We start from the raw sequence: 112412 nt of genomic DNA, 5'->3' as shown, positions 1-112412 counted from the left end.
CCGCAGACCTCACATCGGGATCGTCGTCGTACTTGGACAGCCCCAGCAGCAGGCGCCATACCTCGCGGTCCGACGGCGCACGGCCAGCGGTCGCCAGGATCGCGAAGCAGCGCGCGGCGGTGGCACGCACCGGGGCGCGGACGTCCGTCGCGAGGCGCTTGAGCTCGGGGACCATCAGCACCAGCTCGCCGATGCGTCGAGCACGCATCGCGTCGCGGGCGGCGAGATCGTTGTCGAGGGAGGGGCCGATGCGGGGTGCTGGCTCGGCGGCCTGATGGTGGCCCACCCAGAACGCGAGCGCGCGCAGGCGCGGCTGCGTCTCGTCCTGGCGCATGCGAGCGCCGGCCATCGTCTGGTTCACCATCGTCCCCTGTGGCGCTCGTGCGTGCGCCTGTGGTGGCGAGACTACTCCGATTCGCACCATTTTCAAGGGGTGAGAACGCTCAGCGTTCTCGGCCATGCGTGCGGCCGATGCGACGGTTCGGTGCGCGCTGGGGAGCGCTATGCAGGGAGCGGCCGGGCCTCGGCGCGGCCCGCGAACTGCGGCAGCACGCGCCGCTTGAGCCCGGTCAGCACCTCGGCAGCGACCGGCGCCGGATCCACGCCGCCGTGCACCGTCCACCGTCGATCGAGCCCGTCGCGCTGCAGCTCCCCCAGCCGCGCCACGAGTCCGCCGCCGGCCACGAAGTCCTGGGCGTAGTAGACCGCGGCGTCGGGGCTCTCGGGCAGGGAGGGCTCGTGCGCCCGCCACTGCTGCCACGCGACGCGACTCACGGCGATCACGTTCACGTCGAACTGGAAGCGCGAGACGGTGTTCCACGACACCGGCACGAACGCGAGGCTCAGGTGCCACACGCGGCTCGGGTAGTCGAAGCGCTCGCCGTCGCCGTCCAGACCCCACTCGCGCAGGGTGGGCGCGATCTGATGCTCCAGCATCGCGCCATAGACCTGGCGCGCGCTGCCTCCAGGTTCGACGGGCGCGAGCATGTCGCGCACTCGCCGCACCTCGCTCCGCTCGACGAAGGGCAGGCTCATAGTTCCGTTTCTACACATCCCGCAGAAAAACCGCATGTCGGGCGATGCCCGGCATGCGGTTCTCTGGTGAAATCGTTACGCGCTGCGTCCGGCGCGCTGAGCTCCGGAGCGGCGTGCGCCGCCACCGGAACGGCGACGGCCGTGCTCGCCCTCGGGACGGCGTGCGCCGCCTCCGGACGGACGCGAGCGTCCCCCCTGGCTGCGGTCGCCCTGACTGCGGGCGCCCTGGGGCTGGCGAATGGGCGTGGCAGTCGGCTTCACGAACGGCGCGACCTCACCCACGAGCTTGACGACGGCATCGGTGCTGGCGGAGACGGACTGCGGCTCCGCGGAGATCTTGGCACGGCGCATGAGCACCTGCGAGTCGCGACGCTGCTCGGGAAGCACCAGGGTCACGACGTCGCCGTCGCTGCCCGCGCGTGCCGTACGGCCCGAACGGTGCAGGTAGGCCTTGTGCTCGGTGGGCGGGTCGACGTGCACCACGAGCTCGACGCCGTCGACGTGGACGCCGCGCGCCGCGACGTCCGTGGCGACCAGCACCCGGTGGGTGCCCTGCGCGAACTGAGCGAGGTTCTTGTCACGCTTGGCCTGCGACAGGTTGCCGTGCAGGTCCACTGCCGGAATGCCGGCGTCGGAGAGCTGCTTGGCGAGGCGCTTGGCGTGGTGCTTGGTGCGCATGAAGAGGATGCGGCGACCGGTGCCGGAGGCGAGAGCGTGGACGACGTCCCTCTTCGCATCGGCCGATGCGACGTGGAAGACGTGGTGCGTCATGGCCGCGACGGGGGACTCAGCCGAGTCGACCGAGTGAGTGACCGGGTTGGACAGGAAGCGGCGCACCAACTTGTCGACGCCGTTGTCCAGCGTCGCGGAGAACAGCATGCGCTGTCCGGTGGTGGGGGTGGCCGTCATGATGCGGGTGACGCCGGGCAGGAAGCCCAGGTCCGCCATGTGGTCGGCCTCGTCGAGCACGGTGATCTGCACCGCGTCGAGCTTCACGTGGCCCTGCTTCATGAGGTCCTCGAGGCGGCCGGGGCAGGCCACCACGATGTCCGCGCCGCGGCGCAGCGCGACTTCCTGACGGTGCTGCTTGACGCCGCCGAAGATGGTGGTCGTGGTGAGGCCGTACGCAGCGGCGAGCGGCGCGATGACGGCCTCGATCTGCGTGGCGAGCTCGCGGGTCGGGGCGAGGACGAGTCCGCGCGGGCGGTTCGGCTGGGCACGGCCGCCCTTCTCACCCAGGCGGGCGGCCATGGGGATGGCGAACGCGAGCGTCTTGCCGGAGCCGGTGCGGCCGCGGCCCAGGACGTCGCGCCCCGAGAGCGTGTCGGGGAGGGTGTCGACCTGGATGGGGAAGGCGTTCATCTTGCCCTCTGCATCGAGGACGTTGGTGATCTTGGTGGGCACGCCAAGGGTGGCGAAGGTGGTGTCAGACAAAGCGAGTGCCTTTCGGGCAGTGCGCCGATGCGCGCCGCGCGACAGCACGACGTCTCCGTGGAAGTCACGGCACCAGCGGTGGTGGCGAATCGCGCGGGACCCGCGCGTTCGTTCGCCGAAGAGATTTTCTACGAGCCGCGCTGCCGGGTCAGTGTGAGTGACTGGCTGCGGCGAGAAGGAGAAGCCATCTGCGACGCAGGAGGACCGGGGATGGTCCTGCAAGTACCCCTAGCGTAGCAGGCCTATCGCACCCGTCCTCCAAGGGAGCACAATCAGGTCATGACGAGCGTCCCGCCCGGCGGCACCGGGGAGCATCGCTGGCCCGCGGTCGCGGCGGTGCTCGTTGCGCTCGGTCTCTACCTGGCGCTGCCCTCGACGTTCCTGCCGGAGCTCCGGTACGGAGTCGCGAGCATCGCCCTCGTGCTGCTCGTCCCGCTGGTCGCGGTCAACCCGGTGCGACTGCATCGTCAGACCACGTGGAGCCGCCGCCTCTCCCTCGCGCAGACGCTCCTGCTGGCCACCGCGAACCAGGTCGCCGTCGTGGTGCTCGTGCTCACGCTCGTGTCGCCGTCCGGGTATTCGGGCGGCCGGCTGCTCCTGGCGGCGGCGCAGGTGTGGCTCACCAACGTCATCGCGTTCGCGCTCGTGCTGTGGGAGCTCGACCGTGGCGGCCCGGTCGTGCGGCGTGCGCTCAGCCGAGAGGAGCTCCCGCGTGCCGACCTGCGGTTCCCCCAGGACGAGGACCACGACGCGATCGACGAGGTGGCCGCCCGCTCCTCGATGGTGTCCGACTGGAGACCGCGGTTCGGCGACTACCTCTACACCTCGCTGTCGAACTCGATGGCGTTCTCGGCGTCCGACGCGATCCCGCTGTCGCTGCGCGCGAAGGCGCTCATGGGCCTGCAGGCCTTCTCCGGCTTCGTGGTGCTCGCTCTCGTCATCGCCCGCGCCGTCGCGGTCGTGCAGTGACGCCGCGACGTCTGCGGTCCGCTCGACCTGATCAGACGATGCGCCGCTGCGCGGCCCAGTGAGCGAGTTCGTGGCGGTTGGTGAGCTGCAGCTTGTGGAGCACCTTGCCGACGTGGGTCTCGACCGTCTTGATGGAGATGAACAGCTTCTCGCCGACCTCGCGGTAGGTGTAGCCGCGGGCGATGAGCCTCATCACCTCCTGCTCACGGGCGGTGAGCTTGTCGAGGTCCTCGTCCGCGTGCGCGACCTCTCCGCCCGCCGCGCCGAAGGCGTCGAGCACGAACCCCGCCAGGCGCGGAGAGAACACCGCGTCGCCGGACGCCACTCTCCTCACCGCATCGGACAGATCCGGACCCGAGATCGACTTCGTGACGTAGCCGCGCGCGCCGGCGCGGATCACTGACACGACGTCCTCGGCGGAATCGGAGACGGACAGCGCGAGCACCCGGGTGCCGTCGATGCGGCCCTTGAGATCAGCGAGCACGTCGAGAGCACCGCCGCCCTGTCCGCCGGGCAGGTGCACGTCGAGAATGACGACCTGCGGTCGCTTCTCCAGAATCTCTGCGACCGCCGAGTCCACGTCGTGAGCCTCGCCCACCACCTGGATCTCTTCGTCCAGCGACTCGCGCACTCCGACCCTGATCACGTCGTGGTCGTCCACGATCACCACTGTCACGCTCATCGGGAGCCTCCTCTTGGCATCATGATCATCACCTCAGTCTTGTCGCCTGGTGCGCTGCGCACCTCGGCCCCGCCGCCGTGACGGGCCACCCGGCCCACGATCGACTGGCGGATCCCCAGTCGGTCCTCGGGCACGGCCTGGGGATCGAAGCCGGGCCCCGCGTCGCGCACGTACACCTCATACGCGTCCGCGGTGAGCTCCGCATAGACGCTGATGGGTCCGGTGCCGTGGCGCGCAGCGTTGGAGATCGCCTCCCGCGCTGCCTGCACCGCGGCCCCCAGCCACTCGTCCGTGGGGGCATCGCCCACGCACACCGTATCGATGGCGACGCCATGCGCATCCTCGACCTCCGCCACGGCGGCCTTGATCGCGCTCGCCACCGACTCCTCGATGCTAGGTCGGTCCTGGTACAAATACGACCGCAGGTCACGCTCCTGAGCGCGGGCCAGGCGCGCCACCGAGTCAGGGTCATCGGCGCGGGCGCGAATCAGGGTGAGCGTCTGAAGCACCGAATCGTGCAGATGTGCGGCGATCTCCGCTCGCTCGTGCTCGCGGATGCGTTCGTCCCGTTCGATCGCGACCTGACGGATGAGACGGAGCCACCACGGCGCGAGCAGCAGCGCCCCGCCGGCCGCGATCACCAGCGGCGTCACGATGGCACGCGCGACGCCGTTGTCGGTGAAGTCCCACATCGCGAACCACCAGAGGGCGCCGATGCCGAGCACGAGGCCCACCAGGAGTCGCAGCCACGCGTCCCGTCGGAAGATGCCGGCGACGTCGAGCCGGCGCGCGTCCTGTCCGAAGGCGCCGTCGAGCGGGCTCCACACCACACCCAGCCCCGCGAGATAGACCACGAGCGGGACCACCCACGGCGCGAGGTCCTCGGTGCCCCACCTGCCCACGGACAGCACACCCGCGACGGTGAGCAGCGCGAGGCCGCCGAGCACCTTCCACGCGGTCGGCACGCCCTGGCGGCGCGCCAGAGGCGCGGCCACCGGGCGATGGGCCTGGGTCGTCATGGAGTCATCGTCACACAGCGCGCGCGTGCACGGCCTCCGATGCCACGCCTATCAGGGTCGCTCCCGCACGAGGATCAGGGGTGGAATCAGGGGGGTACCTCATAGCGCCCGCCCTCCCGCCGAGCGGAGACTGGACTCAGAAAAGGCGTCACAGGCGCCACGGAACCCGAGGAGAGTCATGAGCGAGCAGCCGCAGCCCCATAAGGAGGCAGCGTTCTTCACCACGATCCGCCAGTGGGGCCTCGCGAGGGGCGCGCATGGCGTCATCGGCGGTGTCGTCGAAGGACTCGGCGCGCGCGTCGGCATGGCCGCCGTGCCCGCCCGGCTCATCGTCGTGCTCGCGGCATTCCTGCTGCCCGGGTTCGTCATGCTCGCCTACGCCGCCGCATGGGGCCTGCTGCCCGATCGGCGCGGCACCATCATCATTCAGAACTTCGGCAGGGGCGTGACGAACGTCGGTGCGCTGCTCGGCATCGCGATCCTCACGCTGTTCGGCTTCGGCGCTCTCGACAGCGGGGGGTTCGCCAGCCTCTTCGGAGTCGGGATGGACCCGTGGATCTGGGACAGTGGCATGTTCAGTGGCGGAGGCGGCATCGGCGAGGCGGTGCGCGCGATCGCCGTGCTGCTCGCGATCACGATTCCGCTCCTCATGATCTCCGGCGTGATCGTCCTGATCGTCTGGCTGGTCAAGCGCTCGAAGGAAAACACGACACCTCCCGGCGGCGTCGGCACGCCCGGTGGCCCCGGCACGCCCAGCGGTCCCGGCACGCCCAGTGGTGCCGGGACGCCCAGCGGTCCCGGCACGGCCGATGCGGCAGTGACCCCGACCACACCGCCCGCCTCTCCCACGACGGCCCAGGATGGCTCGGGCGCCCAGGCGCCTGGCAGCACCGCCTCCTCCGCAGCAGCCCATGCCGAGGGCGCCTCCCGCAGCGCGGTCCCCGCCTCCGCGAGTCAGCCTGCCCGCGCATCGGCCGTCGATCCCACCGCCGTGCACACGCCGCAGCCGTGGGAGCCCGCGCTCGCGCCGGGCGACCCGCGGCTGGCCCCCCTCGCAGGGCCGCGGAGAACGCCGCCGGGCGCGCCAGCCGGCCCGCCCGCACCGTACGCATCGGCCCCACCCGCACCGCCAGCGCCACCCGCGCCGTACCACCCACCTCGACCCCATGTGCCCGGCCCCGGGAAGGGCGGATACCTCGCCTTCCTCGGTGTGCTGCTGGTCGCTGCTGCGGTCGTCATCGGGATCGAGCGTGCGGACCGCCTTGCGATCAACCCCGTGCTCGCATGGGGCGCCATCGTGACGGTGGGTCTGGGTGCCGTGCTGGTGGTCGTGGCCCTCACGGGACGCAAGCTCGGGTTCCTGGGCTTCCTGTCGGTCGTCGCCGTGGTCGCGGGGGTGCCGCTGGCCGCGAACGCGGATGACCTCCGTGCCGAGTTCGACCAGCCGTGGGGGTGGTGGGACGTCAACGTGACGGTGAACGAGGGATCCACCTCGGAGCCAGAGCCGTCCATCGCCTCCCCCGAGCCGGCTGCGGCGAACCTCACGTCAGAGCTCGCGGACGACTACTCGTCGATCTTCATCGCCGGCTCCTGCGTCTCGCCCACCTGGGCCGAGCCATGGGAGAGCATCGCGTCGTACGGCGACTCGATCGCCACCATGCGCCTCGACGCGGTCGACTCGGACCTCGATCTCGATCTGACGGCCACCTCGACTCGCGTCGAGGTGCCCGCGGGCACGTCGATCGAGATCGCGGGCTCCGGCACCACGACCGTCGTCTGGGAGGACCGGGACATCTCGTGCGAATCGTGGACTGAACCGTCCGTCGACGGCGACGACGGCGCGCGCCAGCCCGTGCTCACGTTGACCAACCCCGACACCCCGGTGCTCACGCTGCACGCGGCCGCCGATTCCACCATCTATCTCGAGGAGGTCTCCTCATGACCGCCATCACCAACCCCCGCCGTCGCGCGGGCCAGCGCATCTCCAGCGCCCTGTGGGGACTGCTCGTCGCGGGCGTGGGCGGCCTTCTGATCGCGTCGTACTCCGGATACGAGATCGACCTCGAGCTCGCGGCGATCATCGTGCTCGCTGCGATCGGCGGGTGGCTGCTGCTCTCCGCGGCCGTGTCCGGCATCGGCCGTCAGCGCGAGATCTCCCGCGCCACGGCGCCCACCGTCGAGGAGCGGGTGACGCCTCAGCGGACGGAGCCCCCGGCCGATCTGGACGATGCGCGCGAGGCAGACGAGTCAGTCGAGTCAGTCGAGTCATCCGAGGACGCGGCCGCCGAGCATGCGGGCGGGGCCGAGGAGCACGAGGCCGACTCTCCCGACAAGCCGCGCGAGTAGCCGACGACGCTCCGCGCCCTCCAGGAGATGCGGACCGTCGAGGTCCGACACTGAGCGCCCGCTGGGACGCCACGGTGGAGAGGGTGGGGTGGGGCTACTCCCACTCGATCGTGCCCGGCGGCTTGGACGTCACGTCCAGGACCACCCGGTTGACCTCCGCCACCTCATTGGTGATGCGGTTCGAGATGTGGGCGAGCGTCTCGTAAGGCACGCGCGTCCAGTCGGCGGTCATCGCATCCTCGGACGACACGGGGCGCAGCACGACCGGGTGCCCGTACGTGCGACCGTCGCCCTGGACGCCCACGGAACGGACGTCGGCGAGCAGCACCACTGGGCACTGCCAGATGTCGCGGTCGAGACCGGCCTTGGTGAGCTCGGCGCGAGCGATCGCATCGGCACGACGCAGGATCTCGAGGCGCTCCTCGGTCACGGCTCCGATGATGCGGATCCCCAGCCCTGGGCCCGGGAACGGCTGACGCCACACCATCTCGTCCGGCAGCCCGAGCTCGGCGCCGACGGCGCGCACCTCGTCCTTGAACAGCGTGCGCAGCGGCTCGACGAGCTCGAACTCGAGGTCCTCGGGCAGCCCGCCCACGTTGTGGTGGCTCTTGATGTTCGCGGCGCCCTCGCCCCCACCGGACTCGACGACGTCCGGGTAGAGGGTGCCCTGGACGAGGAACCGCACCGGCTCCCCCTCGGGCGCAGCGGCGACGATGTCGCGCTCGGCCGACTCGAAGGCGCGGATGAACTCGCGGCCGATGATCTTGCGCTTGGTCTCCGGATCCGTCACGCCGTCGAGCGCCTCGAGGAACCGCTGACGCTCGTCTGCGACCACGAGGTTCACGCCGGTGGCGGCGACATAGTCGCGCTCCACCTGCTCGGCCTCTCCCTCACGCAGCAGCCCGTGGTCCACGAACACGCACGTGAGCTGGTCGCCCACGGCCTTCTGCACGATCGCGGCCGCGACGGCGGAGTCGACTCCACCCGAGAGCCCGCAGATCACGCGGGCCTTGCCCACCTGGGCGCGGATGCGCTCCACCTGCTCGTCGATGACGTTGGCGCTGGTCCAGTCGGGCTGGATGCCGGCCACGTTGTACAGGAAGTTCTCGATCGCGGCCTGGCCCAGCGGAGAGTGCTTGACCTCGGGGTGCCACTGCACGCCTGACATGCGCCGCTCGAGGTTCTCGAAGGCCGCGACGGGAGCGCCATCGGTGGTCGCGAGCACGGTGAAGCCTGCGGGCGCCTCGTGAACGGAGTCGCCGTGGCTCATCCACACCGTCTGCTCCGCAGGGCTGCCCGCGAGCGCGGAGCCTGGCTCGGCCACCCGCGCGGTGGTGCGGCCGTACTCGCGGAGCCCGGTCTGGGCGACCGTGCCGCCGAGAGCACGCGCCATCTCCTGGAATCCGTAGCAGATGCCCATCACGGGCACCCCTGCCTCGAACAGTGCCGAGTCGATGCGCGGCGCGCCCTCGGCATAGACCGATGCCGGTCCGCCGGAGAGGATCACGGCGGCAGGGTCCTTGGCGAGCATGTCCGCAGCGCTCATCGAGTGCGGGACGATCTCGGAGTAGACATCCGCCTCGCGGACGCGACGCGCGATCAGCTGCGCGTACTGGGCGCCGAAGTCGACGACGAGGACGGGCCGATGCTGGGTTCCGGGCATAGTTCAGGACTCCTGACCGGCGCGCACCTCGCGGGTGACCCGGGTCTCGATGAAGAAGGACAGCAGCGGGACGATGCCGCCGAGGAACAGTGTGGCGAGCCGTCCGTACCCCCAGCGCGCCTGCATCCAGAGCTGCAGCACCGTGGCGAGATAGACGACGTAGATGAATCCGTGGACCTGTGCGAGAACCCCGAAGAACTCCTCGACGCCCTCGGTGCGCTCGATGATGCCGAGGTAGCGCAGCATCCCCAGGAACACGACGATGAGCAGGGTGCCGGTGATGATCGCCATGATGCGGTAGCGCAGGAGCACTCCCGGCGTCACCGCCGATGCGCGCGAGCGCGGGCTGCTGGCCTGGGGGGCGGGATCGGTCACGTGTGTCCTCCGTGGGGGTCGTCCGCCGCGCCGGCCGTGTCCACGGCGTCGCGCGCGTGGAAGCCATTGTCCCGTATCCAGCGGCCCGCGATGAACGCGAAGAAGGCCCCGAACAGCCACCACTCGAGCGCGTAGGCGAGCGACCGGAAGTCCAGCGAGCGCTCGACCTCGGGGGCGGGCAGCGGTCGCAGCCCCGGCTCCGCGGCATCGGCGCTCAGCAGCGTGGTGTACAACGGCGCATCCCACTCCTGCGCGAGGACCGCGGGCGACAGCCGGTCGGCCCAGAAGGCCCCTTCAGGGGGGTGCTCCTCGGGATCGGGCGCCGGTGCGGCACCCTCGCCTGAGCGCAGGTGCCCGGTCACTCGACGGTCAGCGGGTGCACCCGCGTCGAAGCCTGGGACGTCCTCGGGTGCGAGCCAGCCGACGATCACCGGCAGGGTGGCCTCTTCCCCGGTGCCGGTCGCATCGGCCGCCACGGTGAACGGACGCACTACCAGGACGGCGGGGGCGCCGTCGATCTCGCGGTCGGGGATGAGCGCGACGCCGCTGCTGGCGTACTGGCCGTCTGCCCAGATCTCGCGCCCCTGTTCGGAGCCGGGCGTCGTGGCTGGCGCGGCGACGTCGGCGATGGCGGCGGCCGGGTCGCTCTTGCGGATCTCGCCCTGTTCGGACGCGCGCCCCCATTGCCACCAGCCGAGCGTGCCGCACACGAGGATGGCGGCACTCGCCAGGGCCGTCGCCGGGATGACATGCCCCCAGCGAACGCGTCGCGCTGCCGTCATGAGGCTCGACGAGGCTTGGTGGACATGAGCGCCGAGGCTGCCTCGGTGCCGACGGCGACGGATGGCGCCTTCATCACCGTTACGCGGTCGCGACCCCCGGCCTTCGAGGCGTACAGGGCATCGTCGGCACGCCGGATCGCGTGGTGGGGGCTGCCGTCGTACTGCCCCTCGGTGAGGCCGATGGAGACGGTGATGGGGTGGTCGTGGCCCGTGCAGGCGATCGAGGCGTCGCCGATGGAGGCGCGGATGCGCTCCATGGTCACGGTGGCGTCGGGCAGGTGGGCATCGGTGATCACGAACACGAACTCCTCACCGCCCCATCTTCCCACCGCGTCGGTGACCCGCAGACTCGCCTTCAGCCTGGCGCCGATGTCCGCGAGCACGCGGTCGCCGCACGCATGGCCGTACCGGTCGTTGATGTCCTTGAAATGGTCGAGGTCGGCGATCGCGAGGCAGTAGGGCGCCGCGCCGGGAACGGACAGCTGCTCGAGACGCTCCATCACCGGCCTGCGGTTGGACAGCCCGGTGAGCGCATCGGTGTTCGCCAGGTACTCCGCGCGTGCCGCCAGCTCGGCCGCACGATGCCGGGCGCGCTCCGCCCGGAAGTGGCTGACCGCCGCGACGATGAACAGCATGCTCGACATGAGCAGGGCGTTCACCGAGAACAGCGTGGTCAGCAGCACCGTCGGCATCTGCACGATCGCGCCGGACGCCGGCAGCAGGAACTGGCATGCGAGGAACCCGAACAGCGCCCCGAACGCCGCGATCCACCGCAGGACGCGCTGACGCTCCGTGAACACCATGAACACGAGCTGGCAGGCGAGCAGGATGAACAGATGGAGGCCCGACTCCCAGCCGACGAACGCGGCCGCCATCACGAGCTGCACCATGGCCGTGCCGAAGGTCAGGAGCGCGGCTCCCAACTGGCGTCCCAGCCGCGCGAGGAGCACGCAGATCACGTACGCGATGGTGGCGACCATGTTGAAGGCGATCAGCACGCCGAACATCGCCATGTCGTAGGTCATGAAGAACGCCACATACGACAGGGTCAGGATGATCGCGAAGACGGCGATGCCGTGGGTGGTCGACACGGCGCGACCCGCTTCGCCAGTCAACTGGCCCACTCGGCGGTCGAGCAGGCGCTCGACGGCATCGTTCAGGTGATGGTCCCGCGCGCTTCGCTCAGGGTCCCCACTCATCGATGCCCTCCCGACCGGCTGCGGCGCAGTCCGCCTGCGATGGCCGTCAGCGGGCGCCGCGCTCCCAGACTACCGGTCGGCGCTGGTGCGTTCCAGGGGCGATTCTCCGCCCCGGGCATCGGTCACTCCAGCGCCGCGACCGCGACCGAGGCGCCGACGACCAGGTTGCGACCCGAGGCCTTGGCCTCGTAGAGCTTGGCGTCTGCCAGGCGCAGCGTCTCCTCCTTGCTCGTGTGCCGTCGCGCATGCGCGACTCCTGCGGAGATGGTCACCGGCTCGACGAGCGCAGTGGCGCCGTACTCCTCCTCCATCGCGCGCCGAGCGCGCTCCATCACCGCGACGGCCTCGTCCAGCGACATGCCGGGCAGCAGCACGAGGAACTCCTCCCCTCCCCACCGCGCGACCGTGCCGCGGGCGCCGACGGCATGGACGAGCGTGCGCGCCACGTTCGAAAGCACCACGTCGCCCGCGCCGTGGCCCAGGCGGTCGTTGATGCGCTTGAATCGGTCGAGGTCGGCGAGGGCCAGCGCGTACTCGCCCGACCGTGCGGCGTCGGACAGGAGCGGGGTGATGCCCCGGCGGTTGTAGACCTCAGTGAGCGCGTCCGTGCGCGCGGCGACCTGGGCTTCGCCGAGGAGGGCGTCGTTCCGGCGCCGCTCGCGCACGAAGTACTGGTTGTTGAACAGCGCCAGCACGGACACGATGATCGCCACGAGCAGCACGTTGCCCACGGACGTCAGGTCCATCCAGCGGTCGCTCACCGCGGCCTCCGGCTCGTCGAAGCTCTCGGACAGGTACATCGCCACGAGCACTCCCGCGGCCAGCGCCGTGACACCCGCTCCGCTTCTCCACTCGTCCGGCGGGAACACCAGGAACGCCAACGCTCCCACCGTGAGCATCGGCAGCGGGAAGCCGGACTCGTTCGAGAACATCCACGAGAGATAGGCGAACTGGACGATCGGCCACATCAGGCCGATCAACGCCGCGGCCCTGTAGCGACGGCGTCGGTTCAGGTCCACGCACACCACCCACCCGCACACCATCGCGAGGTGGGTCAGGGCGGGTACCAGTGTCAGCGGAGGGTCTGCGGCGGCGATCACGATCGTCCACGGCAGGCAGACGGCGGCGCTCATCAGGAAGAACCGATTGGCGCCCATGACGGACCGCGCGTCCACGGGATCGAGTCCGCTCACGCCCGAGTTGACGATGATCTCGAGGGCGCGACGGAAGGGTCGTCGACCCAAGCTCCCGATCATGTCCACGCCTCAACTCCCCCCGCGCGGCGGCCCCATGCTCAGACGCGCCCCACTGGACGCATCTTGTCGCCGGTTGCCATCGGTGGGACGAGTGTAGGGGAGGGCGCCGACGTGGAGACCGGAGTGTGGCGCGGAACACACTGCCCTGCCCACGACGGCCAGGACCGGGACCTCCGTCGCAAGCACGCCTCGCACGCGCGTGAAAGGATGGAAGGCGTGTCCAGAAGCATCTACATCGCCTCCGCCGAGGGCCACACGGGCAAGTCCACCGTCGCGCTCGGCATCACCGCACTGCTCACGCGCACCGTCGGCCGCGTGGGGGTGTTCCGTCCCGTGGCGCGTGTCGCCGATGGCTCGGACTACGTGCTCGACCTGCTGCTCGGCCACGACGGCGTGGACCTGAGCTACGAAGACAGCGTCGGCGTGACCTACGACGACGTCCACGAGGACCCCGAGAAGGCGCTGGCCACCATCGTCGCGCGGTACCACGAGGTCGCGAAGAAGTGCGATGCCGTGGTCATCGTCGGCACGGACTACACCGACGTCTCGGGTGCCGCAGAGTTCGAGTTCAACGCGCGCATCGCGGCGAATCTCGGCTCTCCCGTCGCACTCGTGGTCCACGGCCGCGACCGCACTCCCCACGAGATCTCGCAGGTCGTCGAACAGTCGCGATCCGAGCTCGAGTTCCACCACGCCAGAGTCGCCGCCGTCTTCGCCAACCGCTGCGACCCTGAGCAGCTGGACGAGGTGCGCGCGGTGCTCCCGGCCGACATCGGCGTGAGCGCGCTCCCGGAGGAGCCGGTCCTCGTGGCCCCGCTGCTGTCCGCCCTCGTGGAAGCGGTCGACGGCACGCTGGTGTCGGGCGACGCGTCCCTGCTGTCACGCGAGGTCCGCGACGTGACCGTCGGCGCGATGATGCCCGAGCACCTGATCGAACGGCTCCGCGAAGGCGCGGTGGTGATCACCCCCGGCGACAGGTCCGATGCGCTTCTCGCTCTGCTTGCGGCACATGCCGCAGAAGGCTTCCCTGCCCTGGCCGGCATCATCCTGAACGGGGGCTTCAAGTCCTCCGAGGCGATCGGCCGCCTGGTCAGCGGGCTCGGATCGGCGCTGCCCGTCATCGAGACCGATCTGGGCACGTACGAGACCGCCCGGCGCGCGTGGTCCACCCGGGGCCGGCTCGCCAGGGACTCGGCGCTCAAGGTCGACACCGCGCTGTCGATGTTCGAGCGCTACGTGGACGCTGATGCGCTCATCGATGTGCTCGACGTGGCCCGCACGGACGTCATCACGCCGCTCATGTTCGAGTACGACCTGCTGGACCGCGCCCGCGCCGCCCGCCGACACATCGTCCTTCCCGAAGGCTCCGACGACCGGATCCTGCGCGCCGCCTCGACCCTGCTCACGCGCGGTGTCGTGGATCTCACCATCCTCGGCGTGGAGTCGACCATTCGCGCGCGGGCTGCGGAGCTGGGGCTCGAGATCGACGATGCGCGCATCGTCTCGACGAGCGACGAGGAGCTGGTGAGTCGCTTTGCGCACGTCTACGCGGACGCGCGCTCGCACAAGGGCGTCACGATCGAGCAGGCCCGCGAGGTGATTCAGGACGTGAGCTTCTTCGGCACGATGATGGTGCTCGAGGGCCTTGCGGACGGCATGGTCTCCGGGGCAGCCCACACCACCGCTCACACCATCACCCCGTCCTTCCAGGTCATCAAGACCGCGCCTGGCGTCTCCATCGTGTCCTCGGTGTTCCTGATGTGCCTGGCAGACCGCGTCCTCGTCTACGGCGACTGCGCGGTGAACCCCGACCCCACGGCCGAGCAGCTCGCCGACATCGCGATCTCGTCGGCCGAGACCGCCCGCCAGTTCCACATCGAGCCGCGCGTGGCGATGCTCTCCTACTCGACCGGCTCGTCTGGCACCGGCTCCGACGTGGACAAGGTGAGGGAGGCGACGCGCATCGTCCGCGAGCGCCGCCCTGACCTGGTGGTCGACGGCCCGATGCAGTACGACGCCGCCGTCGAGCCATCGGTGGCCGCGAGCAAGGCCCCCGACTCCCCCGTCGCGGGACGGGCCACGGTGCTGGTGTTCCCCGACCTCAACACGGGGAACAATACGTACAAGGCCGTCCAGCGCTCCGCGGGCGCCGTCGCCATCGGGCCAGTCCTGCAGGGGCTGCGCAAGCCCGTGAACGATCTGTCCCGCGGCGCCACCGTCCAGGACATCGTCAACACGGTCGCGATCACCGCGATTCAGGCCCAGGAGATGGGCAGCGAGGAGAACGACGCGTGAGCGTGAACTACGTGGGGATGGCACTCGTCCTCAACTGCGGCTCGAGTTCCGTCAAGTACCAGGTGGTCGACACCACTGTCGACGAACCGCTGGCCGTGGGCCTCGTGGAGCGGGTGACCGACCACTCCGAGGCGATCCGCCAGATCATCGACTCGCTCTCCGAGCCCGGCTCCGGGGTGGACCTCAAGCAGCTCACCGTCGTGGGACATCGCGTGGTGCAGGGGGGCGCGGAGTTCTCGGCGCCCACGATCATCGACGACGACGTGGAGCGAGAGATCGCGAAGCTCTCCACGCTCGCGCCGCTCCACAATCCCCCCAACCTCGCCGGCATCACCGCGGCGCGCCAGGCGTTCCCCCAGCTGCCTCACGTCGCGATCTTCGACACCGCGTTCCACTCCACCCTTCCCGAGGCGGCCTACACGTACGCCATCGATCGCCGAGTGGCGAAGGAGCACGGCGTCCGCCGCTACGGCTTCCACGGCACGTCGCACAGCTACGTCTCACGGGAGACCGCCCGGCTCATGGGCCGCCCGGTCGAGGACCTGTCGATGATCGTCCTGCACCTGGGCAACGGCGCGTCCGCAGCCGCGATCCAGGGTGGCCGCTCCGTGGACACGTCGATGGGCCTGACGCCGCTCGAGGGTCTGGTCATGGGCACGCGCTCCGGCGACATCGACCCCGCGGTGACTCTCCACCTCGCCCGCACCGCCGGCATGACCATCGACGAGGTGGACGCTCTCCTCAACCGACGCTCGGGCATGCTCGGCCTCACCGGGTACTCCGACATGCGGGACGTGTGGCGGACTGCCGAGGAGGGCTCCCACGAGGCCCGTCTGGGACTCGACGTGTACTGCCGCCGCATCCGCGGATACGTGGGGCAGTACTACGCACAGCTGGGTCACCTCGACGCGGTGGTGTTCACCGCAGGAGTGGGCGAGAACGACGACGGCGTGCGCCTCGAGTCCCTCGCCGGACTCACCGAGCTCGGCATCGAGATCGATCCGGACCGCAATGCGGGACGCAAGAAGCAGCCGACGCTGGTGAGCACGGATGCCTCGCGCATTCAGGTCTGGGTCGTTCCCACGAATGAGGAGCGCGAGATCGCCCTGCAGTCGATCGCGGCGGTGTCGTAGCCCCGCGCTCGACAACATCCCTGGCAAGTGCGCTGTGTGGGGCATTTCACACGCAGAATTGCCTCGGGGAATCGCTCGCGGACCTACCCTGATGGGACAGGTGTTCCTTCCCGGGTGGAGCGCCCCGAAATCGATTCCACCTCCGGTGGGACATCGGAGCTGAGACTGTTGATCGACGTCACCACATGGACCGCGCATGCGACCCGCGAGCCATCGGACGGTTTCCTGAGCAGCATGGATCGACGCTGGAACGAATCGCTCGCCGGCCCAGAGACGTCGTGCGTCTGGTACACGTCCCCTCTCCACGCCCTCGCCCTCGCCCACGCCGACCGCGCCACGCACCGTCGTCGTCTGCGCACGGTGTTCGTCGCGCATGGTCACTGCGCACTGGAGTCAGAGGGCCACGGCTTCACGCCGATGTCCGAGCTCATCCCCCACGACCAGTACGGGCCAGAGACCATCATGGCCGAGCACACGGGAGTCGAGTCGCCGCTCGCGCACGCGCTCGTCACGGCGAAGGCCGACCCGAACGTCGTCGTCGTGACGGTCTTCACCGAGGAGCAGTTCATCGACGTCGATTCGTATGATGCGCACTCCTCCTCCAACCTGCAGCCCGAGCGCCACGGCGTGGTGATCCCGTTCCTCTACGCCTCTGCGGACGAGTCGGAGGACGACGCTTTCGAGCGGGAGGACCTGCTGCGCGCCAACGGCTTCGCCTCCTACACCGTCGACGTGGCGAGCATCGACGACGATCCAATCTCCGCCCACCGCGACATGGCAGTCGTGCTCGAGGACGTCTTCGACGAGGTCGCCCAGCTCAAGGCCGATGCCGCCGCACGTATCCTGACGCAGGATCCGTTGTGGCCGCTCATCGTGGTGCGCGCCCCGAGCGCGTGGAACCCCGCAGTGACCGCATCGGCCGGACGCGGAGCGTCCTCGACTGGCCGCGGGGCCGCGGCGGCCTGACTCCCGGTCCCGACTGCAGGCCTAGGGCCGGCAGTCGATGATCTCGTCCGGAACCTCGATGTCATAGGCGACCGTCAGCGTCTCGGTCTGAGTGAGCCCATCCACCATCGCCGCCGTCCCGCTCACGCGTTCGCCGGAGTACGTCACCTCGGTGGCGTCGTTGGTGCCGAACACCCCCTCGGGCCCGGCCCATGACACCTGGTCGAAGTCCATGCCCGCGATCTGCTGCACGTAGACGTCGATCTGGACCCAGTCGCCGCCGTCGTGGCCCTCGCCTTCCGGCATGACGCCCCTCGCCGTCAGCTCCAGCTCGCGGTCCACCTGGTCGACGTCGGTGGGTTCGCATCGACGCACGTCGTGGAGCTCGTACTCGACCCCCGCGACCACGGCGGTGCCGCGCACGGTGTCCGCCGATGCCTCCGTCTCGGCCTCTCCAGCGTCACCAGCTCCTGCGTCATCGGCGGGGTCGGCCGACGGCTCCGGCACAGCCGTCTCCGATGCGACCTCCGCGGGAGTCGGGGACGTCGAGGCGTCGGACGCCGCGGCCTCGCCCGCGTCGCCCGAGCAGCCAGCGAGGAGCAGTCCGGATGCCGCGAGCGCCACCACCGCTGCGACGGGACGGAGGGTGCCGGTGGACATGCGGGTCTCGTGTCGTGGGGACATGGCGGATCAGCCGAGGCGGTAGCGGCGCAGGGCCACCAGACCGGCGCCGAGCGCGATCATGACCGCCGCCGCCGCGATCGGCGCACGCTGCTCCTCGAGACCTGTCTCGGCGAGTGCGGCGACCGGCGTGCCACCAGCCGCGTCCTCCGCGGACCCGGTGCTGTCACCGGCGGCCTCCGCTGGGACGTCATCCACGGGGACGTCGTCCACCTCGGCGGCGAGCACCTCGACCACGACGGGCTCGGCCGTGATCTCGAGCGGCAGATAGGTGCCGGAGATGACGTGAGGGCTGGCGGTGGGGAACGTGATGGTGGCGCCGTCGACCTCGTCGGTCGGGACGTCGGAGGAGAACTGCATGTCCGCCGTCACGTCGCCCAGGGAGTCGCCCAGGGCGTTGTAGCCCTCGGCAGCCATGGTGACCGAGCCGCCCGCCTCGACCTCGGTGGCCGAGGCGGTGATCACGACGGAGCGCACGGCGGTGGTGTCGATCCACAGCGGGGTCAGGACCGTGTCTCCCGTGACGCGGTCCCCCACCTCGAACGGCTGGCCGTTGGCGCTCCATCCCGCGAGCGCGTAGCCGGCGGGGGCGGCGATGTCGAACTCTGAGTCGTAGTACGGGTCCAGGTATCCGTAGGGATCGCCGTCGGACTGATCGAGCTCGACGTTGATGGTGCCCCCGAACACGGGGGTGCCGAGGTGGGGATCGTCGAAGGCCACGCGTGCGACCGGGAGCGACTCGAACCCCTCCCACGTGGGCCAGCTGAACGTGTCGAGGTGTGTCGAGAAGAAGCGGATCACGGGATCCGTGACGCCCTGGTCGTCAGCGATGGGGTTGCGCCCGTCGACGCCGATGTACTCGGGCGCCGGACCGTGGAAGGTCACCGTGTCGAGCGACGGGTTCTCCGTGAAGACCTCGTTCTGAATCTGGGTGATCGAGGCGGGGATGGTGACATCGGTGAGGGCGTTGGCGCCGAACACCCCGGACCTCAGCAGGGTCATCGCCGGCGACAGGCCGATCGAGGTGATCGCGTTGTCATAGAACGCGCTGGGCTGCACCACCGCCACGTACTGCGGAAGCGTCACCTGGCCGATCTCGTTGGCCGCGAACGCCAGCGTGCCGATCCATTCGAGCGAGAGTGGGAAGTCCACCTCGGTGAGATCATTGAGGCGGAAGGCGGAGTCCCCGATGCGCACGAGCGACTGCGGCAGGTCCACCGACGCGATCGACTCCTGGAAGAAGGCCTCGTCGCCGATCTCGACCACGTCGTGCAGGTCTCCGTCGATCTCCACCTGGTCCGGGATCGTCACGGCAGGGTGGCCCGGGTGGGCGGAGGAGTCGTAGCCCGTCACGATCGCCCCCGCGCTCGGATCCGCCGGATCGATCTCGGAGTAGGTGATGCCGCTCAGCACGGCGTCGGCGGCATGCGCCGGTGCTCCCACCAGAGTGAGAGCGGCCACAGCGAGTGCCGTGATGAGGGCGGACGCCGCGGCGCGCGCGGCGGTAGTGACGTGTGTCATACGACCTTCCCAGGTAGATGCATCAATGCGGGGCAATGAGCACTGACGCTATGGTGGCCATTCGAGCGGGGCAATGGGAACGTATTGGCTATGCCGCGCCGTCACCGGCCCCGGGTCGGCGGCGCGCAAGCTGAGGAATGCCGATGAAGCGACCAGTCCTGACATCTGACGACGCCGCGCACGTGGTCACCACCGTTGACACCGCAGGCGCGGTGCTGATCACGGGGCCACGCGGCATCGGCAAGTCGCACCTCCTGAGGGCGGCGGCCACGCTCGTCAACGCCGACGGCCTGTCACCGCTCGAGGTGACGGGCTCCCCCGCCGCGGCCACGGTCCCGCTCGGCGCGTTCGCGGGAGTGCTGCGTGAGCACGATGGCGCGCTCACGCCGAGCGCCGTCATCGGCTCGCTCACCAGGCGCCGGTCCCGCGCGCTGCTGCTCGTCGACGCGGCGGACCTGCTCGACGAGAGCTCTCAGATGGTGGTCGGGCACCTGGTGCGATCCGCCGGCATGAAGGCGGTGCTCACCGCGCGCGAGCTCGGCGACTGTCCAGACGAGCTGAGGAGTCTGTACGACTCCGGGGTGATGACGGAGCTGAATCTGGACAGGCTTCCCGACGGAGCGCTCAGCGACGCCATCGCGTCGTGGCTGGGCGGGCCCGTCACGCCCGGCACCCTGCGTGCGGTCCTGGCCGCGGCGGACGGCAACCCGCTGGTGGCCCGAGAGATCGTCGCCGGCACCGTGGCGACGGGCGCCCTTCACGAGACCCCGCACGGGTGGGAGCTCGATGGCCCCATCGCGGCGACGCCGCGGCTGTCGCAACTGATCGGCGCCCACCTCGACACGCTCGAGGCCGACGAACTGGACGCCGCCGCATCGGTCGCCCTGGCGGGATCGCTGCCCGAGGCCGCCGTCGCGGATGCGCACCGCCGCCCGTTGGTACGCGCCGGCATCGTCTCCCGGGACGACGACGGCTGGCTCCACTCGAGCCAGCCGCTGCTCGCCGAGGCCGTGCGGGCTCGAGTCGTCGACGGGCACTGGCGTGACCTGGCCCGGAGCACGGTCGCGGCGCTCGAAGCGGCCGCCGTGCAGTGGCCCGATCGCGCCGCCGAGCTCGAACGCCGGGGCTCGGTGATCGCGCTCGAGCATCAGCTCCCGCTCGAGGCGCCGCGATGCCTGGACCTCGCGACTCACGCGCTCGGAGCGGGCGATCCCGCCTTGGCCTTCCGCGCCGCCGATGCCGCCGCCGCGGTGGAGTCCGCACACCACGCCCGCGCGCTGAGGCTGCGCGGGCTCGCTTCCTCCGCGCTGGGCCGTGCCGACGATGCCGATCGCGACCTGCGCGCGTCGCTCGCCGCAGGCGACACCGACCCCGACATCGCCGCATCGGCGCTCGCGCTGGCGAGCCACCTGGGGCTGGCAGGGCGCGACCCTCGCGGGGCCCTCGCCGTGCTCGCCGACGCGCAGGATCGGGTCCTGGACGACGAGTGGCGCGGCCATCTCGAGAGGTCCGCCGTGCGCTGGACCTCGGTGGCAGGAGCGGGTGGCGTCGAGGCTGAGGCCCCCGCCGAGGTCACCGAGGCCGAGGCGGCGATGGGCATCGCCACCATGGCGACCGCGGCCGTCATCTCGGGTCCGCTCCATCACGCCGATGCGCTCGTGCGCCGGTTCCGCGCGCTGCCCCAGGCCGTCGTGGCTCAGGCTCCTGGCGCGGCGGCGCTCACGGAGCTGGCGTCGATCATGGCGCTGTCTTACTCGGGGGACGTGCGAGCGACGCGCGCTCGACTCACCGCACAGATCGACCTCTCGCTGCGCCATGCTCCCGAGACCAGCGGCGCATGGGAGTACGCGCTGGGCATCGTGGAGCTGTTCGCGGCCGATGCCGGTCAGGCCCACGAGCGCGCATGCGACGCGGTGCAGCACCTCGAGTGGCGGGACCCGATGGGGCTGCTCCCCGCAGCGAGCGCGCTGCGGGGCGCGGCGGCGGCAGGTGCGGGCCTCGAGCTCGAGGCGATTGAGGCGTGGCGAGGCGTCCCCGAGGAGTCGGCGATGGACCCCAAGGTCGCGGTGCTGAAGAGCTGGGCCGAGGCATGGGACGCGGCCTCAGCTCGCCGACGCACCGAGGCCGGGGCGCGCCTGCGTGAGGGCGCCGCCGCGATGATCACCGCACAGCACACGTACTTCGCCGGCAAGCTGGCTCACTGCGCCATCCGGGTGGGCGGCGGTGACGACGAGGCGTTGGCGCTCCTCGCCCAGGCGCACGCCGCGGCCGGTGGAGGGCTGCTCGCCGTGCTGCTCGAACACGGTCAGGCGATGCGCGCCAGCGACGCACCGCAACTGGATGCGCTCGCCGAGGACCTGGTGGAACTGGGCGCCGTGGTCTCGGCTGCGGACACGTGGCTGACCCTCGCCCAGCAACAGGAGCGGTTCGGCGCGAGCGAACTGGACGCGCGCCGCTGGCAGGTGAAGGCGAGCGCGCTGCGCGCCACGGTCCCGTGCATGGCACTGTGGCAGCAGGAGCAGTCGGCCACGGGAGCCCTGCTGAGCAGGCGCGAGTACGAGGTCGCATCGCTCGCCGTCCAGCGCCTCACCGCCAAGGAGATCGCGTCGATCAACGACGTCTCGCCCCACACGGTGACCAACCAGCTGAACTCGGCGTTCCGCAAGCTCGGGGTGTCGAGCCGCACCGAACTGCGCGAAGTATGGGCGGAAGCTGGCGGACGCAGCTCCGACTACCCTTGACGGGTGGCTCATCTCCTCGGCGCACAGGCGCTTCACGTCGACTTCGGGACCGGCACGGTGCTCGAATCCGTGACCGTGGGCCTCGACGACGGCGACCGTATTGGCATTGTCGGCGCGAACGGCGCCGGCAAGTCCTCCCTCATGAAGATCCTCGCGGGACGGCTGGAGCCGCACGACGGCATCGTCACCACCTCGCGCGGCACCCGCGTAGGCGTGCTCGACCAGTCGGACCACGTGGACCCGGAGATCACGGTCGCGAAGGCGATTGTGGGTGACGCCGACGAGCACGAGTGGGCATCCGACCCGCGCATCCGCGACGTGATGGCCGGCCTCGTGCCCGACCTTGCGGCCGATGCGGTGGTGGGCACCCTTTCGGGCGGACAGCAGCGCCGGGTTGCCTTGGCGCACGTGCTCGTCGACGACCACGACGTGGTCTTCCTCGACGAGCCCACCAACCACCTCGACGTCGACGGCGTCGCGTGGCTCGCGGAGCACCTGAACCGTCGCTGGGCCCGCGGCCGAGGGGCCCTCGCGGTCGTGACTCACGACCGCTGGTTCCTCGACGCAGTGACCACCCGCACATGGGAGGTCCACGACGGCGAGGTCGAGGTCTACGAGGGTGGATACGCCGCGTACATCCTCCAGCGCGTCGAGAGGGACCGCATCGCCTCGGCGACCGAGTCCAAGCGTCAGAACCTGCTGCGCAAGGAGCTCGCGTGGCTCCGGCGCGGAGCCCCCGCGCGCACCACCAAGCCCAAGTTCCGCATCGACGCCGCCAACGAGCTGATCGCGGACGTGCCGCCCATCCGCGACTCCATCAAGCTCAACCGCATGGCAGCCTCGCGGCTCGGCAAGGACGTGGTCGAGCTCATCCGGTGCACGGTCCGGTACCCGGCGAACGACGGCAGCGCCGATGCGGACGGCAAGGGCGGCGGCGAGGTCGAGGTCCTCACCGAGATCGACTGGAACATCGGCCCGGGCGAGCGCACGGGCATCCTGGGCGAGAACGGCGCGGGAAAGTCGACGCTCCTCAAGCTCATCACGGGTGACCTCGAACCCACGTCGGGCCGCGTCAAGACGGGCTCGACCGTCAAGGTCGCGACGCTCTCGCAGCAGCTCGCGGAGCTCGAGGAGCACGCCGGCGAACGAGTCTCGGCCGTCGTGAAGCGGTTCTCCTCCGTCTCGCTCGCGGACGGCAACGAGATGACGCCCACCCAGCTGCTCGAGCGCCTGGGGTTCACCCCGGTGCAGCTCAAGACCCAGGTGGGACGACTATCGGGCGGCCAGCGTCGGCGCCTGCAGCTGCTGCTCGTGCTGCTGACCGAGCCCAACGTGCTGGTGCTCGACGAGCCCACCAACGACCTGGACACCGACATCCTCGCCGCCATGGAGGACCTGCTCGACTCCTGGCCGGGAACCCTCATCGTGGTGAGCCACGACCGCTACCTCATGGAGCGGGTCACGGACCAGCAGTACGCCGTGATCGACGGGCGTCTCCGGCATCTGCCGGGCGGCGTCGACGAGTACGTCGAGCTGTCGCGCGAACGCCGGGCGAAGACGGGTGGCGTGGGCTCGTTCGGGGGCCAGACCTCGGCGACGGGCTCAGGCGGAGGCGCTGCCCCTGCATCGGCCGCCATGCCCACGCTGGACGGGGCGGAGAAGCGTGCCCTCGAGAAGGAGCTCGCCGCCGCCGAGCGCCGCCTGGGCAAGCTGATGCGCGAGACCGCCGAGGTCCACGAGGCGATGGCCGAGCACGATCAGGCGGACTTCGAGGGCCTGGCGACGCTCACCGAGAAGCTGCGCAGCAACGCCGCCGAGACCTCCGCGCTCGAGACGCGCTGGCTGGAGCTGGGAGACCGGCTCGGCAAGTAGCGCTGACCCTCCTCTACCCCCGGCGCAGCGCGTCCTTGAGCTTCATGCGACCGCCCGTGTTGAGCACCGCCCCGGCGTACACGCGGCCCGCGAGCCACGTCAGCAGCGGAATCGAGATCAGGCACAGCGCCACCGCCAGCAGCGTCTCGCCCGTGGTGATGGCGCCGAACGCCGATCGCATCGGCACCATGAACGGCGCGAAGAATGGCACCTGGGTGAGCACCGTCGTGACGGGGCCGTCCGGGCTGCTCGGCACCAGGTAGATCGCGAGATACAGCGGCGCCATCATCAGCAGCATCATGGGCGTCGACACCGACCCGATGTCCTCCTGCCGCGACACCAGCGCTGCGAGCCCGCCGAACAGCACCGTGAACAGCGCGAAGCCCAGCACGAACCACACGCTGAAGTTCACCAGCAGCTGGCCCACGCCGATCTCGAGCGCGCCCAGCAGTTCCAGGTGCCACGCGGCGAACAGCAGCGGCAGCACCATTCCCGCGGCCTGCAGGAGCGTGTACAGACCCACGCCGAGGATCTTTCCTCCCAGGAGCGTCGACGGCCGCACGGTCGCGAGCAGGATCTCCACCACGCGCGAGGACTTCTCCTCGACCACGCCCATCATGATCACGGAGGAGCTCTGGATGAGCACGAAGAACAGCACGAGGATGACCGCGAAGCCCGCGAAGAACGATCCGGACTCGAAGCCTCCGTCGTCATCTCCCAGGAGCGTCACGGTCGGCACAGCCAGCGCGAGCGCCTCGTTGACGGTCGCGGGGTCCCCTCCGAGATCCGACACCTGGGACTCGAGCACGGCGGCCTGCGTGGCGGCGGTGACCACGGACATCAGCGACTCCTGCGCGCCGTCGACGAAGAGCTCGGGAGCGTCAGCTGGGCCCACGATCACTCCGCTGATGCCCTCGGCGAGTTCCGGCTCGGCGGGAGCATCGACAGGATCGAACACGGCGTCGAACTCCTGAGCCGCCGCGGCGGCCTCCAGGTGCGGGATCAGTGCGCCCGCGGTCGCGGAGTCCACCTCCACGACGTCGGGCTCGTCGTCACCGCCCACGATGAACGGCTTGAGGATCAGCGCCGCTCCCACGATGATCACGAGCATGATCCCCGAGGAGATCAGGTTCGCCTTGGACAGGGCGCGGGTGCGGAACTCGCGCTTGGCGATCAGCCACAGCATGCTCACGCCACCTCCTCAGGGGCATTCACGACATCGCGGAACAGGTCGGTCAGAGTGGGACGCACCGGCGAGAACTCGGTCACCGTGCCCTGCTGGACGGCCGATGCGAGCACGGCCTGGGCGGATTCCGCGGAGTCCGCCTCGACGAGCCAGCGGCCCGGAGCCGACTCTGTAATGCTCACCCCTGGCGGCGCGGCGGGGGGCGCAGTCGCGCTCGCGAGCGCGAGGATCCACTGACTGGTGTCGGTGGCGCGTAGCTCGTCGATCGGCCCCGAGGCCACCATGCTGCCGCGGGCCACGATGCCGACGCGGTCGCTGAGGCGCTCCACGAGCTCCAGCTGGTGAGACGAGAAGATGACGGGGACGCCGCGGTCGGCTTGGCTGCGCAGCACGTCGCTCATCACGTCGACCGCGACCGGGTCGAGCCCTGAGAACGGCTCGTCGAGCACCAGGATGTCGGGCTCGTGGACCAGCGCGGAGGCCAGCTGAACGCGCTGCTGGTTGCCGAGCGACAGCTTGTCCACCTCGTCGCCGCGGCGCTCGTCCACCCCGAGCACCTGCGTCCACTGCTCCATAGCGGCGACGGCGCGCTCCTTGCTCAACCCATGCAGGCGGGCGAGGTAGACCAGCTGATCCCCCACCTTCATGCGGGGATACAGGCCGCGCTCCTCCGGCATGTAGCCGATGCGCCGGCGCACGTCCGCGTCCACGCGCGCGCCCTTCCACCTGACCTCACCCGCATCGGACCGGAGCACGCCGAGGATGATGCGCATCGTCGTGGTCTTGCCGGCGCCGTTGGATCCCACGAACCCGAAGATCTGTCCGGCGGGCACCTCGAACGAGACCTCGTTCAGTGCTCGCAGTTCGCCGTAGGACTTGGAGAGGCTGTCGATCTCCAGTGCGGTCACGCGTGCTCCTTGAGTGGGCTGAGGGGGCGCCTCCACCATAAGCGAGAATGGCGCCACGGCGGCGGGCGCGCGACCGTCTCCGCGCCCGACGACCGCCGGCGGCGCCACCGGCCGCGCCGGCCGAGCAGGTCGAGACCTCCGCCGTCCCCTCGCATGCAGGTGAACGTTCATGGACATAGGACCTTTGCCCGCGCGGACGCCGCCGCCCGGTGCAATGCTGGAGGCATCAACCACCCACACGGAGGTCCCACGATGACTCATCACGCCTGGCAGGCCCGCACTGACGAGAAGGCGTCGCCGGAGGAGATCGGCGCGATCGACAGGTGGTGGAGGGCCACGAACTACCTGAGCGTGGGACAGATCTACCTTCTCGACAACCCGCTGCTGCGCGAGCCGCTGCACCGCGACCACGTCAAGCCGCGACTGGTGGGGCACTGGGGCACCACTCCGGGGCTGAACTTCCTCTACGCGCACCTGAACCGGATGATCAAGGCGCGCCAGCAGCCGACGATGTACATCATCGGCCCGGGGCACGGCGGACCAGGTCTGGTCGCGTCGAGCTTCCTCGACGGCACCTACACCGAGACGTACCCCGACATCTCCTACGACGAGGCCGGGGTCAAGCGCCTCTTCAAGCAGTTCTCCTTCCCCGGCGGCATCCCGTCGCACGTGGCGCCGGAGACCCCGGGATCGATCCACGAAGGCGGCGAGCTGGGGTATGCGCTCAGCCACGCCTACGGGGCCGCTTTCGACAACCCCGACCTGCTGGTCGCGGCGATCGTGGGCGACGGCGAGGCCGAGACGGGCCCGCTGGCGACGTCGTGGCACTCGAACAAGTTCATCAACCCCGCCTCGGATGGCGTGGTGCTGCCGATCCTGCACCTCAACGGCTACAAGATCGCGAACCCCACGGTTCTCGCGCGGATCGGCGAGGACGAGCTGGACGCCCTGATGCGCGGGTACGGTCACAAGCCTCACGTCTTCGAGGCGGGATTCGACGACGAGTCGCACGAGTCGACCCACGCGCGATTCGCCGCGATCCTCGACGACGTCATGGACGAGATCGCTGGCATCAAGGCCCAAGCGGCGGAGGACCCGAACATGGAGCGCCCCATGTGGCCCATGATCGTGTTCCGCACCCCCAAGGGCTGGACGTGCCCGGACTCGATCGACGGTCAGCAGACCGAGGGCTCGTGGCGCTCGCACCAGGTGCCCCTGTCGAATGCTCGCGACACGGACGCTCACCTGAGCACCCTCGAGGGCTGGCTCCAGTCGTACGGTCCTGACGAGCTGTTCGACGACGCAGGCGCCCCGCTGCCCGCGACCAGCGAGATCGCGCCGGAGGGCGAGCTGCGCATGTCCGCGCGGCCCGAGTCCAACGGCGGCCTCGTGCTGAGAGACCTGATCATGCCCGACTTCCGCGACTTCGCCGTGGACGTCCCCAACCCGGGAGCCGGCCCGGCCGAGGCCACCAAGCAGCTGGGACTGTTCCTCAAGGCCATCATCGAGAAGAACCCGGACAACTTCCGCATCTTCGCGCCGGACGAGCTGGCGTCGAACCGCCTGCAGTCGGTGCTCGAGGTCACGGACAAGGTGTGGAACGCCCGCCGCGAGGACGATGACGGCGCCCACACCGCATCGTCCGGTCGCGTGGTCGAGATGCTGTCGGAGCACCAGTGCCAGGGGTGGCTCGAGGGCTACACCCTCACGGGTCGCCACGGCCTGTTCACCTCGTACGAGGCGTTCATCCACATCGTCGACTCGATGTTCAATCAGCACGCCAAGTGGCTCAAGACGTCGCGAGAACTGCCGTGGCGCCGGCCGATCGGCTCGCTGAACTACCTGCTGTCCAGCCACGTGTGGCGTCAGGACCACAACGGCTTCTCGCACCAGGACCCCGGGTTCATCGACCACGTGGTCAACAAGAAGGCCGAGGTGGTCAGGGTCTACCTCCCCGCCGACGCCAACACACTGCTCAGCACCTACGACCACTGTCTGCGCTCGCGCGACTACGTCAACGTGGTCATCGCGGGCAAGCAGCCGCAGGCGCAGTGGCTCACCATGGACCAGGCGATCGACCACTGCACCCGTGGACTCGGCATCTGGGAGTTCGCCTCCAACGTGCCGCTGGGCGAAGAGCCCGACGTGGTCATGGCCGCGGCCGGCGACGTGCCCACCATCGAGATCCTCGCGGCGATCGACATCATTCGCCAGGAGCTTCCTGAGCTCAAGGTGCGCATGATCAACGTCGTCGACCTGATGCGCCTACAGCCCGAGGAGGAGCACCCGCACGGCATGACGGACCGCGCCTTCGACCAGCTGTTCACCACCACGAAGCCGGTCATCTTCAACTATCACGGCTACCCGTGGCTCATTCACCGCCTCACCTACCGTCGCAACGGCCACTCGAACCTGCACGTCCGCGGCTACAAGGAGGAGGGCACCACCACGACGCCCTTCGACATGGCGATGCTCAACGACATCGACCGATACCACCTGGTCATGGACGTGATCGATCGCGTCCCGGGGCTCGGCACCCGCGCCGCATCGCTGCGCCAGGACCTGTTCGACCGGCGCCTGGCGGCCCGACGCTACGCACGTGAGCACGGCGCCGACCTGCCCGAGGTCGCCAACTGGACATGGCCGGACGCGGACGAGGAGAGCAAGCGCGCCATGGCCGCGGCCGACTCGACGGGCGGCGACAACGACTAGCCCACTCCGAGACCTTCGATAGCTCCGCGCATCGGCCGTCGCAGTTCAGCATCCGGCCGATGCGCGGGCTTGGTTCCGGGGCGCCTCACCTTCGCTCGCCCCCCCCAGCTACAGCAGCAGGAGTTCTGGCCCGGGCCCATCCTCAGCGGCCCTCGGCGGCACTGGCGCCCTTGATGTCTCCGCCGCCGTCTCCCCCGCGGGTGCCGGCGGTCCAGTGGCTCCTGCGGCGTCGAGCTCTCGGCGCTCTCTCTCAGTGATCCCGAACCTGGCCCTGCCGCCCAGTCGTGGCCTTCGTTCCCGGTCGACGGACGCGGGCGGCCTGAACCACACCTGCTCGTTGCTCGCCTCGATGCCCCATGCGTCGCGATGGATGGTGTGATGGCACGCGACGCAAAGCATCACGCCGTTCGAGAGATCGGTGCGACCGCCGTCTCGATCCCACCACTCAACGTGATGCGCCTCGCAGTGGCTCGGTGGTGCTCCGCACATCGCGCACCCGCTGTCGCGCTCGAGCAGAGCGACGCATTGGGCGGGACTGAACAGTCGCTTCTCTCGACCCACATTCAGCTTCTCGTCATCGCCACCGAGGACCAGCGGCAGATACCCGGCATCGACCGCGGCCCGCCGGAGCTCACCGACCGGGATCGCGCTGCCCGCGCCATCCACTGCCGCCGCACCCTCCGCGTCCAGACCGACCAACTGCTCCAGGGTCATGCGCACGATCACCTTCGTGGTCGCGTGCGCGATGGGCGCCTCATCGCAGCCGAGCATGTGACGCGCGAACGTCGCCAACGCGTCAGCCCGGATCTGACCCGCCGAGCGGTGGTCGTCATGCAAGGGATCGCCGTCACGGCGCCGCCGGAAGGCAGCCTTCACCATCGATTCGAGCGCCGTACGAATCGGGGCGGCCGTCACCGGGTCAAGAACGCCGGAGATCCGCACCGCGCCATCAGCCTCATCCTTGATCACCAGGTAGCGCTCCTGGGCCATCCTCTTCTGCCGCTCCTCCGCGTCACGCGCGGCCAGGCCATCACGCCAGCGCAGCACGATCGGTGCGAACTGCTCAGCGCTCAACCCGGGGGCCCTCTCGACCAGCGTTCTCTCCGCAAGCGCCACCTGGTCCCTCGTGGCTGCGCCCGACACCGAGTCGAGCATGCGGGTGATCTGCGCGGCGATCTCCACACTGATGCGCCCAGCCGAGAGGGCCCGGGCGACCACGGGATACGTCGGCTCCTCCGGCTCCCGCGCCGTCACACCATTGGCTGCCGCGTCGTGCTCGCGCCGCACCTGCTCCTCAGCATCGGCCATCACCCGACCAGCGCGGATGAGCCGGTCCGCCTCTCGCCGAGAGCCTCCGGTGAGTGCGGCGATCATCGTCGTCGGCTCAGAGAAGCCTTGCTTCCGCGCCAGACCTGTTGAACCCAGCTCGGGAGCCGACCGCCGCGCGATCTCCGCACAGGCCGCAGCAAGCAGCAGGTCCGCATCCCGCTTCACGTCAGACACCCCCGCCTGCACCTCCAGGAGCACACCCTCCGACAATTCCGTGGCCGTCTCACCGGCCACCAGCGCACGAGCCTCCTCCAGAGCCGCGCGTGCCCGCACGAGGGCGTCACCAAGCCCCGCCGGCGCATCGGCCGACTGGACTGGCAACTGCCCGCTCAAGGTCATGACACCAGTCAAACAGGACCCTCTGACACGACAACGTCCCTGGCAGATATCTGTGGATGGAACAAAGTACCCTGTCCCATGGGGACGGCTCCCATCGCTGTCCGCGCTACGTCAGAGAGCCGAGCCCGCGGAGGTACTCGCGTATGAGAAGGATGCCCGCGATGGCCGCCTCGTCTCCGTGCTCAAGTGCGGCCGAGCGCAGTTCGCGCGGGTCGAGGCCCCAACTCTCGAGATCCCCGGAATGGCCGATCAGCCACCGCTCGAACGCCTCCGGGTCGGCCTCAGGATGGAACTGAATCGCCAGCGAGCTCCTGTACGCAAAGGCCTGATGGGGAGTCGTCGCAGTGGAGGCGAGGCTCGTCGCCCCGTCGGGAAGCGTGACGACATCGCGGTGCCAATGCAGAGTGGGCGCACTGCCGAGGTGCCGCAGCGGCGAGTCGTGCGCCGGTTCCGCGAGCACCACCGGTGCGAACCCGACCTCGCGCTCCCCCCGCTCGACGGTCGCGCCAAGCGCGATCGCCATGATCTGCGCGCCCAGGCACACACCGATCATCGGGCGCCCAGTCTGCAGCCGTGCAGATACTAAGTCAGTCACCTCACTGAGCACGGGATAGCGAGAACTGTCGCCCGCATCGATGGGGGCACCGAGCACGATCATGAGCTCGGCATCGACCGCAGGCGCGAGGTCGTCGACCCCCACGTCCAGGGAGAGGATCTCGTACCCGTGCGCGGCGATCTCTGGCTCCCACACACCCAGATCCTCGAACGCCACGAACCTGATGACCGCACATCGCATGCCGTCACTGTAGCGAGGGCGACCGGAGGACGGCCGATGCGGGAGAGACCGAGTGCGACGCGCAGCCCCCGGGGTGACGGACAATGGCCGCATGGGACCTCTCAGCGCGCCGGCACTCCGCGCCCACGCCGGTCGCCTTCCGGGCCCGGGGCCCGCAGCGATCCTGCCCACGCGAGAGCGAGCGCGAACAGCATTCGCTCGACAGGCGAACCTCCGGTGAGCGACCGGCCACCCTTCCTCTACCGCAGCGGGACGGCCCGCGTGGATCAGCCGTACCGCCACGGACCGCTGTCCTTCCGCGTCCTCGCCGATGCCGACCCCAGCGCGGACGCGTCCGCACCGGTCTTCGTCCTCGTCCACGGCATCGGGATGTCCCACCGGTACCTGTCACGGCTGCACGCCGCTCTCGCCACCACGGGCCCCACGTTCTCGATCGATATGCCCGGATACGCGGGGCTGCCGAAGCCCACGGCCGACGTCGACGTGCCGACGATGGCGCGCGGACTCGCGGGCGCGATCGCGTCCCTGGAGGTCGGCCCCGTCGTGCTCATCGGCCATTCGATGGGCGCGCAGTGGGCGACCGCGGTCGCGGTCGAGAGCCCCGAGCTCGTCGAGCGCCTGGTCCTCATCGGCCCCGTCGCGGACTCGGAGCACCGGTCGCTCCCGGCCCAGGCGGCGGGACTGGTGCGCGACTCGCTGGGCGAGTCGCCCCGTGCCAACGCGATCATCGTCACCGACTACCTTCGCTGCGGCATGCCTTGGTACCTGGCCCAGACTCGCCACCTTCTCTCCTACAAGATCGAGGAGGACGTGGCACGACTGACGGTGCCCGCGCTCATCATTCGGGGAGCGCGCGATCCGATCTCTGGACCAGAGTGGTGCGGTCGGCTGCGCGATCGCATCCCCGTCGCGAGCCTCATCCAGATCCCGGGACATCACCACGTCGTCCAGGACTCCGCGCCGCACGCTGTCGAGTCCGCCATCCTCACCTTCGTCGACGACCCGAAGCCCAGTCGCGGGGTGGCGACATGAAGGATCTCTTCCGCTTCTGGGCGTGGTGGACGCGCGACTACGCCTATGCGCTCGTGTGGCAGGTGCGAGCGCTCGTCAATCGTGTGCACCCTGACTCGTTCCTGACGGGCACCCGGACGCCGGTCGTCGTGCTGCCCGGCATCTACGAGACGTGGAAGTTCATGCAGCCTCTCATCGAGCAGCTGCATGCGCAGGGACACCCCGTGCATGTCGTCGCGGACCTGCGTCGCAACCATCGGCCCGTCACCGAGATGGCGGAGCACGTAGAGACCTACCTGAGAAACAACGACCTCGAGGACGTCCTGCTGGTCGCGCACAGCAAGGGCGGCCTCACGGGAAAGGTGGTCATGGCCGGCCCCGCCGGCGACCGGGTCCGCGGCATGCTCGCCGTCGCGACCCCCTTCGGAGGGTCCCGGTACGCACGCGCCATGCCGCTGCGGTCGCTGCGGGCGTTCTCGTCGCGCGATGCGACCATCACGAGTCTGGCGAGGCAGACCACAGTCAACGGCAGGATCGTCTCGGTCTACGCGCGCTTCGATCCTCACATCCCCGGCGGCAGCGAGCTGCCCGGCGCCACCAACGTCATGCTCGACACCGGTGGGCACTTCCGCGTCCTCGGACACCCCGGGGTGCTGGCGGAGCTGGCGACCTTCGCCGACTGACGCGGTCATCGCCTCGGCCCCGCTGGATCGCTAGCGCTCCGAGCCCCACGTGTGGATGCGCTCCCCCTCCTCGTTGAAGATGCTCAGCACCCGCGCCGTCCCCGGCCCGGCGGCCATCAGCGCGTGCGGCACTCGGGTGTCGAACTCCGCCGCCTCGCCGGCCTCGAGCACCAGATCCTGCTCCCCGAGCAGAAGCCGCAGCCGACCACTCAGCACGTACAGCCACTCATGCCCGTCGTGCACGCGCAGGGCGGGCACCTCGGTCATCACCGGGTAGGTGATCCCGTACGCCCGCATCGTGGACGACTCGGGGGCGAGCGGCACCATCACCAGCCCGTCGCGCCGGATCTCGGGCCGCCGCACACGCGGGTCACGGTCGGCTGGCGGCAGCAGGTCGTCCACGCGGATCCCCAGCTGTCGCGTCAACGGAACCAGCAGCTCGAGCGTCGCCTGCCGCTTGCCCGACTCGAGCCGCGACAGGGTGCTCGCCGAGACCGATGCCCGCACGGCCAGGTCGTCGAGCGTCCAGCCGCGGGCCTGCCGCGCGGCGCGGAGCCGTGGCCCCACCTGTGCCAAGTCGTCCATGCCCACACTCTTGCATATTCAGCAAGCGGCCTTGCACTTCTGCATCACGGGGGCAAGGCTCGAGTCATGACCACACCACACCCCTGGGACGCCATCGTGATCGGCGGCGGCGCGGCCGGCCTCAGCGCCGCTCAGATGCTCGGCCGGTCCCGCCGGCGCACGCTCGTGATCGACTCCGGCCGGCCACGCAACCGATTCGCCTCCCACATGCACGGGATCCTGGGCCACGACGGCCTCGACCCTGCCGCGCTGCTGGCCACGGGGCGCCGCGAGCTCGAGCGCTACGGCGTCGAGGTCCGGGCGGGCTCCGTCGAGACCGTCGAGGACGAGGGTGAGATCCTCGCCGTCACCGTAGAAGGCACCGTGGAACGCACCCGAGCGATCGTGCTCGCGACCGGCATCACCGATGCCCTGCCCGACATCCCCGGCCTCGCGGAGCGCTGGGGCACCAGCGTGATCCACTGCCCGTACTGCCACGGCTGGGAGGTGCGCGACACACGCATCGGCGTCCTGGTCACGCACGCGGGTCAGGTCCACCTGGCGTTCATGGTGCGTCAACTGAGCGACTCGGTCACGGTGTTCGCTCAGGAGCCGGGCCTCGTCGACGAGTCCGAGCGCCACCGGCTCGCCGCCCGCGGCGTCCGGATCGTCGACTCAGCGGTCACCCGCCTCGACGGCACCGGCGGCGGCACCGACCTCACGCACGTCACCACGGCCGACGGCGCGACCCACCCGATCGACGCCCTGTTCGCGGCCGGCCTGCCCCATCCTCACGATCACTTCCTCAATCCGCTGGGCCTCGAACGCACCGCCGGCCCGGGCACGAGCGTGATCGCCACGGAGCCCGACGGCGCCACCAGCCACCCCCGAATCTGGGCCGCCGGCAATGTCGTCAACCCCATGGAGAGCGTCCCCATGGCCGCGAGCGCGGGAGCCGTCGCAGGCGCCCGCGTCAACGCGTTCCTTGTCGACGAGGACTTCGACCGCGCGGAGTCCGCACCGGCGGAGGACCCCGCCGCGTTCTGGGAGGAACGCTATGCCGACGCCGAGCGATCCTGGTCGGGCCGCGTGAACCCGACCCTCGCATCGGCCGTCGACGGCCTGACCCCCGGAACGGCCCTCGACCTCGGCTGCGGCGAAGGTGCGGACGTGATCTGGCTCGCCCGACACGGCTGGCGTGCGCACGGCCTGGACATCTCACGCACCGCGATCGCGCGCGCCCGCGCAGCTGCGGCCGATGCGGGGGCCGAGGCGGCCTTCGACGTCGCCGACCTCGCCACCTGGCAGCCGGACGGCGCCTACGACCTCATCACCGCATCGTTCTTCCACTCCCCCGTGGACCTGCCGCGCACGGACGTCCTGATGCGCGCATCGGCCGCAGTGAGGCCCGGCGGCCACCTGCTGCTCGTGACGCACGCCGCGCCGCCGCCGTGGGCGACTCCGGCCGATGCGCACGAGCACACCTTCCTCACCGCACGGCAGGAGGCCGATGCGCTGGCGCTCGACCCGCGCGAGTGGGAGGAGGTGCGGGTCGAGGACGTCGCCCGCGAGGCGACCGGCCCCGAGGGACAGCCCGGCATGCTCACCGACGGGGTCGTGCTGATCCGCCGGCGGGCCGAGATCACTCCGACGTGAAGGTCTCGCTCCAGAGCTCGGTGCCGTCCGCGTTGAGGTAGGTGTACGTCGCCGACAGCGGCTCCTCGACACCCGCCTGCACCATCATCGGGAACACTGCGGTGTCGAGCAGCTGCTGGAGCGTCTCCTCGATGCCTGCGAGCGACTCCTCAGCGAAGCTGGCGTCGACCTGATCCGCGTAGGTGTAGGAGTACTCGATGCCATTCGGCGGAACGGCCTCGACGGAGATGTCGGAGTACAGGTCCCCGAGAGAGTCGCCCATCGCGTCGAGCTGGGAGAGCTCCAGGTCAACGTAATCCTGGAGCGCGTCGTTCGACGCGGGGGCGTCGACCTCGTCGTCGTCCTGCTCGGCGTCGTCGTCCTGCTCTGCCGGCGCCTCGTCCACGGCGGCGCTCGCCGTCTGTTCGGCCGTGGGCGTCGGGGTGGCGTCGTCGTCGGTCGCGGCGCCGCAGCCGGTCAGCGTGAGCGCCGACGCCAGCGTGAGGGCAGGGATGGCGCCGAAGCCGATCCGGAACGGTGCGGTCGTACGTGACATGAGTGCTCTCCTGGGTGAAGGGTGGTGCAGCGGGTCCCGAGCGGCGCGCGCTAACGAGCCACGGTGAGGATATCGGCACCATCCGCCGTGATCACGATGGTGTGCTCCGTGTGAGCGGTCATGCACCCGGTCGCGGACCGCAGGGTCCAGCCGTCGTCGTCGACCACCAACTCGTCGGTGTCGGCCATCACCCACGGCTCGAGGGCCAGCATCAGCCCGGGACGCAGCTTGTACCCACGGCCCGCGCGACCCATGTTCGGCACGTGCGGATCCTGGTGCATGGTGGACCCGATGCCGTGCCCGCCGAAGTCGGTGTTGATGGGATAGCCCGCCTGGCTCAGCACCGTGCCGATCGCGTGCGACAGATCGCCAATGCGCGCGCCCGGCCGTGCGGCCGCGATGCCGGCGGCCAGGGCCCGCCGGGTGGTCTCGATCATCGCGAGCGTGTCGGGCGGCCGGGTGTCGCCCACGACGAAGCTGATCGCCGCATCGGCCGCGACGCCACGGAGCGACACGGCGAGGTCCAGAGTGACCTTATCGCCGTCCGCGAGCGCGTAGTCGCGCGGCCGGGCGTGCAGCACGGCGTCGTTGACGCCGGTGCAGATGTAGTGGCCGAAGGGCCCGTTGCCGAAGGACGGGGCGTAATCCACATAGCAGGACAGCGCTCCGGCTTCGGCGATCATCTGTTGGGTCCAGCGGTCGATGTCCAGCAGGTTGGTGCCGACCGTGGCGCGGCTCTTCATCTCCTGCAGGATGGTGCCCACCAGCGTGCCCGTGTCGCGCGCGCGAGCGACCTCCGCGGGGCTCATGATTTCGATCATGCGTGCCGCCCGCGCTCAAGCCGGGTGGTACGGAGACACGACGATGTCGACGCGCTGGAACTCCTTGAGATCCGAGTAGCCCGTGGTCGCCATCGAGCGTCGCAGCGCGCCCATGATGTTGGTGGTGCCGTCGGCACGGTGGCCGGGTCCGTTGAGGATCTCCTCCAGGGTGCCGGCCGTGCCGACCTCGACGCGCTCTCCGCGGGGAAGCTCGTCGTGGTACGCCTCCTGGCCCCAGTGGAAGCCGCCGCCGGGCGCGTCGGACGACCGCGCGAGCGCCGCTCCGATCATCACCGCATCGGCCCCGCACGCGAACGCCTTGACCAGGTCGCCGGAGCGGCCCAGCCCGCCGTCCGCGATCACGTGGACGTATCGCCCGCCGGACTCATCGAGATAGTCGCGCCGCGCGGCCGCGACGTCGGACACCGCGGTCGCCAGCGGAGCATGGATGCCCAGCGTGGTGCGCGTGCGCTGCGCCGACCCGCCGCCGAAGCCCACGAGCACGCCCGCCGCTCCCGTGCGCATCAGGTGCAGCGCTGCCTGGTACGTCGCCGCTCCGCCCACGATGACCGGCACATCGAGGTCGTAGATGAACTTCTTGAGGTTGAGGGGCTCGGCGTCGCTCGAGACGTGCTCGGCGCTCACCGTGGTGCCGCGGATCACGAACAGGTCCACGCCCGCCTTGAGCACGGTCTCGTAGTGCTCCTGCGTGCGCTGCGGGCTCAGGGCTCCGGCCACGGGGACGCCGGCCGCACGGATCTCCTGGAGTCGCGCGGTGATGAGCTCGTCCTTGATGGGCTCACTGTAGATCTCCTGGAGACGGGCGGTGGCATCGGCAGGCTCGTAGCCCGCGATCTGCTTGAGCAGCGGCTCGGGATCCTCGTAGCGCGTCCACAGCCCCTCGAGGTCGAGCACTCCCAATCCACCCAGCTTGCCCAGCTGGATGGCGGTCGCCGGGCTCGTCACGGAGTCCATGGGCGCCGCGATCACGGGGATGTCGAACTGGAACGCGTCGATCTGCCAGCTCAGGCTCACCTGCCTGGGGTCGCGCGTGCGCCGCGACGGCACCACCGCGATGTCGTCGAAGGAGTACGCGCGGCGTCCACGCTTGCCGCGTCCGATTTCGATCTCGTTGCTCACCGGACCAGCCTATCGGCCCCTGGTGTCAGTCGAGCGTGGGAGAGTGTGGGCATGAGCTGGATAGACGCGACCATGGTGGGATTCGACACCGAGACCACCGGCATCTCGACCGAACGGGACCGCATCGTGTCCGCCGCGATCATCACGCGGACGGGCGACGAGGTCAGCGCGCGGGACTGGCTCATCGATCCGGGCGTCGAGATCCCCGAGCGCGCCACCGAGGTCCACGGCATCACCACCGAGCGCGCACGCGCGGAAGGCGTCCAGCCGGCCGATGCGCTCGAGGAGATCGCGACGGCGCTCGCCGAGGCGCTGGTCGCCGGGGTGCCCGTGGTGGGCTTCAACGTCCAGTACGACCTTTCGATCCTCGAGGCCGAACTCGCCCGTCACGATCTGCCGTCGCTCGCCTCGCGTGTGCCCGCGGGCGTACGGCCCATCGTCGATCCGTACGTTCTCGACCGCCACCTGGACCGCTTCCGCAAGGGCAAGCGCAAGCTCATCGACCTGTGCACGCTGTACGCGGTGCCGGTCGTCGCTGACGACCTTCACGCCGCGGACGCCGACGTGCTCGCGACGCTGGACCTCGTGCACGCGCTGGCCGCCGCCTACCCGACCATCCGCGAGGTCGACCTCGACGCGCTGCACGATCAGCAGAAGTCGGCGCACCGCGACTGGGCGGTGGGCTTCGCCGCGTGGCTCAAGTCGCGGGGCCGCACGGATGACCTGCCGCGGCCCGAGTGGCCCGTGGCGCTGGCTGCTCATGCAGACGACACCGCTGTGCCGCTCGACCTGACTCCCTCAGCTGAGCCCGCATCGGCCACCTCCGCCGGCACGCCCGCAGCGCAGGGCGCCCCCGAACGCCGGAGCCGCCCCGAGGCTCCCCAGCCGCCCGTGGCCCCCGCATCCGCCCCGCCGCGCGAGGGCGACGAGGCACTGTTCTAGCGACCATGTCGCTGGGCGCCTGACGTCCTCGAGCCGCACCCCGGGATAGCGTGGGAGCCAAGCCTCAGGAGGTGGCAATGACGCCCACAGACACCAACCACGGACCGCTCGTCGACGCGAAGGCGCAACTGGCGGAGGCCGTCGCACATCTCGGGTGCGAAGCCGGAGTGCACCGGATGCTGGCCACCAGTCGCCGCGAGATGGCGGTGTCGGTCCCCCTGCGCAGGGACGACGGCAGCACCGCCGTGTACGAGGGCTTCCGGGTGCAGCACAACTTCTCCCGCGGCCCCGCCAAGGGCGGCCTGCGGTTCTCGACCGCGGTCGACCTCGACGAGGTGCGCGCACTCGCGATGTGGATGACGTGGAAGTGCGCTCTCGTGAACCTTCCCTACGGCGGCGCGAAGGGCGGCGTGGCCATCGAGCCGCGCGACCACTCCCAGGCCGAGCTCGAGCGCGTCACGCGTCGCTACACGTCCGAGATCCTGCCGATCATCGGGCCAGAGATCGACATCCCAGCGCCCGACGTCGGCACGGACGAGCAGACCATGGCGTGGATCATGGACACCTACTCCGCCTCCGTGGGACACACCGTCCCCGGCGTGGTGACCGGCAAGCCCATCAGCCTTGGCGGGTCACTGGGCCGGGCCACCGCCACGTCACGCGGGGTCGCGCACATCGCGCTCATGGCGATGTCGCTGCGCGGCATCGACCCCGAGGGCGCGACGGCCGCCATCCAAGGATTCGGCAAGGTGGGGCGCGGGGCGGCCCGGTTCCTCGCCGACGCGGGCGTGCGGGTGCAGGCCATCAGCGACGTGGACGGCGCCGTGTGGTCCGACGAGGGCCTGGACGTCCAGCGGCTGGGCGCGCACGCCGACGAGACGGGGAGCGTGGCGGACTTCGACGGGGCCGAGCAGATCGACCCCGCCAGTCTCGTGACGCTTGATGTCGACGTCCTGGTGCCTGCTGCCGTGGAAGGGGTCATCACCGCGGCGAACGCTGACAGGGTGCGCGCCTCCATCATCGTCGAGGGCGCGAACGGCCCCACGACGGCAGGCGCGGACGCGATCCTCGCGGAGACGGACGTGCTGATCGTGCCCGACATCCTCGCGAACGCCGGCGGAGTGATCGTCTCGTACTTCGAGTGGGCGCAGGCGAACCAGGCGTACCAATGGACCGAACGTCAGGTGAAGGACCGTCTCGAGGAGCGGCTCACCCGCGCGTGGCACGACGTGGTCGAGTACTCCGGGGTGCATCACATGTCCTACCGGCAGGCCGCGACGGCGCTGGCCGTGCGACGGGTGATCGAGGCGCACGAGCTGCGGGGCCTCTACCCCTGAGCCCTGCGCGCCCCACGAGTGCACGGCGGCACGTTGAGGCCCGGGAACGTGCCCTGGTGCACTCCCAGAGCGCGGCGAGCGCTGGAAGCGCGGGTCAGGAGACCAGCACGCGCCACAGCATCGTGAGCGACACCACCACGATCAGCACCCGCAGCACCATGGGGTGCACCCGCAGCAGGATGTGCGAGCCGATGTACGCGCCGATGAGCTGACCCACGATCATCACCCCGCCCACGAGCCACAGCACTTGGCCGGCGACGATGAACACGACGAGAGAGGCCACGTTGGTGGCGAAGTTGAGGGTCTTGGCGATGGCGGTGGAACGCCTGAGCGGCAGCGCGCGCAGCGCGACGCCCGAGAGTGCGTAGAGCGAACCGGTGCCCGGCCCGAACGCTCCGTCGTAGGCACCGATCGCGGGCACCAGCGTCGCGTCGTAGGTGGCGGCGCTCATCCGCGGCTCCGGCGGTGGCTGATGAGAGCGCGGGACGAACAGGAAGTACGCCGCGATGAGCGCCAGCACCACGGGGATGACCACCTCGAGGGACGCCACGGGGACGAACAGGATGGCGATGGTGCCGAGCACGGAGCCCAGGAAGGCCCACAGCATGGGCCACCTGACGTCCGCCCACCGCACCCCGTGCCGACGAATCACCTGGTACGTGGCCATGCCCGTACCCGCGGGAGCCTGCAGCTTGTTGGTGCCGAGTGCCTGCAGCGGCGGCACGCCGGCGAGCAGCAGTGCGGGGACCGTGATCAGTCCCCCACCGCCCGCGAGCGTGTCGAGGCAGCCTGCGACCAGGGCGACGACCGCGAGGATGGCGAGCGCCTGCCAGGTGATCTCCACCGGCTAGCGCGCTGACACTAGGAGCGGCCCTGGTAGTTGGGGGCCGCGACCGTCATCTGGATGTCATGAGGGTGGGACTCCTTGAGCCCCGCCGGCGTGATGCGCACGAACTTGCCGCGCTCGCGCAGCTCGTCGATGCTGCGCGCGCCGACGTAGAACATCGACTGACCCAGACCGCCCACGAGCTGACGCGCGACGTCGCCGAGGTTGCCCTTGAACGGCACACGGCCCTCGATGCCCTCGGGGATCAGGTCGTCATCACTGGGGGCATCCGACTGGAAGTAGCGGTCCTTGGAGTACGAGACGCGGCCACGCGAGGCCATCGCTCCCATGGAGCCCATGCCGCGATAGCTCTTGTACTGCTTGCCGCTCACGAGCACCAGGTCGCCCGGAGCCTCGGTGCAGCCGGCGAACAGCGAGCCCAGCATCACGGACTCCGCGCCGGCGACGAGCGCCTTGGCGATGTCGCCCGAGTACTGCAGTCCGCCGTCGGCGATGACGGGCACGCCCGCGGGGCCGGCGGCCTTGTAGGCCTCGTAGACGGCGGTGATCTGCGGCACTCCCACACCGGCGACCACCCGCGTGGTGCAGATCGAGCCCGGGCCCACGCCCACCTTGACGGCGTCGACGCCGGCGTCCACCAGCGCCTGGGCGCCCTCGCGGGTCGCGACGTTGCCGCCGATCACCTGCACGTGTGAGGTGGCCGGATCCGACTTGAGCCGGGCGATCATGTCGATCATCGCCTGCGCGTGACCGTGCGCGGTGTCGACGACGAGCGCGTCGACGCCCGCCTCGACGAGCGCGACCGCCCGCTCCCAGGCGTCGCCGAAGAACCCGACCGCGGCGGCGACGCGCAGCCGACCGTGCTCGTCCTTGGTGGCCTTGGGATAGCGCTCGGTCTTGACGAAGTCCTTGACCGTGATGAGTCCGGTCAGCCGCCCCGAGTCATCGACCAACGGCAGCTTCTCGATCTTGTGCACGCCCAGCAGCTCGGCGGCCTCATCGTTGCTCATGCCCTCGCGACCGGTGATGAGAGGCATGGGCGTCATGACGTCGCGGACCTGGCGCGACTCGAACTCGCGCGGGTTCACGAACCGCAGGTCGCGGTTGGTGATGATGCCCAGCAGCGTGCGGTCCTCGTCCACGACGGGCAGTCCGGACACGCGGTACTTCCCGCACAGCGCGTCGAGCTCGGCGAGCGTCGCCTCCGGGCCCACCGTCACCGGGTCCGAGATCATGCCCGACTCCGAACGCTTGACGATCTCGACCTGGTGCGCCTGGTCGGCGATCGACAGGTTGCGGTGCAGCACCCCGATCCCGCCGTGGCGCGCCATCGCGATCGCCATGCGCGCCTCGGTGACGGTGTCCATCGCCGCACTCAGCAGGGGGATCTCGATGCGGATGTCGCGCGTCAGACGCGTCGACGTGTTCACCTCGGACGGGATGACGTCGCTCTGGCCCGGCAGCAGCAGCACGTCGTCGTAGGTGAGTCCAGTGAAACCGAAGGGGTCGTGATCAGCGCTCGCCATGGGCAAAGTCTACGGCCCGACCCCGGGCCCGGCGCGCACACGGTCGGGCGCATCGCGCCACGCCCCAGCCGGGCGATCACTCGTCACCGAGCATTCATCCCCTCGTCCGTCACTCGGGACTAGCCAATCGGCCACCACGGGAGTATGAATGGAGGTAACGGGCGCATCGTTATCTTTTCGTTATCGGGTATTGACGTTTCCGATTCGTCCGGATTACGGTGATTGCACTAGTCGCGTTCGGCTCAACGACGAGCCGGTGATGGAGACACGACCCAACGTAGGGAGCGAGATGGACACCATCGCGAAGTTGCCACCCCCCACGCAGGACCAGTGGGAGTGGCAATACGAAGGCGCGTGCCGCGAGGCAGACACGGATCTCTTCTTTCACCCCGAGGGCGAACGCGGTGCCGCGCGGCGACGGCGAGCCGAGGCCGCCAAGGAGTACTGCCAGCGCTGTCCTGTGCTCGACACCTGCCGCGAGCGCTCCCTGAACGCGCGCGAGCCGTTCGGCGTCTGGGGTGGCCTCAGCGAGGACGAGCGACACGCGATCCTGGCCGGGCGCCTCAAGCAGGCGAGCTAGCCGGCCGGCCCGCGCATCGGCCGGACATGAGAAAAGGCCCCGGGGTTCTCCCCGGGGCCTTCGCTCTTTGCTGTCGCTTAAGACACGACGCCCAGCAGGTCGCGCGCCGACAGGATGAGAACATCCTGGCCGCCGTACTTGACCTCGGTGCCGCCGTACTTGCTGTAGATGACCTTGTCACCCACCGCGACGTCGATCGGAATGCGGTTGCCGTTGTCATCGACACGACCCGGGCCCACCGCGAGGACTTCACCCTCCTGGGGCTTCTCCTTGGCGGCGTCCGGGATCACGAGGCCGGAGGCGGTGGTCTGCTCGGCTTCTGCCGGCTTCACCACGACCTTGTCCTCAAGAGGCTTGATAGAGACCGACACTGCGGACCTCACCTTCCATTCATCCAAGTTCGATACGTGGATCGCGGCCCTCATCGCTCCCTGCCGTCGCGGGGGTCAAGGTGCGGATCGGGTGCCACGTACTCCGTTCGGAGCACTGTCAGATTAGCACTCGCACCTGGTGAGTGCTAACTCTGCGGGCGTTCGCTGGGCGCGAAGTGGAGCGTGACAGGATCGACCCATGGACGCCGTCTCCGCACGCCTGCTCGTGTCACCCGAGGGCCGCGCACTCATCGACTCCCTCCCACCCTACGACGGCGCGCGCGCGATCACCCTGGGAGCCGAACTGCGCGCCCACGGCGCCGACCCCGGCCTGGTGGCAGCCGCGCTCACCCAATCGCGCCTGCGGGCCGATGCGGCGGCCAAGTTCGGCGACTTCGCCTCAGGGATGCTGTTCACTCAGGACGGCCTGGAGCAGGCCACGCGCCTGCAGGTCGCGGCCGAGCATGCGCGCCGCTTCCGCGATGCGGGCGTGCGGCGCGTTCACGATCTCACCGCAGGAATCGGCGCCGATGCGATGGCGCTCGCGGCCATGGGGCTCGAGGTCACGGCATTCGAGATCGATGAGGCGACCGCGCTCATCGCCGACCACAACCTGCGCCACTGGGATCGGGCTCGCGTGGTGCTCGGGGACGCGATGACCCTCGCGCCCCAGATCGAGGCCGACGGGGTCTTCGCGGACCCCGCCCGCAGGACCGCCCGCGGTCGCCGCCACGACCCCCGCGACTACGCTCCCCCGCTCGACGACGTGCTCGCGCTCCGGGAGCGCTTCCCGGCGCTCGGGGTCAAGGTGGGGCCCGCGATCGACCACTCGCACGTGCCGACCGGCGTGGAGGCCCAGTGGGTCAGCGTTGATGGCTCCGTGGTGGAGGCGGCGCTGTGGTGCGGACCGCTGGCGCAGGAGCCCGGGCACACCGCCCTGGTGATCGGAGCGGACGGTGCGCATCGGCTCGCCGGCACCACCGACCGCGCCGACGCCGGAGCGCTCGGCGACTACGTGTACGAGCCCGACGGCGCGGTGATCAGGGCCGGGCTGGTCGGCGAGCTGGCGCACCTCACCGGCACGCACCTCCTTGACCCGACCATTGCGTACCTCACCTCCGACTCTCCCCTCGGGAGCCCGTTCGTCCGCGGCTATCGCATCCTCGAGTCGATGCCGTTCAAGGTCAAGCCGCTGGCCGCCGCGCTCCGTGCGCGCGATGTCGGCACGGTCGACATCAAGAAGCGGGGCGTGGATGTCACGCCGGAGCAGCTTCGACCGCAGCTGAGACTCCAGGGGTCAGTGCGTCTGACCGTGATCGTCACCCGGGTCGCGGGACGACGCACTGCGCTGCTGGCGGAACCGCTCGCGCAGCAGTGACGGGAGCGGTCAGCACACGTCGAAGGGCACGTCGACGTCGACCGGCCATTCGCCGAGCGGCTCGACGTCGCCCACCAGCACATCGGCCAGCCCGGCGAGCGCGCCGACGCTGCGGCCGTACAGCCCCACGTACACCGTCGCCTCGGAGGCGCTGAGGCCCCACGGCCCGGCCATCGCGACCACGACGTCGGCGCTGGCGCTCGACTCATCGCCTCCCATGAGGACGATGCGCGTGCCCTCGTCCCCCACGGTCACGCCGCGTGCCTCCAGCGCTGCGGCGAGCGCGGCGCGGTCGCCGTCCCACCCTCCCGCAATGGTGACCGTCTCTCCCACGAAGGGCGCCGAGCAGTCGCGCGCCGCGACGGTCGCGCCCGCGGCGGACAACTCGCGGGCGTAGTCGCGGCCCTCATCGGCCTCGGGCTCGATCGCCGACTGCCAGCGCGACAGCAGGATCATCCGCGCCGCGGCCTCGTCCAGGCGCTCACGCGGCACCTCTCCCCTGTCCACGGCCGCCACGATGGCGTCCCGTGCCACGCGCGGATCAGGCGGCATCAGCAGCAGGTCGGCGCCCGCCGCGAGAGCCGCGACCGCAGCCTGCCCCGAGCTGTGAGTGTCCTGGATCGCACCCATGTTGAGCGCATCGGTCATCGCGACGCCCTCGAAGCCCAGCACCTCGCGCAGGTATTCATACGCAGCGGGCTCGAGGGACGCGGGACCGTCCCCCCATTCCGGCAAGGCAATGTGGGCCATCATGACGGCGGGGGCACCCGCCTCGATCGCCGACGCGAACGGGGCCATGTCGCGTGCCTCGAGGTCCGCGAGCGATACCTGCTGCACCGGCAGCTCGTCGTGCGAGTCCTGCGTCACCGACCCGTGACCCGGGAAGTGCTTGACCACGGGCACCACCCCGCCGTCGACGAAGCCCGCGAGCGCCGCGCCCACGGTCGCGGACACCCGCTCAGGGTCAGAGCCCGCCGAGCGCGCCCTGATGGTCGGGTCCGCCAGCCCCACCGTCGCATCGGCCACCGGGGCGAAGTCGACAGTGAAACCCATCGCGTGCATGTCGACGGCCGCCTGGGCGTACACGCCTCGCACCGAGGCCTTGTCGCTCGCGGCGCCGGCGGCCATGAAGCTCGGCAGGTCGGGCATCAGCCCGCGGAGGCGCGCCACCGCGCCTCCCTCCTGATCGACCCCCACGATCGCGCCCCAGTCACGAGCCCCGGAGTCGGCGCCTGCCTGAGCGGCGCCTGTCAGCGCCCGGACCCCGTCCACGTCGGTGACAGCGTCCGCCATGACGATCACGCCGCCCAGAGCCAGTGAGGCCACCAGGTCCTCCGTCGCCTCCGGTGAGGGGGATGCGATCGATGCCACGATGACCTGGCCCGCGGCCTCCTCGAGCGGCAGCGCCCTGGCAGTCTCGAGCGCGGCGTCCCACTCGTCTGCGGTGGGGCCCCACGCGAGGTCGGGCGGAGGCGGCGACGGCGTGGGGCTCGCAGCGGCCGATGCGGCAGGCGACGGGGTGACGGACGGTGCCGTCTCGATCCGCTCGCCGGCGTTCTTCTGCGCCGCGGGCCACCAGGCCACGGACACGAGCAGTGCCGCCACCACGGTGGCGGCACCGATGCCGACGGCTGCGGAGCGTCGTCCCGCCACGACGCTAGACGGAGACCGTCGTGAGCGGCATGGACGAGTCCACCCCAATGCCGAGATCGCTGGCCACCCCGCCATTGCGCATCACCGCGGAGCCGAGCGCCGCGATCATCGCGCCGTTGTCCGTGCAGTAGCGGATGGGCGGGATGCGCACGTCGATCCCCGCAGCCTCGCCGCGCGTGGTGGCCATGTCGCGCAGCTGGGAGTTGGCGCTGAATCCGCCGCCGATCACCAGCGTCTCGACGCCGTGCTCGCGGCACGCGTCGAGCGTCTTCATCATCAGCACGTCCGCGACCGCATCGGCGAACGAGGCCGCGACGTCGGCCACGGGGATCTCGCGCCCCGCGTCCTGTTCGGCCTCCACCCACCGCGCGACGGCGGTCTTGAGTCCGGAGAACGAGAAGTCGTACGCGTGCGTGGCCTTGAACTTGGGGGCCGTGAGCGCGCGCGGGAACGGGATCGCCGTGGGGTCGCCCTCGCGGGCCAGGCGGTCGATATGGGGCCCGCCCGGATACGGCAGGCCCAGCAGGCGGCCCACCTTGTCGAAGGCCTCGCCCGCCGCGTCATCCAAGGTGTGCCCGAGCTCACGCACGGTCACGGCGGACCCCTCGATCAGCAGCAGCGACGTGTGGCCACCGGACACCACGAGCGACATCACCCGATCGGGGAACTCGCCGTGCACCAGCTCGTCCACGACAGCGTGGCCGATCACGTGGTTGACGCCGTACAGCGGGCGATCCAGCGCGAGGGCGAGGGCCTTGGCCGCGGCGTTTCCGACGGTGAGCGAACCCACGAGCCCGGGACCGGCGGCGACTGCGATCGCGTCCACCTCCGACAGCGTGCGGCCGGCGCGGTCAAGGGCCTGCTCGAGCGTGGGCAGGAAGGCTTCGAGGTGGGCGCGAGACGCGACCTCGGGCACGATGCCGCCGAACCGCGCATGCTCGTCCATCGACGACGCGGTGACGTCCACGAGGAGGTCGGTGCCCTCGACGAGGGCGACCCCCGTCTCGTCGCACGTCGACTCGATTCCGAGCACCAAGGGATTCACCCGGCAAGCCTAACCGCGGTCGCGGGCACCGCCGGGCGTGAGAGAGAATCGAAGGCATGCCCACCACCTCTTCCCTGGATGCCGACGCGCGCTCGCTGCTGTTCCTCGACGCGCGATCCAACGTCAACTTCGCTGACCGCCCCGTGCCCGCGAACGTCGTGCGCAAGGTGTGGGAGCTCGTGAAATGGGGCCCCACCGGCAACAACACCGTGCCGCTGCGCCTGCTCGTCGCCGAGTCCGACGAGGCCCGTGCCGCGGTCATCGCGAATGCGCTCGAAGGCAACCGCGCCAAGCTCGCGAAGGCGCCGCTGCTGGTCGTCGCCGCGCACGACGAGCGCTTCCACGACACCTTCGACGTCACCGGGGCCGGCACCGCGTCGACGTACGAGCGCCTCGAGGGCGACCCCGGTCGCCGCAGCAGCATGGCCCACTCGGGCGCGATGCTGCAGGCGGGCTACTTCATCGTGGGTCTGCGGGCCGCGGGCCTGGCCGTGCGCCCCTACGGCGGCTTCGACAAGGCCGCCATGGATGCCGCACTGTTCGAGGGCACCTCGTGGCGCTCGGAGGTGCTGTTCGGCATCGGCTACCCGCACGAGGACGATCACGGCGCGGGCGAGCGACGTGGGCGCCTGGGCGCCGACCAGGCGGTGAGGGTCGCGTGAGCGCGCCGCTCCCCACGGACCGGGTCGGGCGCGCGTTCGTCGCGGTCGCGATCGTCGAGGCCGTCACGTGGACCGGCCTCCTGCTGGGCATGCTGCTCGAGCACGTGCTGCACCTCACAGAGATGGGGGTGGCCATCTTCGGCCCCCTGCACGGCGCCGCGTTCCTGGTCTACGTCGTGGTCGCGGTCGTGGCCGCCACCCGGTTCCGGTGGACGCTGGGCGTGTTCGCGCTGGCCCTCCTGGCCGCCGTGCCGCCCCTCACCACCATCCCGCTGGAGCGATGGATGCGCCGCTCGGGGCTGCTGGTGCGCCCCACCGCCGACTGAGCCACGCCGCAGGCCCGACCGCCCCGCGCCCGCCTCACAAGTGTCGCAAGTGTCGATAGTCGTGCAGGACCGACCCCGGACGTGCACGCGGTTCGACACTTGCCGGGGACGGCGCCTCCGTCAGGACGGGTCGTCGAGCCGCACGCGCATCACCAGCGCGTCGAGGCCCTCCGGCTGGTAGTAGCGCCGACGCACCCGCACGTCCTCGAAGCCGTGGGCGCGGTACAGCGCCAGCGCCACCTCGTTGGTGACCGCGACCTCGAGCCAGGCCTCGCGCACTTCCAGGCGGCGGGCCTCGGCCATGAAGTCCGCCATCAGCGCCGCCCCCAGCCGACGTCCCCGCGCCTCCGGGGCGACCGCCAAGTTCATCAGGTGAAAGGCGTCGCCTTCGAAACCGTAGACGGCGTATGCCGCGAGCGACTCCTCGCCATCCGCTCCTCGCCACCGCGAGGCTCCGAACCGGAAGTCCTCGCGCACCAGCGCCGGCGACCACGCGGAGGATCCGAAGATCTCGCGCTCGAGCTCCGCGACCCGGTCAAGATCGTCCTCGCGCAGATCGCGGATGACGACGGCCGATGCGCGGGTCGGGTCGACGGGGGACGTGTCAGACATCGCGGGCGGGCGTCTGGGCCGACGTCGTCACGCGCCCGGGACGCCGTGGACGTCGGGGCGGCGCAGGTACATCGGCTCGAGCGGCAGGTCCGTCTCGCCCGAGGCGAGGCGTTCCCGCGCGACGCGGGCGAGCCATGCGGGGTCAGGGTCGCCGCCGACCGCGTGCGGGAATGCGTCGGGGTACAGGAGCGCGCCACGACCCACGACGATCCCGGGCGCTGACACGGACTCGGGCGAGCCCACCTCGGGCCCTTCCATCCGCCGGCCGTCGCGGTAGCGCGCCCAGTAGACCTCCTTGCGGCGCGCATCGGCGATGACCGTCACGTCGCCGTGCTCAGCGCCGAGCGCGTCGAGCGAGCAGACGCCGTGCGCCGGCACACCCCAGGCGAACGCCAGGGTGCGCGCTGTCACCAGGCCCACGCGCAGCCCGGTGAAGGGCGCGGGGCCCGTTCCCACCACGATGCTCTCGAGGTCGGCACCCGTGACTCCGGCCTCGGCCATGGCATCGCGGATCAGCGAGGTCAGCAGCTCGGCGTGGCCGCGCGGCGCGAACTCCGATCGCGAGGCCACCACACGGTCGCCGTCGACCACGGAGACGGCCACGGCGGCGGAGGTGTCGAGAGCGAGGATCACGCCGTCCACCCTAGAGGCCGGGGAGGGCGATGCCCTCCCAGCGGTCGCCGTGCGAGGTGATGCGCACCGAGCGCACGCCGCCCGACGGATCGTCCATGTCCACGGCGCCGCCACGGGGTCGCAGAATCGTGAGGTGCAGGCGATCCTCCGACAGCGACGCGGCGCCCTCACCCCATTCGACCACCGTGACGGCGTCGTCGAGCGAGGTGTCGAGGTCGAGGTCGTCGAGTTCCTGAAGCGAGCCCAGCCGGTACGCGTCGACATGGACCAGGTCGGGACCGTCGACGAGGCTCGGGTGCGTGCGCGCGATGATGAACGTGGGGCTCGCGATGTCGCCCCTGACTCCCAGCGCACTGCCAAGGCCCTGCGTGAAGGTGGTCTTGCCCGCTCCCAGGTCCCCCGTGAGGATCACCAGGTCGCCTGACCGGAGCAGCGGCGCGATGACCTGGGCCCCCAGGTCGCGCATCGCCTCCGCATCGGGCGCCTCGAGGGTGACGTCGATCATGCCGCGCCCTTGTCACGGAGCGCACCGAAGCGGCACACGATCTCGTAGTCGATGGTGTCGATGGCGCGCGCCCAGTCGGTCGCACTCGGTCCGTCCACCCCGAACAGCGTCACCGGGTCGCCGGCGCAGACCGACGTCGCCGGCCCGAGGTCCACGACGAACTGGTCCATGCACACCCGGCCGGCGATCTGATAGCGGCGCCCGCGGATGCCCACCTCGGCACGGTTCCCGCCCGAGCGGAACACCCCGTCGGCGTAGCCCGCGCTCACCAGACCCAGCGTGGTCGGGTACGGCGTGACGTACTCGTGTCCGTAGCTCACCCCGTGGCCCTGCGGGACGTCCTTCACCAGGATGACCTCGGAGCGCACGGTCATCGCGGGAGTCAGCCCGAACCGTTCGCCATACGGGTCCGCCACGGGAGGAAGGCCGTAGATAGCGATACCGGGCCGGACCAGGTCGAAGTGAAGGTCGGGCCGGGTCAGCGTGCATGCGGAGTTCGCAAGATGGCGCACCTCGAGGCCCACCCGACGATCCTGGGCAAGCGAGAGCGCCTCGCGAAACACATCCGCCTGCGCGTCGATCGTGGGGTGACCGGGAGCGTCGGCCCACGCGAGGTGGGACCACATGCCGACGATGCGCACCAGGCCCTCCTCCTGCGCGGCGATCGCGAGGTCCAGGAGCACCGGCAGCTCGGCGGGAGTGACGCCCTCCCGTCCCAGCCCCGTATCGACGCAGATGTGGAGGCGCGCAGGCCTCGGGTTCTCCCGCGACACCGCGACGATCTCGCCCAGCACCTCCGGGGAGGACACCGAGAGGTCGACGTCGGCGGCGATGAGCGCGCGGGCGGGCACATCCGGCCCGTAGAGCCACGTGAGGATGCGGCCGGAGTCGCCCGCGGCGCGCAGCGCGAGCGCCTCGTGCGGCTGCGCCACGCCGAGCCACGTCGCGCCCCCGCGGCGCGCCGCCTGGGCGGCGCGGACCAGGCCATGGCCGTATGCATCGGCCTTCACCACCGCCATCACGTCGGCGCCAGCGGCGTGGCCGCGGAGGATCTCGACGTTGCGGGCGATCGCGTCGTAGTCGACGGTCACCTCCAGTGCGCTCATGCGTCCCCCTCCGCGATCACGACTGCCGACGCGATGCCCGCGTCGTGGGAGAGCGAGAGATGGAACCGGGCGATCCCCAGTGCGGCCGCGCGAGCCGCGACGGTGCCCCGCACCTCGAGCGAGGGCCGGCCGCCGTCCCCGCGTCTGACCTCGGCATCCTGCCAGTTGAGACCGGCGGGCGCACCGAGCGCCTTCGCGAGCGCCTCCTTGGCTGCCCAGCGGGCGGCGAGGCTGTGCTTGCCGAGCTCGCGCTCGGCGGGGGTGAAGACGCGCTCGAGGAACCCGGGCGACCTCTCGATCGCCTGCTCGAACCTCTCGATCGCAACCACGTCGATCCCCAGCCCCAGCACCGGCATCGCTACTCGACCGTCACCGACTTGGCGAGGTTCCGCGGCTGATCCACGTCGAAGCCCTTCGCGGACGCGAGCTCGTGGGCGAAGATCTGCAGCGGGATCACGCTCAGCAGCGGAGTCATCAGCACCGGTGCGTCGGGCACGTAGAAGATCTCGTCCGCGTGCCTCGCGGCCTCCTCATCACCCTCGACGGCGATCACGAGCGTGCGGGCGCCGCGCGCTCGCACCTCCTGCACGTTGGACAGCACCTTGGCATGGAGCGACTCAGGACCGTGCGGGCTCGGAACGATCACGAACACCGGCTTGTCCTGCTCGACGAGCGCGATGGGGCCGTGCTTGAGCTCACCGGCGGCGAAGCCCTCGGCGTGGATGTATGCCAGCTCCTTGAGCTTGAGCGCACCCTCGAGCGCGACCGGGAAGCCCACATGGCGACCCAGGAACAGCACGGTGTGCTCGTCCGCCATGGAGCGCGCGACCACCCGGATGGGCTCCGCGGTGTCGAGCACTCGCTGGATCTTGGCGGGCATCGCGTCGAGCTCGGAGAGAAGCGCCGCGATCTCGTCGGGGAACTTGTTGCCGCGGAGCTCGGCGAGGAAGATGCCGAGCAGGTACGACGCGGTGATCTGCGCGAGGAACGCCTTGGTCGAGGCGACAGCGATCTCGGGACCGGCGCGGGTGTAAAGCACCGCGTCTGCCTCGCGCGCGATCGTCGAGCCCTGCGTGTTGACGATGCCGATCACCGTCGCACCCTGCTGCTGCGCGTGCCGCACGGCCATGATGGTGTCCATGGTCTCGCCGGACTGGCTGATCGCCACGACGAGGGTCTTGATGTTCACCACCGGATCGCGGTAGCGGAACTCGTGCGCCAGGTCGACCTCGACGGGAATGCGCGTCCAGTGCTCGATCGCGTAGCGCGCGACCAGTCCCGCATAGCTCGCGGTCCCGCACGCGACCACGATGATCTTGTCGATGGACTTGAGCACGTACTCGTCGATGAGCCCCTCGTCGAGGCGCAGTCGACCGTTCTCGTCCACGCGTCCACGAAGCGTGTCCGCGACCGCCGTGGGCTGGTCGTGGATCTCCTTGTCCATGAACGTCGCGAAGCCGCCCTTCTCGGCAGCGGCGGCGTCCCAGTCCACGTGATACGGCTCGCGCTCCACGACTGCACCGGAAGCATCGGTGACCACGACGGAGGTGGGCGTGATCTCCACGACCTCGTCCTGCCCGAGCTCCAGGGCGGTGCGGGTGTGCTCGATGAAAGCCACGACGTCCGAGCCCAGGAAGTTCTCGCCGTCGCCGAGACCGACGACCAGCGGAGAGTTGCGACGAGCGCCGACGACGGTGCGCGGCTCGCGCACGTCCACCGCGAGCAGCGTGAAGGCGCCCTCGAGCCGCGTCGCGACCGCGCGCATCGCGTCGGCGAGGCCGAGCCCCTGGTCGACGTAGGTCGCGAGCAGGTGCGCGGCGACCTCGGTGTCGGTGTCCGACAGGAAGTCGACGCCCTGCGCCATGAGCTCGTCGCGGAGCCTGTGGTGGTTCTCGATGATGCCGTTGTGGATCAGCGCGAGACGGCCGCCGGCCGCGAGGTGCGGGTGCGCATTCGCGTCGGTGGGGGCGCCGTGCGTCGCCCACCGGGTGTGTCCGATGGCGGCGGTCGACGGCGGCAGCGGGTGCTCAGCGATCGCCGTCGACAGTCGCTCGAGCTTGCCCGCACGCTTCGCGATCGCGACCCGGTCCGGATCGTTGCCCACGAGGGCGATGCCCGCGGAGTCGTACCCGCGATACTCGAGGCGGGCAAGCCCACCCATGATGACGCGCTCCGGGCGCGAGTCAGGCTCTCCCGAGCCTACGTATCCCACAATGCCGCACATAGGAGATGAGTCTACGGGCCGATGGGCGCAGCGGCGGCGGCGAGCGCGTCGCGGGGCATCGCCGACCATGGGGTTGAATGGTCGAGTGAACGAACGATCAGCCGAGGACGTCGCCAGTCCTTTCGTCACCTTCTCCCGTCCCGAGTGGTCCGCGTTGGCCGACACCACGCCGCTGCCACTGACGGAAGAGGACATCGCCCGCGTGCGCGGTCTCGGCGATCCCATCGATCTCGCCGAGGTCGACACCATCTACCGGCCGCTGTCGAGGCTCCTGAACCTGTACTCCGGCGCGACTGGCGAGCTCCATGCCGCGACGAGCGCGTTCCTGGGCGAACGCGCGTCCCGCACTCCGTTCGTCATCGGCATCGCCGGCTCCGTCGCCGTGGGGAAGTCGACGACGGCACGGGTGCTGCGCGAGCTGATGGGGCGCTGGCCCGAGACCCCGCGCGTCTCGCTCGTCACGACCGACGGGTTCCTCTACCCCAACGCGGTGCTGCGCAAGCGCGGGATCCTCGACCGCAAGGGGTTCCCCGAGTCCTACGACCGGCGTGCGCTGCGCCAGTTCATCGCGGACGTGAAGTCGGGGCTGCCCGAGGTCCATGCGCCCGTCTACTCGCACCTCACCTACGACATCGTGCCGGGAGAACGCATCGCCGTGCGCCAGCCCGACGTCCTCATCGTCGAGGGCCTCAACGTCCTGCAGCCGGCGACCCCGCGCGACCTCGACGACACGGCGCTGGCCGTCTCCGACTACTTCGACGTGTCGATCTACGTCGACGCCCAGCCGCACAACGTGCGGCGCTGGTACATCGACCGGTTCCTCCAGCTGCGCGCGACGGCGTTCACCAAGCCCGAGTCCTACTTCCACTCCTATTCATCGCTCAGCGACGAGGAGGCGACGGCCCGCGCGGGCGAGATCTGGGACGCGATCAACGCCCCCAACCTGGCGCGCAACATCGCCCCCACGCGATCGCGAGCGACGATCATCCTCGCGAAGGGCGAGGATCACCAGGTCGAATCGGTGCGCATGCGCAAGCTGTGAGCGCCTGACGGGCGCCGCGCGACCAGCGTGAACGTGAGCGGAATCCGCTCACGCAGAGGCGCTGGATACGCGCACTCCCCGCCCTCGGTCTCCTCCATCATGTCGCTGAACCGCCAGGGCAACGTGTCGCCCTCGTCCAGCCGCTCGATCGACAGGCCCGCGCCGATCACGGCGTTCACCACCTCCGACAGCGGGTGCGGGTACTCATACGTGCGGGGGCTCTGCACCACGCCATCGCCCGCGTAGGTGGAGTCGTCGTCCCAGACCTGTCCCCTCCCATCGGCGAAGTATCGGTAGCGGGTGACCAGACCCTCGGCGTTCTCGTCGAGCGAGTACATCGCGGGGTGGCCGTCCCGGATGTAGAACAGTCCGCCGGGGCGCAGCAGCGCGGCGATCTGGCCCGCCCACCGGTCCAGGTCGTGGAGCCAGGTGATGGTGCCGATGCTCGTGTAGACCACGTCGAAATCGCCCTGGACGGCCGCGCGGGCGTCGAGCACGTCCGACTCGACCCACGTGGCGTCGATGCCCAGCTCGTGTGCGAGCGCGGCCGCCGCAGCAAGCGCCGACGGCGAGAAGTCGACGCCCGTCACGCGTGCGCCTGCGCGGGCGAGGGACACGGTGTCCGTCCCGATGTGGCATTGCAGGTGGCAGAGGTCAAGCCCGGAGAGCCCCTGGGGAAGGAACGGTGCCATCGCCTCGACATCGGTGCGGGCGACCGAGCTGAGTCGCGCAGGGTCGGCGCGCAGCTCATCGATCGCATACGCCCCCAGGTGGAGCGGCACCCGGGACTCCCAGTTCGCGAGGTTCGCTGCCCGCGCATCGGTCCACTCGATCTCGACGTCGTCCCCCGAGCTGGTCATCGCCGTGTGTCTCCGGTGCCCTCCGAGACGTCGCTCTCGTCGGGAGCGACGGGCGTGCCCGCGACGTCGTCGCCGCGCACGTCCCCTACGTGGTCGTCGCCGTGGCCGGCACGGTGACCCGAGTGCTGCTCGCGCCACTCGGCGCGGCGCTCGATGCGATGCTCGTGACGCGCCTCCCGCTCGGCTGCGGCGTGCTCAGCGCGCTCGCGCTCCTCGTCGGTCAGCGACTCCTCGATGTCGCCCGCGAGGTCGGGGAGCTCAGGCGTGCTCAGGCCGAACCACGACAGCACCTTGTCCACGAAGAGCCCGAGCACCACGCCGGCGGCGACGCCCACCACGATCGACAGCAGCAGATTGTCATCGGGGAAGATCGCTCCGGCGGCGGAGCCGAGCGCGATGCTCCAGGCGGCCCAGATCGTGACCGCGATCGCGTCGACCCCCATGAAGCGCCGGTGGGGGTAGCGCAGGGCGCCCGCGGACAGGTTCACCAGCACGCGGCCCATGGGGACGAACCTGGCGGCGATGATGAATGTGGGGCCGCGCTTCTCCAGCTGCGTCTCCGCCCAGTCGAGTCCGCGACGCCAGCGGTCGCGCTTGAAGATCCGCCATCGCCGCACATCCGCGCGGGAGCCGATGAGGTACGCCACCTGGTCGCCGCCCCATGCTCCGACGGCGCCGCACAGGAAGATCAGCACCAGGATCGGGCTGCCCGTCTGGAGCGATGCCGTGGCCGTCGCGATGATCACGGACTCGCTGGGCACCACCGGGAAGAAGCCGTCGATGAACGACAGCACCAGCACCCCCGGGTAGATCCACAGGGACTCGCTGAGCTCCAGCACGAACTCCTCGACTATCGAGGAGAAGTGCAGGAACCAGTCGACAAAGGAGGCGTCATCCACGGGACCAGTCTCCCAGCCCCCACACGTGAGCGCGATGGGGCATCACCCTGATAGCGGTCCTGCATAAGGCCGATGCGGTGGCGGGGGGGCGGAGTCGCGGCGGCAGTGCCGACGAACGGCGGGCGACCCTGGGCGGTGGCCTGCAGCCGTGGACTAGAGCGTGAGGCGGGCGCGCACCACATCGGCGAGCGCATCGGCGTGCCGCTGGGCGTCCTCGGCGGTGGTCGCCTCGACCATCACGCGCACCAGGCTCTCGGTGCCGGAGGGGCGGAGCAGCACCCGGCCGGAGTCGCCGAGCGCGCTGCGGGCGGCGGCTACGGCCTCCTGGACGACCTCGTCGCTGTAGACGCGCGTGCGGTCGGCGCCGGCAACATTGATGAGCACCTGCGGAAGTGTCGCGATGCTCGCGCACTGGTCGCGCAGCGAATCGCCGGCGGCCACCTGTGCCCCCACCAGGAGCGAGGTCAGGACGCCGTCACCGGTCGTCGCGTAGTCGGCGACGATGATGTGACCGGACTGCTCGCCGCCGAGCGAGAACCCGCCGTCACGCATCGCCTCGAGCACGTAGCGGTCGCCCACTCCGGACTCGACGATGGCGATGCCGGCGGCCTGCATGGCGCGGTGGAGTCCCAGGTTCGACATCAGCGTGGCGACCAAGGTGTCGTGGTAGAGCGCTCCCGAGCGCTGCATCGACAGTGCGAGCAGGCCCATGATCGCATCGCCGTTGACCACGGCGCCGGTGTGATCGACCGCGAGGCAGCGGTCCGCATCCCCGTCGTAGGCGACGCCCAGATCGGCGCCGCGTGCGACGACCGTCTCGCTCAGCCCGTCGAGGTGGGTCGAGCCCACGCCGTCGTTGATGTTGTGGCCGTTCGGCTCCGCGTGCATCACGTGCACGTCGGCGCCTGCGGCCACGAGCGCACGGGGACCCACGATGCTGGCGGCGCCGTGCGCGGCGTCGACAACGATCGACAGTCCGGCGAGCGGCGTGTCGGTGCCGGCGAACGAGCGCGCGGCGGACACCACGTGCTGCACATAGTCCTCGGCAAGGCCGGGGGCCGGAGAGATCGTTCCGACGGCGGCGCCCGTGGGGCGATCCCAGTCGGCGCCGAGTCGGTCCTCGATCGCGACCTCGACCGCATCGTCCAGCTTGTGGCCGCCACGGGAGAAGAACTTGATGCCGTTGTCCGGCATCGGGTTGTGCGACGCGGAGATGACGACGCCGATGTCCGCATCGGTCGACGCGGTCAGGTAGGCGACGCCCGGCGTGGGGAGGACCCCCACGTCGAGCACGTCGACGCCGGCGGACGCCAGGCCCGCGGCCACGGCCGAGGACAGGAACTGACCGGACACGCGAGTGTCCCGGCCCAGCACCGCACGGGGCCGGTGGCCCGCGAACTCGCCTCGTTCGGCGAGAACGAAGGCTGCGGCCACGGCGAGGTCCACGGCCAACTCTGCCGTGATATCACGGTTCGCCAGGCCACGGACCCCGTCCGTGCCGAACAGTCGCGCCATGCGCGGCCGGTTAGCGCTTCGAGTACTGCGGAGCGCGACGGGCCTTCTTGAGACCCGCCTTCTTGCGCTCGACCACGCGGGCGTCGCGGGTGAGGAAGCCGGCCTTCTTGAGAGCGGCGCGGTTGGTGTCCTCGTCGATCTCGTTCAGGGCACGGGCCACGCCGAGGCGCAGCGCGCCGGCCTGACCCGAGGGGCCACCGCCGGTGATGCGGGCGTGGACATCGAACTTGCCGTCGATGTCGAGCAGCGTGAACGGGTCGTTCACGAGCTGCTGGTGGACCTTGTTGGGGAAGTACGTCTCGAGCGAGCGGCCGTTGATCTTCCACTCGCCGGTGCCGGGCACCAGGCGAACGCGGGCGATGGCCTGCTTGCGACGACCCAGACCAGCGCCGGGGGCGATGGTCGAGGATCCCTTGCCGCGCTCGGGCGCGGACTCGGAGGTGTACTCGGTGGGCGTGTCGTTCTCGACAGTCTCAGTCACGTTGATCAGTCCTTGATGCGGGGCGCTACTGCGCCACCTGCGAGATCTCGAACGCCTGCGGCTGCTGCGCGGCGTGGGGGTGCTCGGGGCCTGCATAGACCTTGAGCTTGGACAGCTGGGCACGGCCGAGCTTGGTGTGGGGCAGCATGCCTCGCACCGCGTTCTCGATGACCCGCTGAGGGTTCTTCTCGAGGAGCTCGCCGATCGGCACGGCCGAGAGGCCGCCCGGGAAGCCCGAGTGACGGTAGACCATCTTGTCGGTCGCCTTGGTCCCCGACAGGGACACCTTCTCGGCGTTGATGACGATGACGAAGTCGCCGCCGTCGACGTGGGGGGCAAAGGTCGCCTTGTGCTTGCCGCGGATCAGCGAAGCGGCCTGAGAGGCCAGACGACCGAGAACCACGTCAGCAGCATCGATGACGTACCAGTCGTTGGTCACGTCACCCGGCTTGGGAGAATACGTACGCACTGTGAAGCCTTCTAACTCGTGAACGATGGGCGGAGCTGTGAGCACCGCAAGGGTTCGGTCGGCGGGTCCGGCGGAGGCGAGTGGGAAACACCATTCCACGTGGAACGCACAACGACAGGCAAGTCTACCGGGACGCGTGCGACATGGTCAATTCCGGGCGCCCAGGGCGGCCGATGCGACCCGGGGATCCGGGCCTCGTCGTCGCCCGATCAAGGGTTGCGCCGGGCGCGCGTGGCGAGCGCCCGAGCGGCCAGCTGCTCGTCCGGCGGGTAGGTGACCTCCTCGAGAGTGAGGCCGTGCGCCGGCGCCACGGCGACCGCCCCGGACCGCCCGCCTGTCGCCGCCACTCGTGCCAGCCATGAGAGGTCGCGGTGCCCCTCCCCCACGTCCAACAGCGCTCCCACCAGGGAGCGCACCATCGAGTGACAGAACGCATCGGCCCGCACGGTGGCCACCACCAGTCCCGCGTCGGGTCCGGTGGGGATGCGTTCCCAGGACAGCTCGGTGAGGTCCCGGACCGTCGTCGCGCCGTGACGGGGGCGGCAGAACGGGGCGAAGTCCCGCAATCCCACCAGCGTCGCAGCGGCCTCGTTGAGCGCGTCGACGTCGAGAGCGCGGTCGTGCCACAGGACGTGCCTGCGCGTCAGCGGGTCGCGGAGCGAGACCTCGTCGCACACGCGGTAGGCGTACCGCCGCTCCATCGCGGAGAAGCGAGCGTCGAAGCTCGCCGGCACCACGGTGGCCCGACGGACCGTGATGTCGTCCGCGGTGACGCCATCGAGCCGGTGACGCATGCCCTGCTCCAGGGTGCGGCGCGAATGCCCCGCCATCCTCGCCCATGACGCGACGGGAACGTCGACGTGGGCGACCTGACCGCGCGCGTGGACCCCGGCGTCGGTGCGTCCGGCGACCGTGGTCCGCACGGCGACGGAGCCGCCATCGTCGTCTCGGACGATGCGCGCCAGCGCGCTCTCCAGGTCTCCTTGGATCGTGCGCAGTCCCGGCTGGACGGCCCAGCCCAAGAAGTCGGTGCCGTCGTAAGACAGGTCGAGGCGGACCCTCACGACCTCACTGGAATCCAGCCTGGTCATGAGAGCCCGCCTCGTACGTGCGCGTTCACGCGAGCTCTCGCCCGCGCATCGGCGGTGCTACTTGTCGTCGGCCTTGGTGGCAGAAGAATCGTCAGCGCCCTCGGCGGGGGCCTCGGCGTTCTCTGCCTCGACCTCCTCGGGCTTGACCTCGGGCTCGGACGCGGGGGCGTCCGTCGAAGCGGCGTCGGCCTTGGCGGCCTTGCCGGACTTCGCCTGAGGAGCGGCCTTCTTGGTCGCCTTCTCGGCTTCCTTCTTCACGGCCTTCTTGGCAGGTGCACCGAACTCGACGAGCTCGATGACAGCCATGGGCGCGTTGTCACCCTTGCGGGTGCCGACCTTCGTGATGCGGGTGTAGCCGCCGTCGCGCTCGGCGAAGCCGGGGCCGATCTCGGTGAAGAGCGTGTGGACCACGCTCTTGTCCGAGAGCAGCCCGAGCACCTTGCGGCGCGAGGCGAGGTCGCCACGCTTCGCGAAGGTGACGAGACGCTCGGCGTACGGGCGCAGGCGCTTGGCCTTGGTGGCGGTGGTCGTGATGCGGCCGTGCTCGAAGAGGCTCTGCGCCAGGTTCGCCAGGATGTGGCGCTCGTGGGCAGGACCGCCGCCGAGGCGCGCTCCCTTAGTGGGGGTAGGCATGATGCGTGGTTCTCCTTGTTACTCTTCGCTGCCCGAGAAGTACACGCCCGCTGAGGAGCCGTCGTACTCGGTGCCGCCGTCCTTGAGGGAGAAGCCCAGCTCGGCGAGCTTCTCCTTGACCTCGGTGATCGACTTCTGCCCGAAGTTGCGGATGTCCATCAGGTCCGCTTCCGAGCGGGCGGTGAGCTCGCCCACGGTGTGGATGCCCTCGCGCTTGAGGCAGTTGTACGACCGCTGCGTGAGGTTCAGCTCCTCGATGGGCTGGTTGTAGTCCTCCTCGAGCGACTCGTCGGTGTCCGACGGGCCGATCTCGATGCCCTCGGCGGCCTCGTTGAGGCCCTTCGCGAGCGAGAACAGCTCGACCAGGGTCGACCCTGCCGACGCGAGCGCGTCACGAGCAGAGATCGACGACTTGGTCTCGACGTCGATGATCAGCTCGTCGAAGTCGGTGCGCTGGGCCACACGAGTGGCCTCGACCTTGTAGGTGACCTTGAGCACTGGCGAGTAGATCGAGTCGACCGGGATCTGGCCGATCTCGGCGTCATAGCTCTTGTTCATCGACGAGGGAACGTAGCCGCGACCGCGCTCCACCGTGAGCTCGACCTCGAACTTCGCCTTCGAGTTCAGCGTCGCGATGTGCAGGTCCGGGTTGTGGACCTCCACACCTGCCGGCGGTGCGATGTCCGCCGCGGTCACGGCGCCAGCGCCGGACTTGCGGAGGTACATCACGACGGGCTCGTCGTGCTCGGAGGAGACGACCAGGTTCTTGAGGTTCAGCATGATCTCGGTCACGTCCTCCTTCACGCCCTCGATGGTCGTGAACTCGTGGAGGACGCCCTCGAAGCGCACCGACGTGATGGCCGCGCCAGGGATCGACGACAGCAGGGTGCGGCGGAGCGAGTTGCCGAGCGTGTAGCCGAAGCCAGGCTCGAGCGGCTTGAGGGAGAACTGCGAACGGTTGTCCGAGATGACCTTCTCGGTCAGGGTGGGACGCTGTGCAATGAGCACTGTTCATTTCCTTTCCGAGCACCCGCTATTTGATGCTCGCAAGATCCGGCGGAGTTCGGTCCCGCCGGGGTCACGGTTCTTCAGTTGACCGTCCTGCCCCCGGCGCCAAAGCGAGCGCCGGGGAGGACGTGGGGCGTCAGGATGACGCCAACGTTCGCTAGTTGCGGCGACGCTTGGGCGGGCGGCAGCCGTTGTGCGCCTGCGGGGTCACGTCCTTGATGGACGTCACCTCGAGGCCAGCTGCGGTGAGCGAACGAATCGCGGTGTCGCGACCCGAGCCCGGTCCCTTGACGAACACGTCGACCTTGCTCATGCCGGCGTCCTGCGCGCGGCGTGCGGCTGCCTCGGCGGCCATCTGCGCGGCGTAGGGAGTCGACTTGCGAGAGCCCTTGAAGCCCACCTGACCAGACGACGACCACGACACCACGGCACCCGAGGGGTCCGTGATCGAGATGATCGTGTTGTTGAAGGTGGACTTGATGTGCGCCTGGCCGTGCGCGACGGTCTTCTTGATCTTCTTGCGCGGCTTGCGGGTAGGTGCTGCCATGGCTTACTTCTTCTTTCCGGCGACGGTCTTCTTGGGGCCCTTGCGCGTGCGGGCATTGGTCTTCGTGCGCTGACCACGGACGGGCATGCCACGACGGTGGCGCAGTCCCTGGTAGTTGCCGATTTCGACCTTGCGGCGGATGTCGCCCTGCACCTCGCGGCGCAGGTCGCCCTCCACCTGGAAGTTGGCCTCGATGAAGTCGCGGATCGCGACCAGCTCGGTGTCCGACGCGTCCTTGACGCGCAGGTCCGCGCTGATGCCGGTGGCGGCGAGAATCTGCGCCGCACGAGTGCGGCCGATTCCGTAGATATAGGTGAGCGCGATCTCCATGCGCTTGTCGCGCGGGAGATCGACACCAACGATGCGTGCCATATGTCTGTTGCTACTCCTCAGTAGTCGGAGGTCTGACGCTCAAGCTTCCCGCGGGTGATGGTGCGGGCCACGGCCTCCGAGCCGTGGGCTACCTCTCGGTTGCCTGAACGTGTCTTGCGGGTGTGTCTAACCCTGACGCTGCTTGTGGCGCAGGTTCTCGCAGATGACCATGACTCGGCCGTTACGGCGGATGACCTTGCACTTCTCGCAGATCGGCTTGACGCTGGGCTTAACCTTCATTTTTCTTTCCTTCGCCGTCGGCGCTGATGACGCAGGTGCGCGCCGGCGACGACTTACTTGTAGCGGTAGACGATACGGCCGCGGGACAGGTCGTAAGGGCTCAACTCGACGACTACGCGGTCCTCGGGGAGGATCCGGATGTAGTGCTGTCGCATCTTGCCTGAGATGTGTGCGAGGACGAGATGACCATTGGTCAGCTCCACTCGGAAGGAGGCATTGGGAAGTGCCTCCACGACCGAGCCCTCGACCTCGATGACGCCGTCTTTCTTGGCCATGGACTCCACTCACATTGGTTGACGGTTATCCGGGCGCGCGAAAACGCCCGACGCACCACTATACGGGAGTTCTGAGCGCTTCTCAACCGCGCCTGCGGGGCCGCCATGGCCGCGCGCGCGGGAGGGCTCAGCGGAAGCTGTTGCGAAGCCGCTGGACCGCGGATCCGGAGATCTGCGGGTTGCGGTGGTCTGCGAGGTTGCGGATCACCGAGGACGGCGTCTTGGGGTTGCCGATCAGGGCCTCGAGAACCTCGATCGAGTGATCGTGGCCCAGCGAGATGAGGGCGCCGACCGGGCAGTCGCCGCGCGTCGCGACTGCGGCACGCACCGTCGGCTCGCGGTGGACGGCGAGGCGCAGCAGATCGGGGCCGGTGACCTCGGGATCGAGCGCCTTGACGACGTCCTCTGAGGCTCCGCGCGTAGACGAGATGCTCACACCCGCTCCTTTTCCGTCGCGATCGCCGGGCCCGGCCCGGCGAGCCCTACCGCTACGGAGGGCTGTGGACATCTTAGGGCGCACCTGCCGCCGCCGCGATGTCATGTGAAGAACACGACAAAGTGGACGCGCACCGGCCCTTGCGCGCCGCTACTGGACCGCGGGTGGATGGGGCGCCGCCGGACCGTCCACGCCCCTGTCGGGGGATGTGGCAGGGGGCGACGACTGCACGACCGGCTTGGGCGCGTAGAACGTCGGTGCGCGGTGTCGGCTGAGCCCCGGGCGAGCGCTCGGAGGGCGAGGTTCCGCTCCGTCTCGCAGCTCAAGCGGGACGTCACCGGTGGCGACGCCCTCCGACACCGGGGGTCTCTCGGGGTCGGTCAACGCGCGCAGCGCCACGCGGCGCACCTCCTGACGGCGGTGCCCGCACAGCCTCAGGAGGGTCTCCCGCGGGGTCGCAGGGTTGCGCGCCACCGCCTTCAGCACCCCGGGGTCGCGATCGCGCGCGAGATTGTCAAGGATTGCGGCCCTCGCACGACCGTTCGAGGCCGCCGCCGCTCTCACGGCGGGCCGCGCATCGTGCGCGAGCGAGGCGAGCACCCCCATGGGGCAGTCCGGTCGTCGTGCCAGAGCCTCGCGGACTGCGGGATCGCGGTGATGGGCCAGCTCGAGGAATCGCGGCCCGGCAAGGTCGGCGCCGGAGGCCTCATGCCAGGCGGGCGAGCCCTCCCGGGACGTCGCGTCCCGGACGCCGCCGATCCCGGAGGCTGCCATGAGGGCGCGCGACCAGGAGCCGTCGTCGCGTGAACCGTGGCTCATTGTCCGCCCCTATGCCGATCACCCCAAGTCGGACCGACGCTACGGCGTCACAGTGGCCGTCACCTGTCTGCCTGCTTGCGGTCAGGTGAAGGTTGAGGCCGTTCTGCGTGAACGGCGCCGCAGCCGGGGTCACTCCGAGGGCGGGCGGAACCCCCGGACGGGCGCGGTGCGCGTGGCTGGCGGAACCGCGAGGCCGGGCCGCACGGGCAGACCGGTCGCGATGTCGACCACGTCTCCCGATCCGAACCCGACCGCGCGGTCCTGAAGCTCGGGCGCGCTCGACGCGAATTGGGTGCCCGCGGCCGGCGCCGCGCCCTGCGCGCTTCCTGCATCGGCGTCATCGATGCGTCGCACCGCGGCGAGGCGCACCTCGGACTTCCGGTGGAAGGCGAGCCGCTCCACGACCTCGACCGGCGTGGACGGATTCGCCAGCAGGGCCTCGAGGACGGGAACGTGCTTGTCCCCCGCCAGGTGATCCAGGACGGTGCCGGGTGCGGTCGGGTTCGCTGCGAGCGCAGTGCGCACCTCGGTCGAGCGATCATGCGCGAAGGACACCATCTGGCCGAGCGCGAGATCACGCCTGGCGGCCAGGACCTCGCGCACCACCGCGTTGCGACTGAGCGAGAGCGCGGCGACCTGCTCGCGCGGCAGACTGGGGGCACCCGCGAGCTCGACCTCTTCGGAGGCTCCCGGTGCGTAGTTGAATCCACGTGCCACGTCAGCGTCCTTCACCCATGACGGGCCGGAACGGCCTGTCCTGACCACCACGGTAGGCAGGCGATGTTGCCCCTGCACGGCCCCCGAGTAACACTTGCGTTTCGTGGGGTGGACTGCGTCACATCCGGGTGAGGCGTCCGTCAGACGAGCGGCGCCGGCTCAATGCCGAACGGAGCGAGGCCCGCACGCCCACCGTCGCTGGCGGTGAGCACCCAGATGCCGCCGTCGTGCACGGCGATCGAGTGCTCCCAGTGCGCACCGCGGGAGCCATCGGCCGAGACGACGGTCCAGTCGTCCTCCAGCACCGTCGAGTCCGACGTCCCCTGGACGAGCATCGGCTCGATCGCCACGCACAGTCCCGGCTTCACGCGCGCCGCCCGGCCGCGGGTGCGGTAGTTCATCACATCGGGAGCCTGGTGCATCGCGGTGCCGATGCCGTGCCCCACGTAGCCGAGCAGCGGATGCAGACCCGCATCGACGGTGACGCCCTCGATGGCGGCCGCGACCTCATCGAGCCGTGACGCCGTGGCCAGCGCCGCGATGCCAGCCCACAGCGATCGGCGCGTGTGCTCCACGAGCTGGACGTCCGCATCTGATCGGGGATCACCGACGATGAACGTAAGCGCCGAGTCGCCGTGCCATCCGTCGACGATCGCGCCGCAGTCGACCGACACCACATCGCCGTCCATGATGATCCGGTCACCAGGGATGCCGTGGACGACCTCGTCGTTGACGGAGACGCAGGCGGTGGCCGGGAACCCGTGGTACCCGAGGAAGTTCGAGGTGGCGCCCGCATCGGCGATGACCGCCGCGGCGGCGCTCTCGATGTCGCGAGTCTTCACACCCGGCGATGCTGCGGATCGCGCGGCCGCCAGAGCGCGTTCGACGATCACGCCCGCCTGGGCCATGACCCGCATCTGATCGCGGGTCTTGTACTCGATGCGGTCGCGCACGCGTCAGCGGTCGTCGACGGCCGCGAGGATCGCCTCGGTCACCGCGTCGATCTCGCGCATGCCATCGACCTGCACCAGCAGGCCGCGGCCGTCGTAGTACGCGGCGACCGGAGCGGTCTGCTTCGCGTACACCTCGAGGCGCTTGCGGATCACGGGCTCGGTGTCGTCCGAGCGCCCCTCGATCTCCGCGCGCTTGAGCAGGCGCTCCGTGACAGCGTCGCGGTCGACGGTGATCTCGATGGCGACGTCGAGCTTCACGTCGAGGTCGGACAGCATCGTGTCGAGCTCGACGGCCTGATCCGGGTTGCGGGGGTACCCGTCGAGCAGGAAGCCGTCGGCGACGTCGTCCTGCGCCAGGCGGTCGCGCACCATGGCATTGGTGACCTCGTCGGGAACGAGGGCGCCGGCCGACATGTACTCCTGGGCGCGCCGGCCCAGCTCGGTGTTGCCCTGCACGTTCGCACGGAAGATGTCGCCGGTCGAGATCGCGGGGACGCCCCACCGCTCTGCGAGTCGGGTGGCCTGGGTGCCCTTGCCCGCTCCGGGCGGGCCGAGGAGGACGGTGCGCATTACTTGAGGAACCCTTCATAGTGGCGCTGCTCCAGCTGAGACTGGATGCGCTTGACGGTGTCGAGACCCACGCCCACGAGGATCAGAATCGACGCTCCGCCGAACGGGATCGACGTGCTGAGACCCAGGAACACGAACGTGATCGTGGGCACCAGGGCGACGGCCGCGAGGTACAGCGAGCCCGCAGCGGTGATACGGGACAGCACGTAGGAGAGGAAATCGGCCGTGGGCTGACCCGGACGGATGCCTGGGATGAACCCGCCGTACTTCTTCATGTTGTCTGCCACGTCGTTCGGGTTGAACGTGATCGCGGTGTAGAAGTACGCGAAGAAGATGATCAGCACGATGTACAGCGCGATGTTCAGGGGCGCCGCCGGATCGGCCACGTTGTCGCGCAGCCAGATGATCACGTCGTTCGGATCGTTGCCTGCGAACTGGCTGATCACCTGCGGCAGCATCAGCAGCGACGACGCGAAGATCACGGGGATGATGCCCGCCATGTTGATCTTGATCGGGATGTACGTCGACGATCCGCCGAGCATGCGGCGACCCACCATGCGCTTGGCGTACTGGACGGGGATGCGACGCTGCGACTGCTCGACGAAGACGACGGCGGCGATCACGACCATGACCACGATGCCGACGATGATCGAGTTCTGCAGGCCGTTCGACGAGTTCCAGATGGCGGAGCCGACGCCGGGGAACGACGCGGCGATCGAGGTGAAGATCAGCAGCGACATGCCGTTGCCCACGCCGCGCTCGGTGATGCGCTCGCCGAGCCACATGATCAGCACGGTGCCGGTGGTCATGGTGAGCACCATGATGGCGATCGTGTACCAGGAGTCGTCCGGGATGATCGGCACGGCGCAGCCCGGGAAGAAGATGTCGTTGCGCGCCATCGTGATGTACGAGGCGGACTGCAGGAGCGCGAAGCCCACGGTGATGTACCGCGTGTACTGGGTGAGCTTGGCCTGCCCCTCCTGGCCCTCCTTGTTGAGGGCCTCGAAGCGCGGAATCAGCACGCGCAGCAGCTGGACCATGATCGATGCCGTGATGTACGGCATGATGCCCAGCGCGAAGACGGAGAGTTGAAGGAGCGCACCACCGGAGAAGAGGTTCAGCACCTCGAACGCGGAGTTGGTGGTGGTCTGACCGGCACACAACTGCACGTTGGCGTAGTCGATGCCGGGGGTCGGGATCGCAACGCCCAACCGGTAGATCGCGAGGATGCCCAGCGTGAAGAGCAGCTTCTTCCGCAGATCAGGCGTACGAAACGCGCTCAGGAAGCCACTCAGCATTGATGTTCCTCCACTTGTGTGCCGCCGAGTCGGCAGCAAACGGATACGGCGGCAGATAGTCGGAGCGGGCCGCACGTGACGTGCGGCCCGCCCACGACTCTAGCCTTCGTTGACCGAACCGCCGGCCGCCTCGATCTTGGTCTTCGCGGACTGCGAAACCTTGTCCGCGTCCACGATCTCGACCTTGACGGAGATGTCGCCGTCGCCCAGCACCTTGACGAGCTGGTTCTTGCGGACCGCACCCTTGTCGACGAGGTCGACCTTGGTGACCTTCCCGCCCTTCGGGAACAGCTCCGCGATCTGGGACACGTTCACGACCTGGTACTCGGTGCGGAACGGGTTCTTGAAGCCGGGCAGCTTGGGGATGCGCATGTGGATCGGCGTCTGGCCGCCCTCGAAGCGCTCGGGCACCTGGTAGCGCGCGCCCGTTCCCTTGGTGCCTCGACCTGCGGTCTTGCCCTTGCGGCCACCTTCACCACGACCTACGCGGATCTTGCGCTGGTGAGCGCCGTCCGCGGGACGCAGGTGGTGCATCTTCAGGGTGCTGACCTTCGGTCCAGTCTCCTGGTCCTCGGCCGCCGCAGCCTTCTTGGCAGCCGGCTTCTTCGCAGCGGTCGTCGAGGACGACGACTTCGCTGCCGGAGCCTTCTTCGCGGCCGATGCGCTCGCTGAGTCAGCCGCAGCCGACTCCGACTTCGCAGCGGTCTTCTTCGCGGCAGGCTTCTTCGCAGGAGCCTTGTCAGCGTCGGCCTTCTTCGCAGGAGCCTTCTTGGCAGCCGGCTTCTTCGCAGCGGTCGTCGAGGACGACGCTGCAGCGGTTGCCTTCTTGGCTGCCGGCTTCTTCGCGGGCTTGTCGGCCTTCTCGGCCGCGGCCTTCTTCTCGTCAGCCATCACTCCACCTCCTCGACGGCGACCAGGTGGTCGACCGCCTTGACCATCCCGCGAATCTCGGGACGGTCCTCCTTCACGACGATGTCGCCGATGCGCTTGAGGCCCAGCGAGCGAATGGTCTCGCGGTGCTGAGGCTTCGTGCCGATCGTCGACTTGATCTGCTGCACCTTCAGGCGGGCCATCACTTCACCCCCGCAGCCTGTGCGCGGAGCATCGCGGCCGGGGCCACGTCCTCCACGGACTTGCCGCGACGAGCGGCCACAGCCTCGGGCAGCTCGAGCGCCTTGAGCGCGGCCACCGTGGCGTGCACGATGTTGATCGCGTTGGAGGAGCCGAGCGACTTCGACAGGATGTCGTGAACGCCGGCGCACTCGAGCACGGCGCGCACGGGTCCACCCGCGATCACACCGGTACCCGGCGCGGCCGGACGGAGGAACACGACGCCCGCGGCGGCCTCACCCTGCACGACGTGCGGGATGGTGCCCTGGATGCGGGGGACGCGGAAGAAGTTGCGCTTCGCCTCCTCGACACCCTTGGAGATCGCTGCGGGGACCTCCTTGGCCTTGCCGTAGCCCACGCCCACGTTGCCCTCGCCATCGCCCACGACGACGAGCGCCGTGAAGCCGAAGCGACGGCCGCCCTTGACGACCTTGGACACGCGGTTGATGGTCACCACGCGCTCGATGAACTTGTTGTCAGGCTCGTTGCCGCGGCGATTGTCGCGGCGGTTGTTGTCAGCCATACGAATTCCTTATCTGTGTCCCGGCCTACAGGGCCAGGCCACCCTCTCGAGCGCCCTGGGCGACCGCAGCCACGCGACCGTGGTACCTGTTGCCACCGCGGTCGAACACGACAGTGTCCACTCCGACAGCCTTCGCGCGCTCGGCTACGAGCTCGCCGATCTTGGTTGCTTTCGCGGTCTTGTCGCCGTCCATCGCACGCAGGTCGGCCTCGAGGGTCGACGCGGAGGCGAGCGTCTTGCCCACCGTGTCGTCGACGATCTGGGCGACCATGTGGCGGGAGGAACGGGTCACGACAAGGCGCGGACGCGCGGTCGTGCCCGAGATCTTCTTGCGCAGGCGGAAGTGACGGCGCTTGCGCTGGACCGTCTTCCCCTTGCCTCTGATTGAGATAGCCATGGCTTACTTACCCGTCTTTCCTGCCTTGCGGCGCACCTGCTCGCCCGCGTAACGAACGCCCTTGCCCTTGTAGGGCTCCGGCGGACGAACCTTGCGGATGTTCGCAGCGATCTCGCCGACCTGCTGCTTGTCGATGCCCGCGACTGCGAACTTCGTCGGACCCTCGACGGAGAACGAGATGCCCTCCGGCGGTGCGATGACGACCGGGTGGGAGAAGCCGAGCGCGAACTCGAGGTCGGTGCCCTTGAGCGCGACGCGGTAACCCGTGCCGACGATCTCGAGCTTCTTCTCGTAACCGTTGGTGACGCCCTCGACCATGTTGGCGATGAGCGTGCGCGTGAGCCCGTGGAGGGACTTGGAGATGCGCTCGTCGTTCGGGCGCTTCACCTCAATACCCTCATCACCCTGCTGCACGGTGATGGGCTGGGCGACACTGTGGGACAAGGTGCCCTTGGGGCCCTTGACCGTGACGAGTGCGCCGTCGATGGTGATGTCCACTCCGGAAGGAACCGGAACGGGGTACTTGCCGATACGTGACATTGTCTCGCTCCTTCCTTACCAGACGAACGCGACGACCTCGCCGCCGACGCCCTTCTTTTCGGCCTCGCGGTCGGTCAGCAGACCCGAGGAGGTGGACAGAATGGCCACGCCCAGGCCGCCGAGAACCTTCGGCAGGTTGGTCGACTTCGCGTAGACGCGGAGGCCGGGCTTGGACACACGACGCACACCGGCGAGCGAACGCTCACGGTGCGGGCCGTACTTGAGGGTCAGGGTGAGGGTCTTGCCCACCTCGGCATCGGTCGTCTCCGAGCCGGAGATGTACCCCTCGGACTCCAAGATCGTGGCGATGTTCGCCTTGAGCTTGGAGTGCGGCATCGCCACGGTCTCGTGGTACGCCGAATTCGCATTGCGCAGACGCGTGAGCATGTCTGCGATGGGATCAGTCATCGTCATGAGTATCGAACTCTTCCTCGCCGTGGTTTCCCCCGTGGGGGGACCTGCGGCGTCGTGGATTTACCAGCTGCTCTTGGTGATGCCGGGAAGCTCACCTGCGTGAGCCATCTCCCGGAAGCACACGCGGCAGAGGCCGAACTTGCGGTACACCGAGTGCGGACGTCCGCACTTCTGGCACCGGGTGTAGGCGCGGACGGCAAACTTCTGCTTGCCGGCGGCCTTGTTCTTCAGCGCAGTCTTGGCCATGTCTTACTTCTCCTTGAAAGGGAAGCCCAGCTGCTTGAGCAGCGAGCGGCCCTCGTCGTCGGCAGACGCGGTCGTGACGATGGTGATGTCCATGCCCCGCACCCGGTCGATCCGGTCCTGGTCGATCTCGTGGAACATCGACTGCTCGTTCAGTCCGAACGTGTAGTTGCCGTTCCCGTCGAACTGCTGGGGGCTGAGGCCGCGGAAGTCGCGGATGCGCGGGAGCGCAAGCGACAGCAGACGGTCCAGGAACTCCCACATGCGGTCGCCACGCAGCGTCACGTGGGCGCCGATGGGCTGGCCCTCACGAAGCTTGAACTGCGCGATCGACTTGCGGGCCTTCGTGACCTGGGGCTTCTGCCCGGTGATGGCCGTCAGGTCCGCGATCGCGCCCTCCATGAGCTTGGAGTCCTTAGCCGCGTCTCCGACACCCATGTTCACGACGACCTTGGTGAGGCCGGCGACCTGGTTGACGTTCTCGTGGCCGAACTCCTCCTGGAGCTTGGCGATGATCTCGCTGCGGTACTTCTGCTTGAGCCGCGGCTGAGCCGTTGCGGTGCTCATTCGACGTCCTTACCCGAGCGCTTGGCGACGCGCACACGCTTGATGCGAGTGCGGCCGTCACGCTCGACCTCCTCCGTGCGGTACCCCACACGGGTGCCCTTCTTGGTCTCCGGGTCCACGAGCATGACGTTCGAGATGTGCAGCGACGCCTCGGTGGTCACGATGCCGCCGGACTGATTGTCCCGACGGGTTCCCGGCTTGATGTGCTTGGTGACACGCTGGACGCCCTCGACGATGATCCGATCATTCTCGGTGTTCACCTCGAGCACGCGGCCCTGCTGGCCGCGGTCGCGCCCGGCGATGACGACCACGAGGTCGCCCTTCTTGATCTTCGCCATCAGATGACCTCCGGTGCGAGCGAGATGATCTTCATGAACTTCTTGTCGCGCAGCTCGCGGCCCACGGGCCCGAAGATGCGCGTGCCGCGCGGTTCCGCGGTCTCGCCCTTCAGGATCACGGCCGCGTTCTCGTCGAACTTGATGTACGAGCCGTCGACGCGTCGGCGCTCCTTGGCGGTGCGCACGACGACAGCCTTGACGACCTCGCCCTTCTTCACGTTGCCACCCGGGATCGCGTCCTTGACAGTGGCGACAATCGTGTCGCCGATGCCGGCGTAGCGGCGCTTGGAGCCCCCGAGCACGCGGATGACAAGGATCTCCTTGGCGCCCGTGTTGTCGGCGACTCTGAGCCGCGACTCCTGCTGAATCATGTGTCTCTCCTGTCGTCTGGTTCTCGCCGGGCTTTGCCGGGCGAGCCTGGTCGAACGTTAGTTACTTGGCCTTCTCGACAATCTCGACCAGACGCCACCGCTTGGAAGCGGACAGCGGCCTGGTCTCCATGACGACCACGAGGTCGCCGATGCCGGCGGTGTTGAGCTCGTCGTGCGCCTTGATGGTGCTGTTGCGGCGCAGAACCTTGCCGTAGAGGGGGTGCTTGACGCGGTCCTCCACCGACACGGTGATCGTCTTGTCCATCTTGTCGCTGACGACGTAGCCGCGGCGCGTCTTGCGATACGCGCGGTGCTCGGCCGTGGCCGTCGCGTTCTTGTTGGTCGACATAGTCGTCATTCCTTACTCGGCCGACGCCGACGGCGCCGTCCGGATGCCGAGCTCGCGCTCGCGCAGGATCGTGTAGATGCGGGCGATGTCTCGCTTGACCGCCTTGAGGCGACCATGGTTCTCGAGCTGGCCCGTCGCCGACTGGAAGCGCAGGTTGAACAGCTCTTCCTTGGCCTTCTTGAGCTCCTCGGCGAGGCTCTCGTTCTCCATGGCGTCCAGTTCGGTCGGCATGAGGGACTTGGTACCGATAGCCATCAGATGTCACCACCCTCACGGGTTACGAAGCGGGTCTTCATGGGCAGCTTGTGCTGGGCACGACGCAGCGCCTCGCGGGCGAGGCTCTCGTCGACGCCGGCAAGCTCGAACAGCACGCGTCCGGGCTTGACGTTGGCGACCCACCACTCGGGCGAACCCTTACCGGAGCCCATGCGGACCTCGGCAGGCTTCTTCGTCAGCGGGCGGTCGGGGTAGATGTTGATCCACACCTTTCCACCACGCTTGATGTGACGGGTCATCGCGATACGAGCGGCCTCGATCTGACGGTTCGTGACGTAGGCGGGCTCGAGAGCCTGAATGCCGTAGTCGCCGAACGAGACCTCGGTGCCGCCCTTGGCAGCGCCCGAGCGACCCGGGTGGTGCTGCTTGCGGTGCTTGACACGACGGGGAATCAGCATGTCTTAGCCTTCCTTCCCTGCATCGGCCTTGGGGGCCTCAGCAGCGGCAGGCGCGTCAGCCTTGGGGGCGTCGGCGGACTGACGGGGGGGACCGTCACGACGGGGACCGCGCGCATCGCGGCCACGGCCGCGCTGCGGACGAGGAGCCTTCGCCTGCTCGGCGGCCCACTCCTTCTCCGTCATGTCGCCCTTGTAGATCCACACCTTCACGCCGATCTGGCCGAACGTGGTGCGGGCCTCGAAGAAGCCATAGTCGATGTTCGCGCGCAGCGTGTGCAGCGGCACACGGCCCTCGCGGTAGAACTCGGAACGCGACATCTCCGCGCCGCCGAGGCGACCGGAGCACTGGACACGGATGCCCTTGGCGCCGGCACGCAGCGACGACTGGATGCCCTTGCGCATGGCACGGCGGAACGCGACTCGAGAGGTGAGCTGCTCGGCGATGCCCTGGGCCACCAGCTGAGCGTCCATCTCGGCGTTCTTCACCTCGAGGATGTTGAGCTGGACCTGCTTGCCCGTCAGCTTCTCGAGGTTGCCGCGAAGCTTGTCTGCCTCCGCGCCGCGACGGCCGATCACGATGCCGGGACGGGCGGTGTGGAGGTCCACACGCACGCGCTCTCGGGTGCGCTCGATCTCGACCTTGGACACGCCCGCGCGCTCGAGTCCCTTGGACATGAGCTTGCGGATCTTGACGTCCTCGTCCACGTAGTCGCGGTAGCGCTCGCCGACCTTGCTCGAGTCGGCGAACCAGCGCGAGCGGTGGTCGGTGGTGATTCCCAGGCGGTAGCCGTGCGGATTGATCTTCTGACCCATTACTTGGCCCCTTCCTTCACGGCACCCTCAGGGGTGGCCACGGTCACGGACATGTGGCTCGTGCGCTTGAGAATGCGGTTCGCACGCCCCTGGGCACGCGGGCGGATGCGCTTCATCGTCGGGCCCTCGTCGACCGTGATCGCGGTGATCACGAGCTCAGACTCGTCGAAACGCTCACCAGCAGCCTCTGCCTTGACGCGTGCGTTGGCCACGGCCGAGGCGACGAGCTTGCGCACGTCCTCGGCGACAGCCTGCGGCTGGAACTTGAGCGTGGAGATCGCCTCAACGGCGTTCTTGCCACGCACCAGGTCCACGACACGGCGAGCCTTCTGGGCGGTCACGCGAACGTATCGCGTCTGCGCCTTGGCTTCCATCTCTACTCCTCTTACCTACGCTCGGGCGCCGCGTTAGCGGCGGCCCTTGCGGTCGTCCTTCACGTGGCCCCTGAACGTGCGCGTGGGAGCGAACTCGCCGAGCTTGTGCCCGACCATCGCCTCAGTCACGAAGACGGGAACGTGCTTGCGCCCGTCGTGCACGGCAAAGGTGTGTCCCAGGAAATCCGGGGTGATCACGCTGCGGCGCGACCAGGTCTTGATGACGTTCTTCGTTCCCGCCTCGTTCTGGGCGTCCACCTTCTTCTGCAGGTGGTCGTCGACGAAGGGGCCCTTCTTCAGACTGCGTGGCATAAGTCAGGCTCCTTAACGCTTGTTCTTGCCAGTACGACGGCGGCGGACGATGAGCTTGTCGGACTCCTTGCCCGGGGTGCGCGTGCGCCCCTCGGGCTTGCCCCACGGCGAGACCGGGTGACGTCCACCCGAGGTCTTGCCCTCACCGCCACCATGCGGGTGGTCGACCGGGTTCATGACGACACCGCGGACGGTCGGGCGCTTGCCCTTCCAACGGTTGCGGCCTGCCTTGCCCCAGTTGATGTTGGACTGCTCGGCGTTGCCCACCTCGCCGACGGTCGCGCGGCAGCGCGCGTCGACGTTGCGGATCTCGCCGGAGGGCATGCGCAGCTGCGCGAAGCGGCCCTCCTTGGCAACCAGCTGCACCGACGCGCCCGCAGAGCGAGCGATCTTGGCGCCGCCGCCCGGCTTCAGCTCGATCGCGTGAACGACCGTACCGACCGGGATGTTGCGCAGAGGCAGGTTGTTGCCGGGCTTGATGTCCGCGTCGGCACCGGCCTCGACGGCCGCACCCTGCGAGAGGCGGTCCGGCGCGATGATGTAGCGCTTCTCGCCATCCGCGTAGTGCAGCAGCGCGATGCGTGCCGTGCGGTTGGGGTCGTACTCGATGTGAGCGACCGTCGCGGGAACGCCGTCCTTGTCGTGACGACGGAAGTCGATCACGCGGTAGGCGCGCTTGTGGCCACCACCCTGGTGACGGGTGGTGATGCGACCGGTGTTGTTCCGGCCACCCTTCTTGTGCAGCGGACGCGTCAGCGACTTCTCCGGCTGCGAACGGGTGACCTCGGCGAAGTCGGCAACGGACGAGCCACGACGGCCCGGCGTTGTCGGCTTGTACTTACGAATAGCCATGTCGTTTCCTGTTCCTTGCCTAGCCCACGTGGCCGGAGAAGACGTCGAGTGCGTCGCCCTCGCCCACGGTGACAATCGCGCGCTTGACGTCCTTGCGCTTGCCCATGCCGAAGCGGGTGCGACGCGTCTTGCCCTTGCGGTTGATGGTGTTCACGGACACGACCTTCACGCCGAAGATCTGCTCGACCGCGATCTTGATCTCGGTCTTGTTGGCGCGAGGGTCGACCTCGAACGTGTACTTGCCGTGATCCATGAGCGAGTAGCTCTTCTCCGACACGATGGGTCGGATGAGGATGTCACGGGGGTTCTTGTTGAGAGTGGTCACGTGAGTTCTCCTTACGCCTCGGACTCGGTGGCGACAGCAGTCGCCGACTTGCCCTGGGCCGGGCCCGCGAGGAAGGCCTCGAGGGAGCCCGACGTGAAGACGAGGTCGTCGCTCACGAGCACGTCGTAGGTGTTGAGCTGGTCGACGGCGAGCACGTGAATGCCTGCCGCGTTCCGCAGCGACTTCCACGACACCTCGTCGGCGCGCTCCAGCACGACGAGCGCGCTGCGACCCGAGGTCGCGAGGGAGATCGCCGCGAGAGCGGTCTTGGTGGACGGGGCGTCCCCGGACACGAAGCCGTCCAGCACGTGCACGCGGCCAGCGCGAGCCCGGTCGGACAGGGCGCCGCGCAGAGCAGCAGCCTTCATCTTCTTGGGGGTGCGCTGCGAGTAGTCACGCGGCTGCGGGCCGTGCACGATGCCACCACCAGCGAACTGGGGAGCGCGGATCGAGCCCTGACGGGCGCGGCCGGTGCCCTTCTGCTTGTAAGGCTTGCGACCACCACCCGAGACTTCGCCTCGGGTCTTGGTCGAGTGCGTGCCCTGACGAGCGGCGGCGCGCTGCGCCACGACGACCTGGTGGATCAGCGGGATGTTGGTGACGACGTTGAACACCTCGGCGGGCAGATCGGCAGTGCCGGTCTTCTTGCCTGCGGCGTCGGTGACGTCGACGGTCTGGGTCTCAGCCATGGGGTCACGCACCCTTCGCTGCGGAGCGGATCAGCACGACGCCGCCCTTGGTGCCGGGAACCGCGCCCTTGAGGAGCAGCAGGCCCTTGTCGGCGTCGATGGAGTGGACAGTCAGGTTCTGGACCGTCTTGCGGTCGTTACCCATGCGGCCGGCCATCTTGATGCCGCGGAAGACGCGCGACGGCGTCGATGCGCCACCGATCGATCCGGCCTTGCGGTGGTTGCGGTGAGCACCGTGGGATGCGCCGACGCCGTGGAAGCCGTGACGCTTCATCACACCGGCGGTGCCCTTGCCCTTGGTGGTGCCGGTCACGTCGACCTTCTGGCCCGCTTCGAACACCTCAGCAGTGAGCTCCTGGCCCAGCGAGAAGTCGGCGGCGTCCGCGGTGCGCACCTCGGCCACGTGGCGACGCGGCGTGACGCCGGCAGCCTCGAAGTGGCCCTTGAGGGGTGCGGTGACGCGGCGGGGGTCAACGGTGCCGAACGCCAGCTGGACGGCTTCGTAGCCATCCCGCTCGACGTTGCGCACCTGGGTCACGACGTTGGTGTCGACCTGGACGACGGTCACGGGCACAACACGGCCCTCGTCATCCCACACCTGCGTCATGCCCAGCTTCGTACCAAGCAGCGCACGCGTAGTGCGCTGGGCATTGGAAGTCGTGGTCATGGTGCTTATGTCCTTAACGTTGCTTAGAGCTTGATCTCGATGTTGACGTCCGCAGGCAGGTCGAGTCGCATGAGCGAGTCGACGGCCTTCGGCGTCGGGTCCACGATGTCGATGAGGCGCTTGTGGGTGCGCATCTCGAAGTGCTCGCGGGAGTCCTTGTACTTGTGCGGCGAACGAATCACGCAGAACACGTTCTTCTCCGTCGGAAGCGGCACGGGGCCGACCACCGACGCGCCGGCGCGCGTGACCGTCTCGACGATCTTTCGGGCCGAGGAGTCGATGACCTCGTGGTCATAGCTCTTCAGCCGAATGCGGATCTTCTGTCCCGCCATCGCGTGGTTCTGCCTTTTCTCTCGTACGTCTGTGGTCTCCCACCCCCGACCCCCGCGCTCGGGCGTGTCGCATATCTGCGACGCACTGGCGCGCTTCTCGATCTCTCGAGTCGTCGTGGGTGAGTGTGCGGTCGCCCGCAATGGGCAACCTGAATATTGTGCCAGATTTCGGCGCTCAGCGCCAACCGGGCCGCATCGGCCCTTCCGAGACCCGGGTGGGAAGCCCGCCCGTGCATCGGCCCTGTCACGCCGATGCGGGGCCTGGCGATTGAGCCAGACCCCGCATCGGGCCGTGAAAAGGAACTACTTGGTGATCTTGGTGACGGTGCCTGAACCGACGGTCCGGCCACCCTCACGAATCGCGAAGCCCTGACCCTCTTCGAGGGCGATCGGCTGAATCAGCTCGACCGACATCTCAGTGGTGTCGCCAGGCATGACCATGTCGGTGCCCTCGGGCAGCGTGATCACGCCGGTCACATCCGTGGTGCGGATGTAGAACTGCGGGCGGTAGTTCGTGTAGAAGGGGTTGTGGCGTCCACCCTCATCCTTGTTGAGGATGTAGACCTTGCCCTCGAAGTTGGTGTGCGGGGTGGTGGTGCCGGGGGCAACCACGACCTGGCCGCGCTCGACGTCCTCGCGCTTGGTGCCACGAAGCAGCAGACCACAGTTCTCGCCGGCCCACGCCTCGTCCATCTGCTTGTGGAACATCTCGATACCGGTGACCGTGGTCTTCTGCGGGTCGCGGATGCCGAGGATCTCGACGTCCGAGTTGATCGCGAGCTTGCCGCGCTCCACCTTGCCGGTGACGACGGTGCCACGACCGGTGATCGTGAAGACGTCCTCGATGGGCATCAGGAACGGCTTGTCCATGTCGCGGACGGGCTCGGGGACGTTCTCGTCCACGGCCTCCATGAGGTCCGCAACGGACTTGGCCCACTTCTCGTCGCCCTCGAGCGCCTTGAGCGCCGAGACCTTGACCACGGGAGCGTTGTCGCCGTCGAAGCCCTGCGAGGACAGCAGTTCGCGGACCTCCATCTCGACGAGGTCCAGGATCTCCTCGTCGTCGACCATGTCCGACTTGTTGAGCGCGACGAGCAGGTACGGCACGCCGACCTGCTTCGCGAGCAGCACGTGCTCGCGCGTCTGGGCCATCGGGCCGTCGGTCGCCGCGACCACCAGGATCGCGCCGTCCATCTGGGCGGCACCGGTGATCATGTTCTTGATGTAGTCGGCGTGACCAGGGGCGTCAACGTGCGCGTAGTGGCGCTTCTCGGTCTGGTACTCGATGTGAGCAATGTTGATCGTGATGCCGCGCTCGCGCTCTTCGGGCGCCTTGTCGATGTCCTCGAAAGGCGTGAAGGGGTTGAGGTCGGGGTACTGGTCGTGCAGCACCTTCGAGATCGCGGCAGTCAGCGTCGTCTTGCCGTGGTCGACGTGACCGATGGTTCCGATGTTGACGTGCGGCTTGGTCCGCTCGAACTTGGCCTTAGCCATGAGGGGTTCCTCCTGATTTTTTGAGACTTAGGGTAAAGATGCTAGTCCGTGAGGCCCGGTGAAGGCCATTCGGGGCGTCATCCCTACTGGTCGCTATTGTTGCTGATGTTTTACAACCGGTGGGACTACTCGCCCCGGGTCTTCGCGATGATCTCCTCGGCGACTGCCTTGGGGACCTCCGCGTAGCTGTCGAACGACATCGAATACACCGCTCGGCCCGACGTCTTGGACCGCAGGTCGCCGACGTAGCCGAACATCTCGGACAGCGGCACGAGCGCGTCGATGACCTTGACGCCAGCGGCGTCGGACATCTGACGGATCTGACCGCGGCGCGAGTTGATGTCGCCGATGACCTCGCCCATGTACTCCTCGGGCGTGCGGACCTCAACGGCCATCATCGGCTCGAGCAGAACGGGCTTCGCCAGCCTCGAGGCCTCCTTGAAGGCCATCGAACCGGCAATCTTGAACGCCATCTCCGAGGAGTCGACGTCGTGGTACTGGCCATCGAGCAGCGTGGCGCGCACGCCCACGACCGGGTAGCCGGCCTGGATGCCGAGCTCCATGGCGGCCTGCATGCCGGCGTCGACCGACGGGATGTACTCCCGCGGGATGCGTCCACCGGTCACGGCGTTCTTGAACTCGTACTGGACCTCGGAGTCGGCCTCGAGGGGCTCGAGCGAGATCTGCACCTTCGCGAACTGGCCGGAACCACCGGTCTGCTTCTTGTGGGTGTAGTCGTACTTCGCGACCGTCTTGCGAATCGTCTCGCGGTACGCCACCTGCGGCTTGCCGACGTTGGCGTCGACCTTGAACTCGCGCCTCATGCGATCCACGAGGATGTCGAGGTGAAGCTCGCCCATGCCGCCGATGACGGTCTGGCCGGTCTCGTCGTCCAGGCGGACGCGGAAGGTGGGGTCCTCCTCCGCGAGCTTCTGGATCGCGAGCGACAGCTTCTCCTGGTCACCCTTGGTCTTGGGCTCGATCGCCACGTCGATCACGGGCTCGGGGAAGGTCATCGACTCGAGCACGACCTGGTGCTCCGGGTTGCACAGGGTGTCGCCCGTCGTCGTGTCCTTGAGGCCGATCACCGCGTAGATGTGGCCGGCGTGGATCGTCTCGACAGGGTTCTCCTTGTTGGCGTGCATCTGGAACAGCTTCCCGATGCGCTCCTTCTTGCCCTTGGTCGAGTTGATGATCTGAGCGCCGTTCTCGAGGTGACCCGAGTAGACGCGGACGTACGTGAGGCGACCGAAGAACGGGTGGGAGACCACCTTGAACGCAAGAGCCGCGAACGGCTCCGTCGCGTCGGCGTGGCGCTCGATGATCTTCTCCGGGTCCTTGACGTCGTGGCCCTGGATGGCGGGAACGTCGAGCGGCCCCGGCAGGTAGTCGATGACGGCGTCGAGCATCGGCTGCACGCCACGGTTCTTGAACGCGGAGCCGCACAGCACCGGGTAGATCTCGGAGGCGACCGTCATCTTGCGGATCGCCGCCTTGATCTCCGCGACCGTGATCTCCTCGCCGCCGAGGTACTTCTCGAAGAGCACCTCGTCCGACTCGGCGACGCTCTCAAGGAGGGCCGCACGGTACTCGTCGGCCTTGTCCTTGAGGTCCGCCGGGATCTCGGTGGTCTCGTAGGTGGCGCCCATGGTGACGTCACCCTTCGAGTCGCCGGGCCACACCTTGGCGTTCATCTCGACCAGGTCGACGATGCCGACGAAGTCGTTCTCGGCGCCGATGGGCAGCTGGATGACCAGCGGCTTGGCACCGAGGCGCTTGATGATGGTCTCGACGGTGAAGTAGAAGTCCGCGCCCAGCTTGTCCATCTTGTTGACGAAGCAGATGCGGGGAACGTCGTACTTGTCGGCCTGGCGCCACACAGTCTCGGACTGGGGCTCCACGCCTTCCTTGCCGTCGAAGACCGCGACCGCGCCGTCGAGGACGCGCAGCGAGCGCTCGACCTCGACGGTGAAGTCCACGTGGCCAGGGGTGTCGATGATGTTGATCTGGTTGTCGGCCCAGAAGCACGTGACCGCGGCGGACGTGATGGTGATGCCGCGCTCCTGCTCCTGCTCCATCCAGTCAGTCGTCGAGGCGCCGTCGTGGGTCTCGCCGATCTTGTAGTTGACACCCGTGTAGAACAGGATGCGCTCGGTCGTAGTGGTCTTGCCGGCATCGATGTGAGCCATGATGCCGATGTTGCGGACCTTCGTCAGGTCCGTGAGCACGTCCTGTGCCACGTGGTTCTCCTAGAGTCTTGGGATCCCGTCGAACGAGGCGGCGACTACCAGCGGTAGTGCGCGAACGCCTTGTTCGACTCGGCCATCTTGTGCATGTCCTCGCGACGCTTCACCGCGGCGCCAAGGCCGTTCGATGCGTCGAGGATCTCGTTCATGAGGCGCTCCGTCATGGTCTTCTCGCGACGTGCACGCGAGAAGTCCACCAGCCAGCGGAGGGCGAGCGTGGTCGAACGCACAGGACGCACGTCGACGGGCACCTGATAGGTGGCACCACCGACGCGACGGCTGCGGACCTCGAGCGCCGGGCGGATGTTCTCCAGTGCGCGCTTGAGCACGACCACCGGGTCCTGTCCCGACTTCTCGCCGACGCCCGCGAGGGCGCCATACACGATGGCCTCTGCGGTCGACTTCTTGCCGTCGAGCAGCACCTTGTTGATGAGCTGGGTGACGACGATCGCGCCGTGCACCGGGTCGTTGATGACGGGCCGCTTGGGCGCCGGTCCCTTGCGAGGCATTACTTCTTCTCCCTCTTCGCGCCGTAACGGCTGCGAGCCTGCTGGCGGCCCTTCACGCCCTGCGTGTCGAGCGAGCCGCGAACGATCTTGTAGCGAACACCGGGAAGGTCCTTCACACGGCCGCCGCGCACGAGCACGATCGAGTGCTCCTGCAGGTTGTGGCCCTCACCGGGGATGTAGGCCGTGACCTCGATACCCGTGGACAGGCGCACGCGGGCGACCTTGCGAAGAGCCGAGTTCGGCTTCTTGGGCGTCGTGGTATAGACACGGGTGCACACGCCGCGCCGCTGAGGGCTCGACTTGAGCGCCGGCGTCTTGGTCTTGCTGGCCTTGGGGTGCCGGCCTTTCCTGACCAGCTGCTGAATCGTAGGCACTACATCTCCGTTTGATCGTGTGTTGCTGAAACCTGCGGGGGTCCGACCCCCGCGCCCGGGCGTGTCGCACCTATGGTGAAAAACGCCCGACAGGGCGCGCGTGGGGGCCCGACGTCGCGGGCACGAGTATCTACGATACCCGTGACCCGCGACGTCGTCAAAGCGGGGCAGGCGCGCCCCGCGGCCGACGGGTGCTACTCGCGAGGAAAGTCGAACTCCTCGAGGCGTACTGCCTCGCCGGTTCCCTCGCTGAAGTACTGGCCGTCCCACTCTTCGTAGCCGAAGGTCGGGAACAGATTGGCCTTCGCCTCCTCGGTGGGCTCGACAGTGGCGGTGGCGTAGTTCTGCAGTCCGGTGCCCGCGGGGATGAGCTTTCCGAGGATGACGTTCTCCTTGAGCCCGACCAGGGGGTCGGACTTGCCGGACATCGCCGCCTCGGTGAGCACGCGGGTGGTCTCCTGGAAGGAGGCTGCGGACAGCCACGACTCGGTCGCGAGCGAAGCCTTGGTGATGCCCATGAGCTCGGGACGAGCCGATGCCGGCTTGCCTCCGCTCGTGACGGTCTCACGGTTGGCCTTCTCGAAACGTGCACGCTCGACGAGCTCGCCAGGCAGCAGCGGAGCCTCGCCCGCCTCGAGGACCGTCACGCGGCGGAGCATCTGCCGCACGATGACCTCGATGTGCTTGTCGTGGATCTCCACGCCCTGCGAGCGGTACACGTTCTGGACCTCGTCCACCAGGTGCTTCTGGGTGGCGCGGGGGCCGAGAATGCGCAGCACGTTCTTCGGGTCCACGGCTCCAGCGACGAGCTGCTGACCGACCTCGACGTGCTCGCCGTCCTGCACCAGCAGGCGCGAGCGCTTGGAGACCGGGTACTCGAACGGCTCGTCGCCGTTGTCCGGGGTGACCACCAGGCGGCGCGTGGCCTCCGAGTCGTCGACCTTCAGACGTCCGGGCACTTCGGAGATCGGGGCCTCACCCTTGGGGGTGCGCGCCTCGAAGAGCTCCTGCACACGCGGCAGACCCTGCGTGATGTCATCCGCAGACGCCACACCACCGGTGTGGAACGTGCGCATGGTCAGCTGGGTGCCGGGCTCGCCGATCGACTGGGCGGCGACGATGCCCACCGCCTCGCCGATGTCCACGAGCTCACGGGTGGCGAGCGAACGGCCGTAGCACTTCGCGCACGTGCCCACTGCGGACTCGCACGTCAGCACCGAACGGACCTTGACCTCCTCGATGCCCTCCGCGATCAGCGCATCGATCAGCACGTCGCCGATGTCGGCGCCTGCCGTCCCGATGACGTTGCCCTTGGCGTCGGCCACGTCGGTCGCGAGCGTGCGGGCGAAGACTGAGGTCTCCACGCGCTCGTGCTTGACGACCTCGCCGCCAGCGGTGCGCTCGACGATCGGCATGGACAGACCCCGCTCGGTCCCGCAGTCGCCCTCGCGAACGATGACGTCCTGCGACACGTCGACGAGGCGACGGGTCAGGTAGCCCGAGTCCGCGGTCCGCAGCGCCGTATCCGCGAGGCCCTTACGGGCACCGTGGGTGGCGATGAAGTACTCGAGGACGGACAGTCCCTCGCGGTAGTTCGACTTGATCGGACGCGGGATGATCTCACCCTTGGGGTTCGCCACCAGTCCGCGCATACCGGCGATCTGACGGACCTGCATCCAGTTGCCTCGAGCACCCGAGTCCACCATGGTGTGCACGGTGTTGTACTGCGGGAACGACTCGCGCATGGCACGGTCGACCTCGTTGGTCGCCTGGGTCCAGATCTCGATGAGCTCCTGACGACGCTCGTCGTCCGTGATGAGACCGGTCTCGTACTGGACCTGCACCTTCACGGCCTGAGCCTCGTAGCGGTCCAGGATCTCCTGCTTGTTCTTCGGAGTCGCCACGTCGCCGATGCCGATGGTCACGCCAGAGCGCGTGGCCCAGTGGAATCCGGCCGACTTGAGCGCGTCCAGCGACGCCGCGACCTCCACCTTCTCGTAGCGCTCGGCGAGCTCGTTGACGATGCCGCCGAGGACCTTCTTGTCAACGTTGCGGTTGACGTACGGGAAGGAGATCGGGAGCAGCTCGTTGAACAGCGCGCGACCGAGGGTCGTGGTGAGCGTGAACGGCACACCCGCGACTCGGTCGGACGGCAGCTCGTGGCCGGCCGGCGGCACGGTGTCAGCGTCGACGCGCAGCGAGATCTCTGCGCCGAGCGCAATCTCCCCTGCATCGAACGACATACGCGCCTCGGACGTCGAGGAGAACGCGAGGCCCTCGCCCTTCGAACCCGGCTTGTGGAGCGTCATGTGGTACAGACCGATGATCATGTCCTGCGAGGGCATGGTCACCGGACGACCGTCAGACGGCTTCAGGATGTTGTTGCTCGACAGCATCAGGACGCGGGCCTCCGCCTGCGCCTCGGCGCTCAGCGGAAGGTGCACGGCCATCTGGTCACCATCGAAGTCGGCGTTGAACGCGCCGCAGACGAGCGGGTGCAGGTGGATGGCCTTACCCTCCACCAGCTGAGGCTCGAACGCCTGGATGCCCAGACGGTGCAGCGTCGGTGCGCGGTTCAGCAGCACCGGGTGCTCCGTGATGACCTCTTCGAGCACGTCCCAGACCTCGGAACGGCTGCGCTCGACCATGCGCTTCGCAGACTTGATGTTCTGCGCGTGGTTGAGCTCGACGAGACGCTTCATGACGAATGGCTTGAACAGCTCGAGCGCCATCTGCTTGGGCAGACCGCACTGGTGCAGCTTGAGCTGCGGGCCGACCACGATGACCGAACGGCCCGAGTAGTCGACGCGCTTGCCGAGCAGGTTCTGACGGAACCGGCCCTGCTTGCCCTTCAGCATGTCGGAGATCGACTTCAGCGGCCGGTTGCCCGGTCCGGTGACCGGACGCCCGCGGCGACCGTTGTCGAACAGTGCGTCCACCGCCTCCTGCAGCATGCGCTTCTCGTTGTTCACGATGATCTCGGGTGCACCGAGATCCAGCAGGCGCTTGAGGCGGTTGTTGCGGTTGATGACGCGGCGGTACAGGTCGTTCAGGTCGGAGGTCGCGAAGCGGCCACCGTCCAGCTGCACCATCGGACGCAGGTCCGGCGGAATGACCGGGACGGCGGTGAGCACCATGCCCGAGGGCGAGTTGGTGGTCGTGAGGAACGCGTTGACGACCTTGAGGCGCTTGAGCGCCCGGGTCTTGCGCTGGCCCTTGCCGTTGGCGATGATGTCGCGCAGGTGGAGCGCCTCCGCGTCGAGGTCGAAGGTCTCGAGGCGCTTCTTGATCGCCTCCGCACCCATCGAGCCCTTGAAGTACACGCCGTAGCGGCGCGACAGTTCGCGGTAGAGCAGCTCGTCGCCCTCGAGGTCCTGGACCTTGAGGCTGACGAAGCGGTCGAAGACCGCGTCGAGGCGCTCGATCTCGGCGTCTGCGCGCTTGCGCAGGTTCGCCATCTCGCGCTCCGCGCCGTCCTTCACCTTGCGCTTGGCGTCAGCCTTCGCGCCCTCGGCCTCGAGCTCGCCGAGGTCCTTCTCCAGCTTCTCGGCGCGGTTGTTGATGTCCACGTCGCGCTGGTTGGCGATCTGCTTCTTCTCCGCCTCGATCTCGTTGCGGAGCTTCGGCAGGTCCTCGTGGCGACCGTCCTCGTCCACCTCGGTCACCATGTAGGCGGCGAAGTAGATGACCTTCTCGAGGTCCTTCGGGGCGAGGTCGAGCAGGTACCCGAGGCGTGACGGGACGCCCTTGAAGTACCAGATGTGGGTCACGGGAGCGGCGAGCTCGATGTGGCCCATCCGCTCACGGCGCACACGAGACCGGGTGACCTCGACGCCGCAGCGCTCGCAGACGATGCCGCGGTAGCGCACGCGCTTGTACTTGCCGCAGCCACACTCCCAGTCACGGGTCGGGCCGAAGATCTTCTCGCAGAAGAGTCCGTCCTTCTCCGGCTTCAGCGTGCGGTAGTTGATGGTCTCGGGCTTCTTGACCTCGCCATGGGACCACGTGCGGATGTCTTCCGCCGTGGCCAGACCGATGCGAAGGTCGCTGAACTCATTGACGTCTAGCACAGTCAGTTCCTTTGCTTAGATCTCGTCGACGCTGGAGGCGTCAGGGCGGCTGGAGAGGGAGATGCCGAGCGACTCGGCGGCCTGGTACGCGTCGTCTTCAGACTCGCGCATCTCGACGAGCTGGCCCTCAGAGTTGAGGACCTCGACGTTCAGGCACAGCGACTGCATCTCCTTCATGAGCACCCGGAACGACTCGGGCAGGCCCGGGTCGGGGATGTTCTGGCCCTTGACGATGGCCTCGTACACCTTCACACGGCCCACCACGTCGTCAGACTTGATGGTCAGCAGCTCCTGCAGGGCGTAGGCGGCGCCATAGGCCTCGAGGGCCCAGACCTCCATCTCGCCGAAGCGCTGGCCGCCGAACTGGGCCTTTCCGCCCAGGGGCTGCTGCGTGATCATCGAGTACGGACCCGTGGAACGCGCGTGGATCTTGTCGTCGACAAGGTGGTGGAGCTTCAGGATGTACTTGTAGCCCACCGCCACCGGCTCGGGGAACGGCTCGCCGGAGCGGCCATCGAACAGCCGCGCCTTGCCGTCGTCGTCGACCAGCCGGTCGCCGTCCTTGTTCGGGTTGATGACCGACCGCAGGTTGAGAAGCGTCTTCTCCTCCAGGCCATCGAACACCGGCGTCGCCACCGGGGTGCCCGGCTCGGACTTCTCCGCGCCCTTGGGCAGGTTCTTGGCCCACTCCGCGTCGGTGCCGGTGGCATCCCAGCCGTGCTTCGCCACCCAGCCCGTGTGAGTCTCGAGCACCTGGCCGACGTTCATACGTCCAGGCACGCCGAGCGGGTTGAGGATGATGTCGACAGGCGTGCCGTCCTCGAGGAACGGCATGTCCTCGATCGGCAGGATCGTCGAGATGACGCCCTTGTTGCCGTGACGGCCAGCGAGCTTGTCGCCCTCCTGGATCTTGCGGCGCTGAGCGATGTAGACACGCACGAGCTCGTTGACGCCGGCAGGAAGGTCGTCGCCCTCCTCCTCGGTGAAGACGCGCACGCCGATGACGGTGCCGGACTCGCCGTGAGGGACCTTGAGCGACGTGTCGCGCACCTCGCGCGCCTTCTCGCCGAAGATCGCGCGCAGCAGGCGCTCCTCAGGGGTGAGCTCGGTCTCGCCCTTGGGCGTGACCTTTCCGACCAGGACGTCACCCGCACGCACCTCGGCGCCGATGCGGATGATGCCGCGCTCGTCGAGGTCCGCGAGCACCTCCTCGGAGGCGTTCGGGATGTCGCGCGTGATCTCTTCCGGGCCCAGCTTGGTGTCCCGAGCGTCGACCTCGTGCTCCTCGATGTGGATCGACGACAGCACGTCGTCCTCCACGAGGCGCTGCGACAGGATGATCGCGTCCTCGTAGTTGTGACCCTCCCAGCACATGAAGGCCACCAGCAGGTTGCGGCCGAGCGCGAGCTCGCCGTTGTCCGTCGACGGTCCGTCAGCGATGACCGAGCCCTCGACGAGGACGTCGCCCTCGCTGACGAGCACGCGCTGGTTGTAACTCGTGCCCTGGTTCGAGCGCTCGAACTTGGCGATGCGGTAGGAGCCGGTGGTGGCATCGTCGTTCGCCACCGTGACCAGTCCTGCGCTCACCTCGGTGACCACGCCGGGCTTGGTCGCCACGACCACGTCACCGGCGTCGATCGCCGCACGGCGCTCCATGCCGGTGCCGACGAGCGGCGCCTCGGAACGCACCAGCGGCACGGCCTGGCGCTGCATGTTCGCACCCATGAGCGCGCGGTTCGCGTCGTCGTGCTCGAGGAACGGGATCAGCGCGGTCGCGACCGACACCATCTGGCGCGGCGAGACGTCCATGTAGTCCACGGCGTCGCGCGGCACGAACTCGACCTCGCCACCCTTCGAGCGGACCAGCACGCGCTCCTCGGCGAACGTGTTGTTGTCGCTGAGCTTCGCGTTGGCCTGCGCGATGACGAAGCGGTCCTCGTCGTCGGCGGTGAGGTAGTCGACCTTGTCGGTGACCTTGCCCTTGAGCACCTTGCGGTAGGGGGTCTCGACGAAGCCGAGCGGGTTCACGCGGCCGTAGGTCGCGAGCGCACCGATCAGGCCGATGTTCGGGCCTTCAGGCGTCTCGATGGGGCACATGCGTCCGTAGTGCGACGGGTGAACGTCACGGACCTCCATGCCGGCACGGTCACGGGACAGACCACCGGGGCCAAGCGCCGACAGGCGGCGCTTGTTGGTGAGACCCGCGAGCGGGTTGTTCTGGTCCATGAACTGCGACAGCTGCGAGGTCCCGAAGAACTCGCGGATCGCGGCGACCACAGGGCGCGTGTTGATCAGGGTCTGCGGCGTGATCGCCTCGACGTCCTGAGTCGTCATGCGCTCGCGCACCACCCGCTCCATGCGGGACAGGCCGGTGCGGATCTGGTTCTGGACCAGCTCGCCCACGGCGCGGATGCGGCGGTTGCCGAAGTGGTCGATGTCATCGGTCTCGACCTCGACCTCGTCCACCAGACCCGGGAAGGTCTTCTGGCCCGAGTGCGCGGCAGCGATGTACTTGACGGTCGCGACGATGTCGTCGAGCGTCAGCGTGGACTCGCCCAGCTTCTTGCCGACCTTGAGCTTCTTGTTCAGCTTGAAGCGGCCGACCTTCGCGAGGTCGTAGCGCTTGGGGTTGAAGTAGAAGTTGTCGAGCAGGTTCTGGCCCGCCTCGACCGTGGGCGGCTCGCCCGGTCGCAGCTTGCGGTACAGGTCGACGAGGGCGTCCTCCTGCGAGTGGACGGTGTCCTTCTCGAGGGTCTCGAGGATCGCGGGGTAGTCCTTGAACTCCTCCGCGATGGTCTCGTCGGACATGCCGAGCGCCTTGAGGAACAGGGTGACCGGCTGCTTGCGCTTGCGGTCGACGCGCACGCCGACGGCGTCGCGCTTGTCGATCTCGAACTCGAGCCACGCACCGCGCGAGGGAATGACCTTCGCGGTGAAGATGTCCTTGTCAGACGTCTTGTCGGGGGTGCGCTCGAAGTACACGCCGGGCGATCGCACGAGCTGCGACACGACGACGCGCTCGGTGCCGTTCACGATGAACGTGCCCTTGGGGGTCATGAGCGGGAAGTCGCCCATGAACACGGTCTGCGACTTGATCTCGCCGGTCGTGTTGTTCATGAACTCCGCGGTCACGAAGAGCTGCGCGGCGAAGGTGAAGTCCTTCTCCTTGCACTCCTCGGGGGTGTGCCGGGGCTCCTCGAAGTACGGGTCCGAGAAGCTCAGCGACATCGTCTGGCCGAAGTCCTCGATCGGAGAGATTTCCTCGAAGATCTCCTGCAGTCCCGCGATCTCGGGGACGTCATCGCGTCCCTCGCTCTTCGCAGTCTCCACGCGTCCCTGCCAGGTCGCGTTACCGACGAGCCAGTCGAAGCTCTCGGTCTGGATGCCGAGGAGGTTGGGAACCTCAATCGGCTCGGAGATCTGCGCGAAGGAGATTCGCGGTGATGCGGAACGGTTGGCGATGGCAGTTGCCGAAGGGGTGCGCGAGGCAGCCAAGGGCGGGTCCTTCCCTCTTGATAGCGTGCGTGTCGCGAGTCCTCAGCCACATACTCCACCGGATCCCGGGGCCAAGCCGCGTATCTGCGGAGGCGCGCCGGGTAGGCATATGAGGGCAGGGCGATAGACAGCGCAAAGCAAGAGACTACGCTGTCGTTCCCAATATGTCCAGTCGACTCATCCGCGCCACCCGACACGCCGCAGCGCCACCCGATCGTGACCCGCCCCCGCATCGGCCGCGCATGCGAAAAGCCGGGCCGCCCCGAAGGGCGACCCGGCTTCGCGTGACGGGGGTCGTGCTACTTGAGCTCGACCGTCGCGCCGGCAGCCTCGAGCTGCTCCTTGGCCTTCTCGGCCTCTTCCTTCTTGACGCCCTCGAGGACGGCCTTGGGGGCCTCGTCCACGACAGCCTTGGCCTCACCGAGGCCGAGCGACGTGAGCGCGCGCACCTCCTTGATGACCTGGATCTTCTTGTCGCCGACGGCGGCGAGGATGACGTCGAACTCGGTCTGCTCCTCGACGGCCTCGGCGGCCTCGCCTGCGGGGCCGGCAACGGCCACGGCGGCGGGGGCGGCAGCGGTGACGTCGAAGGTGTCCTCGAACGCCTTCACGAACTCGGACAGCTCGATGAGCGAGAGCTCCTTGAACTGCTCGATGAGCTCCTCGGTGGAGAGCTTAGCCATGATGTCTTCCTTACTGTTGGGTCTGCGTGAGCAGGGGTTTGCTTATACGGGGAACGCGGCGTTACGCCGCGTCTTCCTGCTTGGCACGCAGGGCGTCGACAGCACGCGCCGCCTGAGCGAGCGGTGCCTGGAACAGGTATGCCGCGCCGAAGAGCGTCGCCTTCATGGCGCCCGCTGCCTTGGCGAGCAGGACCTCACGAGACTCGAGGTCTGCGAGCTTGTTGATCTCCTCGGCCGTCAGGACGTTGCCTTCCAGCACGCCGCCCTTGATGACGAGGGAATCGTTCTTCTTTGCGAAATCCTTCAGGCCCTTCGCAGCCTCCACCGGGTCACCGGTGACGAATGCGATGGCCGTGGGACCGACGAAGAGGTCGTTCAGACCCTCGACACCGGCCTCCTTGGCCGCGAGCGCCGTGAGGGTGTTCTTCGCGACACGGTACGTCGCGGCACCGCTGAGCGTGCGGCGCAGCTCTGCGAGCTGCGGGACCGACAGGCCGCGGTACTCGGTGATCACGACAGCGTTGGACTCGCGAAAACGATTCGCGATCTCCTCGACTGCCGCCACCTTGTCTGGCGTCGCCATAGTTGTCCTTCCATAGTGTGACCGTCAGCGCCTCGTGGGAGAGGCGGCCTGCCCGGACAGCAAAAGAGCCCCACCACAGGCGGGGCTCGCAAGCATCGGCCGCACATGCGAAGGGCGGCCGGAGGGCCGCCCGTCGATGCACGCTTCTGCGTGTTCGTCTCACCTGCGCTGGACTCCGCTGACGCGAAGCTTCGGTCGTTCCTGGCGAACCAGGGCCGACAACCGGCGGTCTTGGGCCTTCCAAGAGTACGGGACGGCGCGGGTGGAAGCAAACACACGGCCGATGCGCGGTGCGGGAGCGCCGATGCGCCGGCCGGCTGGGGCCGCCTCAGCGGTCCTGAGAGCGACGGCGTGAGCGACTGCGGGGGGTCGAGCGCAGCAGTCGCCACGCCCCGCGGACGCCGCCCAGCCTCGTGCGGTGGCGCGCCGCGAAGCCGGCCTTGCTGAGGAGCGCCCAGCGTCCGAACACGCGGTCGAGCACCGCCGCCCTCGCATCGGTGTCCTCGCGTGTCCCCCACCGCGAGCCCGAGCTCTCCACCGGGTGAGTGGCGATCACCTGAGGAATCGCACGGCCGGTCAGGCCTGCACGCAGCACGTCCACGATGAAGATGTACTCGTCCCCGAGGTAGTTCTCTGCACCGGCGCCATAGGACTCGTCGAACCACACGTCGTGCTTGCGCGTGCGCTCGACGTCCACGACCATCTCGTAGGTCGCCGCCTTTGCGGAGTTGAACAACGTGAGCGGTTCCTCGTGCTCCGCGAACCGCTTGCGGAGCTGACCGTCGGCACCGACCGCCCGTCCCAGTCCCAGGGCGAGGCCCTGCGCCTCCATCCGGTCCACGACGAGCCGGACGCCGCCCATGTCGATCGTCACGTCGTCGTCGCTGAACAGCACCCACCGGGTCCGTGCGCGGCGCAGCACCTCATTGCGCGAGCGCGCCACCCCGATCGAGTCGAGCGTCGCCGTGCGGGCGCCCGCCTGCTCGAGCCGCTGCAGCTCGACGCTCAAGGACGCGGTCGCCTCGGTGCTCGCGCCGCCCGTCTGCACCACGACCACCACGTCGGCCTCGTCCCACCAGGGCGCAGGCTGGATCGCGCCCACGCGATGCGCAAGCGTCGAGTACCCGACCGTCAGTCGTCTCGTCGCCGAGGCCTCGTCGTTCCGCATGGTGCCTCCCGGTCCTGGTCCACGCTCGAGTGACGAGGACCTCGCGCCACAACGTACCAATCGCGCCTCAGACGCGAGAAGGCCCGACTCCTCAGGGGGGGTGAGGAGCCGGGCCCGGTGCTGCGCGCCTGCCCGATCAGGGCCGCTGCGCAGCACGCGCTCTCGAAAGCGTGTTGCCCGGGGTCGCCGGACGCCGCTCGAGCGCGGTCTGTGAAGTGCCTGCGCTACTTGTCGGCCTTCGCCGCGGCATCGACCGGAATGCCCGGTCCCTGCGTCGCGGAGATCGCGGCCTTGATGATGTAGCGGCCCTTCGAGGCCGAGGGCTTGGCGCGCTGGACCTCGTCGAGCACGGCCTGGAAGTTCTCGAGCAGCTTGTCGTCGCCGAACGAAGCCTTGCCGATCACCGTGTGGAGGTTGGCGTGCTTGTCGACGCGGAACTCGATCTTTCCGCCCTTGATGTCGGACACGGCCTTCACCACATCCATGGTGACGGTGCCGGTCTTGGGGTTTGGCATGAGGCCACGCGGGCCGAGCACGCGGCCCAGCCGGCCCACCTTGCCCATGAGGTCCGGGGTGGCCACGACGGCGTCGAAGTCCTGACGGCCGCCCATGACCTCTTCGATGAGCTCGTCGCCGCCGACGATGTCGGCGCCCGCCTCGCGAGCCGCCTCTGCCTTGTCACCGTTGGCGAAGACCAGGACCCGAGCGGTCTTGCCGGTGCCGTGGGGCAGGATGACGGTCGAGCGGACCGACTGGTCCGCGTGACGCGGGTCGACGCCGAGCTTGAACACGACGTCGATGGTCGAGTCGGTGTTCTTGGAGGCCGTCTTCTGGGCGAGGCGCACGGCCTCGATGGGGCTGTAGAGCTGGCTGCGGTCGACGAGCTGTGAGGCGTCGCGGTAAGCCTTGGAGCGCTTGGACATCTGCTTCTCTTTCCTGTGCAGTCGTGGTGCGGGGCAGCGCGCCCCCTCCCACTGGGTGGTGCTAGTTGACGGTGATGCCCATCGAACGCGCAGTGCCCGCGATGATCTTCGCGGCGGCGTCGATGTCATTGGCGTTGAGGTCGGCCATCTTCTGCTCGGCGATCTCGCGCACCTGAGCGTCGGTCAGCGAACCGACCTTCTCGGTGTGCGGAACTCCGGAGCCCTTGGCGACGCCAGCGGCCTTCTTGATGAGCTCTGCTGCCGGCGGGGTCTTCGTGATGAACGTGAAGGAACGGTCTTCGTAGACCGTGATCTCCACAGGGATCACGTTGCCGCGCTGCGACTCGGTGGCCGCGTTGTAGGCCTTGCAGAACTCCATGATGTTGACGCCGTGCTGTCCGAGGGCGGGGCCCACGGGCGGCGCAGGATTGGCGGCGCCGGCCTGGATCTGTAGCTTGATCAGACCAGCGACCTTCTTCTTCGGTGCTGCCATGATGGATTCGGGTCCTTCTGTGATTCGTAGCGGCGGATGCCGCCTGACGTGCTGGGTTCGCTAGATCTTCGTGACCTGGTTGAACGCCAGCTCGACCGGGGTCTCCCGGCCGAAGATGGAAACGAGGACGTGGAGCTTCTGAGACTCCACGTTGATCTCGGAGATGGTGCCGGGCAGTGTGGCGAACGGACCATCGATGACGGTGATCGACTCACCGACCACGAAGTCGACCTCGACCTGGCTGGACTGGGGCTCAGCGCCCTCCTCCGCCGCGGCCGCGGCCTTCTCTGCGGGGGCGAGCATCCCGTACACCTCGTCGAGCGTGAGCGGCACGGGCTGGTGGGCGTGGCCCACGAACCCGGTGACGCCGGGAGTGTTGCGGACAGTGCCCCACGACTCGTCCGTCAGGTACATGCGCACCAGGACGTAGCCGGGCATGCGGACGCGGTTGACGAGCTTGCGCTGGCCGCCCTTGATCTCGGCCACGTCCTCCATGGGAACCTCGACCTGGAAGATGTAGTCCTCCATGTGAAGGCTCTCGCGGCGGTGCTCGATGGCCTGCTTCACGCGCTTCTCGTGTCCCGAGTAGCTGTGGACCACGTACCAGTCGCCGTCCTGCATGCGCAGTTCGGCGCGGAACTCCTCGCCCGGGTCGTCCACGGGCTCGACCGGCGCGTCCTCAACGGGCTCGACGGCGACCTCTTCTGCTGCCGCGACGGGGTCATCGTCGGGGACGGTGTCGTCGTCGCCCTCGACCACCGCGTCGGCCGGGGCGTCCGAAAGAGCCGCCTCGTCGACCGCCGGAGTGGTCTCCTCAGCGGGCTCGTCGGCCGCTGCCTGCGCGCGGTCGGTCGCCTCCGCAATGTCGGCAACCAGCTCATCGAGCTTGTCGCCGGCGGAGTCGAGCTTGTCGTCACTCACCAGTCACCACTTCCTTCTCAGACGGCGGTCAGCCGCCGAATACCTTCGCTGCGAGCCAGTTGAACACGAAGTCCATCGCGAACACGATGAGCATCATCACGGCGACGAAGGCCAGGACGACCCAGATGTACCGGATGAGCTCTTCACGGGTCGGGGTGACCACGCGCTTCAGCTCAGAGATCACCTGACGCACGAACAGCGCGATACGACCGAAGAGGTTCCGGCCCTCGCGGGATTCGTGCCGCGGGTCCGTCTCTCCGGAATCCGTCACGGCAGATTCGCTCACCGGGTCATCCTTCGCTTGTGGGGTTTGGACTCACGCGGACGCGCCGCGATCTGCAGGGCAGGAGGGACTCGAACCCCCAACCGTCGGTTTTGGAGACCGATGCGCTACCAATTGCGCCACTGCCCTCCGGGGGCGGTGGGGCCCCCGACTGGCGATCAGCCACCCGTACGAAGGCGCGAGCCATCATGACGTGTGTCAATCGCCGAATGGCAATAGTACGGGTTCCTGCCCGGGATTGCGAACCCGGGCCCCGCATCGTCCGCGGGCACATGGCTGCACCGTCCGCACTGATGGCCCCAGCTGGATGAGCGCCGAAGCCTCGCCGGAAGGCCTCGGACTGATGGTCAGCTGATCATCAGTGCCGAACCTGCACCCGCGAACCACTGTACGACCTCGTCTCCGACGTCAACCGCATCGGCCCCGAGGAGCTCCGCGTGAGCGTAGCGCAGCACCGGCATTCCCTCCTTCACCACCGCCCGTCCGCGCATGCGGTCGCGTCGGAAGGCGACCGGGTCGCTGTGGAAGCTGCGGCCGTCGATCTCCACCACCACCCTTTCCCCGACCACGAGGTCGACCCGCCCCACGCCTGGGAGGAAGCGCTGCGGGTGCACCTGCAGCCCCTGGCGCACGCAGCTCAGTCTCGCAAGGGTCTCGCCGACCGACTCGGCCCGGCCGTCGGCGTGGGCCAGCAGGAAGGCCCGACGCGCAGCGGTGCTCGCGCGAAACGCCGCGACATCGGCTGCGGTCACGAGCCCTTGATGGAGCGCCGAGTCGACGGCGACCAGGTGTGACCCTTCGTCCAAGCACCGCCCTGCATCGTCGAGTGCCTGGGCGACCGTCTCGACAGGAGCGCCGCCAGCGTCGGGCGGTCGAGCGTCGCTTCGGTAGTGCCGCCGCACTCCGCGCCACGCTCGCCGCGCTGTCGTATGAGCGCTTGGCACCGCGATGTGGGCCTTCTTGGAGGGGGCGACCAGGGACACCTCGAGCAGTTCGAGCGCGCTCACGCAGGTGAGACGACAGCTGAGCGCGACGGCAGCAATCACGCGGGGGTCGGCGTCGGGCAGCGCCAGCACGCCCCGGCTGACGCGGCGCACGCTGCCGTGTGCGACCGCCGCTCTGATGGCGCGCTCGGGGACGCCGGCTGCCCGCAGCGACCCCGTCCGCGCCGCCCCGCCACGCACGCGCAGTCGTTCCTCCGTGATCATGGGCCGATCCTGTCGTCACCGACCGGCACACGTGCGGCCGCATCCTGAGCCCAGTGGATAGGCCCCGGCGACCTCGGGCGGGGACGGAACTCGGCGTGGGCGATATGGCCCACGACTGACGCCCCACGCATTGATCAGTCGTGAAACTTCGCAAGCCGTGTCCGCACCCACGGCAGATCGGAACATCAGTCCACACGCCACGCGGCCGATGCGAGGGCGACCGGCGGAATCCACAACGACGCGTGGACATGGAACAATCGGGACCGTGACCGCCAAGAACCGCATCTCCGCCCGCCTCGGTGCCATCGCGCCGTCCGCCACCCTCGCCGTCGACGCCAAGGCCAAGGCGCTCAAGGCCGCAGGCCGCCCGGTCATCGGGTTCGGCGCTGGCGAGCCCGACTTCGCGACGCCGCAGTTCATCGTGGATGCCGCGATCGAGGCCGCCAAGGATCCCCGCAACCACCGCTACACGCCGGCGGCGGGCCTCCCCGAGCTCCGACAGGCGATCGCGGACAAGACACTGCGCGACTCGGGATACGAGATCGACCCGGCGACCACGCTGGTCACCAACGGCGGCAAGCAGGCCGTGTTCCAGGCCTTCGCCGCAGTGCTCGACCCGGGCGACGAGGTCCTCCTCCCCGCGCCGTACTGGACCACCTATCCCGAGGCGATCTCCCTGACCGGAGCGACCCCGGTCGAGGTGTTCGCCGGCGCCGATCAGGACTACTTGGTGACCGTGGAGCAGCTCGAGGCGGCGCGCACCGACGCGACCAAGGCGATGCTGTTCTGCAGCCCGTCGAACCCCACCGGTGCGGTGTACTCCCGCGAGCAGACCAAGGCCATTGGCGAGTGGGCGCTCGAGCACGGCATCTGGGTCATCACCGACGAGATCTACGAGCACCTGCTGTATGACGACGCCGAGTTCACGCCGATCCTCTCGGTGGTGCCCGCCCTGGCCGACACCTGCATCGTCGTCAACGGCGTCGCCAAGACCTACGCGATGACCGGCTGGCGCGTGGGCTGGATGGTGGGCCCCGCGGACGCCATCAAGGCGGCGACCAACTTCCAGAGCCACCTCACCTCGAACGTCGCGAACGTGTCGCAGCGGGCCGCGATCGCCGCACTTCAGGGCGGCCTGGACGAGGTCCAGATGATGAGGGCGGCCTTCGACCGCCGTCGCACGACGATGGTGAAGATGCTGCGCGAGATCGACGGCTTCGAGGTGCCCACGCCCACGGGCGCGTTCTACGCCTATCCATCGGTCGAGGGCGTGCTGGGGCGCGAGATCCGCGGCAAGGTGCCCACCACCTCCGCCGAGCTCGCGACCATCATCCTCGAGGAGGCCGAGGTGGCGATCGTTCCCGGCGAGGCGTTCGGTCCCTCGGGATACGCCCGCCTCAGCTACGCGCTGGGGGACGACGACCTCGCCGAGGGCGTGGGCCGCATTCAGGCCCTGCTGGCGGAGTAGGCGCGGCGACAGTCATCACACCGGTCACACGAGATCCGTCGGACGGCCGATGCGCGGGCGGGGCTGGTCCTCGCTAGCCTCGGGGCATGACGACACCAGCCATCGAGATCGCGGGTCTGCGCAAGACCTACGGAGCCAAGAACGCGGTCGACGGGATCGACCTCGAGGTCCATCGCGGCGAGGTCTTCGCCCTGCTGGGGCCGAACGGGGCCGGCAAGTCGACCACGGTCGAGATTCTCGGCGGGTTCCGCAAGCGCACCGCGGGCGAGGTCACGGTCCTCGGCCTTGACCCCGCGCACCCCACCCGACACTGGCGCGAGCGCCTCGGCGTGATGCTGCAGTCGACCAGCGGCAGCACCGTCCTCACGCCGCGCGAAGCCCTTCACCATGCCGCCCGCCTCTACCCGAACCCGCGAGACATCGACGAGACGCTCGCGACCGTGGGACTCACCGAGAAGGCGAATGAGAAGCCGCGGCTGCTCTCCGGCGGCCAGCGACGACGCCTGGAGGTGGCGCTCGCAGTGATGGGCAACCCGGAGCTGGTGTTCCTCGACGAGCCCACCACCGGCTTCGATCCCGAGGCTCGGCGCCAGTTCTGGACGCTGATCGAGTCCCTCCGTGATCAGGGGACGACCATCCTGCTGACCACTCACTACCTCGACGAGGCGGATCGACTCGCGGACCGCATCGGCATCATCGCCAACGGCACCATGGTCGCCCTGGACACGCCCGAGGGCCTGCGCGCCCGGGCGACCGACGCGTGGGTGAGCTGGAACGAGGACGGCACCCTCCGGCGGGAGCCCACCCCGACGCCCACCGCCTTCCTCCGAGACCTGCTCTCACGCCACGACGGCGAGATCCCACGGCTTCAGGTCACGCACCCGTCCCTCGAGGATGTCTACCTGGAACTCATTGGCGCGGCCCAGGCCGACGCCGACGCCGCAAAGGAGGTGACGGCATGAGCGCGCTCGAGACACGGCGGTCGCCGAGCTGGGGATCGCTGGTCGCGGATCGCATGGTGCTCGAACTCAAGGAGTTCACCCGGTCGCGCGAGCAGATGATCTTCATCTTCGCGTTCCCGATGATCTTCCTCGTGCTGTTCGGCACCATCTTCGGCGGCCAGACGCTGGGCGACACAGATGTGACGTTCTCGCAGTACTTCCTCGCGGGCATGATCGCGACCGGAATCCTGAACACCGGGTTCCAGTCGCTGGCGATCTCGTTGTCGATCGACCGCGACGAGGATCTGCTCAAGCGCATCTACGCCACTCCCCTGCCCGCGACGGGATACTTCACCGGCAAGATCACGCAGGTGCTGCTCGTCTCGATCGTGCAGATCGCGATCCTGCTGACGCTCGGCGTCCTGTTGTACGACGTCAGTCTCCCCACCGATGCGTCCCGCTGGTGGACCTTCACCTGGGTCTTCCTGCTGGGCACCGCCGCCTCGTCCGCCGTGGGCATCGCCACGTCTTCGCTCCTGCGCAACGGCAAGGCCGCATCCGCGATCCTGACGCCGGTGGTGCTGTTCCTGCAGTTCACCTCGGGGGTCTTCTTCGTCTTCACCCAGCTGCCCACCTACCTGCAGACGGTCGCGGAGATCTTCCCGCTCAAGTGGCTCGCGCAGGGAATGCGCTCGGTGTTCCTGCCGGAGTACTTCGAAGCCCAAGAGGCCAATGGGTCGTGGGAGCACCCCATGACCGCCATCATGCTCACGGTGTGGTTCGTGCTCGGCCTCGTCGTAGCGATTCGCACATTCCGCTGGATGCGCTCCGACGACAGCTAGCATCCCGTCCGTCTGAGAGCAGGCTCAGGACGCTTCGCCCATACTGGACGCATGAATCGTCCCAGCTTCCGCACGATCGCAGTCGCGGCAGGCTTCCTCGGCGTCAGCTTCGTCGTCGCGGGCACCGCGAGCGCCATGGTGGGGCCACCGGCCGATGCGCCGGTTGCCTCCGCCGTCGAGCTGAGCCAGGAGGACCCCGCCTCTGTGACCGCCCCCGTCGAGGCGGGCGATGCGGCCACCGACACCGACGTCGTCCTCCCGGCGCCCGTCGAAGTGGGTTCCGCGGCGCTCAAGTGCAGCGACCAAGGAGTGTGCGACGAGCGTCACGACCACCACGACCGCTCCGCCGCACCCGCCGACCCGCCTGACCGCACCACCCCCGCACCGTCGACCACGACCCCCTCGTGCGAGTGGCCGACGAAGCCCTCGCGACCCACGGATGGCGCCGACCCCCGCGAGTGGAAGCGTGCGGTCGACGAGTGGGCGAGCGCGTGGCACGCGACCGCGCAGGAATGCGGCTGGGACGTGGACTCGTGGGACCGCGAGCGCGGGACCTGGTCGAACTCGGGCGACGAGCGCCGCGAGGAGTGGCAGCAGCATGTCGACGAGCGCGATCAGCACCAGCGCGACAGGGACCGTGCGTGGGACGACGGCCACGGCGACATGCGCGAGCCACGTGACTCCTGGCAGGGCCCCGACGAGGGTGACCGCGAGGGATGGCGTGAGCGCAGCGACGAGTTCCACGGCGAGTGGAAGGCTCCGCGCGACGCGTGGTCCGATCACGCCGAGCGTCGCGACGGCGGTCGCTGAGACCCCGGCGCTCGACGCACCCCGCGCCGCGCCTTCGCCGCCGCAGCACCCGCACACTGCACCGACCACACACCGCGCCAACCACACACCGCGCCGACCGCACGCACCGGCCACCGCATACCGGTCGCTCGCACGTCCGGCCGCGAGCGCGGGGACGCTAGCGTAGGCGCAGGAGGCTCTCATCGCGCGCCTGTTCGCACTCATCGCACACCCGGCTCGACGCATGTCAGTCCGGGCGCGGGTGCTTGCCTACCTCGTGGTGCTCACGATGGCCGCCCTCACCATCGCCGGCATCACCGCCTACGGCATCGAGCGGTCCCGGATCGACGCGACCATCGTCGATGGACTGGCGCTCCGCACCGAGGCGTTCATCGAGCTCGCCGAGGCGCCTGACCCCACCACGGGTGAGCCGTACGCGTCGTCGGAGGACCTCATGCGCGAGGCCATGATCCGCGTGGTGGCCAGCCCCACCGAGAGCGCGGTGGCGCACGTCGGTACGGTCGCCCGGTTCGTTCCCTCGTACCCCCAGCGCCTGCGGCTCGAGGATGACCCCGACTTCCTGCGCATCGCCGATGAGCACGCAGCTGACCGCGTGGTGGTGCACGAGGCCGTCACAGACATGGCGGACTACCGTTTCGCGGCGGTCCCGATCGTCGAGCCCGACGGCGACACCGTGGCGGTGTTCACGATCGCGACGAACCGAGGTGCGCTCGTGAAGAACCTGTCGGAGACGTTCCAGATCTATGCGCTCGTGGCCCTGCTCGCGCTCGCGATGATCGGCGTCATCGCCTGGACGACGGTGGGGCGGATGCTGCGCCCCATCTCCGTGCTCGAGGGGAAGGCCCGCCACATCAGCGAGCACGATCTCGCCGAGCGGATCCCGGTCTCGGGACAGGATGACCTCGCCCGCCTGTCGCGCACGGTGAACGCCATGCTCGACCGGCTCGAGCGCGCGTTCGCCGACCAGCGCCGCCTGCTCGACGACGCCTCCCACGAACTGCGCACGCCCCTCGCGATCATGCGCACCAACCTCGAGCTCATCGAGCCACGGGATCCGGAGGAGGTGCTCCGCATGCAGAGCGATCTGCTGGACGAGGTCGACATGATGTCGCGGCTGGTGGACGACCTCGTCACCCTCGCGAAGTCCGACCGCCCGGAATTCGTGCTTCGGGAGAGCGTCGCGCTCGGCGAGCTCACGTCCACGACCTTCGCGCGCGCACAGGCCTTGGGCGACAGGGACTGGCACCTGGACGCCGAGGGCGACGCGACGCTGCTGGTGGATGCGCAGCGCATCACGCAGGCATGGCTGCAGCTGGCCGCCAATGCCGTGAAGTTCTCCGCGCCCGGCTCCACCGTCGGCCTGGGATCGCGGGTGCTTCGCCACGAGATCCACCTGTGGGTCAGGGACCAGGGCCGTGGGATCGCTCCCGCCGATCAGGAGCGGGTGCTCGAGCGGTTCCATCGCGTGGATCCTGAAACCGAGGGCACGGGGCTCGGACTGCCCATCGCGTCCGCGATCGCGATCGCCCACGGCGGACGACTCGCGGTGCAATCGCGCCTCGGAGAGGGATCGACCTTCACACTGGTGCTGCCGAGGAACGGAGATGCGACGTGATCAGGATGCTGCTGGTGGAGGACGAGACCAGGCTGGTCGAGACCCTCGTCAAGGGTCTGCGCACGGCAGACATCGACGCGACGGCGGTGCGCACCGGCCGCGAGGGGCTGCGGCTCGCGCTCGAGGGCGACTTCGACATCATGGTGCTCGACATCGGCCTGCCGGACCAGGAAGGCTTCACCGTGCTGCGGAAGCTGCGGGCGGCCGGCTCCGACCTGCCCGTCATCATCCTGACCGCGCGCACGTCCGCCGAGGACACGGTCAGGGGGCTCGAGCGCGGCGCCGACGACTACATGGCCAAGCCGTTCTCCTTCGACGTGCTCGTGGCGCGCATCCGCCTGCGGGCACGCGCGCACCCCGAGGATGACCCGACCGCGGCGCAGCTCATTCGGGTGGGCCGATGCGAGCTCGACCCGATCGAGCGCACGCTCGCCTGCGACGGTCTCGACGTTCCGCTCAGTCCCCGGGAGTTCCAGCTCGCTCACCTGCTGATGTCCCGCGGCGGCGAGGTGGTGCCGCGCGCGGACGCGCTGCAGGACGTCTGGGGCTCGGCCGCCCGCGACAACGTCCTGGACGTCTACATCCGCTACCTCCGCGCCCACCTCGGCCAAGACGCCATCGAGACGGTGCGCGGGGTGGGCTACCGGTTCGTCGGCTGAGCGCACGAGCGCTCCACGCATCGGGCGGACGGCCGATGCGCGAGCACCGAGGTGCGCCTACGCTGGGGCCTCATGGACCTGAGGCCGCCGCGGTGGAACGACGCGCTCGTCGTCGGCGGACTGCTGGCGCTCAGCGTGATGTGGGCGGCCTCGCTCACCGGCTTCCAATACGCAGAGATCCGGCCCATCGATCCGCTCGGCTACACGCTGCTGGTCGCGATGGTCATCCCGCTGCTGTGGCGTCAGCGCTACCCCCGCGCGGTGCTGTGGCTCACAGGCGGCGCGTGGATCGTCGTGGTCGGGCTCGGCTACGAGGCCACGCCAGGGATGCTCGGGCTGTTCCTCGCGATCTACGGCATCGCGTCGTACATGCCGCGCGCGACCGCCATCCGCCACAGTGCGGCCCTGCTGGGCGTGATGCTCGCCTGGACTGCCGTCGGCACCCTGTCGTCCGACGCGGTGCCCACGAGTGCCCTGTTCGCGATCCCGGTCGCCGTGATCGTGCCGTTCGCGATCGGCGTCGGTGACCGTCGACGGCGCCAGCGCGTGAGCGAGCTCGAGGTGGCGCACGCGCGCCGCGAACAGGCCGGCTACGAGGCCGCGACCGACGCCGTGCGCGCCGAGCGCGCGCGAATCGCCCGCGAGCTGCACGACGTCGTGGCCCACGAGATCACGGTGATGACACTCCAAGCGGAGGGCGCGCGCCGGCGACTGGGCGCTGCCGACCCCGACTTGGCCGAGACGCTGTCCACGATCGCCTCGTCGGGGCGCACCGGCCTGGAGGAGATGCAGCGCATGATCGGCGTGCTGCGCGCCTCCGAGCTCGAGGCGAACCAGCGCGTCGACACCGACCGCGCGCTCGCGACCGGCGCGATCGTCCCGGGCGCATCGGCCGGAGACGGGCTCTCCCCCATGCCGTCGCTCGCCGCGCTGCCCTCGCTGGTGCGTCACGTCCAGGAGTCCGGGCTGCCCGTCACCCTCGAGATCTCGGGATCCGCGCATGTCCCTGCGGGCGTCGAGGTCAGCGCGTACCGCATCGTCCAGGAGGCGCTCACGAACGCGCTCAAGCACGCGGGCCGGGGCGCGCGGGCCGAGGTGATCGTCAAGCGCACGGCCGATGCCGTGCACATCAGCGTCGAGGACGACGGCAAGGCGGCACCGGGTGACAGCCCGCGCCTCCCGGGCGGACACGGTCTCACGGGCATGGCGGAGCGCGTGCAGGCGTTGGGCGGGGCGCTGTCTCACGGCCCGCGCCGGGGCGGCGGGTTCCAGGTGCACGCGGTGCTGCCATCGGGCGATGATCAGGTATCGGGCTCGGTGTCGCGAGAGCAGGCACGGACCGCAGAATCGAGAGGGGCATCCACGTGATCCGAGTAGGACTGGTCGACGACCAGGCGATGGTGCGCGTCGGCCTGCGCATGATCCTCGAGGCCGAGCAGGACATCGAGATCGTGGGCGAGGCCGCGGACGGCGCCGACGCGCAGGCGCTGGTGCGCGATCACGCGCCCGACGTGGTGCTGATGGACATCCGCATGCCCGGCATGGACGGGCTCGCCGCGACGGAGCAGGTGATCGCCGCCCACCCCAACGCGCGGATCGTCATCCTCACCACCTTCGACGACGACGAGTACGTGTACGAGGCGCTGCGCGTGGGAGCCTCCGGGTTCCTGCTCAAGAGCGCCGACGGCGACACGCTCGTGAATGCCGTCCGGGTGGTGGCAGGCGGCGAGGCGCTGCTCGCACCAGAGGTGACGCGACGCGTCATCGAGCGCTTCGCGGCGCCGGTGGCCCCCACGCCAGGCTCGACCGGTCCGGACGGCGAGCATGTGCCGTCGCCCGAGGCCATCGGCGACCTGTCGGATCGTGAGGTCGAGGTGCTCCAGCTCATCGCCCGCGGGATGTCGAACCAGGAGATCGCCTCGGAGCTGTGGGTGTCGTCCACCACCGTCAAGACTCACGTCAGCCACATCCTCACCAAGCTCGGGGTGCGCGATCGCGTGCAGGCCGTCGTCGAGGCCTACGAATCCGGCATCGTCGTTCCCAAGGGGTGACCCCCCAGGGTCATCCCTGAGGACGAGCACACGGAACCGTCCTCACGAGGGATATCCGCGCATCGGCCGCGACCGGCACACTGATCCCTGTTCGACCCACACTGACGAAAGGCCACCCCATGACCACGACGGCGGCACCCGTGCTCGCGGCTTCCATGCGCGACGGATACAAGGACTACGGTTTCGGCGAGGCCGCCGTGCGCGCGCTGGACGGCATCAACGTCGACATCGCCCGCAGCGAGTTCACGGCCATCATGGGGCCCTCCGGCTCCGGCAAGTCGACCCTGCTGCACACCCTCGCAGGCCTCGACCGACTCACCGCCGGATCTTCCATGATCGCGGAGACGACCATCACGCAGCTCTCCGAGGCGCAGATCACCGAGGTCAGGCGCAAGTACATCGGCTTCGTGTTCCAGTCCTTCAACCTGATCCCCTCGCTCAACGCCCGCGAGAACATCACCCTCCCGCTCGACATCTCGGGCACCGACGTCGACAAGGCGTGGTTCGACGAGATCATCACCATTCTGGGACTGGGCGACCGGCTCACCCACCTGCCGGCCGAGCTGTCCGGTGGACAGCAGCAGCGCGTCGCCGTCGCTCGCGCGCTCGTGTCGCGGCCGGAGATCATCTTCGCTGACGAGCCGTCCGGCAACCTCGACTCGCGGTCCGGCTCGGAGCTGCTGACGTTCATGCGCCGCGCGGTCAAGGAGTTCGGGCAGACCATCGTGATGGTCACCCACGACCCCACCGCCGCCGCGTACGCCGACCGCATCGTCTTCCTCGAGGACGGACAGATCGTGGATGAGATGCGCGAGCCGACCGCCGAGCGCGTGCTCGACCGCATGAAGAAGATGGGGCACTAGACCGCGATGTTCAGAATTGCGCTCAAGTCCGTTCGGCACAACCCCAAGCGGCTGCTGCTCACCGCCTTCGCGGTCGCACTCGGCGTCTCCCTCGTCGCGGCCTCTCACACCTTCACGAACGCGCTGTCATCCGGCTTCTCCGGACTGTTCTCCGACATCTACGCCGCCACCGACGTCATCGTCGAGGAGGACCCCGACGTCGCCGAGTCGGATGGCGGCGACCCGTTCGCCGCGACCGAGGGCATCTTCGCGCCCGCCGACGTCGACGCGATCGCCGGGGTCGACGGCGTGGACGTCGCCATCGGCGGCATCCAGGTCCCGGGGGCCGTGCTGCCTCCTGAGTCGGACGAGACCGCCACCGACCCGTTCTCTGCCGGGGGCGCCCCGAGCCAGCTGTTCAACTGGTCCGGCATTCCCGAGATCGACCAGTCGACCCTCGTCGACGGCCGCGGCCCCGAGTCCGACGGCGAGCTCGTGCTCGACATCGATGCGGCGCCGCGGCTCGGCTACGACCTGGGCGACCAGGTACGGATCGCCACCGACGACGGCGTGTTCGAGTTCGAGCTCGTGGGCACCGTCCGGTTCGGTGAGTCGAACAGCCTGCAGGGCGCGACGCTCGGCTTCATGACCGATGCCGACGCTCACGTGCTCGCCGACGACCCCAACTTCCAGCAGGTGAGCGTGCTCGTCGCCGACGGCACCGACCCGGGCACTGTCGTCGACCGCGTCTCCGAGGTGATCCCCGACGGCACGCGCGCGATCACCGGCGAGGACAAGGCCGCCGAGGAGACCGAGTCCCTCGATGAGGTCCTGAACTACGTCGACATCTTCGCCATCGCGTTCGCGCTGATCTCACTGTTCGTGGGCGCGTACATCATCGTGAACACGTTCCGCATCATCGTGACCCAGCGCACGCGCGAGTTCGGACTGATGCGCGCGATCGGAGTGACGGGCCGCCAGGTGCGGACCATGATCCTGCTCGAGGCGCTGGTGGTCGCGATCCTCGCCTCCACCATCGGCATCGCGATGGGCTACCTGCTCGCGCTCGCCGCGGCGGGACTCGTCAGCGTGTTCGCCGGTGACATCTTCGGCACTCTCACGCTTCCGCTCGAGGCGGTGCTGTGGGCCTACGGCCTCGGCACCCTGGTGACGCTCGTCTCGGCCCTGCTGCCGGCCATCACCGCCTCCCGCATCTCTCCCATGGAGGCGCTCCGCGAGTCGGCCACCAGCGGCAAGAAGCCGCTCAAGGTGCGAAACATCGTGGGCGCCGCCTTGGCTCTGGTGGGCGTCATCGCGATCACCACCGGGCTGTACGCGGGCCTCGAGCGGCCGTACATCTACGTCGGCATCGGTGCGGTGCTGCTGGTGCTGGGGGCGACCCTGCTCGCGGCCCAGGTGCTGGTGCCGATGGCCTTCGGGCTGCGGCACCTGCTCACCCGGATGTTCGGGGTGGACGGCAAGCTGGCGGCCAACAACATTCGCCGCGAGCCGCGCAGGAGCGCCAACACTGCGGCGGCACTGATGATCGGCGTGATGCTGCTCGCCCTCGTGGCGACGTTCACCGAGTCGCTCAAGACGGTGGTCACCGCCCAGTTCGCGCAGACGGAGGCAGACTTCTTCGTGTTCTCGACGCAGGGTGCGGTTCCCCCTGGCGCGATCGACGTGATCGAGGGCGTGGACGGCGTCGACTTCTCGTCGAGCCTGGGCGTTGATGCCGCGATGTTCGAGGGCGAGCAGCTCCCGGTCGCGACGGTCGACCCCGAGACCGCGGACGCGGCATTCGACTACAACAACGATCCAGACTTCACCGAGCTCGACGGCGGCGTGTTCATCGATCCAGGCGTGCAGGACCGTGGCGTCGAACTCGGCGACGAGATCACGCTCGAGGGACCTGAGGGCGAGGTGGCGCTCACCGTGACAGGGCTCTACCTCAACGAAGGCGACGCCAACTTCTGGGTGGACGAGGAGACAGGCCGCGCGCTGTTCGGCGAGGTCGACATCGTCCAAGCCATGGTGGTGCTCGACGATGCCATGGACGTCGATGAGGCCCAGACGGCGCTCCAGGACGCGCTCGCCGAGGACTTCCCGCTGGTGACCCTGCAGCAGCCGGGCGCCCTCGAGCAGTTCGCCAACCAGTTCATCGACCTGCTCCTGGGCGTCATCTCCGCCCTGCTGGGCAGCGCGCTGGTGATCGCGATCCTGGGCGTGGCGAACACGCTGCTCCTATCGGTGACCGAGCGCACCAGGGAGATCGGACTGCTGCGGGCCGTCGGCCTCAAGCGCAGCTCCGTGTGGCGCATGATCACGGTCGAATCCATGGTGATGGCGGTGTTCGGCACCATCCTCGGCATGATCCTGGGCGTGTCGCTCGGCACTGCCCTGGTGCTTGCGCTCGAGGACTTCGGCTTCGACGGCGTCACGATTCCGTGGGTATGGCTCGTGATCTACACGGTGCTGGCCGCGATCGCGGGAGTCGTGGCGGCCATCTGGCCGGCATGGCGCGCCTCGCGGCTCGACATCCTGAAGGCCATCGCCACCGACGGGTAGCGAATCCCGGCACGGACGCCACAGGGCCGATGCGCGCTCGCCCGAGCGCGCATCGGCCCTTCGTCGTGGATGCACGAGGCAAGCGGAGGGCTATGCCGTCCGCTCGGGGCAGACGGGCAAGGGCGGACGGACTACAGGTCGACGCCGAGCAGCACGGGTTCGGGGACCAGCGTGATCCCGAAGCGGTCGCGGACCCCGTCGCGCACGGTGCGCGCCAGCGCGGCGACGTCTCCGGCCGTGGCCCCACCGCGGTTCGTCAGCGCGAGGGTGTGCTTGGTGGACACCGCGGCGGCGGAGCCAGGCGACGCGAAGCCGCGCGAGAAGCCTGCCTGCTCGATGAGCCATGCCGCCGAGGTCTTCACGGCGCCGTCGACGGCCGGGTACCACGGGGCCTCCTCGGGCAGCCCCGCCGCCGCATCGGCCGTGAGCACCGGGTTGGTGAAGAACGAGCCCGCGCTCCACGTGTCGGGATCGGCGTCGTCAAGCACCATCCCCTTGGCGCCGCGCACGCGCAGCACCGCCTCGCGGACCGCGTCGATGGGGGCGCGCTCGCCGGGAGCGATGCCGAGCGCGTCGGCGAGCTGCGCGTAGCGAATCGGCCCCGAGCGGGTCCCCTGTCGCATCTGGAAGGTCACGTCGAGCACGACATACCTCGGGGTGGGATGCCACACGCCGCCATCGGGAGCCAGACCGCGCATCGACCGCTTGAGCACGGAGTCGCGATACCCGAACCCGCAGTCGATGCGAGCCAGGGAGCGCACCCGCTCCTCGAGCCGGTCCCAGACTCTCACCAGGGCGATCACATCGGAGACCTCGGCGCCATAGGCGCCCACGTTCTGGACGGGGGTGGCCCCCGTCGACCCCGGGATGCCCGACAGCGACTCGATGCCGACCCAGCCCTCGTGCACCGCGCGGCTCACCACGTCGTCCCAGCGCATGCCAGCGGTCGCCGTGATCGACACCCCGCCGCACATGCCGTCGTCCTGCACCGACAGCTCGGAGCGCGCGTCCCGCACCACCACGCCAGCGAAGCCGTCGTCACCTGCGAGCAGGTTCGACCCTCCGCCGAGCACGAGCACCGGCTCGCCTGCGCGGTCGGCGTCGCGGACGGCGTCGATGAGGTCGCGCTCGGAGCCGGCCTCCACCAGCCGCCCCACGGGCCCGCCCACGCGCAGGGTGGTGAGGTCCGCGAGGCGTGTCATGCGCTCAGCGTATCCGGGCCCGGCGGCGCTCAGTCGCCCCGGACGGGTGCGTCGGGTGCACCCGTCGAGGTGGTGGCGCCGGGCGCCACGACGGGCTCATCCATGTCCGCGTCCCCCTGCCCGAGGCGCGCCGAGCCCACCCTGCGCAGCCTCGCGCTGCGGCTGCCGAACAGTGCGCCGTCCTTGCGGACCGCGCGCGCCAGCACGAACGAGGCGGTCGAGGCCACGGCCACCACCAGCAGCGCGACGCTGAGCGGGACCACCTCGCCCAAGTAGCCGATGAGCGGCGGCACCATCAGTCCGGCGATGGTGGAGAAGGAGGCGACCGCCGCGACGCGCGCCGCAGCACGGCGGGGCTCGTCCGCCGCGGCAGAGAAGCCGATGGGCACGCCCAGCGCCGCGCCCACGCCCCACAGCGCGGCCGCGAGGGGCACGAGCCAGAACACGGGGGTGAGCGCGAAGAGCAGCAGGCCGCTCACGACCGAGATGGCGCTCGCCCGGAGGGCCACCACCCGTCCGAAGCGGGCGATGATCGGAGCGCCGTACCAGCGCACGGACACCATGGCCGCGACGAACACCCAGTACATGAGGTCGCCGACGGCCTCGGGCATCTCGAAGTCGTCGACGACAGCGAGCGCCATCCACTGCGCCGCCGTCATCTCCGTCATCGACGCCGCGAACAGGATCACTCCGATCAGCAGCACTCGACGGTCCCGATACTCGGCGCGCGCGGTGGCGAACGGCCCACCGAGCGAGACTTCTCCTGCATCGGGCGCCGGGCGGCCGTCAATCGTGGCCGTGGGGATGATCGCGAGGCGGATCGCCGTGAGCACCAGGGCTGCGGCGATGAAGTGCCACACCGGCGCGATGCCGGCGTGCGACACTACGGCACCGACGCCAAGGGCGCCCGCCATTCCGATCGAGAACGCGCCGTGGAACTGCGGCATCACCGCGCGCCCCATGCGGCGCTCGACCTCGGCCGCCTCCGCGTTCATCGCGACGTTCGTGAACGCGAAGGAGAAGGAGACGATGAAGTGTCCGATCGCGAACATCGGCCGGGACTCGACGAGGGTGGACACGGCGACGAGGGTGAAGGCTCCCAGGTGCGCGAAGCTCGACCACCACAAGAGCGCGCGGGTGCCGAACTTGGCGGCCGACCACCCCGTCACGAGCAGCCCGGCGAGCGCGCCGAAGGCGCCGAAGACGATGAGGTTGGCGAGGCCGGAGACGCTCACGTCGAGCAGGTCGCGGATCGATGGCACGCGCGACAGGAACGTCGACAGCATCGCGCCCATGATCGCGAACAGGCCGAGCACCGCGAAGCGAGCCGATCGCACGCGCGCCGCGTCCGGGCTGGTAGTCGGCTCGTGGCCGAAGGTGAAGGGCATGACTTCCTGTCTGAGAACGGCGCACGGCGCCGGTCGCGCCACCATCGGCGCCACGCGCGGCGCCCGCCGCCTGCGCAGCGCCCGCGACACCATTGTGCGACTACGCTGATGCCAGCGCAAAAACCCTGAGGAGCGACGTGTCTGCGAGAAGACGACCGACGATGGCCGACGTGGCCTCGAAGGCGAGCGTGTCGCTGTCGACAGTCTCGCTCGCGTACTCAGGAGCGGGCCCCATCTCCCCCGCCATGAAGGCGAGGGTCGAGCGGGCAGCGGAGGAGCTCGGATACGCCGGACCCTCCGCCCAGGCACGGGCCCTCCGCTCCGGGCGCACCCATGTGGTCGGCGTGGTCATCCACGATGCCTTCACGCTCGCCTTCCGCGCGCCGCTCATCCTGAACGTGATGGACGGGCTGATCTCCGAGCTGGGCGAGATGGGACTGGGCGTGCTGCTGCTGCCCACCCCACCGGCAGAGAACGGTGAGAAGTCGCTGCTCGCCACGGCGCCGATGGACGCCGCCGTGGTGTTCCGGGTCCGCGACCACGACGACCCCGCCCTCGAGCTGCTGCGCAAGCGCTCCGTGCCGTTCGTGGTGATGGACGGCGACGCTCCGCCCGGAGCCGGCCAGGTGTCGATCGACGACACCAGCGCGACGGTGCAGCTCATCGAGCACCTGCAGTCGCTGGGGCACGAGCGGATCGGCACCATCACGCTGCCGCACGGACCGGGACACGAGACCGCACTGCGGCCGAACGACTACATGCCGCAGTCCACCTGGGCGCCCATGCACAACCGCCTCGAAGCGTTCCGGCACGCGGGAGTCGAGCCGTGCGTGGTGGTCGAGGCGCGCGAGTCGATGGTCGCGGAGGGCATCGCGGCCGGCCACCTGGCGCTCACCCACGAGTCGCGTCCCACGGCGATCGTGGCGCAGTCGGACATCCTTGCCGCCGGCGCGGTGCTCGCGGCCCGCGAGCTCGATCTCAAGGTCCCGCACGACGTCTCGATCACCGGCTTCGATGGCATCGATCTGCCCTGGCTGGCACCGCTCGAGCTCACGACCGTCTATCAGGACGGCGTGGAGAAGGGCCGGGCCATGGCCGCGGAGGTCAAGGAGCTGCTGGCCGGCGAGACCCCATCGCAGGTGTGGATGCCGCTCGAGGTCCGGATCGGCACCTCGACGGCGCCGGTGAACACCGAGCGCTGATTCTCTCGCCGGGGCCCCGTTCCGCAGGCGAGCGCCCGCACTAGTGCGTCGGCAGCGCTAAGCGCAGTCGACCAGCGCCTGCGCCTTGCCGAGCACCTTGACGTCGCCGTGCTGCACCGTGAGGTCGACGCGCGCGGTGCGGCGCTCCTCGTCGAGAGCGCCGATGCGCGCGGTCACGGACACGGTCGCCTCGCCGGGGTTCGGCACCGGGATGGGCCGGGTGAATCGGACCTGGAAGTCGGAGACATTGCCCGCCCCGCCCCACTCCTCGACCACGGACGCGGCGACGCCCATGGTGAGCATTCCGTGCGCGATCACGCCCGGGAGCCCCACCTCGACGGCGACCACGTCGTTGTAGTGGATCGGGTTGAAGTCACCCGAGGCTCCCGCGTAGCGCACCAGGGACGCTCGCGTGAGGGCGATCTCGCGCTCCGCGACCACCTGGCCCACTTCCAGCCCGGCGAAGCTGGGGCTCGTCGACTCGGTCACTGCGTCTCACCCTCATCCTGGGTCTCCCTGACAGCGAGCGTGCTCACCACGGTCGAGACCGGGGCGCCGTCCAGGTCGACCATCTCCGACCGCGTGGTGACCATCGAGATCCCTGCGCGCTGCTTGATGGCGTCGATGTGCACGGTGGTCATGACGACGTCGCCCGCGACGAGCGGCCGCACGTGCGTGAACCGCTCCTCGGCGTGCACCACGCGGGAGAAGTCCACCCCGACCTCGGGGTCGGTGACGACGTGGAACTCTGCCTGCTGGGCGATCACCACCGCGAAGGTGGTGGGCGCGACGACGTCGGCGTATCCCTCTGCCCGGGCGACCGCGACGTCACGGTGCGCGCCCGAGAAGGCGTCGACCGCGTCGGCGAACTCCCGAATCTTGAC

117 protein-coding genes, 1 tRNA gene and 1 pseudogene (2 of these 119 running past the window's edge) are annotated in these 112412 nt (G+C 69.1%); 30 read left to right on the top strand and 89 right to left on the bottom strand.

Going from position 1 to position 112412, the window contains the following annotated elements:
- The 3 genes and pseudogenes from QQX02_RS08300 to QQX02_RS08290 all read right to left on the bottom strand — a co-directional run.
- Positions 1-361 carry the 5' portion of a hypothetical protein gene (locus tag QQX02_RS08300; protein ID WP_301142384.1) on the bottom strand. The gene continues 62 nt to the left of window position 1, outside the view, so the window shows 361 of its 423 coding nt (coding positions 1-361); the start codon lies at positions 359-361; its stop codon lies off the left edge, out of view.
- A gap of 140 nt (positions 362-501) precedes the next feature.
- Positions 502-1035, bottom strand: coding sequence for a hypothetical protein (locus QQX02_RS08295; protein WP_301142382.1), 534 nt, complete (start codon positions 1033-1035; stop codon positions 502-504).
- A 78-nt stretch (positions 1036-1113) separates the two neighbouring features.
- A pseudogene (locus QQX02_RS08290) lies at positions 1114-2469 on the bottom strand (DEAD/DEAH box helicase); the annotation flags it as partial.
- Positions 2470-2748: 279 nt separating this feature from the next.
- On the opposite strand from QQX02_RS08290, the gene QQX02_RS08285 reads away from it, so the two are divergent.
- Positions 2749-3438, top strand: coding sequence for a hypothetical protein (locus QQX02_RS08285; protein ID WP_301142380.1), 690 nt, complete (start codon positions 2749-2751; stop codon positions 3436-3438).
- Between the two features lie 31 nt (positions 3439-3469).
- Here the strand turns inward: QQX02_RS08285 and QQX02_RS08280 are convergent, their stop codons facing one another.
- A complete protein-coding gene (locus QQX02_RS08280; protein WP_301142379.1) occupies positions 3470-4120 on the bottom strand; it encodes a response regulator in 651 nt (216 codons plus the stop codon).
- Positions 4117-5139, bottom strand: a complete 1023-nt coding sequence (locus QQX02_RS08275) for a sensor histidine kinase (RefSeq protein ID WP_301142378.1) — start codon at positions 5137-5139, stop codon at positions 4117-4119. Before QQX02_RS08275 ends, QQX02_RS08280 begins: the two co-directional genes overlap by 4 nt.
- 178 nt (positions 5140-5317) lie before the next feature.
- On the opposite strand from QQX02_RS08275, the gene QQX02_RS08270 reads away from it, so the two are divergent.
- A complete protein-coding gene (locus QQX02_RS08270) occupies positions 5318-7081 on the top strand; it encodes a PspC domain-containing protein (protein WP_301142377.1) in 1764 nt (587 codons plus the stop codon).
- Positions 7078-7485, top strand: coding sequence for a hypothetical protein (locus tag QQX02_RS08265; protein WP_301142376.1), 408 nt, complete (start codon positions 7078-7080; stop codon positions 7483-7485). The genes QQX02_RS08270 and QQX02_RS08265 overlap by 4 nt, the downstream gene beginning before the upstream one ends.
- 94 nt (positions 7486-7579) lie before the next feature.
- Here QQX02_RS08265 and guaA read toward each other — a convergent pair whose 3' ends face one another.
- From guaA to QQX02_RS08240, 5 genes are all read right to left on the bottom strand, one after another.
- Complete coding sequence (gene guaA, locus QQX02_RS08260; protein WP_301142375.1) at positions 7580-9148, bottom strand: glutamine-hydrolyzing GMP synthase; 1569 nt, start codon at positions 9146-9148, stop codon at positions 7580-7582.
- 3 nt (positions 9149-9151) lie between these two features.
- A complete protein-coding gene (locus tag QQX02_RS08255; RefSeq protein ID WP_301142374.1) occupies positions 9152-9523 on the bottom strand; it encodes a DUF3817 domain-containing protein in 372 nt (123 codons plus the stop codon).
- Positions 9520-10305, bottom strand: coding sequence for an SURF1 family protein (locus tag QQX02_RS08250; RefSeq protein ID WP_301142373.1), 786 nt, complete (start codon positions 10303-10305; stop codon positions 9520-9522). Before QQX02_RS08250 ends, QQX02_RS08255 begins: the two co-directional genes overlap by 4 nt.
- Positions 10302-11504, bottom strand: coding sequence for a GGDEF domain-containing protein (locus QQX02_RS08245; RefSeq protein WP_301142372.1), 1203 nt, complete (start codon positions 11502-11504; stop codon positions 10302-10304). Before QQX02_RS08245 ends, QQX02_RS08250 begins: the two co-directional genes overlap by 4 nt.
- A 122-nt stretch (positions 11505-11626) precedes the next feature.
- Positions 11627-12748: a GGDEF domain-containing protein gene (locus QQX02_RS08240; protein ID WP_301142370.1), complete on the bottom strand. Its 1122-nt coding sequence runs from the start codon at positions 12746-12748 to the stop codon at positions 11627-11629.
- A 219-nt stretch (positions 12749-12967) separates the two neighbouring features.
- Here QQX02_RS08240 and pta point away from each other — a divergent pair, with 219 nt between their 5' ends.
- The 3 genes from pta to QQX02_RS08225 all read left to right on the top strand — a co-directional run bounded on the left by pta (position 12968) and on the right by QQX02_RS08225 (position 17154).
- Positions 12968-15055, top strand: a complete 2088-nt coding sequence (pta, locus tag QQX02_RS08235) for a phosphate acetyltransferase (protein WP_301142369.1) — start codon at positions 12968-12970, stop codon at positions 15053-15055.
- Between the two features lie 11 nt (positions 15056-15066).
- Positions 15067-16188 (top strand): acetate kinase, encoded by a 1122-nt coding sequence (locus tag QQX02_RS08230; protein WP_301143687.1) that lies wholly within the window; start codon positions 15067-15069, stop codon positions 16186-16188.
- 234 nt (positions 16189-16422) lie between these two features.
- The gene (locus QQX02_RS08225; RefSeq protein WP_301142368.1) at positions 16423-17154 is read left to right on the top strand and encodes a phosphoketolase family protein; all 732 of its coding nucleotides are present in this window, start codon (positions 16423-16425) and stop codon (positions 17152-17154) included.
- Positions 17155-17175: 21 nt separating this feature from the next.
- On the opposite strand, the gene QQX02_RS08220 is transcribed toward QQX02_RS08225, so the two are convergent.
- Both QQX02_RS08220 and QQX02_RS08215 read right to left on the bottom strand, forming a co-directional pair.
- Entirely contained in the window at positions 17176-17793 is a 618-nt protein-coding gene (locus QQX02_RS08220; protein WP_301142367.1) for a hypothetical protein, read from the bottom strand.
- 30 nt (positions 17794-17823) lie between these two features.
- Positions 17824-19335: a leucine-rich repeat domain-containing protein gene (locus tag QQX02_RS08215; RefSeq protein ID WP_301142366.1), complete on the bottom strand. Its 1512-nt coding sequence runs from the start codon at positions 19333-19335 to the stop codon at positions 17824-17826.
- 143 nt (positions 19336-19478) lie between these two features.
- Here QQX02_RS08215 and QQX02_RS08210 point away from each other — a divergent pair, with 143 nt between their 5' ends.
- Together QQX02_RS08210 and QQX02_RS08205 are read left to right on the top strand one after the other, a co-directional pair.
- Positions 19479-22076 (top strand): LuxR C-terminal-related transcriptional regulator, encoded by a 2598-nt coding sequence (locus QQX02_RS08210; RefSeq protein WP_301142364.1) that lies wholly within the window; start codon positions 19479-19481, stop codon positions 22074-22076.
- A gap of 3 nt (positions 22077-22079) precedes the next feature.
- A complete protein-coding gene (locus QQX02_RS08205) occupies positions 22080-23948 on the top strand; it encodes an ABC-F family ATP-binding cassette domain-containing protein (RefSeq protein ID WP_301142363.1) in 1869 nt (622 codons plus the stop codon).
- Between the two features lie 13 nt (positions 23949-23961).
- On the opposite strand, the gene QQX02_RS08200 is transcribed toward QQX02_RS08205, so the two are convergent.
- Positions 23962-25134 carry an ABC transporter permease gene (locus QQX02_RS08200; protein ID WP_301143684.1) on the bottom strand — a complete coding sequence of 391 codons (1173 nt, stop codon included), beginning with the start codon at positions 25132-25134 and terminating at the stop codon, positions 23962-23964.
- A 2-nt stretch (positions 25135-25136) separates the two neighbouring features.
- The gene (locus QQX02_RS08195) at positions 25137-26042 is read right to left on the bottom strand and encodes an ABC transporter ATP-binding protein (RefSeq protein ID WP_301142362.1); all 906 of its coding nucleotides are present in this window, start codon (positions 26040-26042) and stop codon (positions 25137-25139) included.
- Between the two features lie 252 nt (positions 26043-26294).
- Here QQX02_RS08195 and QQX02_RS08190 point away from each other — a divergent pair, with 252 nt between their 5' ends.
- Positions 26295-28754 (top strand): phosphoketolase family protein, encoded by a 2460-nt coding sequence (locus QQX02_RS08190; protein WP_301142360.1) that lies wholly within the window; start codon positions 26295-26297, stop codon positions 28752-28754.
- 108 nt (positions 28755-28862) lie between these two features.
- Here the strand turns inward: QQX02_RS08190 and QQX02_RS08185 are convergent, their stop codons facing one another.
- Together QQX02_RS08185 and QQX02_RS08180 are read right to left on the bottom strand one after the other, a co-directional pair.
- Positions 28863-30422, bottom strand: coding sequence for an HNH endonuclease (locus QQX02_RS08185; protein ID WP_301142359.1), 1560 nt, complete (start codon positions 30420-30422; stop codon positions 28863-28865).
- 106 nt (positions 30423-30528) lie between these two features.
- Positions 30529-31218: a glutamine amidotransferase-related protein gene (locus QQX02_RS08180; RefSeq protein WP_301142357.1), complete on the bottom strand. Its 690-nt coding sequence runs from the start codon at positions 31216-31218 to the stop codon at positions 30529-30531.
- A 216-nt stretch (positions 31219-31434) separates the two neighbouring features.
- Between QQX02_RS08180 and QQX02_RS08175 the strand changes: the two genes are divergently transcribed.
- Together QQX02_RS08175 and QQX02_RS08170 are read left to right on the top strand one after the other, a co-directional pair.
- Positions 31435-32250 (top strand): alpha/beta fold hydrolase, encoded by an 816-nt coding sequence (locus QQX02_RS08175; RefSeq protein WP_301142356.1) that lies wholly within the window; start codon positions 31435-31437, stop codon positions 32248-32250.
- On the top strand, positions 32247-32912 hold the full coding sequence (locus QQX02_RS08170; RefSeq protein WP_301142354.1) for an esterase/lipase family protein: 666 nt from the start codon (positions 32247-32249) through the stop codon (positions 32910-32912). The genes QQX02_RS08175 and QQX02_RS08170 overlap by 4 nt, the downstream gene beginning before the upstream one ends.
- A 30-nt stretch (positions 32913-32942) precedes the next feature.
- On the opposite strand, the gene QQX02_RS08165 is transcribed toward QQX02_RS08170, so the two are convergent.
- Positions 32943-33497 (bottom strand): helix-turn-helix domain-containing protein, encoded by a 555-nt coding sequence (locus QQX02_RS08165; RefSeq protein ID WP_301142353.1) that lies wholly within the window; start codon positions 33495-33497, stop codon positions 32943-32945.
- Between the two features lie 66 nt (positions 33498-33563).
- Here QQX02_RS08165 and QQX02_RS08160 point away from each other — a divergent pair, with 66 nt between their 5' ends.
- Positions 33564-35132, top strand: coding sequence for a bifunctional NAD(P)/FAD-dependent oxidoreductase/class I SAM-dependent methyltransferase (locus tag QQX02_RS08160; RefSeq protein WP_301142352.1), 1569 nt, complete (start codon positions 33564-33566; stop codon positions 35130-35132).
- On the opposite strand, the gene QQX02_RS08155 is transcribed toward QQX02_RS08160, so the two are convergent.
- From QQX02_RS08155 to QQX02_RS08145, 3 genes are read right to left on the bottom strand one after another with little or no spacing between them, the layout of a single operon-like run.
- Positions 35119-35667, bottom strand: a complete 549-nt coding sequence (locus tag QQX02_RS08155) for a hypothetical protein (RefSeq protein ID WP_301142351.1) — start codon at positions 35665-35667, stop codon at positions 35119-35121. The genes QQX02_RS08160 and QQX02_RS08155 overlap by 14 nt on opposite strands.
- Before the next feature lie 50 nt (positions 35668-35717).
- The gene (gene map, locus QQX02_RS08150) at positions 35718-36488 is read right to left on the bottom strand and encodes a type I methionyl aminopeptidase (RefSeq protein ID WP_301142349.1); all 771 of its coding nucleotides are present in this window, start codon (positions 36486-36488) and stop codon (positions 35718-35720) included.
- Positions 36489-36503: 15 nt separating this feature from the next.
- Positions 36504-37628: a GuaB3 family IMP dehydrogenase-related protein gene (locus QQX02_RS08145; RefSeq protein WP_301142347.1), complete on the bottom strand. Its 1125-nt coding sequence runs from the start codon at positions 37626-37628 to the stop codon at positions 36504-36506.
- Between the two features lie 51 nt (positions 37629-37679).
- Here QQX02_RS08145 and QQX02_RS08140 point away from each other — a divergent pair, with 51 nt between their 5' ends.
- Positions 37680-38570, top strand: coding sequence for an exonuclease domain-containing protein (locus tag QQX02_RS08140; protein WP_301142346.1), 891 nt, complete (start codon positions 37680-37682; stop codon positions 38568-38570).
- Positions 38571-38647: 77 nt separating this feature from the next.
- Positions 38648-39907, top strand: coding sequence for a Glu/Leu/Phe/Val family dehydrogenase (locus QQX02_RS08135; protein WP_301142344.1), 1260 nt, complete (start codon positions 38648-38650; stop codon positions 39905-39907).
- Positions 39908-40001: 94 nt separating this feature from the next.
- Here QQX02_RS08135 and QQX02_RS08130 read toward each other — a convergent pair whose 3' ends face one another.
- Both QQX02_RS08130 and guaB read right to left on the bottom strand, forming a co-directional pair.
- On the bottom strand, positions 40002-40751 hold the full coding sequence (locus QQX02_RS08130; protein WP_301142343.1) for a TSUP family transporter: 750 nt from the start codon (positions 40749-40751) through the stop codon (positions 40002-40004).
- A gap of 17 nt (positions 40752-40768) precedes the next feature.
- A complete protein-coding gene (guaB, locus tag QQX02_RS08125) occupies positions 40769-42280 on the bottom strand; it encodes an IMP dehydrogenase (RefSeq protein ID WP_301142342.1) in 1512 nt (503 codons plus the stop codon).
- Between the two features lie 289 nt (positions 42281-42569).
- Between guaB and QQX02_RS08120 the strand changes: the two genes are divergently transcribed.
- Positions 42570-42860 carry a WhiB family transcriptional regulator gene (locus tag QQX02_RS08120; RefSeq protein WP_062131634.1) on the top strand — a complete coding sequence of 97 codons (291 nt, stop codon included), beginning with the start codon at positions 42570-42572 and terminating at the stop codon, positions 42858-42860.
- Between the two features lie 77 nt (positions 42861-42937).
- On the opposite strand, the gene groES is transcribed toward QQX02_RS08120, so the two are convergent.
- Positions 42938-43231 (bottom strand): co-chaperone GroES, encoded by a 294-nt coding sequence (groES, locus tag QQX02_RS08115; protein ID WP_062136682.1) that lies wholly within the window; start codon positions 43229-43231, stop codon positions 42938-42940.
- A 199-nt stretch (positions 43232-43430) separates the two neighbouring features.
- Here groES and QQX02_RS08110 point away from each other — a divergent pair, with 199 nt between their 5' ends.
- The gene (locus QQX02_RS08110; protein WP_301142340.1) at positions 43431-44609 is read left to right on the top strand and encodes a THUMP-like domain-containing protein; all 1179 of its coding nucleotides are present in this window, start codon (positions 43431-43433) and stop codon (positions 44607-44609) included.
- A gap of 9 nt (positions 44610-44618) precedes the next feature.
- Here the strand turns inward: QQX02_RS08110 and QQX02_RS08105 are convergent, their stop codons facing one another.
- Entirely contained in the window at positions 44619-46262 is a 1644-nt protein-coding gene (locus QQX02_RS08105) for a glycoside hydrolase family 3 N-terminal domain-containing protein (protein WP_301142339.1), read from the bottom strand.
- Between the two features lie 4 nt (positions 46263-46266).
- On the bottom strand, positions 46267-47307 hold the full coding sequence (gene tsaD / locus QQX02_RS08100) for a tRNA (adenosine(37)-N6)-threonylcarbamoyltransferase complex transferase subunit TsaD (protein ID WP_301142337.1): 1041 nt from the start codon (positions 47305-47307) through the stop codon (positions 46267-46269).
- Positions 47308-47363: 56 nt separating this feature from the next.
- Between tsaD and QQX02_RS08095 the strand changes: the two genes are divergently transcribed.
- Together QQX02_RS08095 and QQX02_RS08090 are read left to right on the top strand one after the other, a co-directional pair.
- Positions 47364-47969, top strand: a complete 606-nt coding sequence (locus QQX02_RS08095; protein ID WP_301142335.1) for a malonic semialdehyde reductase — start codon at positions 47364-47366, stop codon at positions 47967-47969.
- Positions 47966-48295, top strand: coding sequence for a DUF3817 domain-containing protein (locus tag QQX02_RS08090; RefSeq protein ID WP_301142333.1), 330 nt, complete (start codon positions 47966-47968; stop codon positions 48293-48295). Before QQX02_RS08095 ends, QQX02_RS08090 begins: the two co-directional genes overlap by 4 nt.
- A gap of 120 nt (positions 48296-48415) precedes the next feature.
- On the opposite strand, the gene rimI is transcribed toward QQX02_RS08090, so the two are convergent.
- The 6 genes from rimI to glmS are packed head-to-tail and all read right to left on the bottom strand — an operon-like array spanning position 48416 to position 53375.
- Entirely contained in the window at positions 48416-48907 is a 492-nt protein-coding gene (rimI, locus tag QQX02_RS08085; protein WP_301142332.1) for a ribosomal protein S18-alanine N-acetyltransferase, read from the bottom strand.
- 27 nt (positions 48908-48934) lie between these two features.
- Positions 48935-49540, bottom strand: a complete 606-nt coding sequence (tsaB, locus tag QQX02_RS08080) for a tRNA (adenosine(37)-N6)-threonylcarbamoyltransferase complex dimerization subunit type 1 TsaB (RefSeq protein WP_301142331.1) — start codon at positions 49538-49540, stop codon at positions 48935-48937.
- Positions 49541-49550: 10 nt separating this feature from the next.
- On the bottom strand, positions 49551-50045 hold the full coding sequence (gene tsaE / locus QQX02_RS08075) for a tRNA (adenosine(37)-N6)-threonylcarbamoyltransferase complex ATPase subunit type 1 TsaE (protein WP_301142330.1): 495 nt from the start codon (positions 50043-50045) through the stop codon (positions 49551-49553).
- Complete coding sequence (gene alr / locus QQX02_RS08070; RefSeq protein ID WP_301142329.1) at positions 50042-51151, bottom strand: alanine racemase; 1110 nt, start codon at positions 51149-51151, stop codon at positions 50042-50044. Before alr ends, tsaE begins: the two co-directional genes overlap by 4 nt.
- Positions 51148-51507 carry a holo-ACP synthase gene (locus QQX02_RS08065; protein WP_301142328.1) on the bottom strand — a complete coding sequence of 120 codons (360 nt, stop codon included), beginning with the start codon at positions 51505-51507 and terminating at the stop codon, positions 51148-51150. Before QQX02_RS08065 ends, alr begins: the two co-directional genes overlap by 4 nt.
- Positions 51508-51509: 2 nt before the next feature.
- Positions 51510-53375: a glutamine--fructose-6-phosphate transaminase (isomerizing) gene (gene glmS / locus QQX02_RS08060; RefSeq protein ID WP_301142327.1), complete on the bottom strand. Its 1866-nt coding sequence runs from the start codon at positions 53373-53375 to the stop codon at positions 51510-51512.
- A gap of 67 nt (positions 53376-53442) precedes the next feature.
- On the opposite strand from glmS, the gene coaA reads away from it, so the two are divergent.
- Complete coding sequence (gene coaA, locus QQX02_RS08055) at positions 53443-54417, top strand: type I pantothenate kinase (RefSeq protein WP_436968505.1); 975 nt, start codon at positions 53443-53445, stop codon at positions 54415-54417.
- Here the strand turns inward: coaA and QQX02_RS08050 are convergent.
- The 54 genes from QQX02_RS08050 to QQX02_RS07785 all read right to left on the bottom strand — a co-directional run bounded on the left by QQX02_RS08050 (position 54381) and on the right by QQX02_RS07785 (position 95940).
- Positions 54381-55277 carry a class I SAM-dependent methyltransferase gene (locus QQX02_RS08050; protein WP_301142325.1) on the bottom strand — a complete coding sequence of 299 codons (897 nt, stop codon included), beginning with the start codon at positions 55275-55277 and terminating at the stop codon, positions 54381-54383. The genes coaA and QQX02_RS08050 overlap by 37 nt on opposite strands.
- Positions 55274-56176, bottom strand: coding sequence for a DedA family protein (locus QQX02_RS08045; RefSeq protein WP_301142323.1), 903 nt, complete (start codon positions 56174-56176; stop codon positions 55274-55276). Before QQX02_RS08045 ends, QQX02_RS08050 begins: the two co-directional genes overlap by 4 nt.
- Positions 56177-56329: 153 nt before the next feature.
- Positions 56330-57691 (bottom strand): phosphoglucosamine mutase, encoded by a 1362-nt coding sequence (gene glmM, locus QQX02_RS08040; RefSeq protein ID WP_301142322.1) that lies wholly within the window; start codon positions 57689-57691, stop codon positions 56330-56332.
- Positions 57692-57701: 10 nt separating this feature from the next.
- A complete protein-coding gene (gene rpsI, locus QQX02_RS08035) occupies positions 57702-58172 on the bottom strand; it encodes a 30S ribosomal protein S9 (protein WP_202965633.1) in 471 nt (156 codons plus the stop codon).
- A 25-nt stretch (positions 58173-58197) separates the two neighbouring features.
- Positions 58198-58641: a 50S ribosomal protein L13 gene (rplM, locus tag QQX02_RS08030; protein ID WP_062131574.1), complete on the bottom strand. Its 444-nt coding sequence runs from the start codon at positions 58639-58641 to the stop codon at positions 58198-58200.
- A gap of 209 nt (positions 58642-58850) precedes the next feature.
- Positions 58851-59732, bottom strand: coding sequence for a tRNA pseudouridine(38-40) synthase TruA (truA, locus tag QQX02_RS08025; RefSeq protein WP_301142320.1), 882 nt, complete (start codon positions 59730-59732; stop codon positions 58851-58853).
- A gap of 57 nt (positions 59733-59789) precedes the next feature.
- Positions 59790-60365, bottom strand: coding sequence for a 50S ribosomal protein L17 (rplQ, locus tag QQX02_RS08020; RefSeq protein WP_301142319.1), 576 nt, complete (start codon positions 60363-60365; stop codon positions 59790-59792).
- 18 nt (positions 60366-60383) lie between these two features.
- Positions 60384-61373 carry a DNA-directed RNA polymerase subunit alpha gene (locus QQX02_RS08015; protein WP_062131556.1) on the bottom strand — a complete coding sequence of 330 codons (990 nt, stop codon included), beginning with the start codon at positions 61371-61373 and terminating at the stop codon, positions 60384-60386.
- A 157-nt stretch (positions 61374-61530) separates the two neighbouring features.
- Positions 61531-61920: a 30S ribosomal protein S11 gene (gene rpsK, locus QQX02_RS08010; RefSeq protein ID WP_061963598.1), complete on the bottom strand. Its 390-nt coding sequence runs from the start codon at positions 61918-61920 to the stop codon at positions 61531-61533.
- 3 nt (positions 61921-61923) lie between these two features.
- Complete coding sequence (rpsM, locus tag QQX02_RS08005) at positions 61924-62292, bottom strand: 30S ribosomal protein S13 (RefSeq protein WP_062131553.1); 369 nt, start codon at positions 62290-62292, stop codon at positions 61924-61926.
- A 126-nt stretch (positions 62293-62418) separates the two neighbouring features.
- On the bottom strand, positions 62419-62532 hold the full coding sequence (rpmJ, locus tag QQX02_RS08000; protein ID WP_026917227.1) for a 50S ribosomal protein L36: 114 nt from the start codon (positions 62530-62532) through the stop codon (positions 62419-62421).
- A 53-nt stretch (positions 62533-62585) separates the two neighbouring features.
- Positions 62586-62807: a translation initiation factor IF-1 gene (gene infA / locus QQX02_RS07995; protein ID WP_061963594.1), complete on the bottom strand. Its 222-nt coding sequence runs from the start codon at positions 62805-62807 to the stop codon at positions 62586-62588.
- Positions 62808-62934: 127 nt separating this feature from the next.
- The gene (locus QQX02_RS07990; protein WP_301142318.1) at positions 62935-63243 is read right to left on the bottom strand and encodes a hypothetical protein; all 309 of its coding nucleotides are present in this window, start codon (positions 63241-63243) and stop codon (positions 62935-62937) included.
- A gap of 150 nt (positions 63244-63393) precedes the next feature.
- Positions 63394-64062, bottom strand: a complete 669-nt coding sequence (locus QQX02_RS07985) for a hypothetical protein (RefSeq protein WP_301142317.1) — start codon at positions 64060-64062, stop codon at positions 63394-63396.
- Positions 64063-64191: 129 nt separating this feature from the next.
- Positions 64192-64779, bottom strand: coding sequence for a hypothetical protein (locus tag QQX02_RS07980; RefSeq protein WP_301142316.1), 588 nt, complete (start codon positions 64777-64779; stop codon positions 64192-64194).
- 140 nt (positions 64780-64919) lie between these two features.
- The gene (map, locus tag QQX02_RS07975; protein ID WP_301142315.1) at positions 64920-65732 is read right to left on the bottom strand and encodes a type I methionyl aminopeptidase; all 813 of its coding nucleotides are present in this window, start codon (positions 65730-65732) and stop codon (positions 64920-64922) included.
- Between the two features lie 3 nt (positions 65733-65735).
- Positions 65736-66302 (bottom strand): adenylate kinase, encoded by a 567-nt coding sequence (locus QQX02_RS07970; RefSeq protein WP_301142313.1) that lies wholly within the window; start codon positions 66300-66302, stop codon positions 65736-65738.
- Entirely contained in the window at positions 66302-67600 is a 1299-nt protein-coding gene (gene secY / locus QQX02_RS07965) for a preprotein translocase subunit SecY (protein ID WP_301142312.1), read from the bottom strand. Before secY ends, QQX02_RS07970 begins: the two co-directional genes overlap by 1 nt.
- Positions 67601-67699: 99 nt before the next feature.
- Positions 67700-68491: a 50S ribosomal protein L15 gene (gene rplO, locus QQX02_RS07960; RefSeq protein WP_301142310.1), complete on the bottom strand. Its 792-nt coding sequence runs from the start codon at positions 68489-68491 to the stop codon at positions 67700-67702.
- Positions 68491-68673, bottom strand: a complete 183-nt coding sequence (gene rpmD, locus QQX02_RS07955) for a 50S ribosomal protein L30 (protein WP_301142309.1) — start codon at positions 68671-68673, stop codon at positions 68491-68493. The genes rplO and rpmD overlap by 1 nt, the downstream gene beginning before the upstream one ends.
- A complete protein-coding gene (rpsE, locus tag QQX02_RS07950) occupies positions 68673-69233 on the bottom strand; it encodes a 30S ribosomal protein S5 (RefSeq protein ID WP_062131531.1) in 561 nt (186 codons plus the stop codon). Before rpsE ends, rpmD begins: the two co-directional genes overlap by 1 nt.
- 25 nt (positions 69234-69258) lie before the next feature.
- Positions 69259-69630 (bottom strand): 50S ribosomal protein L18, encoded by a 372-nt coding sequence (gene rplR / locus QQX02_RS07945; RefSeq protein WP_062131528.1) that lies wholly within the window; start codon positions 69628-69630, stop codon positions 69259-69261.
- 3 nt (positions 69631-69633) lie between these two features.
- On the bottom strand, positions 69634-70170 hold the full coding sequence (gene rplF, locus QQX02_RS07940) for a 50S ribosomal protein L6 (protein ID WP_301142308.1): 537 nt from the start codon (positions 70168-70170) through the stop codon (positions 69634-69636).
- A gap of 15 nt (positions 70171-70185) precedes the next feature.
- Positions 70186-70584: a 30S ribosomal protein S8 gene (rpsH, locus tag QQX02_RS07935; protein WP_062131522.1), complete on the bottom strand. Its 399-nt coding sequence runs from the start codon at positions 70582-70584 to the stop codon at positions 70186-70188.
- A 60-nt stretch (positions 70585-70644) separates the two neighbouring features.
- Positions 70645-70830, bottom strand: coding sequence for a type Z 30S ribosomal protein S14 (locus QQX02_RS07930; RefSeq protein WP_062069937.1), 186 nt, complete (start codon positions 70828-70830; stop codon positions 70645-70647).
- Positions 70831-70833: 3 nt separating this feature from the next.
- Positions 70834-71394: a 50S ribosomal protein L5 gene (rplE, locus tag QQX02_RS07925; protein WP_062131519.1), complete on the bottom strand. Its 561-nt coding sequence runs from the start codon at positions 71392-71394 to the stop codon at positions 70834-70836.
- Positions 71391-71732 (bottom strand): 50S ribosomal protein L24, encoded by a 342-nt coding sequence (rplX, locus tag QQX02_RS07920; protein WP_301142305.1) that lies wholly within the window; start codon positions 71730-71732, stop codon positions 71391-71393. The genes rplE and rplX overlap by 4 nt, the downstream gene beginning before the upstream one ends.
- Positions 71732-72103: a 50S ribosomal protein L14 gene (rplN, locus tag QQX02_RS07915; RefSeq protein ID WP_062131512.1), complete on the bottom strand. Its 372-nt coding sequence runs from the start codon at positions 72101-72103 to the stop codon at positions 71732-71734. The genes rplX and rplN overlap by 1 nt, the downstream gene beginning before the upstream one ends.
- Positions 72104-72164: 61 nt before the next feature.
- Positions 72165-72452 carry a 30S ribosomal protein S17 gene (gene rpsQ, locus QQX02_RS07910; protein ID WP_062131509.1) on the bottom strand — a complete coding sequence of 96 codons (288 nt, stop codon included), beginning with the start codon at positions 72450-72452 and terminating at the stop codon, positions 72165-72167.
- A 12-nt stretch (positions 72453-72464) separates the two neighbouring features.
- Positions 72465-72707: a 50S ribosomal protein L29 gene (gene rpmC / locus QQX02_RS07905; protein ID WP_301142304.1), complete on the bottom strand. Its 243-nt coding sequence runs from the start codon at positions 72705-72707 to the stop codon at positions 72465-72467.
- Positions 72707-73126: a 50S ribosomal protein L16 gene (gene rplP / locus QQX02_RS07900; protein WP_301142303.1), complete on the bottom strand. Its 420-nt coding sequence runs from the start codon at positions 73124-73126 to the stop codon at positions 72707-72709. Before rplP ends, rpmC begins: the two co-directional genes overlap by 1 nt.
- Before the next feature lie 3 nt (positions 73127-73129).
- On the bottom strand, positions 73130-73939 hold the full coding sequence (gene rpsC, locus QQX02_RS07895) for a 30S ribosomal protein S3 (protein WP_062131499.1): 810 nt from the start codon (positions 73937-73939) through the stop codon (positions 73130-73132).
- A complete protein-coding gene (rplV, locus tag QQX02_RS07890) occupies positions 73939-74313 on the bottom strand; it encodes a 50S ribosomal protein L22 (RefSeq protein ID WP_062131497.1) in 375 nt (124 codons plus the stop codon). The genes rpsC and rplV overlap by 1 nt, the downstream gene beginning before the upstream one ends.
- A 33-nt stretch (positions 74314-74346) precedes the next feature.
- A complete protein-coding gene (gene rpsS, locus QQX02_RS07885; protein WP_062131494.1) occupies positions 74347-74625 on the bottom strand; it encodes a 30S ribosomal protein S19 in 279 nt (92 codons plus the stop codon).
- A gap of 12 nt (positions 74626-74637) precedes the next feature.
- On the bottom strand, positions 74638-75477 hold the full coding sequence (rplB, locus tag QQX02_RS07880; RefSeq protein WP_301142302.1) for a 50S ribosomal protein L2: 840 nt from the start codon (positions 75475-75477) through the stop codon (positions 74638-74640).
- A gap of 19 nt (positions 75478-75496) precedes the next feature.
- Complete coding sequence (gene rplW, locus QQX02_RS07875) at positions 75497-75802, bottom strand: 50S ribosomal protein L23 (RefSeq protein ID WP_062131487.1); 306 nt, start codon at positions 75800-75802, stop codon at positions 75497-75499.
- Positions 75803-75813: 11 nt separating this feature from the next.
- On the bottom strand, positions 75814-76491 hold the full coding sequence (gene rplD / locus QQX02_RS07870) for a 50S ribosomal protein L4 (protein ID WP_301142300.1): 678 nt from the start codon (positions 76489-76491) through the stop codon (positions 75814-75816).
- Between the two features lie 4 nt (positions 76492-76495).
- Complete coding sequence (gene rplC, locus QQX02_RS07865; protein ID WP_301142299.1) at positions 76496-77158, bottom strand: 50S ribosomal protein L3; 663 nt, start codon at positions 77156-77158, stop codon at positions 76496-76498.
- Positions 77159-77181: 23 nt separating this feature from the next.
- Positions 77182-77490, bottom strand: coding sequence for a 30S ribosomal protein S10 (gene rpsJ / locus QQX02_RS07860; protein WP_042213186.1), 309 nt, complete (start codon positions 77488-77490; stop codon positions 77182-77184).
- Between the two features lie 303 nt (positions 77491-77793).
- Positions 77794-78984, bottom strand: coding sequence for an elongation factor Tu (tuf, locus tag QQX02_RS07855; protein WP_301142298.1), 1191 nt, complete (start codon positions 78982-78984; stop codon positions 77794-77796).
- Positions 78985-79109: 125 nt separating this feature from the next.
- The gene (gene fusA / locus QQX02_RS07850) at positions 79110-81224 is read right to left on the bottom strand and encodes an elongation factor G (protein WP_301142297.1); all 2115 of its coding nucleotides are present in this window, start codon (positions 81222-81224) and stop codon (positions 79110-79112) included.
- 44 nt (positions 81225-81268) lie between these two features.
- On the bottom strand, positions 81269-81739 hold the full coding sequence (rpsG, locus tag QQX02_RS07845; protein WP_062131476.1) for a 30S ribosomal protein S7: 471 nt from the start codon (positions 81737-81739) through the stop codon (positions 81269-81271).
- Positions 81739-82113, bottom strand: coding sequence for a 30S ribosomal protein S12 (rpsL, locus tag QQX02_RS07840; protein ID WP_062131472.1), 375 nt, complete (start codon positions 82111-82113; stop codon positions 81739-81741). The genes rpsG and rpsL overlap by 1 nt, the downstream gene beginning before the upstream one ends.
- A gap of 194 nt (positions 82114-82307) precedes the next feature.
- Positions 82308-86183: a DNA-directed RNA polymerase subunit beta' gene (locus QQX02_RS07835; RefSeq protein ID WP_301142295.1), complete on the bottom strand. Its 3876-nt coding sequence runs from the start codon at positions 86181-86183 to the stop codon at positions 82308-82310.
- 15 nt (positions 86184-86198) lie between these two features.
- Positions 86199-89678, bottom strand: a complete 3480-nt coding sequence (gene rpoB / locus QQX02_RS07830; RefSeq protein WP_301142292.1) for a DNA-directed RNA polymerase subunit beta — start codon at positions 89676-89678, stop codon at positions 86199-86201.
- A 299-nt stretch (positions 89679-89977) separates the two neighbouring features.
- Complete coding sequence (rplL, locus tag QQX02_RS07825; protein WP_301142291.1) at positions 89978-90361, bottom strand: 50S ribosomal protein L7/L12; 384 nt, start codon at positions 90359-90361, stop codon at positions 89978-89980.
- A 61-nt stretch (positions 90362-90422) separates the two neighbouring features.
- Positions 90423-90944 carry a 50S ribosomal protein L10 gene (gene rplJ, locus QQX02_RS07820; protein ID WP_301142290.1) on the bottom strand — a complete coding sequence of 174 codons (522 nt, stop codon included), beginning with the start codon at positions 90942-90944 and terminating at the stop codon, positions 90423-90425.
- Between the two features lie 328 nt (positions 90945-91272).
- The gene (locus QQX02_RS07815) at positions 91273-92112 is read right to left on the bottom strand and encodes a glycosyltransferase (RefSeq protein WP_301142289.1); all 840 of its coding nucleotides are present in this window, start codon (positions 92110-92112) and stop codon (positions 91273-91275) included.
- 224 nt (positions 92113-92336) lie between these two features.
- A complete protein-coding gene (gene rplA, locus QQX02_RS07810) occupies positions 92337-93035 on the bottom strand; it encodes a 50S ribosomal protein L1 (protein WP_301142287.1) in 699 nt (232 codons plus the stop codon).
- A 61-nt stretch (positions 93036-93096) separates the two neighbouring features.
- Complete coding sequence (rplK, locus tag QQX02_RS07805; protein ID WP_301142285.1) at positions 93097-93528, bottom strand: 50S ribosomal protein L11; 432 nt, start codon at positions 93526-93528, stop codon at positions 93097-93099.
- A gap of 60 nt (positions 93529-93588) precedes the next feature.
- Positions 93589-94449, bottom strand: coding sequence for a transcription termination/antitermination protein NusG (nusG, locus tag QQX02_RS07800; RefSeq protein ID WP_301142284.1), 861 nt, complete (start codon positions 94447-94449; stop codon positions 93589-93591).
- A 28-nt stretch (positions 94450-94477) separates the two neighbouring features.
- Complete coding sequence (gene secE, locus QQX02_RS07795) at positions 94478-94735, bottom strand: preprotein translocase subunit SecE (protein ID WP_301142282.1); 258 nt, start codon at positions 94733-94735, stop codon at positions 94478-94480.
- Between the two features lie 53 nt (positions 94736-94788).
- A tRNA-Trp gene (locus tag QQX02_RS07790) sits at positions 94789-94861 on the bottom strand.
- A gap of 218 nt (positions 94862-95079) precedes the next feature.
- Positions 95080-95940, bottom strand: a complete 861-nt coding sequence (locus QQX02_RS07785) for a type IV toxin-antitoxin system AbiEi family antitoxin domain-containing protein (protein WP_301142281.1) — start codon at positions 95938-95940, stop codon at positions 95080-95082.
- Positions 95941-96148: 208 nt separating this feature from the next.
- On the opposite strand from QQX02_RS07785, the gene QQX02_RS07780 reads away from it, so the two are divergent.
- The 10 genes from QQX02_RS07780 (at position 96149) to QQX02_RS07735 (ending at position 107736) form a co-directional block, all read left to right on the top strand.
- Positions 96149-97408: a pyridoxal phosphate-dependent aminotransferase gene (locus QQX02_RS07780; protein ID WP_301142280.1), complete on the top strand. Its 1260-nt coding sequence runs from the start codon at positions 96149-96151 to the stop codon at positions 97406-97408.
- Positions 97409-97494: 86 nt separating this feature from the next.
- Positions 97495-98370 carry an ABC transporter ATP-binding protein gene (locus tag QQX02_RS07775; protein WP_301142279.1) on the top strand — a complete coding sequence of 292 codons (876 nt, stop codon included), beginning with the start codon at positions 97495-97497 and terminating at the stop codon, positions 98368-98370.
- Positions 98367-99191: an ABC transporter permease gene (locus QQX02_RS07770; RefSeq protein WP_301142278.1), complete on the top strand. Its 825-nt coding sequence runs from the start codon at positions 98367-98369 to the stop codon at positions 99189-99191. The genes QQX02_RS07775 and QQX02_RS07770 overlap by 4 nt, the downstream gene beginning before the upstream one ends.
- A gap of 51 nt (positions 99192-99242) precedes the next feature.
- Positions 99243-100001, top strand: coding sequence for a hypothetical protein (locus tag QQX02_RS07765; protein WP_301142277.1), 759 nt, complete (start codon positions 99243-99245; stop codon positions 99999-100001).
- Positions 100002-100224: 223 nt separating this feature from the next.
- On the top strand, positions 100225-101616 hold the full coding sequence (locus tag QQX02_RS07760) for a sensor histidine kinase (RefSeq protein WP_301142276.1): 1392 nt from the start codon (positions 100225-100227) through the stop codon (positions 101614-101616).
- A gap of 5 nt (positions 101617-101621) precedes the next feature.
- The gene (locus QQX02_RS07755; protein WP_367304243.1) at positions 101622-102275 is read left to right on the top strand and encodes a response regulator transcription factor; all 654 of its coding nucleotides are present in this window, start codon (positions 101622-101624) and stop codon (positions 102273-102275) included.
- Between the two features lie 72 nt (positions 102276-102347).
- Positions 102348-103643 carry a sensor histidine kinase gene (locus QQX02_RS07750; RefSeq protein WP_301142274.1) on the top strand — a complete coding sequence of 432 codons (1296 nt, stop codon included), beginning with the start codon at positions 102348-102350 and terminating at the stop codon, positions 103641-103643.
- Positions 103640-104326 (top strand): response regulator transcription factor, encoded by a 687-nt coding sequence (locus QQX02_RS07745; RefSeq protein ID WP_301142273.1) that lies wholly within the window; start codon positions 103640-103642, stop codon positions 104324-104326. Before QQX02_RS07750 ends, QQX02_RS07745 begins: the two co-directional genes overlap by 4 nt.
- 119 nt (positions 104327-104445) lie before the next feature.
- On the top strand, positions 104446-105189 hold the full coding sequence (locus QQX02_RS07740; protein ID WP_301142272.1) for an ABC transporter ATP-binding protein: 744 nt from the start codon (positions 104446-104448) through the stop codon (positions 105187-105189).
- A gap of 6 nt (positions 105190-105195) precedes the next feature.
- On the top strand, positions 105196-107736 hold the full coding sequence (locus tag QQX02_RS07735; protein ID WP_301142271.1) for an ABC transporter permease: 2541 nt from the start codon (positions 105196-105198) through the stop codon (positions 107734-107736).
- Positions 107737-107867: 131 nt separating this feature from the next.
- Here the strand turns inward: QQX02_RS07735 and QQX02_RS07730 are convergent, their stop codons facing one another.
- Positions 107868-108938: a UDP-N-acetylmuramate dehydrogenase gene (locus QQX02_RS07730; RefSeq protein WP_301142270.1), complete on the bottom strand. Its 1071-nt coding sequence runs from the start codon at positions 108936-108938 to the stop codon at positions 107868-107870.
- Between the two features lie 29 nt (positions 108939-108967).
- Positions 108968-110326, bottom strand: a complete 1359-nt coding sequence (locus tag QQX02_RS07725) for an MFS transporter (protein WP_301142269.1) — start codon at positions 110324-110326, stop codon at positions 108968-108970.
- A 161-nt stretch (positions 110327-110487) separates the two neighbouring features.
- On the opposite strand from QQX02_RS07725, the gene QQX02_RS07720 reads away from it, so the two are divergent.
- Positions 110488-111528 carry a LacI family DNA-binding transcriptional regulator gene (locus tag QQX02_RS07720; protein ID WP_301142268.1) on the top strand — a complete coding sequence of 347 codons (1041 nt, stop codon included), beginning with the start codon at positions 110488-110490 and terminating at the stop codon, positions 111526-111528.
- Positions 111529-111585: 57 nt separating this feature from the next.
- On the opposite strand, the gene QQX02_RS07715 is transcribed toward QQX02_RS07720, so the two are convergent.
- Both QQX02_RS07715 and QQX02_RS07710 read right to left on the bottom strand, forming a co-directional pair.
- A complete protein-coding gene (locus QQX02_RS07715; RefSeq protein WP_301142267.1) occupies positions 111586-112017 on the bottom strand; it encodes a MaoC family dehydratase in 432 nt (143 codons plus the stop codon).
- On the bottom strand, positions 112014-112412 hold the 3' portion of the coding sequence (locus QQX02_RS07710) for an FAS1-like dehydratase domain-containing protein (protein WP_301142266.1). 66 nt of this gene lie beyond the right edge of the window; the window shows 399 of its 465 coding nt (coding positions 67-465); its start codon lies beyond the right edge, outside the window; it ends in the stop codon at positions 112014-112016. Before QQX02_RS07710 ends, QQX02_RS07715 begins: the two co-directional genes overlap by 4 nt.

Origin of the sequence: Demequina muriae (genome assembly GCF_030418295.1) — a bacterium.
Taxonomy (GTDB): Bacteria; Actinomycetota; Actinomycetes; order Actinomycetales; family Demequinaceae; genus Demequina; species Demequina muriae.
Note: the sequence above shows the minus strand (reverse complement) of the source record. Positions and strands in the feature narration are given on the sequence as shown.

Bases quoted from the DNA above. Each gene is read 5' to 3' on its own strand.
- QQX02_RS08050 (WP_301142325.1), bottom strand. From the start codon at position 55,277: ATGACCAGCTCGGGGGACGACGTCGAGATCGAGTGGACCGATGCGCGG.
- rplX (WP_301142305.1), bottom strand. From the start codon at position 71,732: ATGGCGAAGATCAAGAAGGGCGACCTCGTGGTCGTCATCGCCGGGCGC.
- rpsC (WP_062131499.1), bottom strand. From the start codon at position 73,939: ATGGGTCAGAAGATCAATCCGCACGGCTACCGCCTGGGAATCACCACC.
- rplE (WP_062131519.1), bottom strand. From the start codon at position 71,394: ATGAGCACCGCAACGGCTCAGCCGCGGCTCAAGCAGAAGTACCGCAGC.
- QQX02_RS07815 (WP_301142289.1), bottom strand. From the start codon at position 92,112: ATGCGGAACGACGAGGCCTCGGCGACGAGACGACTGACGGTCGGGTAC.
- QQX02_RS07770 (WP_301142278.1), top strand. From the start codon at position 98,367: ATGAGCGCGCTCGAGACACGGCGGTCGCCGAGCTGGGGATCGCTGGTC.
- QQX02_RS08220 (WP_301142367.1), bottom strand. From the start codon at position 17,793: ATGTCCACCGGCACCCTCCGTCCCGTCGCAGCGGTGGTGGCGCTCGCG.
- tuf (WP_301142298.1), bottom strand. From the start codon at position 78,984: ATGGCTAAGGCCAAGTTCGAGCGGACCAAGCCGCACGTCAACATCGGA.
- rpsJ (WP_042213186.1), bottom strand. From the start codon at position 77,490: ATGGCGGGACAGAAGATCCGCATTCGGCTGAAGAGCTATGACCACGAG.
- QQX02_RS08135 (WP_301142344.1), top strand. From the start codon at position 38,648: ATGACGCCCACAGACACCAACCACGGACCGCTCGTCGACGCGAAGGCG.
- rpmJ (WP_026917227.1), bottom strand. From the start codon at position 62,532: ATGAAGGTTAAGCCCAGCGTCAAGCCGATCTGCGAGAAGTGCAAGGTC.
- QQX02_RS07985 (WP_301142317.1), bottom strand. From the start codon at position 64,062: ATGAGCCACGGTTCACGCGACGACGGCTCCTGGTCGCGCGCCCTCATG.
- QQX02_RS07760 (WP_301142276.1), top strand. From the start codon at position 100,225: ATGTCAGTCCGGGCGCGGGTGCTTGCCTACCTCGTGGTGCTCACGATG.
- map (WP_301142349.1), bottom strand. From the start codon at position 36,488: ATGATCGAAATCATGAGCCCCGCGGAGGTCGCTCGCGCGCGCGACACG.
- QQX02_RS07730 (WP_301142270.1), bottom strand. From the start codon at position 108,938: ATGACACGCCTCGCGGACCTCACCACCCTGCGCGTGGGCGGGCCCGTG.
- rpsM (WP_062131553.1), bottom strand. From the start codon at position 62,292: ATGGCACGCATCGTTGGTGTCGATCTCCCGCGCGACAAGCGCATGGAG.
- QQX02_RS08200 (WP_301143684.1), bottom strand. From the start codon at position 25,134: ATGCTGTGGCTGATCGCCAAGCGCGAGTTCCGCACCCGCGCCCTGTCC.
- tsaE (WP_301142330.1), bottom strand. From the start codon at position 50,045: ATGATCGACGTCACCCTCGAGGCGCCCGATGCGGAGGCGATGCGCGAC.
- QQX02_RS07755 (WP_367304243.1), top strand. From the start codon at position 101,622: ATGCTGCTGGTGGAGGACGAGACCAGGCTGGTCGAGACCCTCGTCAAG.
- QQX02_RS08110 (WP_301142340.1), top strand. From the start codon at position 43,431: ATGGACGCCGTCTCCGCACGCCTGCTCGTGTCACCCGAGGGCCGCGCA.
- rplJ (WP_301142290.1), bottom strand. From the start codon at position 90,944: ATGGCGACGCCAGACAAGGTGGCGGCAGTCGAGGAGATCGCGAATCGT.
- rplR (WP_062131528.1), bottom strand. From the start codon at position 69,630: ATGGCTATCTCAATCAGAGGCAAGGGGAAGACGGTCCAGCGCAAGCGC.
- rpmC (WP_301142304.1), bottom strand. From the start codon at position 72,707: ATGGCTATCGGTACCAAGTCCCTCATGCCGACCGAACTGGACGCCATG.
- QQX02_RS08285 (WP_301142380.1), top strand. From the start codon at position 2,749: ATGACGAGCGTCCCGCCCGGCGGCACCGGGGAGCATCGCTGGCCCGCG.
- rpsH (WP_062131522.1), bottom strand. From the start codon at position 70,584: ATGACGATGACTGATCCCATCGCAGACATGCTCACGCGTCTGCGCAAT.
- QQX02_RS08275 (WP_301142378.1), bottom strand. From the start codon at position 5,139: ATGACGACCCAGGCCCATCGCCCGGTGGCCGCGCCTCTGGCGCGCCGC.
- QQX02_RS08210 (WP_301142364.1), top strand. From the start codon at position 19,479: ATGAAGCGACCAGTCCTGACATCTGACGACGCCGCGCACGTGGTCACC.
- QQX02_RS07930 (WP_062069937.1), bottom strand. From the start codon at position 70,830: ATGGCCAAGACTGCGCTGAAGAACAAGGCCGCCGGCAAGCAGAAGTTT.
- QQX02_RS08190 (WP_301142360.1), top strand. From the start codon at position 26,295: ATGACTCATCACGCCTGGCAGGCCCGCACTGACGAGAAGGCGTCGCCG.
- rimI (WP_301142332.1), bottom strand. From the start codon at position 48,907: ATGTCTGACACGTCCCCCGTCGACCCGACCCGCGCATCGGCCGTCGTC.
- QQX02_RS07765 (WP_301142277.1), top strand. From the start codon at position 99,243: ATGAATCGTCCCAGCTTCCGCACGATCGCAGTCGCGGCAGGCTTCCTC.
- QQX02_RS07750 (WP_301142274.1), top strand. From the start codon at position 102,348: ATGGACCTGAGGCCGCCGCGGTGGAACGACGCGCTCGTCGTCGGCGGA.
- QQX02_RS08160 (WP_301142352.1), top strand. From the start codon at position 33,564: ATGACCACACCACACCCCTGGGACGCCATCGTGATCGGCGGCGGCGCG.
- rplQ (WP_301142319.1), bottom strand. From the start codon at position 60,365: ATGCCTACCCCCACTAAGGGAGCGCGCCTCGGCGGCGGTCCTGCCCAC.
- rplK (WP_301142285.1), bottom strand. From the start codon at position 93,528: ATGGCAGCACCGAAGAAGAAGGTCGCTGGTCTGATCAAGCTACAGATC.
- rplD (WP_301142300.1), bottom strand. From the start codon at position 76,491: ATGGCTGAGACCCAGACCGTCGACGTCACCGACGCCGCAGGCAAGAAG.
- QQX02_RS08170 (WP_301142354.1), top strand. From the start codon at position 32,247: ATGAAGGATCTCTTCCGCTTCTGGGCGTGGTGGACGCGCGACTACGCC.
- infA (WP_061963594.1), bottom strand. From the start codon at position 62,807: ATGGCCAAGAAAGACGGCGTCATCGAGGTCGAGGGCTCGGTCGTGGAG.
- truA (WP_301142320.1), bottom strand. From the start codon at position 59,732: ATGACCAGGCTGGATTCCAGTGAGGTCGTGAGGGTCCGCCTCGACCTG.
- secY (WP_301142312.1), bottom strand. From the start codon at position 67,600: ATGCTGAGTGGCTTCCTGAGCGCGTTTCGTACGCCTGATCTGCGGAAG.
- rplV (WP_062131497.1), bottom strand. From the start codon at position 74,313: ATGGAAGCCAAGGCGCAGACGCGATACGTTCGCGTGACCGCCCAGAAG.
- rplB (WP_301142302.1), bottom strand. From the start codon at position 75,477: ATGGCTATTCGTAAGTACAAGCCGACAACGCCGGGCCGTCGTGGCTCG.
- QQX02_RS07970 (WP_301142313.1), bottom strand. From the start codon at position 66,302: ATGCGCACCGTCCTCCTCGGCCCGCCCGGAGCGGGCAAGGGCACCCAG.
- QQX02_RS08065 (WP_301142328.1), bottom strand. From the start codon at position 51,507: ATGCCGGTGCTGGGGCTGGGGATCGACGTGGTTGCGATCGAGAGGTTC.
- rpsK (WP_061963598.1), bottom strand. From the start codon at position 61,920: ATGGCAGCACCTACCCGCAAGCCGCGCAAGAAGATCAAGAAGACCGTC.
- QQX02_RS08155 (WP_301142351.1), bottom strand. From the start codon at position 35,667: ATGTCACGTACGACCGCACCGTTCCGGATCGGCTTCGGCGCCATCCCT.
- rplF (WP_301142308.1), bottom strand. From the start codon at position 70,170: ATGTCACGTATCGGCAAGTACCCCGTTCCGGTTCCTTCCGGAGTGGAC.
- QQX02_RS07720 (WP_301142268.1), top strand. From the start codon at position 110,488: ATGGCCGACGTGGCCTCGAAGGCGAGCGTGTCGCTGTCGACAGTCTCG.
- coaA (WP_436968505.1), top strand. From the start codon at position 53,443: ATGGGGTTGAATGGTCGAGTGAACGAACGATCAGCCGAGGACGTCGCC.
- QQX02_RS08280 (WP_301142379.1), bottom strand. From the start codon at position 4,120: ATGAGCGTGACAGTGGTGATCGTGGACGACCACGACGTGATCAGGGTC.
- glmM (WP_301142322.1), bottom strand. From the start codon at position 57,691: ATGGCGCGACTGTTCGGCACGGACGGGGTCCGTGGCCTGGCGAACCGT.
- QQX02_RS08215 (WP_301142366.1), bottom strand. From the start codon at position 19,335: ATGACACACGTCACTACCGCCGCGCGCGCCGCGGCGTCCGCCCTCATC.
- rpsQ (WP_062131509.1), bottom strand. From the start codon at position 72,452: ATGTCGACCAACAAGAACGCGACGGCCACGGCCGAGCACCGCGCGTAT.
- rpsE (WP_062131531.1), bottom strand. From the start codon at position 69,233: ATGGCTGACAACAACCGCCGCGACAATCGCCGCGGCAACGAGCCTGAC.
- QQX02_RS08250 (WP_301142373.1), bottom strand. From the start codon at position 10,305: ATGACGGCAGCGCGACGCGTTCGCTGGGGGCATGTCATCCCGGCGACG.
- rplO (WP_301142310.1), bottom strand. From the start codon at position 68,491: ATGGCTGACGAGAAGAAGGCCGCGGCCGAGAAGGCCGACAAGCCCGCG.
- QQX02_RS08140 (WP_301142346.1), top strand. From the start codon at position 37,680: ATGAGCTGGATAGACGCGACCATGGTGGGATTCGACACCGAGACCACC.
- rpsG (WP_062131476.1), bottom strand. From the start codon at position 81,739: ATGCCTCGCAAGGGACCGGCGCCCAAGCGGCCCGTCATCAACGACCCG.
- pta (WP_301142369.1), top strand. From the start codon at position 12,968: ATGGAAGGCGTGTCCAGAAGCATCTACATCGCCTCCGCCGAGGGCCAC.
- QQX02_RS08270 (WP_301142377.1), top strand. From the start codon at position 5,318: ATGAGCGAGCAGCCGCAGCCCCATAAGGAGGCAGCGTTCTTCACCACG.
- QQX02_RS07725 (WP_301142269.1), bottom strand. From the start codon at position 110,326: ATGCCCTTCACCTTCGGCCACGAGCCGACTACCAGCCCGGACGCGGCG.
- rplA (WP_301142287.1), bottom strand. From the start codon at position 93,035: ATGTCCAAGCGCTCCAAGGCTTACCGCGACGCCTCACAGCTCGTCGAC.
- QQX02_RS07735 (WP_301142271.1), top strand. From the start codon at position 105,196: ATGTTCAGAATTGCGCTCAAGTCCGTTCGGCACAACCCCAAGCGGCTG.
- QQX02_RS08180 (WP_301142357.1), bottom strand. From the start codon at position 31,218: ATGCGATGTGCGGTCATCAGGTTCGTGGCGTTCGAGGATCTGGGTGTG.
- QQX02_RS08165 (WP_301142353.1), bottom strand. From the start codon at position 33,497: ATGGACGACTTGGCACAGGTGGGGCCACGGCTCCGCGCCGCGCGGCAG.
- rpsS (WP_062131494.1), bottom strand. From the start codon at position 74,625: ATGCCACGCAGTCTGAAGAAGGGCCCCTTCGTCGACGACCACCTGCAG.
- rplP (WP_301142303.1), bottom strand. From the start codon at position 73,126: ATGCTGATTCCCCGTCGTGTCAAGCACCGCAAGCAGCACCACCCGGGT.
- QQX02_RS07780 (WP_301142280.1), top strand. From the start codon at position 96,149: ATGCGAGGGCGACCGGCGGAATCCACAACGACGCGTGGACATGGAACA.
- QQX02_RS08095 (WP_301142335.1), top strand. From the start codon at position 47,364: ATGCCCACCACCTCTTCCCTGGATGCCGACGCGCGCTCGCTGCTGTTC.
- rpmD (WP_301142309.1), bottom strand. From the start codon at position 68,673: ATGGCCCGCCTGAAGGTGCAGCAGATCAAGTCGACGATCGGCACGAAG.
- rplL (WP_301142291.1), bottom strand. From the start codon at position 90,361: ATGGCTAAGCTCTCCACCGAGGAGCTCATCGAGCAGTTCAAGGAGCTC.
- glmS (WP_301142327.1), bottom strand. From the start codon at position 53,375: ATGTGCGGCATTGTGGGATACGTAGGCTCGGGAGAGCCTGACTCGCGC.
- QQX02_RS08120 (WP_062131634.1), top strand. From the start codon at position 42,570: ATGGACACCATCGCGAAGTTGCCACCCCCCACGCAGGACCAGTGGGAG.
- QQX02_RS07785 (WP_301142281.1), bottom strand. From the start codon at position 95,940: ATGATCACGGAGGAACGACTGCGCGTGCGTGGCGGGGCGGCGCGGACG.
- QQX02_RS08265 (WP_301142376.1), top strand. From the start codon at position 7,078: ATGACCGCCATCACCAACCCCCGCCGTCGCGCGGGCCAGCGCATCTCC.
- guaB (WP_301142342.1), bottom strand. From the start codon at position 42,280: ATGGCGAGCGCTGATCACGACCCCTTCGGTTTCACTGGACTCACCTAC.
- QQX02_RS07740 (WP_301142272.1), top strand. From the start codon at position 104,446: ATGACCACGACGGCGGCACCCGTGCTCGCGGCTTCCATGCGCGACGGA.
- rplN (WP_062131512.1), bottom strand. From the start codon at position 72,103: ATGATTCAGCAGGAGTCGCGGCTCAGAGTCGCCGACAACACGGGCGCC.
- QQX02_RS08295 (WP_301142382.1), bottom strand. From the start codon at position 1,035: ATGAGCCTGCCCTTCGTCGAGCGGAGCGAGGTGCGGCGAGTGCGCGAC.
- QQX02_RS07775 (WP_301142279.1), top strand. From the start codon at position 97,495: ATGACGACACCAGCCATCGAGATCGCGGGTCTGCGCAAGACCTACGGA.
- QQX02_RS08245 (WP_301142372.1), bottom strand. From the start codon at position 11,504: ATGAGTGGGGACCCTGAGCGAAGCGCGCGGGACCATCACCTGAACGAT.
- QQX02_RS08225 (WP_301142368.1), top strand. From the start codon at position 16,423: ATGGATCGACGCTGGAACGAATCGCTCGCCGGCCCAGAGACGTCGTGC.
- guaA (WP_301142375.1), bottom strand. From the start codon at position 9,148: ATGCCCGGAACCCAGCATCGGCCCGTCCTCGTCGTCGACTTCGGCGCC.
- rplC (WP_301142299.1), bottom strand. From the start codon at position 77,158: ATGACCACGACTTCCAATGCCCAGCGCACTACGCGTGCGCTGCTTGGT.
- QQX02_RS08185 (WP_301142359.1), bottom strand. From the start codon at position 30,422: ATGACCTTGAGCGGGCAGTTGCCAGTCCAGTCGGCCGATGCGCCGGCG.
- alr (WP_301142329.1), bottom strand. From the start codon at position 51,151: ATGAGCGCACTGGAGGTGACCGTCGACTACGACGCGATCGCCCGCAAC.